General features: G+C 60.1%; 104 protein-coding genes, 2 tRNA genes and 4 pseudogenes (2 of these 110 only partly in view). 61 read left to right on the top strand and 49 right to left on the bottom strand.

Annotated features, from left to right (window positions below; all coding sequences use genetic code 11):
* The 5 genes from ABQ278_RS16475 to ABQ278_RS16455 all read left to right on the top strand — a co-directional run.
* A protein-coding gene (locus ABQ278_RS16475) for an NAD(P)-dependent oxidoreductase (RefSeq protein ID WP_349320560.1) crosses the window boundary here: on the top strand, positions 1-1,445 show its 3' portion. It extends 34 nt beyond the left edge of the window; the window shows 1,445 of its 1,479 coding nt (coding positions 35-1,479); its start codon lies beyond the left edge, outside the window; its stop codon occupies positions 1,443-1,445.
* A gap of 2 nt (positions 1,446-1,447) precedes the next feature.
* Positions 1,448-5,959 (top strand): glutamate synthase large subunit, encoded by a 4,512-nt coding sequence (gltB, locus tag ABQ278_RS16470; protein WP_349320559.1) that lies wholly within the window; start codon positions 1,448-1,450, stop codon positions 5,957-5,959.
* A 133-nt stretch (positions 5,960-6,092) separates the two neighbouring features.
* Positions 6,093-7,247: an ATP-binding protein gene (locus ABQ278_RS16465; protein WP_349320558.1), complete on the top strand. Its 1,155-nt coding sequence runs from the start codon at positions 6,093-6,095 to the stop codon at positions 7,245-7,247.
* A 14-nt stretch (positions 7,248-7,261) separates the two neighbouring features.
* Positions 7,262-7,678, top strand: a complete 417-nt coding sequence (locus ABQ278_RS16460; RefSeq protein ID WP_349320557.1) for a response regulator — start codon at positions 7,262-7,264, stop codon at positions 7,676-7,678.
* An 89-nt stretch (positions 7,679-7,767) separates the two neighbouring features.
* On the top strand, positions 7,768-8,322 hold the full coding sequence (locus tag ABQ278_RS16455; RefSeq protein ID WP_349320556.1) for a lipocalin family protein: 555 nt from the start codon (positions 7,768-7,770) through the stop codon (positions 8,320-8,322).
* Between the two features lie 82 nt (positions 8,323-8,404).
* Here ABQ278_RS16455 and ABQ278_RS16450 read toward each other — a convergent pair whose 3' ends face one another.
* The 5 genes from ABQ278_RS16450 to cysG are packed head-to-tail and all read right to left on the bottom strand — an operon-like array spanning position 8,405 to position 13,019.
* On the bottom strand, positions 8,405-9,151 hold the full coding sequence (locus ABQ278_RS16450; RefSeq protein WP_349320555.1) for a phosphoadenylyl-sulfate reductase: 747 nt from the start codon (positions 9,149-9,151) through the stop codon (positions 8,405-8,407).
* A 13-nt stretch (positions 9,152-9,164) separates the two neighbouring features.
* Positions 9,165-9,695, bottom strand: coding sequence for a DUF934 domain-containing protein (locus ABQ278_RS16445; protein WP_349320554.1), 531 nt, complete (start codon positions 9,693-9,695; stop codon positions 9,165-9,167).
* Positions 9,682-11,325, bottom strand: a complete 1,644-nt coding sequence (locus ABQ278_RS16440; RefSeq protein WP_349320553.1) for a nitrite/sulfite reductase — start codon at positions 11,323-11,325, stop codon at positions 9,682-9,684. The genes ABQ278_RS16445 and ABQ278_RS16440 overlap by 14 nt, the downstream gene beginning before the upstream one ends.
* Positions 11,326-11,328: 3 nt before the next feature.
* A complete protein-coding gene (locus ABQ278_RS16435; protein WP_349320552.1) occupies positions 11,329-11,637 on the bottom strand; it encodes a DUF2849 domain-containing protein in 309 nt (102 codons plus the stop codon).
* Positions 11,634-13,019 (bottom strand): siroheme synthase CysG, encoded by a 1,386-nt coding sequence (gene cysG, locus ABQ278_RS16430; RefSeq protein WP_349320551.1) that lies wholly within the window; start codon positions 13,017-13,019, stop codon positions 11,634-11,636. The genes ABQ278_RS16435 and cysG overlap by 4 nt, the downstream gene beginning before the upstream one ends.
* A gap of 204 nt (positions 13,020-13,223) precedes the next feature.
* Between cysG and ABQ278_RS16425 the strand changes: the two genes are divergently transcribed.
* Positions 13,224-13,640, top strand: coding sequence for a group III truncated hemoglobin (locus ABQ278_RS16425; protein WP_349320550.1), 417 nt, complete (start codon positions 13,224-13,226; stop codon positions 13,638-13,640).
* A gap of 99 nt (positions 13,641-13,739) precedes the next feature.
* Here ABQ278_RS16425 and ABQ278_RS16420 read toward each other — a convergent pair whose 3' ends face one another.
* Complete coding sequence (locus ABQ278_RS16420) at positions 13,740-14,966, bottom strand: RtcB family protein (protein WP_349320549.1); 1,227 nt, start codon at positions 14,964-14,966, stop codon at positions 13,740-13,742.
* A 364-nt stretch (positions 14,967-15,330) separates the two neighbouring features.
* Positions 15,331-16,296, bottom strand: a complete 966-nt coding sequence (gene thrB, locus ABQ278_RS16415; RefSeq protein ID WP_349320548.1) for a homoserine kinase — start codon at positions 16,294-16,296, stop codon at positions 15,331-15,333.
* A gap of 234 nt (positions 16,297-16,530) precedes the next feature.
* Between thrB and ABQ278_RS16410 the strand changes: the two genes are divergently transcribed.
* Entirely contained in the window at positions 16,531-17,538 is a 1,008-nt protein-coding gene (locus ABQ278_RS16410) for a cysteine synthase A (protein ID WP_349320547.1), read from the top strand.
* 146 nt (positions 17,539-17,684) lie between these two features.
* On the opposite strand, the gene gcvA is transcribed toward ABQ278_RS16410, so the two are convergent.
* Complete coding sequence (gene gcvA, locus ABQ278_RS16405) at positions 17,685-18,647, bottom strand: transcriptional regulator GcvA (RefSeq protein WP_349320546.1); 963 nt, start codon at positions 18,645-18,647, stop codon at positions 17,685-17,687.
* Positions 18,648-18,768: 121 nt separating this feature from the next.
* Here gcvA and ABQ278_RS16400 point away from each other — a divergent pair, with 121 nt between their 5' ends.
* On the top strand, positions 18,769-19,866 hold the full coding sequence (locus ABQ278_RS16400) for an NAD(P)/FAD-dependent oxidoreductase (protein WP_349320545.1): 1,098 nt from the start codon (positions 18,769-18,771) through the stop codon (positions 19,864-19,866).
* A 75-nt stretch (positions 19,867-19,941) separates the two neighbouring features.
* On the opposite strand, the gene ABQ278_RS16395 is transcribed toward ABQ278_RS16400, so the two are convergent.
* Positions 19,942-21,441: a hypothetical protein gene (locus ABQ278_RS16395; protein WP_349320544.1), complete on the bottom strand. Its 1,500-nt coding sequence runs from the start codon at positions 21,439-21,441 to the stop codon at positions 19,942-19,944.
* Positions 21,442-21,520: 79 nt separating this feature from the next.
* A complete protein-coding gene (thrC, locus tag ABQ278_RS16390; protein ID WP_349320543.1) occupies positions 21,521-22,906 on the bottom strand; it encodes a threonine synthase in 1,386 nt (461 codons plus the stop codon).
* Positions 22,907-23,011: 105 nt separating this feature from the next.
* Here thrC and proB point away from each other — a divergent pair.
* The 6 genes and pseudogenes from proB (at position 23,012) to phoB (ending at position 29,023) form a co-directional block, all read left to right on the top strand.
* Positions 23,012-24,158 (top strand): annotated as a pseudogene (gene proB, locus ABQ278_RS16385) (glutamate 5-kinase).
* An 11-nt stretch (positions 24,159-24,169) separates the two neighbouring features.
* A complete protein-coding gene (locus tag ABQ278_RS16380; RefSeq protein ID WP_349320542.1) occupies positions 24,170-24,514 on the top strand; it encodes a hypothetical protein in 345 nt (114 codons plus the stop codon).
* Positions 24,515-24,570: 56 nt separating this feature from the next.
* Positions 24,571-25,857 carry a glutamate-5-semialdehyde dehydrogenase gene (locus ABQ278_RS16375; RefSeq protein WP_349320541.1) on the top strand — a complete coding sequence of 429 codons (1,287 nt, stop codon included), beginning with the start codon at positions 24,571-24,573 and terminating at the stop codon, positions 25,855-25,857.
* 108 nt (positions 25,858-25,965) lie between these two features.
* Positions 25,966-27,468: an ATP-binding protein gene (locus ABQ278_RS16370; RefSeq protein ID WP_349320540.1), complete on the top strand. Its 1,503-nt coding sequence runs from the start codon at positions 25,966-25,968 to the stop codon at positions 27,466-27,468.
* Positions 27,469-27,621: 153 nt separating this feature from the next.
* A complete protein-coding gene (phoU, locus tag ABQ278_RS16365) occupies positions 27,622-28,320 on the top strand; it encodes a phosphate signaling complex protein PhoU (RefSeq protein ID WP_026172581.1) in 699 nt (232 codons plus the stop codon).
* Positions 28,321-28,333: 13 nt separating this feature from the next.
* Positions 28,334-29,023, top strand: coding sequence for a phosphate regulon transcriptional regulator PhoB (gene phoB / locus ABQ278_RS16360; RefSeq protein WP_018080440.1), 690 nt, complete (start codon positions 28,334-28,336; stop codon positions 29,021-29,023).
* A gap of 9 nt (positions 29,024-29,032) precedes the next feature.
* Here phoB and ABQ278_RS16355 read toward each other — a convergent pair whose 3' ends face one another.
* Both ABQ278_RS16355 and ABQ278_RS16350 read right to left on the bottom strand, forming a co-directional pair.
* Complete coding sequence (locus tag ABQ278_RS16355) at positions 29,033-30,049, bottom strand: retropepsin-like aspartic protease (RefSeq protein WP_349320539.1); 1,017 nt, start codon at positions 30,047-30,049, stop codon at positions 29,033-29,035.
* 73 nt (positions 30,050-30,122) lie between these two features.
* Positions 30,123-31,026 (bottom strand): annotated as a pseudogene (locus ABQ278_RS16350) (Hsp33 family molecular chaperone).
* A 357-nt stretch (positions 31,027-31,383) separates the two neighbouring features.
* Between ABQ278_RS16350 and ABQ278_RS16345 the strand changes: the two are divergent.
* Both ABQ278_RS16345 and serA read left to right on the top strand, forming a co-directional pair.
* A pseudogene (locus ABQ278_RS16345) lies at positions 31,384-31,887 on the top strand (HAD-IB family phosphatase); the annotation flags it as partial.
* A 171-nt stretch (positions 31,888-32,058) separates the two neighbouring features.
* Positions 32,059-33,303 (top strand): phosphoglycerate dehydrogenase, encoded by a 1,245-nt coding sequence (serA, locus tag ABQ278_RS16340; protein WP_236621632.1) that lies wholly within the window; start codon positions 32,059-32,061, stop codon positions 33,301-33,303.
* A 144-nt stretch (positions 33,304-33,447) separates the two neighbouring features.
* Here the strand turns inward: serA and ABQ278_RS16335 are convergent, their stop codons facing one another.
* Positions 33,448-33,852: a hypothetical protein gene (locus ABQ278_RS16335; RefSeq protein WP_349320538.1), complete on the bottom strand. Its 405-nt coding sequence runs from the start codon at positions 33,850-33,852 to the stop codon at positions 33,448-33,450.
* A 733-nt stretch (positions 33,853-34,585) separates the two neighbouring features.
* Here ABQ278_RS16335 and ABQ278_RS16330 point away from each other — a divergent pair.
* Both ABQ278_RS16330 and ABQ278_RS16325 read left to right on the top strand, forming a co-directional pair.
* Positions 34,586-35,687, top strand: a pseudogene (locus ABQ278_RS16330) (DEAD/DEAH box helicase); the annotation flags it as partial.
* 809 nt (positions 35,688-36,496) lie between these two features.
* Positions 36,497-38,446 carry a M1 family metallopeptidase gene (locus tag ABQ278_RS16325; protein ID WP_349320537.1) on the top strand — a complete coding sequence of 650 codons (1,950 nt, stop codon included), beginning with the start codon at positions 36,497-36,499 and terminating at the stop codon, positions 38,444-38,446.
* Between the two features lie 37 nt (positions 38,447-38,483).
* Here ABQ278_RS16325 and ABQ278_RS16320 read toward each other — a convergent pair whose 3' ends face one another.
* Together ABQ278_RS16320 and ABQ278_RS16315 are read right to left on the bottom strand one after the other, a co-directional pair.
* Complete coding sequence (locus tag ABQ278_RS16320; protein WP_349320536.1) at positions 38,484-39,488, bottom strand: sugar kinase; 1,005 nt, start codon at positions 39,486-39,488, stop codon at positions 38,484-38,486.
* Between the two features lie 19 nt (positions 39,489-39,507).
* Positions 39,508-40,344, bottom strand: a complete 837-nt coding sequence (locus ABQ278_RS16315) for a 2-keto-4-pentenoate hydratase (RefSeq protein WP_349320535.1) — start codon at positions 40,342-40,344, stop codon at positions 39,508-39,510.
* A 148-nt stretch (positions 40,345-40,492) separates the two neighbouring features.
* Between ABQ278_RS16315 and ABQ278_RS16310 the strand changes: the two genes are divergently transcribed.
* Both ABQ278_RS16310 and ABQ278_RS16305 read left to right on the top strand, forming a co-directional pair.
* On the top strand, positions 40,493-40,951 hold the full coding sequence (locus ABQ278_RS16310) for a carboxymuconolactone decarboxylase family protein (protein ID WP_349320534.1): 459 nt from the start codon (positions 40,493-40,495) through the stop codon (positions 40,949-40,951).
* Between the two features lie 107 nt (positions 40,952-41,058).
* Positions 41,059-41,940, top strand: a complete 882-nt coding sequence (locus tag ABQ278_RS16305; RefSeq protein WP_349320533.1) for a sigma-70 family RNA polymerase sigma factor — start codon at positions 41,059-41,061, stop codon at positions 41,938-41,940.
* Here ABQ278_RS16305 and uxaC read toward each other — a convergent pair.
* Complete coding sequence (gene uxaC, locus ABQ278_RS16300) at positions 41,937-43,349, bottom strand: glucuronate isomerase (RefSeq protein ID WP_349320532.1); 1,413 nt, start codon at positions 43,347-43,349, stop codon at positions 41,937-41,939. The genes ABQ278_RS16305 and uxaC overlap by 4 nt on opposite strands.
* An 83-nt stretch (positions 43,350-43,432) precedes the next feature.
* Positions 43,433-44,482 (bottom strand): LacI family DNA-binding transcriptional regulator, encoded by a 1,050-nt coding sequence (locus ABQ278_RS16295; protein ID WP_349320531.1) that lies wholly within the window; start codon positions 44,480-44,482, stop codon positions 43,433-43,435.
* A 192-nt stretch (positions 44,483-44,674) separates the two neighbouring features.
* Here ABQ278_RS16295 and ABQ278_RS16290 point away from each other — a divergent pair, with 192 nt between their 5' ends.
* From ABQ278_RS16290 to ABQ278_RS16275, 4 genes are all read left to right on the top strand, one after another.
* Positions 44,675-46,105, top strand: coding sequence for a mannitol dehydrogenase family protein (locus ABQ278_RS16290; protein WP_349320530.1), 1,431 nt, complete (start codon positions 44,675-44,677; stop codon positions 46,103-46,105).
* 53 nt (positions 46,106-46,158) lie between these two features.
* The gene (moaB, locus tag ABQ278_RS16285) at positions 46,159-46,728 is read left to right on the top strand and encodes a molybdenum cofactor biosynthesis protein B (protein ID WP_349320529.1); all 570 of its coding nucleotides are present in this window, start codon (positions 46,159-46,161) and stop codon (positions 46,726-46,728) included.
* Complete coding sequence (gene glp / locus ABQ278_RS16280; protein WP_349320528.1) at positions 46,728-47,936, top strand: gephyrin-like molybdotransferase Glp; 1,209 nt, start codon at positions 46,728-46,730, stop codon at positions 47,934-47,936. The genes moaB and glp overlap by 1 nt, the downstream gene beginning before the upstream one ends.
* A 74-nt stretch (positions 47,937-48,010) precedes the next feature.
* Positions 48,011-49,807 (top strand): protein kinase domain-containing protein, encoded by a 1,797-nt coding sequence (locus ABQ278_RS16275; protein ID WP_349320527.1) that lies wholly within the window; start codon positions 48,011-48,013, stop codon positions 49,805-49,807.
* 9 nt (positions 49,808-49,816) lie between these two features.
* On the opposite strand, the gene ABQ278_RS16270 is transcribed toward ABQ278_RS16275, so the two are convergent.
* Both ABQ278_RS16270 and ABQ278_RS16265 read right to left on the bottom strand, forming a co-directional pair.
* Positions 49,817-50,299, bottom strand: a complete 483-nt coding sequence (locus ABQ278_RS16270) for a group 1 truncated hemoglobin (protein WP_349320526.1) — start codon at positions 50,297-50,299, stop codon at positions 49,817-49,819.
* An 11-nt stretch (positions 50,300-50,310) separates the two neighbouring features.
* A complete protein-coding gene (locus ABQ278_RS16265) occupies positions 50,311-51,189 on the bottom strand; it encodes a DUF3034 family protein (protein WP_349320525.1) in 879 nt (292 codons plus the stop codon).
* Between the two features lie 266 nt (positions 51,190-51,455).
* On the opposite strand from ABQ278_RS16265, the gene ABQ278_RS16260 reads away from it, so the two are divergent.
* The 3 genes from ABQ278_RS16260 (at position 51,456) to ABQ278_RS16250 (ending at position 57,307) form a co-directional block, all read left to right on the top strand.
* Positions 51,456-54,113, top strand: a complete 2,658-nt coding sequence (locus ABQ278_RS16260; protein ID WP_349320524.1) for a M1 family metallopeptidase — start codon at positions 51,456-51,458, stop codon at positions 54,111-54,113.
* A 156-nt stretch (positions 54,114-54,269) separates the two neighbouring features.
* Positions 54,270-55,946, top strand: a complete 1,677-nt coding sequence (locus ABQ278_RS16255) for an MFS transporter (RefSeq protein ID WP_349320523.1) — start codon at positions 54,270-54,272, stop codon at positions 55,944-55,946.
* 158 nt (positions 55,947-56,104) lie between these two features.
* Entirely contained in the window at positions 56,105-57,307 is a 1,203-nt protein-coding gene (locus ABQ278_RS16250; protein ID WP_349320522.1) for a Yip1 family protein, read from the top strand.
* A gap of 1 nt (position 57,308) precedes the next feature.
* On the opposite strand, the gene ABQ278_RS16245 is transcribed toward ABQ278_RS16250, so the two are convergent.
* Positions 57,309-58,145 carry an alpha/beta fold hydrolase gene (locus ABQ278_RS16245; protein WP_349320521.1) on the bottom strand — a complete coding sequence of 279 codons (837 nt, stop codon included), beginning with the start codon at positions 58,143-58,145 and terminating at the stop codon, positions 57,309-57,311.
* Positions 58,145-58,804 carry a DUF4328 domain-containing protein gene (locus ABQ278_RS16240; RefSeq protein ID WP_349320520.1) on the bottom strand — a complete coding sequence of 220 codons (660 nt, stop codon included), beginning with the start codon at positions 58,802-58,804 and terminating at the stop codon, positions 58,145-58,147. Before ABQ278_RS16240 ends, ABQ278_RS16245 begins: the two co-directional genes overlap by 1 nt.
* A 197-nt stretch (positions 58,805-59,001) precedes the next feature.
* Here ABQ278_RS16240 and ABQ278_RS16235 point away from each other — a divergent pair, with 197 nt between their 5' ends.
* Genes ABQ278_RS16235 through ABQ278_RS16220 form a run of 4 tightly spaced genes read left to right on the top strand, consistent with a single transcriptional unit; the run spans position 59,002 to position 61,767 of the window.
* Positions 59,002-60,207 (top strand): acyltransferase family protein, encoded by a 1,206-nt coding sequence (locus tag ABQ278_RS16235; protein ID WP_349320519.1) that lies wholly within the window; start codon positions 59,002-59,004, stop codon positions 60,205-60,207.
* The gene (locus ABQ278_RS16230) at positions 60,204-60,845 is read left to right on the top strand and encodes a hypothetical protein (RefSeq protein ID WP_349320518.1); all 642 of its coding nucleotides are present in this window, start codon (positions 60,204-60,206) and stop codon (positions 60,843-60,845) included. The genes ABQ278_RS16235 and ABQ278_RS16230 overlap by 4 nt, the downstream gene beginning before the upstream one ends.
* On the top strand, positions 60,842-61,465 hold the full coding sequence (locus tag ABQ278_RS16225; protein ID WP_349320517.1) for a hypothetical protein: 624 nt from the start codon (positions 60,842-60,844) through the stop codon (positions 61,463-61,465). Before ABQ278_RS16230 ends, ABQ278_RS16225 begins: the two co-directional genes overlap by 4 nt.
* A 2-nt stretch (positions 61,466-61,467) precedes the next feature.
* Positions 61,468-61,767, top strand: coding sequence for a transcriptional regulator (locus tag ABQ278_RS16220; RefSeq protein WP_349320516.1), 300 nt, complete (start codon positions 61,468-61,470; stop codon positions 61,765-61,767).
* 13 nt (positions 61,768-61,780) lie between these two features.
* On the opposite strand, the gene ABQ278_RS16215 is transcribed toward ABQ278_RS16220, so the two are convergent.
* Positions 61,781-62,620: a DUF817 domain-containing protein gene (locus tag ABQ278_RS16215; RefSeq protein WP_349320515.1), complete on the bottom strand. Its 840-nt coding sequence runs from the start codon at positions 62,618-62,620 to the stop codon at positions 61,781-61,783.
* 158 nt (positions 62,621-62,778) lie between these two features.
* On the opposite strand from ABQ278_RS16215, the gene ABQ278_RS16210 reads away from it, so the two are divergent.
* Genes ABQ278_RS16210 through kdsA form a run of 3 tightly spaced genes read left to right on the top strand, consistent with a single transcriptional unit; the run spans position 62,779 to position 65,424 of the window.
* Positions 62,779-63,765: a KpsF/GutQ family sugar-phosphate isomerase gene (locus ABQ278_RS16210; protein WP_349320514.1), complete on the top strand. Its 987-nt coding sequence runs from the start codon at positions 62,779-62,781 to the stop codon at positions 63,763-63,765.
* Positions 63,766-64,548, top strand: coding sequence for a manno-octulosonate cytidylyltransferase (locus ABQ278_RS16205; protein WP_349320513.1), 783 nt, complete (start codon positions 63,766-63,768; stop codon positions 64,546-64,548).
* Positions 64,549-64,557: 9 nt separating this feature from the next.
* The gene (gene kdsA, locus ABQ278_RS16200) at positions 64,558-65,424 is read left to right on the top strand and encodes a 3-deoxy-8-phosphooctulonate synthase (RefSeq protein ID WP_349320512.1); all 867 of its coding nucleotides are present in this window, start codon (positions 64,558-64,560) and stop codon (positions 65,422-65,424) included.
* A 33-nt stretch (positions 65,425-65,457) separates the two neighbouring features.
* Here the strand turns inward: kdsA and ABQ278_RS16195 are convergent, their stop codons facing one another.
* From ABQ278_RS16195 to ABQ278_RS16175, 5 genes are read right to left on the bottom strand one after another with little or no spacing between them, the layout of a single operon-like run.
* Complete coding sequence (locus tag ABQ278_RS16195; protein ID WP_349320511.1) at positions 65,458-65,805, bottom strand: carboxymuconolactone decarboxylase family protein; 348 nt, start codon at positions 65,803-65,805, stop codon at positions 65,458-65,460.
* Positions 65,806-65,813: 8 nt separating this feature from the next.
* Positions 65,814-66,119, bottom strand: a complete 306-nt coding sequence (locus tag ABQ278_RS16190) for a metalloregulator ArsR/SmtB family transcription factor (protein WP_349320510.1) — start codon at positions 66,117-66,119, stop codon at positions 65,814-65,816.
* Positions 66,116-69,415, bottom strand: a complete 3,300-nt coding sequence (locus tag ABQ278_RS16185) for an efflux RND transporter permease subunit (protein WP_349320509.1) — start codon at positions 69,413-69,415, stop codon at positions 66,116-66,118. The genes ABQ278_RS16190 and ABQ278_RS16185 overlap by 4 nt, the downstream gene beginning before the upstream one ends.
* Positions 69,412-70,437 (bottom strand): efflux RND transporter periplasmic adaptor subunit, encoded by a 1,026-nt coding sequence (locus ABQ278_RS16180; RefSeq protein WP_349320508.1) that lies wholly within the window; start codon positions 70,435-70,437, stop codon positions 69,412-69,414. The genes ABQ278_RS16185 and ABQ278_RS16180 overlap by 4 nt, the downstream gene beginning before the upstream one ends.
* A 40-nt stretch (positions 70,438-70,477) precedes the next feature.
* Entirely contained in the window at positions 70,478-70,804 is a 327-nt protein-coding gene (locus ABQ278_RS16175) for a rhodanese-like domain-containing protein (RefSeq protein WP_349320507.1), read from the bottom strand.
* A gap of 300 nt (positions 70,805-71,104) precedes the next feature.
* On the opposite strand from ABQ278_RS16175, the gene ABQ278_RS16170 reads away from it, so the two are divergent.
* Both ABQ278_RS16170 and ABQ278_RS16165 read left to right on the top strand, forming a co-directional pair.
* Complete coding sequence (locus ABQ278_RS16170; RefSeq protein ID WP_349320506.1) at positions 71,105-72,403, top strand: FAD/NAD(P)-binding oxidoreductase; 1,299 nt, start codon at positions 71,105-71,107, stop codon at positions 72,401-72,403.
* Positions 72,404-72,405: 2 nt separating this feature from the next.
* Entirely contained in the window at positions 72,406-72,606 is a 201-nt protein-coding gene (locus ABQ278_RS16165; protein WP_349320505.1) for a DUF2892 domain-containing protein, read from the top strand.
* A gap of 56 nt (positions 72,607-72,662) precedes the next feature.
* Here ABQ278_RS16165 and ABQ278_RS16160 read toward each other — a convergent pair.
* Positions 72,663-72,736 (bottom strand) — tRNA-Gly (locus ABQ278_RS16160).
* Between the two features lie 171 nt (positions 72,737-72,907).
* Here ABQ278_RS16160 and ABQ278_RS16155 point away from each other — a divergent pair.
* The 4 genes from ABQ278_RS16155 to ABQ278_RS16140 all read left to right on the top strand — a co-directional run bounded on the left by ABQ278_RS16155 (position 72,908) and on the right by ABQ278_RS16140 (position 75,931).
* On the top strand, positions 72,908-73,462 hold the full coding sequence (locus ABQ278_RS16155; protein ID WP_349320504.1) for a helix-turn-helix domain-containing protein: 555 nt from the start codon (positions 72,908-72,910) through the stop codon (positions 73,460-73,462).
* A gap of 99 nt (positions 73,463-73,561) precedes the next feature.
* A complete protein-coding gene (locus tag ABQ278_RS16150; RefSeq protein WP_349320503.1) occupies positions 73,562-73,909 on the top strand; it encodes a helix-turn-helix transcriptional regulator in 348 nt (115 codons plus the stop codon).
* A gap of 77 nt (positions 73,910-73,986) precedes the next feature.
* Complete coding sequence (locus tag ABQ278_RS16145) at positions 73,987-75,048, top strand: NAD(P)-dependent alcohol dehydrogenase (protein ID WP_349320502.1); 1,062 nt, start codon at positions 73,987-73,989, stop codon at positions 75,046-75,048.
* A 337-nt stretch (positions 75,049-75,385) separates the two neighbouring features.
* Positions 75,386-75,931 carry a GcrA family cell cycle regulator gene (locus ABQ278_RS16140; RefSeq protein ID WP_349320501.1) on the top strand — a complete coding sequence of 182 codons (546 nt, stop codon included), beginning with the start codon at positions 75,386-75,388 and terminating at the stop codon, positions 75,929-75,931.
* 98 nt (positions 75,932-76,029) lie between these two features.
* Here ABQ278_RS16140 and apaG read toward each other — a convergent pair whose 3' ends face one another.
* A complete protein-coding gene (gene apaG, locus ABQ278_RS16135) occupies positions 76,030-76,428 on the bottom strand; it encodes a Co2+/Mg2+ efflux protein ApaG (protein ID WP_349320500.1) in 399 nt (132 codons plus the stop codon).
* Between the two features lie 79 nt (positions 76,429-76,507).
* On the opposite strand from apaG, the gene ABQ278_RS16130 reads away from it, so the two are divergent.
* Positions 76,508-77,542 carry a 2'-deoxycytidine 5'-triphosphate deaminase gene (locus ABQ278_RS16130; protein WP_349320499.1) on the top strand — a complete coding sequence of 345 codons (1,035 nt, stop codon included), beginning with the start codon at positions 76,508-76,510 and terminating at the stop codon, positions 77,540-77,542.
* A gap of 122 nt (positions 77,543-77,664) precedes the next feature.
* Here the strand turns inward: ABQ278_RS16130 and ABQ278_RS16125 are convergent, their stop codons facing one another.
* Positions 77,665-78,240: an MFS transporter gene (locus tag ABQ278_RS16125; RefSeq protein ID WP_349320498.1), complete on the bottom strand. Its 576-nt coding sequence runs from the start codon at positions 78,238-78,240 to the stop codon at positions 77,665-77,667.
* 115 nt (positions 78,241-78,355) lie between these two features.
* Between ABQ278_RS16125 and ABQ278_RS16120 the strand changes: the two genes are divergently transcribed.
* Positions 78,356-78,811, top strand: coding sequence for a hypothetical protein (locus ABQ278_RS16120; protein WP_349320497.1), 456 nt, complete (start codon positions 78,356-78,358; stop codon positions 78,809-78,811).
* A 151-nt stretch (positions 78,812-78,962) separates the two neighbouring features.
* Entirely contained in the window at positions 78,963-79,130 is a 168-nt protein-coding gene (locus tag ABQ278_RS16115) for a hypothetical protein (protein ID WP_349320496.1), read from the top strand.
* A 336-nt stretch (positions 79,131-79,466) separates the two neighbouring features.
* Here ABQ278_RS16115 and ABQ278_RS16110 read toward each other — a convergent pair whose 3' ends face one another.
* On the bottom strand, positions 79,467-80,582 hold the full coding sequence (locus ABQ278_RS16110) for a PA0069 family radical SAM protein (RefSeq protein WP_349320495.1): 1,116 nt from the start codon (positions 80,580-80,582) through the stop codon (positions 79,467-79,469).
* 102 nt (positions 80,583-80,684) lie between these two features.
* Here ABQ278_RS16110 and ABQ278_RS16105 point away from each other — a divergent pair, with 102 nt between their 5' ends.
* Positions 80,685-81,224, top strand: coding sequence for a hypothetical protein (locus ABQ278_RS16105; RefSeq protein WP_349320494.1), 540 nt, complete (start codon positions 80,685-80,687; stop codon positions 81,222-81,224).
* A 25-nt stretch (positions 81,225-81,249) separates the two neighbouring features.
* On the opposite strand, the gene ABQ278_RS16100 is transcribed toward ABQ278_RS16105, so the two are convergent.
* A complete protein-coding gene (locus ABQ278_RS16100; protein WP_349320493.1) occupies positions 81,250-81,618 on the bottom strand; it encodes a hypothetical protein in 369 nt (122 codons plus the stop codon).
* A 137-nt stretch (positions 81,619-81,755) separates the two neighbouring features.
* Here ABQ278_RS16100 and ABQ278_RS16095 point away from each other — a divergent pair, with 137 nt between their 5' ends.
* The 3 genes from ABQ278_RS16095 to ABQ278_RS16085 all read left to right on the top strand — a co-directional run bounded on the left by ABQ278_RS16095 (position 81,756) and on the right by ABQ278_RS16085 (position 84,468).
* Positions 81,756-82,721, top strand: a complete 966-nt coding sequence (locus ABQ278_RS16095) for an AraC family transcriptional regulator (protein WP_349320492.1) — start codon at positions 81,756-81,758, stop codon at positions 82,719-82,721.
* A gap of 212 nt (positions 82,722-82,933) precedes the next feature.
* On the top strand, positions 82,934-83,989 hold the full coding sequence (locus ABQ278_RS16090; protein ID WP_349320491.1) for a ribonucleotide-diphosphate reductase subunit beta: 1,056 nt from the start codon (positions 82,934-82,936) through the stop codon (positions 83,987-83,989).
* A 107-nt stretch (positions 83,990-84,096) separates the two neighbouring features.
* Positions 84,097-84,468: an endonuclease domain-containing protein gene (locus ABQ278_RS16085; protein ID WP_349320490.1), complete on the top strand. Its 372-nt coding sequence runs from the start codon at positions 84,097-84,099 to the stop codon at positions 84,466-84,468.
* Between the two features lie 252 nt (positions 84,469-84,720).
* On the opposite strand, the gene ABQ278_RS16080 is transcribed toward ABQ278_RS16085, so the two are convergent.
* The 3 genes from ABQ278_RS16080 to groES form a co-directional block, all read right to left on the bottom strand.
* Positions 84,721-85,179 carry a hypothetical protein gene (locus tag ABQ278_RS16080; RefSeq protein WP_349320489.1) on the bottom strand — a complete coding sequence of 153 codons (459 nt, stop codon included), beginning with the start codon at positions 85,177-85,179 and terminating at the stop codon, positions 84,721-84,723.
* A 76-nt stretch (positions 85,180-85,255) separates the two neighbouring features.
* On the bottom strand, positions 85,256-86,905 hold the full coding sequence (gene groL, locus ABQ278_RS16075; protein WP_349320488.1) for a chaperonin GroEL: 1,650 nt from the start codon (positions 86,903-86,905) through the stop codon (positions 85,256-85,258).
* Between the two features lie 152 nt (positions 86,906-87,057).
* Positions 87,058-87,348, bottom strand: a complete 291-nt coding sequence (gene groES / locus ABQ278_RS16070; protein WP_018080385.1) for a co-chaperone GroES — start codon at positions 87,346-87,348, stop codon at positions 87,058-87,060.
* Between the two features lie 209 nt (positions 87,349-87,557).
* Here groES and ABQ278_RS16065 point away from each other — a divergent pair, with 209 nt between their 5' ends.
* Entirely contained in the window at positions 87,558-87,860 is a 303-nt protein-coding gene (locus ABQ278_RS16065) for a hypothetical protein (protein WP_349320487.1), read from the top strand.
* Positions 87,861-87,911: 51 nt separating this feature from the next.
* Here the strand turns inward: ABQ278_RS16065 and ABQ278_RS16060 are convergent, their stop codons facing one another.
* Genes ABQ278_RS16060 through ABQ278_RS16045 form a run of 4 tightly spaced genes read right to left on the bottom strand, consistent with a single transcriptional unit; the run spans position 87,912 to position 89,967 of the window.
* On the bottom strand, positions 87,912-88,745 hold the full coding sequence (locus ABQ278_RS16060; RefSeq protein WP_349320486.1) for an endonuclease/exonuclease/phosphatase family protein: 834 nt from the start codon (positions 88,743-88,745) through the stop codon (positions 87,912-87,914).
* On the bottom strand, positions 88,745-88,978 hold the full coding sequence (locus ABQ278_RS16055; protein ID WP_349320485.1) for a helix-turn-helix transcriptional regulator: 234 nt from the start codon (positions 88,976-88,978) through the stop codon (positions 88,745-88,747). Before ABQ278_RS16055 ends, ABQ278_RS16060 begins: the two co-directional genes overlap by 1 nt.
* Complete coding sequence (locus tag ABQ278_RS16050; protein ID WP_349320484.1) at positions 88,978-89,466, bottom strand: hypothetical protein; 489 nt, start codon at positions 89,464-89,466, stop codon at positions 88,978-88,980. The genes ABQ278_RS16055 and ABQ278_RS16050 overlap by 1 nt, the downstream gene beginning before the upstream one ends.
* A 9-nt stretch (positions 89,467-89,475) precedes the next feature.
* Positions 89,476-89,967, bottom strand: coding sequence for a DUF2975 domain-containing protein (locus ABQ278_RS16045; RefSeq protein WP_349320483.1), 492 nt, complete (start codon positions 89,965-89,967; stop codon positions 89,476-89,478).
* Between the two features lie 154 nt (positions 89,968-90,121).
* On the opposite strand from ABQ278_RS16045, the gene ABQ278_RS16040 reads away from it, so the two are divergent.
* A complete protein-coding gene (locus ABQ278_RS16040) occupies positions 90,122-90,889 on the top strand; it encodes a hypothetical protein (protein WP_349320482.1) in 768 nt (255 codons plus the stop codon).
* 45 nt (positions 90,890-90,934) lie between these two features.
* Here ABQ278_RS16040 and ABQ278_RS16035 read toward each other — a convergent pair whose 3' ends face one another.
* Entirely contained in the window at positions 90,935-91,735 is an 801-nt protein-coding gene (locus tag ABQ278_RS16035) for an ATP-binding cassette domain-containing protein (protein ID WP_349320481.1), read from the bottom strand.
* A gap of 70 nt (positions 91,736-91,805) precedes the next feature.
* Positions 91,806-91,882, bottom strand: a tRNA-Met gene (locus tag ABQ278_RS16030).
* Between the two features lie 292 nt (positions 91,883-92,174).
* On the opposite strand from ABQ278_RS16030, the gene ABQ278_RS16025 reads away from it, so the two are divergent.
* Together ABQ278_RS16025 and ABQ278_RS16020 are read left to right on the top strand one after the other, a co-directional pair.
* Positions 92,175-92,693 carry an Lrp/AsnC family transcriptional regulator gene (locus ABQ278_RS16025; RefSeq protein WP_349320480.1) on the top strand — a complete coding sequence of 173 codons (519 nt, stop codon included), beginning with the start codon at positions 92,175-92,177 and terminating at the stop codon, positions 92,691-92,693.
* A complete protein-coding gene (locus ABQ278_RS16020) occupies positions 92,693-93,958 on the top strand; it encodes a tetratricopeptide repeat protein (protein WP_349320479.1) in 1,266 nt (421 codons plus the stop codon). Before ABQ278_RS16025 ends, ABQ278_RS16020 begins: the two co-directional genes overlap by 1 nt.
* Here ABQ278_RS16020 and ABQ278_RS16015 read toward each other — a convergent pair.
* The 4 genes from ABQ278_RS16015 to ABQ278_RS16000 form a co-directional block, all read right to left on the bottom strand.
* A complete protein-coding gene (locus ABQ278_RS16015; RefSeq protein WP_349320478.1) occupies positions 93,942-94,397 on the bottom strand; it encodes a hypothetical protein in 456 nt (151 codons plus the stop codon). The two genes, ABQ278_RS16020 and ABQ278_RS16015, sit on opposite strands and share 17 nt — an antisense overlap.
* Before the next feature lie 3 nt (positions 94,398-94,400).
* A complete protein-coding gene (locus ABQ278_RS16010; RefSeq protein WP_349320477.1) occupies positions 94,401-94,748 on the bottom strand; it encodes a hypothetical protein in 348 nt (115 codons plus the stop codon).
* Positions 94,749-94,800: 52 nt separating this feature from the next.
* On the bottom strand, positions 94,801-95,457 hold the full coding sequence (locus ABQ278_RS16005; RefSeq protein WP_349320476.1) for a helix-turn-helix transcriptional regulator: 657 nt from the start codon (positions 95,455-95,457) through the stop codon (positions 94,801-94,803).
* 75 nt (positions 95,458-95,532) lie between these two features.
* Complete coding sequence (locus ABQ278_RS16000; RefSeq protein ID WP_349320475.1) at positions 95,533-96,042, bottom strand: helix-turn-helix transcriptional regulator; 510 nt, start codon at positions 96,040-96,042, stop codon at positions 95,533-95,535.
* A gap of 410 nt (positions 96,043-96,452) precedes the next feature.
* Between ABQ278_RS16000 and ABQ278_RS15995 the strand changes: the two genes are divergently transcribed.
* Together ABQ278_RS15995 and ABQ278_RS15990 are read left to right on the top strand one after the other, a co-directional pair.
* Positions 96,453-96,980 carry a hypothetical protein gene (locus ABQ278_RS15995; protein ID WP_349320474.1) on the top strand — a complete coding sequence of 176 codons (528 nt, stop codon included), beginning with the start codon at positions 96,453-96,455 and terminating at the stop codon, positions 96,978-96,980.
* Positions 96,981-97,181: 201 nt separating this feature from the next.
* Positions 97,182-97,682, top strand: coding sequence for a helix-turn-helix domain-containing protein (locus tag ABQ278_RS15990; protein WP_349320473.1), 501 nt, complete (start codon positions 97,182-97,184; stop codon positions 97,680-97,682).
* 136 nt (positions 97,683-97,818) lie between these two features.
* Here the strand turns inward: ABQ278_RS15990 and ABQ278_RS15985 are convergent, their stop codons facing one another.
* From ABQ278_RS15985 to ABQ278_RS15970, 4 genes are all read right to left on the bottom strand, one after another.
* Positions 97,819-98,100, bottom strand: a complete 282-nt coding sequence (locus ABQ278_RS15985; RefSeq protein ID WP_018080370.1) for a DUF1153 domain-containing protein — start codon at positions 98,098-98,100, stop codon at positions 97,819-97,821.
* Positions 98,101-98,335: 235 nt separating this feature from the next.
* Entirely contained in the window at positions 98,336-99,793 is a 1,458-nt protein-coding gene (locus tag ABQ278_RS15980) for a flagellar hook-basal body complex protein (protein ID WP_349320472.1), read from the bottom strand.
* 57 nt (positions 99,794-99,850) lie between these two features.
* A complete protein-coding gene (locus tag ABQ278_RS15975) occupies positions 99,851-100,507 on the bottom strand; it encodes a flagellar hook assembly protein FlgD (RefSeq protein ID WP_349320471.1) in 657 nt (218 codons plus the stop codon).
* 10 nt (positions 100,508-100,517) lie between these two features.
* Entirely contained in the window at positions 100,518-102,545 is a 2,028-nt protein-coding gene (locus ABQ278_RS15970; protein ID WP_349320470.1) for a flagellar hook-length control protein FliK, read from the bottom strand.
* 489 nt (positions 102,546-103,034) lie between these two features.
* Here ABQ278_RS15970 and flgK point away from each other — a divergent pair, with 489 nt between their 5' ends.
* The 8 genes from flgK to fliF form a co-directional block, all read left to right on the top strand.
* Positions 103,035-105,191 (top strand): flagellar hook-associated protein FlgK, encoded by a 2,157-nt coding sequence (gene flgK, locus ABQ278_RS15965; protein WP_349320469.1) that lies wholly within the window; start codon positions 103,035-103,037, stop codon positions 105,189-105,191.
* A 13-nt stretch (positions 105,192-105,204) separates the two neighbouring features.
* A complete protein-coding gene (locus ABQ278_RS15960; RefSeq protein ID WP_349320468.1) occupies positions 105,205-106,131 on the top strand; it encodes a flagellin in 927 nt (308 codons plus the stop codon).
* A gap of 105 nt (positions 106,132-106,236) precedes the next feature.
* Positions 106,237-106,824, top strand: coding sequence for a biliverdin-producing heme oxygenase (locus tag ABQ278_RS15955; RefSeq protein ID WP_349320467.1), 588 nt, complete (start codon positions 106,237-106,239; stop codon positions 106,822-106,824).
* Positions 106,814-108,535 (top strand): histidine kinase dimerization/phospho-acceptor domain-containing protein, encoded by a 1,722-nt coding sequence (locus ABQ278_RS15950; RefSeq protein WP_349320466.1) that lies wholly within the window; start codon positions 106,814-106,816, stop codon positions 108,533-108,535. The genes ABQ278_RS15955 and ABQ278_RS15950 overlap by 11 nt, the downstream gene beginning before the upstream one ends.
* On the top strand, positions 108,465-109,499 hold the full coding sequence (locus ABQ278_RS15945; RefSeq protein WP_349320465.1) for an ATP-binding protein: 1,035 nt from the start codon (positions 108,465-108,467) through the stop codon (positions 109,497-109,499). Before ABQ278_RS15950 ends, ABQ278_RS15945 begins: the two co-directional genes overlap by 71 nt.
* Before the next feature lie 161 nt (positions 109,500-109,660).
* Positions 109,661-110,995: a hypothetical protein gene (locus tag ABQ278_RS15940; protein WP_349320464.1), complete on the top strand. Its 1,335-nt coding sequence runs from the start codon at positions 109,661-109,663 to the stop codon at positions 110,993-110,995.
* Between the two features lie 193 nt (positions 110,996-111,188).
* On the top strand, positions 111,189-112,364 hold the full coding sequence (mnmA, locus tag ABQ278_RS15935) for a tRNA 2-thiouridine(34) synthase MnmA (RefSeq protein ID WP_349320463.1): 1,176 nt from the start codon (positions 111,189-111,191) through the stop codon (positions 112,362-112,364).
* A 268-nt stretch (positions 112,365-112,632) separates the two neighbouring features.
* Positions 112,633-113,194, top strand: partial view of a flagellar basal-body MS-ring/collar protein FliF gene (fliF, locus tag ABQ278_RS15930; RefSeq protein ID WP_349320462.1) — the 5' portion only. 1,136 nt of this gene lie beyond the right edge of the window; the window shows 562 of its 1,698 coding nt (coding positions 1-562); the start codon lies at positions 112,633-112,635; its stop codon lies beyond the right edge, outside the window.

The raw sequence follows: 113,194 nt of genomic DNA, 5'->3' as shown, positions 1-113,194 counted from the left end.
AGACACCGGCGAAAACCGATGCGAAGACACGCATCGAGAATTTCAACGAGATCTATGCCGACTTCAAACCGACACAGGCCTCGCATCAGGCCTCGCGCTGCGCCCAGTGCGGCGTGCCCTTCTGTCAGCATGGCTGCCCCCTGTCGAACAACATCCCCGACTGGCTGCGCCTGACCGCCGAAGGCCGCCCGCAGGAAGCGTGGGAACTGTCGGCGGCGACCTCGACCCTGCCGGAAATCTGCGGCCGCATCTGCCCGCAGGACCGTCTGTGCGAAGGCTCCTGCGTGCTTGAACAATCGGGCTGGCAGAACGTCACCATCGGCAGCGTAGAGCGCTATCTCGGCGATATGGCCTTTGAGAACGGCTGGATCGAGCCGATCGTGCCGGAAGTCGAGCGTTCGCAATCGATCGGCATTATCGGCGCGGGGCCGGCCGGCATCGCCGCCGCTGACCGTCTGCGCACGCAAGGCTATAAGGTCACCATCTATGACCGCTATGATCGCGCCGGCGGCCTTCTGGTTTACGGTATCCCGTCGTTCAAGCTGGAAAAGCACGTCGTGGCGCGCCGCACCGACCGCCTGGCCGCTTCGGGCGTCGAATACGTCATGAACACCGACATCGGCGCCGACGATCACATCACGTTTGAGGAACTGCGCGAGAAGCATGACGCCGTCCTGATCGCCACCGGCGTCTACAAGACGCGCCGCCTGTCGGTGCCGGGCTGTGGTTCGAAGGGCGTGGTCGCCGCGCTCGATTACCTGATCACGGCCAACAAGGTCGGTTTCGGCGATCAGATCGAAGATTTCGCCAATGGCCGCCTCAATGCCGAAGGCAAGCACGTTGTCGTTATCGGCGGCGGCGACACCGCCATGGATTGCGTGCGTACCGCCACCCGTCAGGGCGCCAAGTCGGTGACCTGCGTCTATCGCCGTGACCGCGCCAACATGCCGGGTTCGGATCGCGAAGTCTCCAATGCCGAAGAAGAAGGCGTGCGCTTCGAGTGGCTGTCGGCCCCGAAAGCAGTGCTCGGCGATGCCGACACGGTAACGGGCCTTAAGATCCAGCGCATGCGCCTGACCACGCCGGACGCGCAAGGTCGTCAGGGCATCGAAGACATCCACGGCAACGAAGCCGACCTGCCCGCCGACCTGATCATCGAGGCGCTCGGTTTCGAGCCGGAAAACCTGCCGGTGCTGTTCAATGAACCCAAGCTCGAAGTGTCGCGCTGGGGCACCCTCAAGGTGATGGCCGGTGAGTTCGCCACCACCGTCAAGGGCGTCTTCGCGGCGGGCGATATCGTCCGTGGCGCGTCGCTCGTGGTATGGGCTGTCCGCGAGGGGCAGGACGCCGCCGCTGACATCCACCACTATCTCCAAACCGAATTACTTGTACCGGCCAACGCCAATGGCGAGCCTTCCTCCTACGCGCTGGGAGCTGCGGAATAATCATGACCTTCGACTCTTACAAGCACTACCAAGACCAACGTCAGCGCCTGATCGACGGCCACGCCTACGATCCCGAATCCGAAATCTCGGCCTGCGGCGTCGGTGTCGTCTGTTCCATCGATGGCTCGCAAAAGCGTGAGGTCGTCGAACTGGCCGTCAAGGCGCTGAAAGCCCTGTTCCACCGCGGCGCCGTCGATGCCGACGGCAAGTCAGGCGATGGCGCCGGCATCATGATCAATGTGCCACAGGCCTTCTTCCGTAAGCAGATTGAGAACATCGGCCACAAGCCGCGCTCCGGCCCTATCCTCGTCGGGCAGGTCTTCCTGCCGCGCACCGATCTCGGTGCCCAGGAAACCGCCCGCACCATCGTGGAATTGGAAATCCTGCGTTCGGGTTTCTTCCTCTATGGCTGGCGTCAGGCGCCGGTCGACGTGACGCAGCTCGGTGAGCGCGCCATGGCGACGCGTCCGGAAATCGAACAGATCATGATGGCGGCGCCGGAAGGTCTGGAAGGCGAAGCGCTGGAACGCGCCATGTTCCTTTGCCGCCGCCGCATCGAGAAGCGTGTCGATGACGCCCACCTCGGCGATTTCTATCTCTGCTCGTTCTCGGCCAAGACCCTGATCTATAAGGGCATGTTCCGCGCCGAGTTGGTCGATGACTTCTATCTCGACCTGAAGGACCCCGACTTCACCTCGTCGGTCGCCATCTTCCACCAGCGTTTCTCGACCAACACCTTCCCCGAATGGCGTCTGGCCCAGCCCTTCCGTATGCTGGCGCACAACGGTGAAATCAACACCCTGCGCGGCAACATCAACTGGATGAAGTCGCACGAGATCCGTATGGCCGCCACCACCTTTGGCGATCAGGCCTCGGACGTGAAGCCGGTCATCCAGCCGCGTGGCTCCGATTCCGCCGCGCTCGACAACGTGTTCGAACTGCTGGTCCGCGCCGGCCGCTCGGCGCCGATGGCTAAGGCCCTGCTGATCCCCGAAGCCACCGCCAATGACGAGACGGCTTCCGACGCCAACAAGGCGCTCTACGCCTATTGCAACGCCGTGATGGAGCCGTGGGACGGCCCCGCCGCCATCTGCGCCACTGACGGCCGCTGGGTCATCGCCGGCAAGGATCGCAACGGCCTGCGCCCTCTGCGCGTGACCGAAACCAAGGACGGCCTGCTGATCGTCGGTTCCGAAGCCGGCATGACCGGCGTAGCCGAAGAGCGCATTTCGCGCCGCATCCACATCGCCCCCGGCCGTATGATCGCGGTCGATCTCGAAGGCGGCAAGCTCTACGGCGAGGATGAAATCATCGACGCACTGGCGGCCAAGCACGATTATTCGGGCTGGCTGGAAAACATGGTCGATCTGGAACCCCTCATCATGCCGGGGCCGGAGCCGCGTGTCTATTTCGGTGAAGAACTGCATCGTCGCCAGATCGCCGCCGGCTTCACGCTCGAAGACCTCGATACGGTCCTCGACGCCATGGTGAAGGACGGCAAGGAAGCCATCGGCTCGATGGGCGACGATACGCCGCTTGCCGTGCTCTCCGAGCAGTGGCGCCCGATCGCGCACTATTTCCGCCAGAACTTCGCGCAGGTCACCAATCCGCCGATCGATCCGTTGCGTGAAGCGCAAGGCATGTCGCTCAAGACGCGCTTCAAGAACCTTGGCAACATCCTGGCCGAGGACGAGGCCCAGACCGACGTCTTCGTGCTGGAAAGCCCGTTCCTCAGCACGCTGATGTATCAGCGCATGATTACGTTTGATAATGTCGGCCATGTCGCCAAGCTCGACTGTACCTTCCCCGTGCCGGGCGAAGGTGCCTTGCCGGGTGCCGGCCTGAGCGCCGCGCTCGAACGCCTGCGTGACGAAGCCGTCAAGGCCGTGAGCAACGACAAGGCCAGCATGATCGTGCTGAGCGATGAAGCCCTGTCAGCCGATCTGATGGGCGTGCCGATGATCCTGGCCGCCGCCGCTGTCCACTCGCGCCTCGTGCAACAGGGGCTGCGTTCGTTCGTCTCGATCATCGTCCGCACCTCCGAAGCCATGGATGCGCACACCTTCGCGGTACTGGTCGGCGTCGGTGCCACGGCGATCAACCCCTATCTGTCGCTGGAAATCCTGCAGGAACGTCTGGCGCAAGGCCGTTACGAAGGCTTCAACGAGCACAAGGCCTTCACCAACTACAAGAAGGCCATCGAAGCCGGTCTGATGAAGATCCTGGCCAAGAAGGGCATTTCGATCATCTCCTCTTATCGCGGTGGTTATGAGTTCGAGGCGCTTGGCCTGTCGCGTGCGCTGGTGGCCGAATATTTTCCCGGCGTGACATCGCGTATCTCTGGCATCGGGCTTTCGGGCATCGAGCAAAAGCTGACCGCCCTGCATCTCAATGCGTGGGCGAAGAAGCCAGTAACCCCGATCGGCGGCTTCTACAAGATGCGCGCCGCCGGCGAGACCCACTACTATCAGCCGAAGCTTATCCACCTGCTGCAGGACGCGACGACGCGCGATGATTACGAGGTCTTCAAGAAGTATTCCTCGCTGATCGCCGGCATGTCGAAGACGGCCCCGACCAGCCCGCGCGACCTGCTCGCCTGGGAAGGCAAGCTGCCGCCGCTCGCCATCGAGGAGGTCGAAAGCGTCAACGAAATCCGCAAGCGTTTCGTCACGCCCGGCATGTCGCTCGGCGCGCTCAGCCCCGAAGCCCACGAAACCCTGAACATCGCCATGAACCGCATCGGCGCGCGGTCGGTGTCGGGTGAGGGCGGGGAAGACCCTGAGCGTTATCACCGCCGTCCGAACGGTGACAATCCGAACTCGGCCATCAAGCAGATCGCATCCGGTCGCTTCGGCGTCACCGCCGAATACCTCAACCAATGCCGTGAAATCGAAATCAAGGTGGCCCAGGGCGCGAAGCCCGGCGAAGGCGGGCAACTGCCCGGCTTCAAGGTCACCGAGTTCATCGCCCGCATGCGTCACTCGACGCCGGGTGTTGGCCTGATTTCGCCGCCGCCGCACCATGACATCTACTCGATTGAAGACCTGGCCCAGCTCATCTATGACCTGAAACAGATCAATCCGCGCGCCCGCGTCACCGTCAAGCTGGTGTCGCAATCGGGCATCGGCGCGGTCGCGGCCGGCGTTGCCAAGGCCAAGGCCGACGCCATTCTTGTCTCCGGCAATGTCGGCGGCACCGGCGCATCCCCCCTGACCTCGGTCAAGTTCGCCGGCCTGCCGTTTGAGCTCGGCCTGTCGGAAGCGCATCAGGTGCTGACGCTCAACAATCTGCGCGGCCAGATCCGTCTGCGCGCCGATGGCGGTATGCGCACCGGTCGTGATATCGTGATCGCCGCCCTGCTCGGCGCCGATGAATTCGGTATCGGCACGGCTTCGCTGGTCGCCATGGGCTGTCTGATGGTGCGTCAGTGCCAGTCGAACACCTGCCCGGTCGGTGTCTGCGTGCAGGACGAGCGCCTGCGTGCCAAGTTCACCGGCACGCCGGAAAAGGTGATCAACCTGTTCACCTTCATCGCCCGCGAAGTGCGCGAAATCCTGGCCTCGCTTGGCCTGCGTTCGCTCGGCGAAGCCACCGGCCGCACCGACCTGCTCCAGCAGGTCTCGCGCGGCGGTGTGCACCTCGATGACCTCGACCTCAACCCGCTTCTGGTCCGTGTCGATCTCGATCCCGGCGCCACCATCACGCGCTATGACGAGATCAACGAGGTCGCCGATACGCTCGACGCCAAGATCGTCCGTGACGCCGCCTACATGCTGGAGCGCAAGGAAAAGATGCAGTTGACCTACGACGTGCGCAACACGATGCGCGCCGTCGGCACCCGCACCTCGTCGCACATCGTCAGCGCCTATGGCTCGACGCTCGATGAGGATCACCTCAAGCTCGACCTGATGGGGTCAGTTGGCCAGTCGCTTGGCGCTTTCGCGGTCAAGGGTCTGTCGATCAATCTGATCGGTGAAGCCAACGACTATGTCGGCAAGGGCCTTTCCGGCGCCACCATCGTCATCCGGCCAAAGGCCTGGCAGGAGGGCCAGGCGCTGGCCGGAAACACCCTGCTTTACGGCGCGACCTCCGGTCAGCTCTATATCGCCGGTTCGGTGGGCGAACGCTTCGCCGTCCGTAACTCCGGCGCCACCACGGTGGTCGAAGGCGTCGGCGCGCATGCCTGCGAATATATGACCGGCGGCGAAGTCGTCATCCTCGGTAAGTCCGGCGCCAATTTCGGCGCGGGCATGACAGGCGGTGTAGCCTATGTCTATGATCCGGACGAGACCTTCGCCCGCTACATCAACCCCGAAGGCATCACCTTGCGTCCTGTACCGGATGAAAACGTGGCCCGCCTCAAGGCGTTGATCACCACCCACCTTGAGAAGACGCTTTCGCCGCGCGCGCAGGCCATTCTCGATGACTGGGATAACAGCCTGAAGGCCTTCGTTGAGGTTATGCCGAATGAGATTTTGGCCATACAGCAAAAGCTGCAAGCCAAGAGCGCTTAAAAGAAAAGGCGGTCCGCAAGGGCCGCCTTTTTCGTTGGCCGTGCCTGAAATACCGCATAAACCGAATGTGATTTCTTTACCGGTTTACGTCAGCCTAGTTTGCAGAAGGTGCGAACGAGCATCGGGGTATGGCATGAGCGCTATGAACACACTTCGCAACGATAATGCGCAAGGCTCCGGTACGCGGCCCAAAATCCTGCTGGTCGATGATCGCTGGGAAAACCTGTTGGCCACCGAAGCCCTGCTGAAGCCACTTGGTGCGTCCATCATTACCGCCGATTCCGGTGAAAAAGCCCTCAATCTGGTGCTGGAGAATGATTTCGCCATCGTCCTCCTCGATGTGCAGATGCCGATCATGGACGGTTTCGAAACCGCCCGCCTGATGAAGACGCGCCCCAGTATGCGCAATGTGCCGATCATCTTCATCACCGCCATCAGCAAGGAAGATCACTTCGCCACCGAAGCGGCCGAGATCGGCGCGGTCGATTATATCTTCAAACCGATCAATTCCGATATCCTCAAGAGCAAGGTGAAGGTCTACCTCGACCTGTACACGCAGCGTGAGCAGATCCTGCAGCTCAATGCCCATCTGCGTCAGTCGAATGAGGAGCTTGAGCGTTTCGCCTATGTCTGCTCGCACGATATGCAGGAACCGGTGCGGATGATGAACATCTATGCCGGTTTTCTGGCTGAGGATGCGATGGCTCAGCTTGACGAGGATGGCCAGCGCCACGTTGGTTATATTCGCGAAAACGCCGTGCGCATGCAGAAGATGATCCGCGATATCCTCAGCTTCTCGCGCATCGGCCGTGAGGACATTGTGCTAGAAACCATCGACAGCCAGCAGGTCTTTTCTGAGGTGATACAGGGCTTTGAGGACATCGTGGCGCAAAAGCAGGCCGTGGTGACGGCCGAAGGTCTGCCAGTCGTCAACACCAGCCCGACCCTGTTGCGCGTGCTGCTGCAAAACCTGATCGGTAATGCGCTGAAATTCCAGGATGGCAGCCGCACGCCGGTGATCACGATTTCGGCCAGCCGTGAAGGCAGCGGTCGCAACGCCATCTGGCGCTTCGATGTCAGCGATAATGGTATCGGCATTAATCCGGTGTTTTACGAGCGCATCTTCCAGATTTTCCAGCGCCTGCACAGTTTCGATGACTATACCGGCACCGGGATCGGGCTTTCGACCTGCCGCAAGTTTGTCCGGCTATGTGGCGGGGATATCACCGTGCGTTCAACGCCGGGCGTGGGCAGCGTGTTCAGCTTCACGCTGCCGGACAAGGCATAGGCATGGGAGAGGCCTTGGAAATTCTGTTGGTGGAAGACAATCTGGGCGATGTCGAAATGACGAAACGCGCCCTGCGGACGGCCAGCACGCCCTGTCGGGTTGAGGTGGCCAGCAATGGACGCCAGGCGCTCGATTGTCTGCATAAGGCCGGCCGCTACGAGGGCGCGGTGACGCCGCAACTGATCCTGCTCGATATCAATATGCCGTTGATGGACGGCAAGGCCTTCCTCGATCATGTCAAGGTCTCTGACGATTTCAAGGCTATTCCGGTCGTGATGTTCACCAGCTCGGAATCCGCCCGAGATGTTCGTGATTGTTATGAGCGCCACGCCAATGGCTATGTGGTGAAGCCGTTCGATGGTCAGGCCTATGCCGCAGCCGTGCGCGGAGTGATCGATTTTTGGGGCAGTTTATCGACGCTTCCCCAATAGGCCCTTAAGCTATATCCGGCGTCGCCTCATTGAATCTTTATCCATAAGCCGCGATGCTGTCTTAAAAACGCGCATATCCGGAGTTTGTCATGAAACCCAACCGCCTGATCCTCCCGCTTCTTCTTGCTTCCGGCGCCGTGCTGGCACTCACCGCCTGCGCCAGTCTGACCGCTGGGCCGGTTGGCAACGCCTCGGTGCCACAGCCCGCCAAGCCGGTCGATATCGAGCAGTATAGCGGCCTGTGGTATGAGATCGGGCGTTACGAGAACCGTTTTGAAAAGGACTGCGAGGGCGTCACCGCCGAGTATCGCGCCCGTCCGGACGGCCTGATCGACGTCATCAATTCCTGCCACAAGGGCAGCCTTTCGGGACCGGTCAAGATGGCCGAAGGTAAGGCCAAGGTCTTGCCGGGCAGCGATAACGCTAAGCTCAAGGTATCGTTCTTTGGTCCGTTTTACGGCGATTACTGGGTGCTTGACCGCGCCGACGACTATAGCTGGGCCATTGTCGGAGAGCCGTCAGGCCGATACCTGTGGCTGCTCAGCCGTGTCGCCCAGCCGCACGAGATGGTGCGCAACTCGATCGAGGCGCGCACCCGCCAGATGGGCTATGACTGGGGCCGTGTGCGGATGACGAAGCACTAATTATCGCTCAAACGCCGCGAGGCGCCTCGCATAAGCTCGGGCGGGGTTGCCCTTGCCAAAGCATAAATGCTTTGGAGATGTCTTAAATCCCGTCGCCGCCATAGATCGGATTGTGGATGCCGCATTCGACCTTTTCGGTGCCGGCCCAACGGCCTGAGCGTGCGTCTTCGCCGGCGGCCACCGGCTTGGTGCAGGTGAAGCAGCCGATCGACGGGAAGCCCTGATCGACCAGCGGATGCGCAGGCAGGTCGTGATTGACGAAATAGGCCTCGACATCGGCCGCGGTCCAGGTGGCCAGCGGATTGACCTTGAAATGCTTGCCGTCGAATTCGACGATGGGCAGGCTGGTGCGCGTGGCGCTCTGGTGGCGTTTGCGGCCGGAAATCCAGGCGCCAAAGCCTTCCATGAAGCGATTAAGTGGGCGGACCTTACGCAGATCACAGCACTGGTTGGGCTGGGTGCGCCATAGGGTGTTCTTGTCATCCTCCACGGCGGCTTCCGCCGGATCGGCCTTGAGGTTGACGAGGTTGGTCAGGCCGAGCTTCGTCACCAGTTCATCACGGTACTGGATCGTCTGGAAGAAGTGACGGTCGGTATCGAGGAAGATGACCGGGAGGTTTGGCTCAATCTGCGAAACCATGTGCAGCAGCACGGCGGAATCGGCGCCAAACGACGACGAGAGGGTGATATCGCCGATGAATTGCTCGGTGATCGCCTTGCGCAGGATGTCCTGCGCCGTCAGGTGTTCCCAGGCAGCGCTCAGGGCCTCGGCGCGCAAGGCGCCTTCGGTTCTCGTTTGTTCTTTCAGTATGTCGATCAAAATCGTCATAACTTTGAATTCCTTAGCCCTCGGCGGGGTGCCGTAGAGCCCATACGGGACGGTTGGTATCCGCCGCCCCTTGATAAAATACGCTGAAGCGTGATTTGGCGGCCGCAATGGCTTGCACCGGGTCTTTGTCCTTGACCAGAAACTCGCTGAAACCACAGCGCAGCATCAGGAAAAGCTGGTCGCGCAGCACATCGCCGACGGCACGGATGGTGCCCGTATAGCCTTCTTCGCGCAGGATGCGGGCGGTCGAGTAGCCGCGGCCATCACGATAGCCGGGGAAGTTCACCTCGATCAGCGTGATCTTCTCGATAAAGGGCAGCAGAAGCCGCACATCGTCGCCCGGGTTGACGCGGACGCCGTAATGACCATTGAGGCCATCAAGCGCCTTGAGCGCGCGGTCGAAACCGAGCACATAGGGACCGTCGACGCCTCCCATTCCCAAACCGGATTCGTCCTCGTCGGCCAGCAGGGTCCAGCCATCAGGAATGATCTCGCCGTCCGTGGTGACCAGTTGCGGGGTATGCGATGAGTTAAGCAGGCTCATGGAGCGCCTCCGCGAATGTGTTACGGCCGAGGCGTTCCACGGCGTCGATAAAGCGCTCAGAATCACTCGTGCGCAGTTGAAGGTAGAGCTGAACCACCCGCTCAATGGCGGCGGGCACGGCTTCGGCCGGCAAGCCCTTGCCGGTGATAACGCCGAGCGCGGCGTTTTCATCAGCGCGGCCACCGAGCAGGATCTGGTAGAACTCGATCCCCTGCTTGTCGACGCCCAGAATGCCGATATGGCCGACATGGTGGTGACCGCAGGCATTGATGCAGCCGGAAATCTTGATCTGCAGATCGCCGATCTTATCCGTCAGGTCGGCATCGGCGAAGCGTTGCGAAATGTCCTGAGCCAGCGGAATGGAGCGGGCATTGGCCAGTGAGCAATAGTCGAGACCCGGGCAGGCGATCATGTCGGTGATCTTGCCGCCGTTGGCCGTGCTCAGATTGGCCGCGTCGAGGCGGGTATAGAGCGCGTAAAGATCGGCCTTGGGCACATGCGGCAGGATGACGTTCTGCTCGTGGCTGACGCGCAGTTCGCTATAGGCATATTGTTCGGCCACATCGGCCATCACGTCCATCTGCGCTGAGGAAGCGTCGCCCGGCGGCAGGCCGACCGGCTTGAGCGAAATGGTCACTGACACATGGTCGTCGCGCTTGTGCGCGAGCGTGTTGTTCTTGACCCAGCGGGCGAAGGCCTTATCGGCGGTCTGGGCGCGTTCATAGGCTACGCGATCAAATTTCGCGTCTTTGAAGTCAGGATCGGGGAAGAAGCTCCGGATACGGACGATCTCGGCGGCGGGTGCGTCGATAGCGGCCTTGTCGAGCAACTCCCACTCTTCCTCTACCTGACGGGCGTATTCATCGGGGCCAAGGGCAGCGACCAGAATCTTGATTCGCGCCTTATAGCTGTTGTCGCGACGGCCATAGCGGTTATAGACGCGAAGGCAGGCTTCGAGATAGCTCAGCAGTTGCTCGCCTTTGAGGCCCGTCTTGATGCGATGGCCCAGCGAAGGCGTGCGGCCAAGGCCCCCGCCGACATAAAGATCGAAACCTTCCGGCTTGGCGTGCAGGCCGATATCGTGGACGCGCACGGCGGCGCGGTCGCGGTCGGCGCCGGTGATGGCGATCTTGAACTTGCGCGGCAGGAAGGTGAATTCCGGGTGGTTCGATGACCACTGGCGGATCAGTTCGGCCCACGGACGCGGGTCTTCGTGCTCATCCCTGGCGGCGCCGGCGAACTGGTCGGTCGTGGTGTTGCGGATGCAGTTGCCCGAGGTTTGCAGGGCGTGCATCTCGACCTCGGCCAGTTCTTCGAGGATCTTCGGCGTATCGGCCAGCTTGATCCAGTTGAACTGCAAATTCTGGCGCGTGGTGAAGTGGCCGAAATCGCGGTCATAGGTGCGGGCGATGTGCGCCAGCTTGCGCACCTGCTTCGACGACAGCACGCCATAGGGCACGGCGATACGCAGCATGTACGCGTGCAGTTGCAGATAAAGGCCATTCATCAGGCGCAGCGGCTTGAACTGGTCTTCGCTCAGTTCGCCAGAGAGGCGGCGCGCCACCTGATCGGCGAATTCAGCGTTCCGGTCACGGACGAAGGCGTGGTCGAAGGAATCGTAAACGTACATGACCTAGTACTCCTGGAAGATATCGGCGCGGCCGTGCAGACGGGCGATTTCGTCGGCGGTCTGGCCGATGGTCGGGCCGTTGGCGCGAACAAATTCGCGCACATGTTCGCGCTGCACCGGTGCATCGGCGGCGCTGAGCGGAATAAGATAGGCACCGACCACCTCGGTTTCGCGCGCCTTCCATTCGGTCAGCAGCGCTTCGGCGGCGTCATCATCGAGACGCGCGGCCTGGGCGGCGTCCTCGCTCCAGCCTTCGGCGGAAAACCACAGGGTCAGGCCATCGGTCAGGCGATTGGCGGTTAGTAATTTCATGCGTTCAGTCTCACGGCTTCTTCAACGACGCCGACTATGGCGTTTTGATCCTGGTAAAGGCCTGCTACCTCGCCGATGATGACGAGGGTCGGGCCTTTGGGCGGGGTGGCGGCGACGGTATCCGCCAGTGTGCTTAAGGACACGAGCGTGCAGCGTTCATTGGGACGGGTGCCATTCTCGATGATCAGAGCCGGCGTATCGGGCATCCGGCCATGCGCCATGAGTTTCTCAGAAAGGATCTTCGATGTGGCGACGCCCATATAGACGACCAGCGTATGATGCGGGGCGGAAAGCGCCGACCAGTCGAGCAGCAGCGGGTTGTTGTCTGGATCGCCGTCTTTCGCGTGGCCGGTAATGAAGGTGACGCTCTGGGCGTGGTCACGGTGCGTCAGGGGCACGGACGCCGAGGCCGCGCAGCCCAGCGCCGCCGTGACGCCCGGCGTGATATGGACCTCGATGCCGGCGGCGCGCAGGGCCTCGACTTCTTCGCCGCCACGGCCGAACACGAACGGATCGCCGCCCTTGAGGCGCACAACGCGCTTGCCAAGGCGCGCTTGCTCGACCAGCAGTTCGTGAATCTGTTCCTGCAGCACGCTGTGATTGGAGCGCGCCTTGCCGACATAAAAACGATCGGCGTCGCGGCGTGCCAGATCCATGATGCCGTCGCCGACCAGACGATCATAAACGATGACATCGGCCTCGGAGAGCAGGCGCAGGGCTTTCAGGGTCAGGAGTTCGGGATCGCCGGGGCCGGCGCCGACCAGATGCACCACGCCGGTGCGCGGGGCATTGACAAGCGTGAGGGCCAGTTCAACGGCTTCATCGATCTTGCCGGCGCGCGCCAGTTCGGCAGCGGGCGATTGCAGCACATTTTCCCAAACGCGACGACGATCATCCGTGTTCGGAAGAAGTTCGCGCAGGCGCGGCGACAGGGCGGTGGCGAAGGCGGCGATCTCGGTTTCCGATGGCGGTACGGCGGCCTCGATCTTGCGGCGGGTCTCGCGCGCCAACACAGGCGCTGTGCCGCCGGTGGCGACGCCGATGCTCAAAGATCCGCGGTCGATGATGGCGGGCACATGGAAATCAGACAGATCAGGGAAATCGACCACATTGAGCGGTGCCCGCGAGGTGCGGGCCAGGGCGGCGCCCTTTTCCGCCATAGCCCGATCCTCGAAGGCGACGATGATCAGGGCCGCCTCAGTCAGCTCCGAGGTTTCGGGCCAGCGCGCATGCGCGTCAGCCAGATCGGCCAGCGGCGCGAAGACGGTTATTTTAGCGGGTGTGCGGTTCAGCAGGGTGAGCTTGCGGATCGCCCACGCGCCGGCGCCGATCAGGACGACCTGACGGTGTTCCAGTGGCCATGACAGGGGCAAAGCGAGCATCGCGACAACACCAAAAGAGGGAGCATACAACATGATCCCCTTTAACAGGGTTCTATGTAAGGTTTTGTGGCGCCAAATTAAAGCGATGGTTTGTCGCCTGAGGGTTTAGGGCGGCTAAAGGCTCGCTATTCAGTGAGAACGACCTTAACAAGGAAGACAACCCGTCGCATAGGCCAAAGCCTGTCAGCATGATAGAGTGCCGGCATGAGTTCAGAACACGCTATCGCCGCCCGCCAGAAAATCCGCCAAGACGCCGCCGCCATGGGTGTGGATGAAGCCTTTATTTCAAAGCTGGTCGATGAATTTTATGCGCGCGTGCGCGTACATCCGCAACTAGGGCCGGTGTTTAACGGCGCGGTCGATGACTGGCCCGATCACCTGGCCAAACTCAAGTCATTCTGGGAATCCGTGGCGCTGAACGCCGGTGTATATTCCGGTCGGCCGATGCAGGCGCATATGAAGGTTTCGACCATCGAGCCGGCGCATTTCGGCGAATGGCTGTATCTGTTTGAGCAGACCCTGCGCGATATCGCGCCTTCCGAGGCGGCGGTGGAATATTTCATGATCCGCGCCAGCCGGATCGGCGAGAGCCTGAGGCTCGGTCTGTTCTTCAGACCGTAAGATTTATGGTCACACCATGACTTTACCGGGAGTGGCCAAATGGTGCCTAGCGGCTGAGCAAAGAAAAAGCGCCCGTGACCGGAGCCACAGACGCTTCTTCTAACCCTTCACGCAAACAACCTGCTTAAGAGTATGCACGATCTCGACGTGATCGGCCTGAGCCTTCATTACCGCGTCGATATCCTTGTAGGCCGCCGGCGTCTCATCGATCACCTCGGAATCCTTCCGGCACTCCACGCCGGCCGTGGCCAGGGCGTGGTCTTCCAGAGTGAATCTCCGCTTGGCTTCCGACCTTGACATCGCCCGGCCTGCGCCGTGTGAACACGAACACAGGGCCTCGGCTGCCGGCTGGCCATCGATTCCTCGCACGATGAACGACTTGGCGCCCATCGAGCCCGGAATGATGCCCAGCGTTTCCGGCGTGATCCGCACGGCACCCTTCCGGGTTACCAGCACGTCCGAACCGAAATGCCGCTCATGCGCCACGTAATTATGGTGACAATTGACGGCTTCGCAGTCGCAGGTAAAGCGCTTCGGTACCGATACGGACAAAGCCTCAAGGGCCGCTGTCATCATCAGTTCCCGGTTGGCCCGGGCAAACCTCTGCGCCCACGACACCGCACCCATGTAGTCGCCGAACAGGTCGGAACCCTCCGGCAAATAGGCGAGGTCTTCGTCGGGCAGGCTGATATACCAACACTTCATCTCGTGCTTGGCGCGTTCGATGAAGTACGAACCGATCCGGTTGCCGATCCCCCTCGAACCGGAGTGCAGCATGATCCAGACGGCGTCGTTTTCGTCGAGGCAAACCTCGACGAAGTGGTTGCCGGTACCGAGCGTACCCAGATGGTTGTGCGCCCGTGATGCCGATTGCGAAATCTTCGGATGCTTGTCGACGATATTTTGCAGTTCGCCACTCAAGCCCTTGAAAACCTCGGTTTGCGCTTCCGGCACTTCACCCCAGGCGCCCCGGTCGTTGCGCCCGCCATTGTCCGTCCGGCCGTGCGGAATCCGCTGCTCGATTGCTGTCCGCAGGCCCGACAGATTATCGGGCAGATCGGCAGCCTTAAGCGTGGTACGGATGGCCATCATGCCGCAGCCGAGATCGACCCCGACCGCTGCCGGAATGATCGCGCCCTTGGTTGGGATGACCGAACCGATAGTGGCACCCATGCCCCAGTGAACATCCGGCATGATGGCGAGGTGCTTATGGATAAACGGCATGGCGGCGATATTGTCGAGCTGCTTGCGCGCCTGATCCTCAACCGCCACACCGTCAATCCACGCCTTAATCAGGCCACCTCTGGCCCCTTGAAAGACTTGCATGTCTTTCTCCTTTCTTAGTTGATTATCCCGGATTTAACGCGCCCAAGCCGCGATGCGGTAGGGCAACGAAGCATGAGAAAAGCCCTTTTGACCGGGTCAAAAGGGCTGCACAAAAGCTAAAGATCGGGTGATCCTAGTCTCTCATCCTGCAGCCCTGTCCCCGGTCGCTCCAATTGCGGAGCGCTTGTGGGCGTAGCGCAGCCGCAAAGGTGCCGACCTCTTTCGAGGATGGCATCTGGTTCGGCTGAATGTGGCTATACGCTTGGGTCATCCGGGCTTCATCTGCCTGTTTTATACACAGGTCAAGCGGTGAAGGTTTCAAATGTTACGAGTGTGGCTTTGCGGTATCAGGTGCATAAAGCATCTAAAAATAGGTGTGGCCTGTCTTGATGCCGCGGTGATAATCGAGCCGGCGGTAAAAGGCTTCCGGGTCTTTCGGCTTCACCACCCATGACGGATCGTGGTTGAGCAGGTCATAGAGCCGCGTCAGGGTAAAGCGCACCGCCGAGCCACGCGCGAATAGCGGCAGGGCGTTGATTTCGGCTTCGGACAGCGGTCGCGTGGCGTGATAGGCCTTGATAAAGGCTGAGATCATCTGCGGCATGGGCCGGCCACCCGGCGTAAAGCCCCAGGCATTGAGCGAGACCGCCAGATCATAGGCGTAGGCGTCGGTGCAGGCGTAATAATAGTCGATCACGCCGGTGACCTTGCCGTCATCGCTCATCAGCACATTGTCGGTGAAATAATCAGCATGGATGGCGCCCACAGGTAAGCCCGATGGCCAGTGGGTTTGCAGAAACCCCAGTTCTTCGCGGAAATCGGCAAGGATATCCTGGGCGCGCAGTGAGTCCGCCGCCCTCGGTTCGCAACGCGCGATCAGACCCGGCCACGCCGCCAGACCCATCGAATTTTGGCGTATCTGGGGGAAGTCGCCGCCGATCAGATGCAGTTTCGCCAGATATTCGCCGGCGGATGTGGCGTGGCGCGTATCGGGATTGCGCGGCCAGCGGCCGGGCAGCCATTTGATGAGGGCGCAGGGCTTGCCATTGATCCGGCCAAGGCTTTGACCATCGCGCTTGAGCGCCGGACCCGGCGCCGGATAGCCCTTGCGGTCGAGATAGAGGGTGTAGTCCATGAACCACGGCAGGCCGTCTTCCGGCGTCGCGGCCTCGAAAAGTGTCAGCGCATAAAGACCGGACGTGGTTTCGACCTTGAAATTGGTGTTGGAGACACCTTCTTCGATACCTTCGAGGTGCAGCACCTCGCCGATATCATAATCAGCGAGATAGGCACGGGCGTCCTCCAGCGAAACCTGCGTAAAGACAGCCATAAACCTCGTAACCTCTGTTATGCCTCAACGGTGCGAAGGCCGATGAACCCCATTCGTCATCATTTGGCAAGTCCAAATGGTTGCAAGACCATCTGCAAGCGGCAATTTGCGAATTGATCGCAAATTTACTTGCTCCCCTGACACAGAATGACTAAATCGCTGGCTTAGAATCCATCGCTTGGGTTAGCGGGGCTGATCTGTTAGCTAGCCGCATCCCGGAAAAGGAATCCGCATATGGCCAAGACTGTACCTTCCGTTGTCGATCTCATCGGCGATACCCCCCTGATCCGCCTGAAGGCGGCCAGCGAGGCGACCGGCTGCGAGATCTACGGCAAGGCGGAATTCCTTAACCCCGGCCAGTCGATCAAGGATCGCGCCGCGCTGTGGATCATCCGCGCCGCCGAGGCTGACGGCTCGCTGAAGCCGGGCGGCACCATTGTGGAAGGCACGGCCGGCAATACCGGCATCGGCCTGGCCATGGTCGCCAAGGCCCTGGGCTACAAGGCCAAGATCGTTATTCCGCGCACGCAGGCGCAGGAGAAAAAGGACGCGATCCGCCAATTCGGCGCCGAGTTGATCGAGGTCGACGCCCTGCCTTACGCCAATCCCGGCAACTATGTCCGCTATTCCGGCACCCTGGCGCAAGAACTGCGCGATGCCGGCGAAAGCGTCATCTGGGCCAACCAGTTCGACAACACCGCTAACCGGCAGGCCCATATCGACGCCACCGGCCCGGAAATCTGGGCGCAGACCGATGGCAAGATCGACGCCTTTATCTGCGCCGTCGGTTCGGGCGGCACGCTCGGGGGTTTAAGCCTCTATTTCAAGCAAAAGAACCCGGATATCCAGATCGGTCTGGCCGATCCGTTTGGCGCGGCGCTTTACAGCTATTACACCACGGGCGAGCTGAAATCCGAAGGCACCTCGATCACCGAAGGAATCGGTCAGGGCCGCATCACCGCCAATCTCGAAGGTATCACCGTTGATCGCTCGTATCAGGTGGCGGATTCGGAATGGCTGCCGGTGCTCTATGATCTGATCGAAAACGAAGGCCTGTGCCTTGGCACCTCGGCCGCGCTCAATATCGTCGGCGCCATGAAGATGGCCCGAGACTTAGGGCCGGGCAAGACGATCGTCACCGTGCTGTGCGATTATGGCAATCGCTACGCCTCGAAGATCTTCAATCCGATCTTCCTGCGTGAAAAAGGCTTGCCCGTCCCGCCGTGGATGGCGGCGGACTGATGGGTTTAAACCACCCAGAATTCCATTTTACACCCTCCTCCCTATCGCTTGCGATGGGGAGGTGTCGCGGCTTGTCCGCGACGGAGGGGGGGGGGGGCTCCACCGCTTCGCGGTCCCCCTGCCCATTTTATGGGGAGGAGAAGGTGCTAAATATCCATGGCGGCGAAAACCGGCGGTTCGGTCTGCGTGCTCGGCGCGCCGTCGATGCGGTGCGCCTCGCCACGCAGCCACTCCATGAAGCGCAGTTGCGCCGGGGTGGGTTCACGCGTTTGAGGCCAGACCAGATAGTAGCCGTATTCCAGCGGCTTGTCCTTTTCGTCAAACAGGATCATCAGCCGGCCAGCCTTCAGATCAGCCTCGGCGATGGTGCGCTTGGCCAGGGCCACGCCGCGACCGGCAACCGCGCCCTCGATGACCATGCTCGACTGGTTGAAACGCGGGCCGCGCGACGCATCGACTCCTTCAACGCCATGGGCCTTGAGCCACATCGGCCAATCCGGGCAACTCGGATCGGTTTCGGCACCGACATCGTGCAGCAGGACGTGGTGCGCGAGATCGGCCGGTTTTTTGATCGGCGCGGCCTCGAACAGCAAGGGCGAGCACACCGGCACGACGGCCTCGGCCAGCAGATGCTCGACATTGAGCCCGTTGTAGTGGCCGTTGCCGTAACGGACGGCCAGATCGATATCGGACACGGCGAAATCGACCGGGGCCATGTCAGCACTCACCCAGACGTCGATATCTTCATTAGCGGCGCTAAAGTCATAAAGGCGCGGCATCAGCCACTTGGCAGCGAAGCTGGGCGCTGCGGAAACGGTGACGCGGCCCTTCTGATTGCCCTGTTTCATCAGGCGCGTGGCCTCGAACATCTTCTCGAAGGCTTCTTTCAAAATCTGCGCCGAGGCCTTGCCGGCTTCGGACAGCACGACGCGGCGGCCATCGCGCACAAACAGCTCCACGCCAACATGCTCTTCCAGCAAGCGGATTTGCTGCGACACCGCGCCCGGCGTCACAAACAGCTCTTCGGCGGCCTGTTTGAAACTCTCATGGCGGGCGGCGGCTTCAAAAACCCGAAGCGCCGACAGCGGCGGCAAGCGATCACGCGACATCTTACATTTCCCGACTTGGCTACATAGCCTCAGTTGCCCTTAACCAGACGCCCCTTTATAGCGTCTTTCAGTTTAAAAAAACTATTTCGATCCAAAAAATCGAAAAGCACTGGAGAAAAAAATGACCGAAGCCAATCCGCTTCATCACATTGATGCGCTGGAAGCCGGCGAAACCTGGACCACCGACGTGGTCGTCATCGGCGCCGGCCCGGTCGGGCTGTTCAGCGTTTTTGAACTGGGCCTACTCGATATCAAGTGCCATCTGATCGATATTCTCGACAAGGTGGGCGGCCAGTGCGCCGAGCTGTATCCGGAAAAGCCGATCTACGACATTCCCGCCTGGCCAATCATCTCCGGCGACGACCTGACCAAGCGCCTGCTCGAACAAATCCACCCCTTCGGGGCCAAGTATCACCTCGGCGAAATGGCCGTGGCCGTGCGCAAGATCGAGGACGGCGAGCATGAAGGCCTTTGGGAAGTGACCACCGATCAGCAGACCGTGGTGCGCGCCAAGGTCATCGTTATTGCGGCTGGCGGCGGTTCGTTCCAGCCCAAGAAGCCGCCGATCCCCGGCATTGATGGTTTTGAAAACCTTGGCGCTGGCCTGGGCGTCCATTACGCCGTGCGCAAGATGGAAGCCTTCCGCGACAAGGAAATCGTCATTTCCGGCGGCGGCGATTCCGCGCTCGACTGGGTGCTGAATCTGCAACCGATCGCCAAGCGCGTGACGCTCATCCACCGCCGCGACGACTTCCGCGCCGCGCCGCACTCGGTCGCCAAGATGCGCGAACTGGTCGCTGCCGGCGAGATGGATCTTGTCATCGCCCAGGCCACGGCGCTGAAGGGCGAAACCGGACACTTCCTGGAATCGGTCGCCATCGAAGACAGTGACGGCAATGCCTCACATCTGAAGGCCGACGCCTTTCTGCCCTTCTTCGGCCTGACCATGAAGCTGGGTCCGGTGGCGGAATTCGGCCTGAACCTGCATGAGAACCTGATCCCGGTCGATACCGAGAAGTTTGAGACCTCGACCAAGGGCATCTTCGCCATCGGTGATATCAACTATTATCCGGGCAAGCTGAAACTGATCCTGTCAGGCTTCCATGAGGCGGCGTTGATGGCGCAAAAGGCTTTCCGCTACGTCTATCCGGACAAGAAGCTGCGCTTCCAGTACACGACATCGTCGTCGGAACTGCAAAAGAAGATGGGTGTCAAATAGCGGGGCCATGCTCCCGTCTGTTTATGCTTTCAGTGCCTCTTTATCCGCGGATAAAGAGGCACTTTTGCGTTTGCCCTACAGGCCGCCTGGCACCAATTGACCGCCGCCGGGGAGCGGCAGGGTCTGGCCGTTCAGCGCCGGATTACGATATTTGTCATAGCTCAGCGTATGGCCCTGACTGTCGATCTGGGCCGGATCACCCGTCAGCTTGCCAACCGAGGAGTTGGCTGTCAGCGTCCAGCGGCTGGACGCGTCGAGCGAGACATCTGTGTTGCGCGTGGTCTTGCCGGTCAGGTGGGAATTTTCGCTCAGGTTCACCGCGATGTGGCTGATGGCGTCAGTGACGAAATCGCCGGTCAGAATTTGATGGCTGACCGACAGGGTGGCGTCGCCGCCATTGCGGCCCAGTTCGCCCCATTGGTCCGCTGCCGCCTTCAAAATGACGCCGCTGGCTGTGGTCAGCTCGACCGCATCCATTTTAATTCGTGTACGGATGTTTGTGACGTAAAAGCCGGCGCGCCGGCCGCTGAGATGCCCGCCCGTGAAGGTCAGGGCGGCGGCATGATCCTCAGGTGGCCCCATCATATCCATGGCGGGGCGCATCCCCGCCTTCGCGTCTCTGGGGCGTTCGCCGGCTGGGGTTTGTCCACCGCCAGGTCCACGACCGCCTGGCGGCGGGCCGCCCCGATCCATACCCCCTTGAGGGCCTGAAAGCGGCACGCCATCATCCTGCGGCGCTTCATAGATCATCACGCCATAACCATCGCCCAAAAGACGACTGTCGCTGAAGCTGGCGCGGTGCTGGCCATTGATGACCAGCCCATCGGCGCGTCCGGCCCTGGCGGAAATACGTTCGGCTTCCAGATCGCCGGATAGCGAAATGGCAGGCGACAAAGGCCCTTCGGTGACAAACTGGCTGTCGCTGATCCGCACGGGCTGGCCCCGTCCCATGACCGAAAGCGCCATGGCATGATCGGATACGGTGGCGACGGAAATCTTGCTGGCCACGAGGCTGGCGCCGGGCCGGACCTCAAGCCCGTAGGCGCCGGTGCCTTGCGTCGTCAGAGCCACACCCTCCATCTTAAGCGCGGAGCCTTCGCCGCTGACATAAGCGGCGGTAGCCCCTTGTCCGAGCGTGGCGATATGGCCGCCGGTCATCAATACCTGTGAGCCGCTGTCGATCAGCAGGGCAGAGTTCATACCGTAGGCACGCGTATCGGCCACCAGAGAGGCCGCGCCGGTGGTGGCGATATCAACGCTGTCGAGCATGATCTGGGCGCCGCGCAGAGCATATAGGCCAGACATGTCGGGCTTATCGGACGGAATCGTCTGGTGACTGAGCGTTCGCGCCACGCCGGCAAGGGTCAGCACGCCTTTGAGGCGTTGTGATACGGCGATAACGGCCGGCGCCGGACGGTTATCGATCGGGGCGCTGGCAGGCTTGCCCTTGGCGCCACCGGGCGGTGGACCTCCACCCATACCGCCCATATTGCCGCCGCCCATGCCTTGTGAAAAGGCCGGAGCGGTCAGCACGAGGCTAAGCCCTGTCAGCAGGAAAAATCGGGTAGCGCGCATGGAGAAGCCCTCGGTTGAAGCGAGCGGCTTAGCAAGCGAAAGGGGCAAGATTTTGCAGCCTTTGTATCAGGCTTGACGCTTACCTCTGAAACGCCTTGACCACCTCAAGCGCCGCGAACTCATCGTTGCGGATCGAGGTGATGGTTTCCTTGCTGCCGTAAAGCGCACGGATCGCTTCGGGCACCTCCGGCTGGAAGCCAAGCGCCGAGGTGACGAAATCGGGGAACTTGGCCGGATGGGCGGTGGCCAGGGCGATCTGCGGCTGCGATTGTCCCATGCCGCGCTTGAGCGCTGCGGCCACGGCTACGGCGGTATGCGGGCAGATCACCTTGTTCCATTTTTTGTAGGCGTAAGCGATGGTCGCCTTTGTCTCGCCTTCGGAAATCGTGCTGGCGCTCACCTGAGCGTTCAGCGCGCCTTGCAGGTCGGGGGAGAGGAAGACCTTGCCGGTGGCGTTGAAAGTATCAAACAGGCCCTTGACGCCTTCGGCATGGCGGCCGGACGCCTCGAACACCAGACGCTCGAAATTGGACGGCGCCTGCACGTCCATCGAGACAGATGCGGTTTCAACCGCCTGATGGCGAACATAGTGGCCGGTATTGATCGCCTGGGCGAGGGCGTCGTTGCGGTTAACCGCGGCGTGGATACGGCCGACATTGCCGCCGATCTTGCGCCCCACCCAGCCGGCGAAGGCGTCGCCGAAATTGCCGGTCGGCACCACGAATTCGGGATGATCGGCGCCGGACGCGGCCGTGGCGGCGAGATAATACGGCACCTGACCGAGCAGACGCCCCCAGTTGATCGAATTGACGGAGGAGACGAGGCCGTTCTGCTTCAGGCTTTCTTCCCCGAGCAGGCGCTTGACCATGCGCTGACAGTCGTCGAAATCGCCTTCGACGCCGATATTGAGCACATTGTCGGCCTCGACCGTGGTCATTTGCAGGCGCTGCACGGGCGACACGCGGCCGAGCGGATGGAAGACGACGAGGCGGACGTGTTCGGAACCGGCGAAGGCGCGCACGGCGGCAGCACCCGTATCACCCGATGTGGCTGTGACGAGGGTCAGGGTCTCGCCATTCTGCGCCAGGGCGGCGTCGGTCAGCGGCGCGATCATCTGCATCGCCATGTCCTTGAAGGCGAGCGTCGGGCCGTGGAACAGTTCCAGAATCCACAGATTGTCCTCGACCTGAACCAGCGGCACCTGACCGGCCTCATTGAGGAAGGCGGCTCTGGTGCGGGCGGCCGCTTTTTTCACGGCCTCAGCCCCCAGCACATCGACGCCGAACAGGGTCAGCAGTTTTTCGGTCAGATCGCCGTAATCGCCGGCGGAAGCGGCGGCGAGGTCAAAATCAGGGGTCGGATAGGTTTCGGGCACATAAAGGCCGCCATCGGGCGCCAGGCCATCGAGCAGGGCGCCAGCAAAGGTACGGGGTTCGCGGAAGCCGCGGGTGCCTACATAGTTCATTTTGTTACCAATTTTGCCAAATGACGTAATGGCTTGCGCATGTGCCCGCATTGCCGTTATGAAGCGCGCGAGTTATCATTTAAAGTCACTCAAATAAAGGCCTTCATGTCATCTGACGCCACAAAAACGCTTCCTGATGTTCTGGTGTCGGCCAGGCGCATCACCATCAAGGTCGGCTCGGCCCTGATCGTCGATGCGGCGTCAGGTGTGGCCGATGCGGCGTGGATGCGCGGGCTGGCCGAAGATATCGCGGCCTTGATGGGTGAGGGCAAGTCGGTGCTTCTGGTGTCGTCGGGTGCCGGCGCTTTGGGGCGTCGCTATCTGGGCCTGAACTCGTAAGAAGCTGAAACTTGATGAAAAACAGGCCGCCGCCGCCGCCGGTCAGCCGCGCCTGATGAGCGCGTGGGAAGAGGCCTTTCAGGCGGTAGGGCTCAAAACCGCGCAGGTTTTGCTGACGCGCGAGGATACCGAGAAGCGCCGCCGCTGGCTCAATGCGCGCGCCACGATCGAGACCCTGTTTGATCTCGGGTGCGTGCCCATCGTCAATGAAAACGACACGGTGGTGACCGAGGAAATCCGTTACGGCGACAATGACCGGCTGGCGGCGCGTGCTGCGCAGTTGGCGCGTTCGGAAGCGCTGATCCTGCTGTCCGATGTCGATGGTCTGTATACGGACGATCCGCGCCGCAATGCGGCTGCAGAGCATATTACGATCGTTGAAAAGCTCGATGCGTCGATCGAGGCGATGGCCGGTGGGGCCAATGCGCAGGCGGGAGTCGGCACCGGCGGCATGGCCACCAAGATCGCCGCCGCCAAGATCGCTGGTTCCGCCGGCTGCGCCACCCTGATCGCGTCGGGGCAGGTGGTCAGGCCCCTTTCGGCGCTTGGTCATGGCGCGAAATTCACCCTGATCCGGCCGCAGGCGTCCTTGAGCGCCGCCTATAAGGCGTGGATCGCCGGCACAGTGGTGCCCGCCGGCAAGCTGATGCTGGATGAGGGCGCGGTGCGGGCGCTGCATAACGGCAAGAGCCTGCTGCCATCAGGCATTGTCGAGGTCACCGGCCAGTTCGACAAGGGCGACAGCGTATCGATCATCTCGCCGGCGGGGCTGGAAGTGGCGCGTGGTATTGTCACCTATTCCGCCGAGGCTATCCGTGCCATTCGTGGGCGCGGCAGCCGCGACATTGAAGCGATTTTGGGCTATACATCTGGCGATGAAGTCATCCATCGGGATGATATGGCTTTGGTTTAGGGGGGGGCAGCATGGGTGTATTGGTCCTGATCGGTTATTTTGGGATACCCCTAGCTGCGACTTTTTCGATTGTCTGGTTCCTGCAAGGGCTAACTCGAAATCTGGCACTTTTATTTGTCTTTAGTCTCATTGGCGCATTGTTTGCCTACAGTTTTTCAGAATATCTGCGGCTAAGCCACGGCCCTCATGATGGCGGTATGGATGCATTTTTTGAAGACGAGAGCGCTTTCGGTTTAGCTGTATTTTCTATTTTTATGGGCATATCGGCCGCTATTGGCGCATCAGCGAGCTTCATACTGCGTTATATTGTCAGCAAGCGTTCAAAATCCGCCAATCTTCAAAGGTATGATGCGTGACTTGCGCAGTTCGCTAACCTTCCTTACTTTATGTGTAATTCAACAGGATCATGACCATGGACGACCAAAGCCGCCAAAATACGAATCTGGCGCTGACCGACCTGATGACCAACATGGCCCGCAAGGCCAGGCTCGGCGCGGAAGCTTTGCGGCTGGCCGGACCAGAGGTGCGCACCACGGCAATTCTGGAAGCGGCGAAGTCAATCCGCGCGCGTGAGGCGCAGATCCTCGCCGCCAATCTGGAAGACCAAAAGTTCGCTCGTGATAAAGGCCTGACGGAGGCCATGATCGAGCGCCTGATCCTTAATCCGGCGCGTGTCGAGGCCATGGCTAAGGGCCTTGAAGAAGTAGCGGCGCTGGCCGATCCGGTCGGGCGCGAACTGGCGCGCTGGACGCGGCCCAATGGTCTCGATATCGCCCGCGTATCTACCCCCATCGGCGTCATCGCCATCATCTATGAGAGCCGGCCGAACGTGACGGCCGATGCCGCCGCCCTGTGCATCCGTTCATCCAACGCCGCCATCCTTCGCACCGGTTCGGAAGCGCTCAATTCGGCGCTGGCCATCTATGCTGCCTTCGAGGATGGTTTCCGCGCCGCCGGCCTGCCCGACAGTTGCGTGCAACTGGTTCCAACCTCGGACCGCGATGCCGTCGGCCTGATCCTCGGCGGTCTGGACAAGACGATCAATCTGATCATTCCGCGCGGTGGTAAGTCGCTGGTGGCGCGGGTCCAGGCCGAGGCGCGCGCGCCGGTTCTGGCCCATCTAGAAGGCCTCAACCACACCTATATCCACGCCGACGCCGATGCGGAAAAAGCCGTTGCGGTGACGCTGAACGCCAAGATGCGCCGCGTCTCGGTGTGTGGTGCGACCGAAACCCTGCTGATCGATGCCGCCGTGGCGCCCGATCTGCTGCCGAAAATCGCCACCGCGCTCGAAGCCGCCGGCTGCGAACTGCGCGGCGATGTGATGTCACAAAAGCTTCATCCGATGACGGCGGCCACCGAAGAGGACTGGCGGACGGAATATTCGCTTGCCATCATTTCGATCAAAGTGGTCGATGATATCCAGGCGGCCATCGATCATATCCGCACCTATGGTTCGGGTCATACTGAGGCGATCATCACCGAAAACGCCGAAGCGGCCGAGACCTTCCTCAATGCGGTCGATTCCGCCATCGTCATCTGGAACGCCTCGACGCAATACGCCGATGGCGGTGAGTTCGGCTTTGGCGCTGAAATCGGCATTTCCACCGACCGTCTTCATGCGCGCGGCCCGGTTGGCGTCGATCAGCTCACCACGTTCAAATATGTCGTGCGCGGCCATGGCCAGACGCGGCCTTGAGCCCTTTAACCTGCCCTTTACACCGCGTCACCAAACTGTCGTCAAAGCGCTATAAACACAGCGTTCTTTTGTAGTATGGGTTGAGCGGGCTTATTTTCAGCAGGTTTCATGGATAATCGCAGATCGGTTTGGCATATCATCCCCGCGGGATCGGTGATCGGCGTTGGCGTCCTGATCGCCATGTCGTTCTATGCGCCTTTGCATCCGTTCCTGATCTTCGTGGCGCTGCTGATTGTCGCCTACACCATGTTCAAATATCTGGTGCTTTTGGGTGATGCCGAAGAAAAGATTCGCGCGCTGAAGGCGCCGGAAAAGCAGGTCAAGGTGCAGCCGGAGGGACCGAGTTTCCAGGAGGTGCTGCGCGCCGTGCCTGATCCGGTCATGATCGTGTCCGGTCATGAGCCGGATGATATCGCCGCCCGCCGCGTCATCTTCGCCAATGCAGCAGCGCAACGTATCTTTCATATCGCCGATCGCGGCGGCCCGCTGGTGAGTGCTATCCGTGTGCCGGAAGTGCTGGAATGCGTCGATGAAGCTCTGTTCGGTGGCATCAGCGGCTCGGTCGATTTTGAAATGAGCGGCGGTGCGCGTGATCAGTTCTGGCGCGCTTTTTCGGCCCCCTTGCCGATGGAAAACAAGCACGATATGGCGCAGCGCCTGGCCCTGCTGGTCCTGCGCGATGAAACGGATTCACGCCGCATGGAGCGGATGCGCGCCGACTTCCTGGCCAATGCCTCCCACGAACTGCGCACGCCGCTGGCCTCGATCACCGGCTTTATCGAAACCCTGCGCGGACCGGCGCGTGACGATGAAAAGGCGCGCGACAAGTTCCTCAGCATCATGGGCGCGCAGGCCGACCGGATGGGCCGGCTGATCGCGGACCTGCTGTCTTTGTCACGCATCGAGATGAGCGAGCACGTGCCGCCATCGGGTGAGACCGACCTGCCACTGGCGGTGCGCGATGTCGTTGACAGCCTGACCGTGATTGCTCAGCAGAAGAATGTGAAGCTGCGCATCGAAGGGCCGAAGCCCGGCCTCTATCCCATTATCGGCGACCGTGATCAGATCCTGCAGGTGGTGCAGAATCTGGTCGATAATGCGCTCAAATACGCGCCGCAAAATTCCGAGGTCAGCATCGAGATCTGCCTCGATGTTACCCTGCCGCAGGCGGTGGCGCTTTCGGATGGCAAGGCGGCCAAGCTGGTCCTGCTGCGCCCCGATCGCAACGTCCACGACTACTACGCCCGCATCACCGTGCGGGATAATGGCCCTGGCATCAAACGCGAATTCCTGCCGCGTCTGGCCGAACGCTTCTATCGCGTCGAGGGCCAGAAGAGCGGCGACCGCCTGGGCACCGGCCTTGGCCTCGCCATCGTGAAGCACATCATCAACCGTCACCGTGGCGGGCTGGTGGTGGAAAGCCAGGGACCTATCTCGGCCAGCGACGATGATATTCTGGAACGCGACGGCAAGGTGACCGCCCTGCCGCAGATCGCGCCGCAGACCTTCACCGCCTTCAGCGCCTATTTCCCGCAGAGCCGTGCCTTCGGAACGGCGGAGACGCCGCGCCTTGTCGTCGATGCTGCCGCATCGCTAAAAGACGCCGGATAGCCTATTCGGGGCTTTTTCAAGCGTCTATTATAAAACTGTCACAAAATACGCCTAATGGGGCTATAGATTTTGGTAATACAGGTGCGGGATACTTGTCAGCTGGCCCGCTTCGTCAGCTATCAAAATCAGGGAATTTCAAAGGTGCCGATCAAGATGAACAACCACATCGTAAAAACCTACGGCGACGAACTCGACCAGCTTTCGGCCGAAGTCGTGCTCATGGGCGGTCTGGCCGAAGCGCAGGTTGCCGACGCGGTTGACGCCGTGGCGCGCCGCGATGTGGCCCTGGCGCAAAGCGTCGTCGCACGCGACCACAAGCTTGATGAGCTGGAAAAGGATATCGAGCGCAAGTGCATCCGCCTGATCGCGCTGCGTCAGCCGATGGCCGAAGACCTGCGCAAGACCGTGGCAGCCATGAAGCTGGCGACCGCTCTTGAGCGCACCGGCGATCTGGCCAAGAATATCGCCAAGCGCGCTATCGTGATCTCGGAAGCCGAGCCGATGACGCCGCTGACCCGCTCGATCGAGCGCATGGGCAAGCTGGTGTCGTCGCGCCTGCGTGACGTGCTGGACGCCTACAAGGGCGGCAAGGTTGAACTGGCGCAGAGCGTCTGGGCCTCCGATACCGAGGTCGACGAACATTACAACGCCCTGTTCCGCGAACTGCTCACCTACATGATGGGTGATCCGCGCACCATCTCGGCCTGTACGCACCTTCTGTTCATGGCCAAGAACCTTGAGCGCATCGGTGACTACGCCACCAACATGGCCGAGCACATTCATTTTGAGCTGACGGGCGAAGACTATGTCGAGAGCCGCCCGAAAGCCAATACCCTCAGTAACCTGGAATAGATTTTAGGCCCGCATGAAGCCCTACATCATCATTGCCGAAGACGAAGACGCCCTGGGCACCCTGCTCAGCTATAATCTTGAAAAAGAAGGCTACGAGGTCGGTCAGGCCAGCGATGGCGACGAAGCCCTGGTGATGATCAAGGAGCGTCTGCCCGACCTTCTGGTCTGCGACTGGATGATGCCGAAAGTATCGGGCATCGAGGTCTGCCGCCGCCTGCGTCAGCAGACGACGACGCGGAACCTGCCGATCGTCATGCTCACGGCGCGTTCGGAAGAGACCGACCGTATCCGTGGTCTCGATACCGGCGCCGATGATTACGTCGTCAAGCCGTTCTCGATGGTTGAACTGATGGCGCGCATTCGCGCTGTTCTGCGCCGCATCCGTCCGGCGCTTTCGGAAGATCGCGTCGAGTTTGGCGAAATCTCGGTTGATCGCCTGTCGCACCGCGTTCAGCGCGCTGGCCGTGATGTCCACCTGGGGCCTACCGAATACAAGCTGCTTGATTATCTGATGCAGTATCCGCGCCGCGTTTTCAGCCGCGAACAACTGCTCGATGCGGTCTGGGGCAATGACGTCTATGTCGAGGCCCGCACGGTGGATGTTCATGTTGGCCGCCTGCGCAAGGCGCTCAACAACGGCGCCGAGTTCGACCCGATCCGCACGGTGCGTTCGGCCGGTTATTCGCTCGACCTGCAAAACTAAGACGGCGTCTTAGGTCGTGCGGCTAATCTCCACGCCCGGCCGCGGGTAGGGTGGGGTTTCGCTGAGCTCGAACCGTATTTCCTTGTTGCGGTAGTCAATACTGACCGAGGAGAACTGGCGCAGATAATCCATGCCGATCAGCAGGGCGGGGCGGTCCTCTTCTATTTTCCACATCGAAAAATCTGGCACATCCGCAATGACCAGGGTGCCATCGGTAAACGACAGGTCGCGTATACGAATGCGATAGATGGGAATAAGTTCCCCGGTGACCGTGCCGCCGGTGACGCCGGTCAGCGTCATGATGGAGGAACTGTCCAGATTGTGATTGCGGCTGATCAGTTTGTTGTACAGCGCCCGGTTACCGACGGACACCTCGGCGCCGCTGTCGATAAAGGCGATGGCGCCCACACTGTTCACCATGCAGTCAAAGACGCGCAGACGGCCGTTGTTGCCGCGCGCACGGACACGGGCGGTATCCGGCCCGGTGGCTTCCGGCTCATGGAGGGCTTGCTCTACATGCAGGGCATGGTTCTGGAAATCGAAGGTGACGCGCGTGCCGTTGATGGCGTCCAGACCCAGATAACCGTCCGCGAACAGGTTGCTGCGGGGCAGGACCGGCAGGGTGAGCCCATGGCTTTGAAAGGGTCCGAAAGACAGGTTGGCGACCTGCACGGTCGGCACCGTAACCCGACCGCCAATGCCTTCGAGTATAATGGATTTGTCCTGCTTAAGGCCAAGAGCTGCGGCGACATTGCCGGCGATGACCGAACGCTCGGCGCCGGTATCGACCACAAAACGATAGGGTCCTTTTCCATCGATCATGACCTCGATGGTCAGGTGGTTGTTGGCGTCCGTGCGGGCGGCCAGGCTGGCTGAGTCGAGACCGGCAGGGCTCGGCTCACTGCCCGGCTTTGGCTGTAGAGGGTTGGCGATGATGGTTTGCGTCAGGCCGGGCCAGGGCGCCAGCAGACCCGCGCCGGCCAGGAGGCTGCGCCGCGACCAGCGGTTAAGAGACGTATCTGTCATATGTGTTTCCCCCGGATCGTCTGCGCGCGCCGGAGAAAAGCATAACATTGTTCTTTATGACTGCAAGGCTGGACTAGAGCCCGACGAAGAAAGTCTTGGAGCAATATTCGCAGGTGATATGCACCTTGCCGTCAGCTTCCAGCATCTCAGCCTGTTCTTCATTCGAGAACGACTGCACAAGGCCTTCGACGCGCTCCTGCGAACAACGGCACAGCTTATGCACCGACTTGAGCGCGCTCAGGCGCACGCCGTCCTCGTGGAACAGGCGGAACAGCAGGCGGTCGGCTGTCAGGTCGAAATCTGTCAGTTCTTCCTCGCCCAGCGTCTCGAACAGGGCGCGGATGTGCTGGAAGGATTCCCGTGTATCGCCACGCGTTGCATCGCCGGCAATCGCCTGGATCATGGCGCCAGCGGCTCTCCAATGGGGGCCATCAACATCCATATATTCCGACGCCGCCAGCTTGATCTGAGTCGGCACCTGTTCGGACTGGCGGAAATAGTTCTCGGCGCACAGGGCCAGGCTCTCGCCTTCGATCGGCGTGATGCCCTGATAGCGCTCACCGTGATCTTCCGGATCGAGCGTCATGATGAAGGTACCTTTGCCGAGCAGGGACTGCGCTCCCAGAACTCTGGAAGCTGCCTTCGTTGGCCGCCACCAGCGCCGCCAGTTCATCCTTGTCGAAACGGCAGAAGCCGCGCAGGCCGCCCTTGGTGTCGTAATCGGCCACCACGTAGCGCACAACGCCATCGCCCTGCGCCTGCAGTATCAGACGGCCCTCGAATTTCAGCGACGCCCCGACCAGAACGGCCAGCACACAGGCTTCGCCGAGCAGGTTAGCGATCTGCGGCGGATAGTCGTGCGCCTTCAGGATCTGGTCAAGCGTCTCGCCCAGCCGGACCAGCCGCCCATGCACAGGGTGGGCCTCGATAACGAAGCGGGCGGAGTAGTCTTCGGTAGGATCGATGATGTCGGGCATATATTCGCGCAGAAAACTTGAGGTTTTGGTTTCAGATTTTACGGGTTTGGCAGGCCACTTAGTCATTTGGCAGTCATCAGTCTATAGTTTTAAAGAATTAGGGGCCGCAATGCCATAATAAATGGCGAAGGCGGTTGTGCGGGGGGCACTTTTATCCTATTTGCGGCGGCATTAGCTCAGTCGGCCACGTGTGGCCATGAAGTAGCAAGCCGGGCGAACGGCTCCTTGAGCCGGTGACGCCCTTAGAGCGTAATGGTAGGCCATTCCGTTCTAAGTTTTTTTGTTGCGCCTCATGTTTATCCAAAAAGTGCCAGCCACTTTTTGGCATGAGGCTTTAGATAGGCGCGACCGCGATGAATGCAAGCTTTCCCCAACCGAACCTCGCCACCCTGGTGCTGGATTTCGATTTCGACCTTCACCTCGGTGGAAGCGCTCGATATCTTGGCGGAACTGCTGAGCGCCGCCGATCCGGCCCGCGCTGCCGATGTCGCCCATATCAAAACCCTGACCGATCAGGCCATGTCGGGCGAGATATCCTTCGCTGACGCTCTGTCGCGCCGCGTCCAGATCCTCAAGCCGACGCGCGAAGATATCGCCGGCCTGATCGAGGTGCTCAAGACCAAGGTCAGTCCGTCGATCGCGCGTAACCGGGCTGTGTTCGCAGAGAACCCCGGCAAGTTCCGCATCATCTCCGGCGGTTTCCACGATTTCATCGATGCGGTGGTCGCCGATTACGGCCTGGCGGCCGAGTATGTGCTGGCCAACCGTCTGATCTGGAATGACGAGGGCGTGGCTATTGGTGTCGATCAGGCCAACCCGCTGTCACAGGATGGCGGCAAGGTGGTGGCCCTGACCGGTCTTGGCCTGACAGGACAGGTGGTTATGGTCGGTGACGGCTGGACCGATTTCGAGGTCTTCAAGGGCGGTGCTGCCGAGCGTTTCTACGCCTTCACCGAAAACGTGGTGCGCCCGAAAGTGGTCGGCGCCGTCAACGGCGAGACCTCGCAGGTTGCGGCTTCATTCGATGAGGTGCTGCACACCGAAGGCTATCAGGGCCGCTACAGCTTCCCGCGCTCGAAGCTCAAGGTTCTGCTGCTCGAAAATATTCACCCCGACGCCGTGCGCGCCTTCCGCGAAGAAGGCTATGACGTCACGACGGTCAAGGGCGCGCTCGATGAGGACGATCTGATCGAAGCCCTGCAAGGCGTCCATATCCTTGGCCTGCGCTCGAAAACCAACCTGACGGCCAAGGCTGTCGAAGCCGCCGACAAGTTGATGGCGGTCGCCGCCTTCTGCATCGGCACCAATCAGATCGACCTCAAGGCCTGCTCGCAAAAAGGCATCGCCGTCTTCAACGCGCCCTATTCCAACACGCGTTCGGTGGTGGAAATGGTGATGGGCCTGACCGTCATCCTGACGCGCAACATCTATGACAAGTCCGTCCAGATGCACACCGGAAAGTGGGACAAGTCGGCCACCGGCGCCCACGAAGTGCGCGGCAAGACGCTCGGTATCATCGGCTATGGCGCCATTGGTTCGCAGTTGTCGATCCTGTCCGAAGCCTTCGGGATGCGCGTCATCTATTTCGATCTCGCCGAAAAGCTGACCCTCGGCAACGCCAAGCGTTATCGTTCGCTCGATGCCTTGCTGGCCGAAGCCGACGTCGTGTCGCTGCACGTCGACGGCCGCGGCGAAAACAAGAATATCTTCGGCGCGGCGCAGTTCGCCCGCATGAAGGATGGCGCCCTGTTCATCAACCTGTCGCGTGGCCATGTTGTCGATATCGACGCCCTGGCTGCCGCGCTGAAATCCGGTAAGATCTATGGCGCCGCCGTCGATGTTTTCCCGGAAGAGCCGCGTACCAATGACGATCCGTTTGAGAGCCCGCTGATGGGCCTCAAGAACCTGATCCTGACGCCGCATATCGGCGGCTCGACCGAAGAAGCGCAGGAAGCTATCGCCGAGTTCGCCTCGGAACGTCTGCTCAACTTCCTTAACCGTGGCGACACCACCTTCTCGGTCAACATGCCGCATGTCCAGTTGTCGGAAGTGGAGGGGCGTCACCGCTTCTTGCACCTGCACAAGAACGTGCCGGGCGTTCTGGCGGCGATCAACGTCATCATGGCGAAGTATGAGCTGAACGTGCTGGCCCAGCACCTCAAGACCAACGAAGCGCTCGGTTACGTCATCGTCGATGTCGATCGCGGCTATCCGAAGGAAGCGCTGGAAGAACTGAAGGCGGTCAACGGTACGCTAAAATTCCGTTCGCTGGTCTAAGCGCGTATCGCTGGGCTGTAAATCGCCGTCTGTCTGCGCGCTCTTGCTCGTGTACCAAAGTACACGTCGCGGCGTGATGCTCGACAACCAATGATTTTCGCCTCAGCGCTCCGGCTTAGACGGGCCGGTGATTAAGGCCGGAACCTAGTCGAAATACACAGCATTGTCTTCGGGCGCTTCCGGCGTCTTTTTAACCGGTGCTGCCGGACCATTTTTCAGGCGCAGCCAGGCGTCGTAGACCTCCTGCGGCACCTTGGCGGGTCGTCGGCTGTCGTCCGTCATTTTCTGGATAAAGTTGAATTTCAGACCCATGCGCGTTCCTGCAGTCCAGGCTGCGCTGCCACGCTTGACGGAGATGGTGGCCAGATCGATCAGCCAGATTTCGGCGGGTACGATATCCATATGATTGAGGGCGACCCGGGCGCCGCTGGCGCTTGAATCCAGGATGCGGCAGGTGATGATTTCGCGGCTGGAAAGAAACAGCAGCGCACCCTTGTCATCCCGCGCGTGGCGCGGTTCGGCACGGCGGTCGGTATACTGTTCCGGCATGATAACTTCGACCGGACCATGGTCCCGCTGCGGTGCCCTGGTGGCAGGCTGTGGGGCGTTGAGGTGTCGAAAAGGTGTGGTCATAACAAGCCTGATATGGAACGTGAAAACGCATGCGCTGGAAAGCACATGAAGAATACGCTACGCTTTACACTACAGAACCATGCCGGCTGAGCCGGACGATGCGTCCGGTCACGGCCCGTGGTACGGGTGCGGGAGGACGGCGGTTGGTCTAAAACACCCGAAGGTGCTGTGCGGCCCATGTTAAGCCTGTTTCGTTTAAAAAGGGTTTGTACGTGCGCTAAAAAGATGCGGCATATGCGAACGGCTGTGGATATAAAGTTTGTGGCCGCCCCTTGACATTATAATGACGAACAGGCATTTACGCCTCTTCGCTTCTGCGAAATAAATGTTTTTACGCTATGTGCGCGTTTTCCAGTTGAATTCACTCAGGTAATTCTCGGACTGATGCGCTGCCCAAAAGGCACTAGGCTGGCCGCGTGAGGTATGCTCTTTCAAAGGAGTACATACCGCCAGTGATCCAAGATCGCCGCTTTAAGCGATCTGCCATCTATAAAAATAACCGAAGTCCGTGACACGCGAACGCTTCGACCCTTAACCACCCGATCTGACATCCGTCAGGTGCGGGTAAGGGCCGTTTTGACGCGCCCGAAGCCATGAAAGCTGTTGTTACGTGACCAAACTCTTTTCCGATCTCGGCCTTGCCTCCACCCTGTTGATCCAGCTTGAAAAAGCCGGCTATACCACGCCGACCCCGATCCAGGCCCAGGCCATTCCTTTCCTGCTCGCCGGCCACGACCTGCTGGGTATCGCCCAGACCGGAACTGGCAAGACCGCCGCCTTCGCCCTGCCGATCCTGCAAAAGCTGCTCGCCGACCGCAAGATGCCGAACTCCGCGCCAAACGCGCGTGCTCGTCCTGTCGCCGACCCGCGAACTGGCCTCGCAAATCGCTGACAGCTTCGCGCAATATTCGCGCGGCACCGGCCTGCAGATCGCCACCATCTACGGCGGCGCCAAGTATGGCCCGCAATTCAAGGCGCTGAATGGCGGCCTCGATATCCTTGTCGCCACGCCCGGCCGCCTGATCGATCACATCGAACAAAAGACCGTCGATCTGTCGGCTGTTGAATTCTTCGTGCTTGATGAAGCCGACCAGATGCTGGATCTTGGCTTCGTGAAGCCGATCCGTCAGGTCGCGTCGCGTATGCGCGGCCCGCGTCAGAACCTCTTCTTCTCGGCCACCATGCCGAAGGAAATCGGCATCCTGGCTTCGGAACTGCTGGTCAACCCCAAGAAGGTCGAAGTCACGCCGGAAGCCACGACCGCCGAGCGCGTCGAGCAAAGCGTCATCTTCATCGAAGCCCTGCGCAAGCGCGCCCTGCTGACCGAACTCTACGCCGAAGACAATCTGAGCCGCACGCTCGTCTTCACCCGCACCAAGCGCTCGGCTGATAAGGTCGCCGCCTATCTGCAGGCCGGTGGCATCGAAGCCGCCGCCATCCACGGTGACAAGTCGCAAGGTCAGCGCGAACGCGCCCTGCAGGCCTTCAAGGCCGGCAAGGTTCGCGCGCTCGTCGCCACCGACATCGCCGCCCGTGGTATCGACGTCGACAGCGTGTCGCACGTCATCAATTACGAGCTGCCGAACGTTTCGGAAGCCTATGTTCACCGCATCGGCCGCACCGCCCGTGCCGGCAAGACCGGTATCTCGATCAGCTTCTGCTCGGACGATGAGCGCAAGATGCTGAAGGATATCGAGCGCATGACCCGTCAGCGCATTCCTTCGGTCGATCGCCGTAAGGATCAGGCCCTGAAGCTGCTCGACGAAGCCATGCTGGCCTCGGGCGTCGCTGAAAAGCCGACCACCCCTGACCGCATCCCGCAAAAGCGTGAAGCCCGTCATATCGATCCGCACGCCGAAAACGTTCACAAGCGCAGCCGCAACCGTCCGGGCAAGTCGAATTCCGAGGGCGGCGAACGCAGCGAGCGTTCGTCCTTCGCCGACCGCAAGTACGGCAACAAGAAGCCCGGTGGTAAGGATTTCGGTCCGCGCCCGGCGAACTACGATCCGATGTCGGCTGAACGCCCTGCCGCGTTCGGTGGCCAGAAGGACCAGGCCGATCGCAAGCCTTTCGCCAAGAAGCCTTTCGACCGCAGCGCCGCCCCGCGTGGCGAGCGTTCGGAGCGCAGCTATGATCGTCCGCGTTCGGAGGCACCGCGTGGTGACCGTCCGCACGCCGATCGTGCTCACGCTGAGCGTCCGCGCGAATACACCCCGCGTGACAATGCCGCTCCGCGCGGCGAGCGTCCGGCCAAGGGTGAATTCAAGGCGAAAGCCCGTCCTGCCGGTCGCAAGGATAACGCCAAGGCCAGCGCTTCCAAGGGCGCTTTCAAGCCCGCCGGCAACCACTACAGCGACGCCCCCAAGGCCCGCACGGAAGGCGCCCAGTTCAAGCGCCGTGCCAAGTAGTCGCTGACTTAAAAACCTAAAACAAACTCAAGGGCTTGCCTGTGACGGACACAGGCAGGCCCTTTTGCATTTTCACGGTTGTGTGAAGGGGTGTTTTCCCGTTTAATAGACGGACGCCCGCTTTATAGCGCCGAATGCCAGGATTACCCTTCATGATAGCTCAAGCCGCGACCAAAGCCGAAAAAAGATTGTCCGGCCTGTTCGTCCGCCTTGTTGTGGTCGCAGCGGTCGCCACGGGCCTGATGTTGAGCGCGTGCACGTCGAAAGACCCCGAAGCCGCCGCGCCGCTGGCCCTGGTCGATAAGACGGTCGATTCCCATTCCTATGCCCGCCCGCAGGAAGCTCGCGTCAGCCACGTCGATCTCGACCTGACCGCCGATTTCCAGGCCAGGCTGCTCAAGGGCACGGCGACCCTGACCCTGATCACCGAGGCCAACGCCAAGCAGGTTATCCTCGATACCCGCGCGCTCGATATCGAGTCGGTGACCGATGCCGCCGGCACCCCGCTGAAATTCACGCTCGGCAAGGGCAATGCGATGATGGGCAAGCCGCTCACCATCGAACTGCCGCAGGGGGCCCAGAAGATCGTGGTCCATTACCAGACGACGAAAGATGGCACGGCCCTGCAATGGCTGTACCCCGAACAGACCGCCGGCAAGAAGCTCCCCTTCCTGTTCAGCCAGGGCGAGATGATCCATACCCGCACCTGGATACCGACGCAGGACAGCCCGGCCATTCGCCAGACCTACACGGCGCGCATCGTCGTGCCGAAGGACCTGATGGCGGTGATGAGCGCCGATCGCCTGACGCCCGAAGGCGAAAAGGTCGCGGGCCATGCCAATCAACGCGCCTACCGCTTCGATATGAAAGAGCCGATCGCGCCTTATCTGATCGCCATCGCCATCGGCGACCTTGGCTTTAAGTCCGAGGGCTCGCGCACCGGCGTCTATGCCGAAAAGGCGACGCTGGCCGCCGCTTCAGCCGAATTCACCGATATGCAGGCCATGCTCGAGGCGGCTGAAAAGCTCTATGGGCCGTATAAGTGGGGCCGCTATGACGTACTCGTCCTGCCGCCGTCCTTCCCCTTTGGCGGCATGGAAAACCCGACCCTGACCTTCGCCACGCCTACCATCCTGGCTGGCGACAAATCGCTGGTCTCGCTGATCGCGCACGAAATGGCGCATAGCTGGTCGGGCAATCTGGTCACCAACGCCACCTGGGAAGATTTCTGGCTCAACGAAGGCTTCACGGTCTATTTCGAGGGCCGGATCATGGAAGAGGTCTACGGCAAGGATCGCGCCGACATGCTGCGGGTGCTCGGCTGGCAGGACCTGCAAGGCACGATGAAGGATCTGACCGAAAACGGTAATCCCGACTTCACGCGCCTGCATCCTGATCTGCGCGGCATCAATCCGGACGATTATTTCAGCGACGTGCCCTATGAAAAGGGTGCCGCTTTCCTGCGCATGCTGGAAGCCCACTTCGGCCGCAAGAAGCTCGATGCTTATCTCAAGGGCTATTTCCAGCGCTTCGCTTTCAAGAGCATGACGACCGAGGCCTTCCTGGTCGATCTGCGCACCCACCTGCTGAGAAATGACGACGATCTTGAAAAATCACTCAAGATCAACGCCTGGCTCTATGACAAGGGCATGCCGGACAATGTCGTGGTCCCGACCTCGGCAGCGCTTAACGAGGTGTCGGCGCAGGTGCTGGCCTTTATCGAAGGCGCTTCGGCCAAGGAGCTGAAGGTCGATAATTACAGTTCGCCGCAGTGGCAATATATGCTGACCCATATGCCTGAGACCCTGACCGATGCGCAACTGGCCGATCTCGACGCCACGTTCAAGTTCAGCCAGACGCACAATTCCGAAATCCTGTTTGCCTGGCTGCAACTGGCGATCAAGCACCATTATCAGCCGGCCATGGCGCCGCTGCATGATTTCCTGACCGAGCAGGGCCGCCGGAAATATGTGGTGCCGCTGTACAAGAGCCTGATGGCCCAACCGGGCTGGGGTGTCGACATGGCGAAGAAGATCTATGCCGAGGCGCGTCCTGGGTATCACGATGTGACGCGCGGCAGTGTCGACGATATCGTAAAGTAGGCAGGGGCAGGGTCGCGGACCCTGCACCTATAAATTTTTAGCGCTTTACGTCGAAGCCGTCGTCGCTCAGGAAGGTGTCCAGATCGGCGGGCGTGGCCAGGCTGGCGTCACCCGGCTGGGCGTGTTTCAGGCAGGCGCAGGCAATGCCATAATCGAGCGCCTTTTCATCGTCCGTACCCGTCAGAAGGCCGTGCATGACGCCGGCGGCGAAGGCATCGCCGCCGCCTATGCGATCGACGATCTGCTCAATATTGTGCGTGTCGGTTTCCAGCGACCGCTCGCGCGTATACATAAGCCCCGTCAGGCGGTTGTGATCGACATTGACCTGTTCGCGGCGCGTGCAGACCAGACGTTGCAGATGCGGGAAGGCGGCAAAGGCGTGATCGGCCGCTTCGCGCTCGTCATTAAAGCGCTGGCCGCTGATCAGTTCGATGTCGCGGTAGCCGCCAAAGATCAGATCGGCCTGCTGCATGAGTTGCGTAATGTAGGCGGGCGCATCGGCGCTCCATTCGGCCCATAGTTTCTGTCGGTAATTGCAATCGAACGATACCCTGACGCCAGCTTTGCGCGCGACCTTCATGGCGTCGAGCGCGGCGCGAACACAGTTTTCACCCAGCGCCGCCGTCACGCCGGAGACGTGCAGCCAGCCAGCGCCTTTCAGCAGGGCCGGCCAGTCGAGTTCGCTGAAATCAGCCAGGGCGAAGGCTGAGTCAGCGCGGTCATAGACGATATCCGACGGACGGTGGATGGCGCCGGGTGTCAGGAAATAGAGCCCCATGCGTTGCGGAGCTTTGGTCACGGCGCGGGTATCGACGCCCCAGCGCCGCAGTTCATTGACCGCCGCCACGCCCAGCGCATTGTCGGCCACCACGCTGACCATGCGCGTGTCGTGTCCCAGTCGCGCCAGACCAACCGCCACATTGGCCTCGGCGCCCCCGACGACGGGTTGCAGAGGCGACAGCGCTTCCAACAGGTGCCCGCCGGTGACGGTCAGGCGGATCAGCAGTTCACCGAAACAAACGAAGGGGGCGGTGGCGGGCATGAGGTATTTCCTGTTGGTCTTAGGATATTTCGGGGGCGCCGGGCTGAAGCGCTACGGCCTTCAGGTCCAGCGAGGCTTCGGTGTGCCCCGAAAAGCTGACAACCGCGGACTGGCCGGGGAAGATGCGATGCACGCCGGTCGTCTGGCCGGTAGAGATCAACATGCCGCGCTTGAGAGGGCGTTGGCGCGCGGCCAGATGTCCGGCGAGCCAGGCCAGCGCCTTCAGGGGGCCACCGGGCATGATGAACAGGCCGCCGGTGCCGACCACCTCGCCATCAATTTCGCACTTCGACTGGAAGGCTTTGAGCGCATCTTCGCCCAGGGTGTGCGGCGTCGTGTCGGAATCGAGGTCGAGCAGGCGCGGCCCCAGCACCAGGCCGAAATTGTTGCCAAAATCCGAAGCCGTCACGGTTGGCCCCAGACTATTGATGGTCGGCAGGGGAGAGCCCGCCAGTTCGATGCCGGCGAAGAGGGCATCGCACAGGCGCAGGGCTTCTTCCTCGCTGTAGTCTGTCTTTTCCGGATCGGCGTCATGATCGATACGTAGCACATATTCGGCCTCGATCGCACCAAAACCATCGGTGAAGACTGGAAAGATGATCGGCCCTGTATAGGGGGTGAAGGCCGGTTTGAAGATCGGGCCGGCCATCCGCTCGGTGCCCAGAGGGCCTTGAAAATCCGGATGCAGGCGGGCGATTTTCCAGCCGATAAGCTCTTGATGCCAGAGATCAAGCGCGGCGTCCTGAATGACGTAAGAGTCCGTCATCGCCGCCGGAATGTCACCGGGATAATCGGACAGGGCGGTTGCGGATCTGCGGGCCGTGACAAAACGCTCGGCGATGGATGTATGGGGCATTGTGACATCTTTCATGATGGGGCGAATCTAAATGATACCGGTGTCACGATCAATCCTAATACGGCTTTTCGCTAAAAAATCGCCGGCCGTGTCACAGACACCAAACCTGGCTCGTCATATCAGCATAACCCAACCCAAGGAGACTGCTATGACCCACTTCAACCGCCTCAATCTTGCGGCTCTGGCTGCCGAAGGCTATAACGGCATGGCCGCCGTTGAAACCTATCTGCACGGCGCGTTCGATCTGAAGCTCTTGAGTCTCGTCAAGCTGCGGGCGTCGCAGATCAATGGCTGCGCCTTCTGCCTGCACATGCACTACGAAGAAGCGCGCAAGGCCGGTGATACACCTGCCCGTCTCAACCTGCTGCCGGCGTGGGAAGAATTGCGCATGTTCAGCGATAAGGAACGCGCCGCTCTCAAATGGGCCGAGGCCTTGACCCACATCGCCACCGATCGCGCCGAAGATGAGACCTATGCCGAGGTCAAAGCGCACTTCACCGACAAAGAAATGTCGGATCTCACCATCGCCATCGCCATGATCAATGCCTGGAACCGTATCGCCATCTCGATGCGTTTCCTGCACGCCAATGATAAACCCGCCGAATAAGGTTTAAGAGGTCCCCAGATAAGCCAGATAAGAACAGATAGATTTATACGTGGAAGCCTCTGTGCTTATCTGGCTTATCTGGGGATCAGCCTTCTTGAAAAATCAGCATGATCCCGAAATCCGACATCCAGTGGTTTGAAACCGAGCGACGCTACCTGCAAGGCGTGGCCTATCGCATGCTCGGAACGGTCAGCGAGGCCGAGGACGCCGTGCAGGACGCCTATCTGCGCGTCAAGGATATAGATCCGGAAGAGATCGATAATGCGCGCGCCTTCCTGACCCGGATCGTGACGCGCCTCTGCCTTGATATCCTGAAAAGCGCCCATCGCAGGCGCGTCGATTATGTCGGGCCATGGCTGCCCGAACCGCTCCACGATATCAGCGATTTTACCGGCTCGCCGGCAGGCCCGACAGACCTGGCCGAAGACCTGTCGGTCGGTCTGCTCTATGCGCTGGAACGCCTGACGCCGCTGGAGCGCGCCAGCTTCCTGCTGCATGATGTTTTCGATGTCGGTTACAGCGAGATCGCACAGACCTTAGAGCGCTCGGAAGAGAGCTGCCGTCAGCTTGCCGCCCGCGCCCGCCAGCATGTCCGGGCGTCACGACCGCGCTTCAAGGTGACGCCCGACGATGAGCGGCGTTACCTTGAAGCCTTCGTCATCGCCTCGCAAAAGGGAGACATGTTGGCGTTGGAAGCCATGCTGGCCGAGGACGTGAAACTGTATAGCGATGGCGGCGGCAAGGTGTCGGCGGCGATCAATATCCTGGATGGCAAGCGCCGCGTCGGCGCCTTCATGGCCGGCATCTACCAGAAGTTCCGTAACCACACGACGACGGCTCTGCGTTATGAACGGGTCAATGGCGTGATGGCGCTGCTGACCACGCACGCCGACGACTATACCGACGTCCTGAGCGTGGACATCAGCGACGGCAGGATTTCCGCCATCTGGTTTCAGCGTAACCCCGACAAGCTGACAAGGCTGCACTAAAGCTTATAAGCCGCTTTCGGCAGATTATAGGTCAGGTCCTTGATCAGTTCGGCGGCGTCTTCGACCGGCATACGGTGCTCGGCCACCAGGCGCGCCAGGAAGCTCGAGTCGATGCGGCGGGCGACATCATGGCGCGCCGGGATCGACAAGAAGGCGCGCGTGTCGTCATTGAAGCCGACCGTATTGTAGAAGCCGGCCGTCTCGGTGACCTGTTCGCGGAAGCGCATCATGCCTTCGGGTGAGTCATGGAACCACCACGACGGGCCGAGCTTGAGAATGGGATAGTGACCCGCCAGCGGCGCCAGTTCGCGGGCGTAGCTAGTCTCATCTAAGGTGAAGAGAATGACCGTCAGGTTCTTTTCATTCCCGAAGGCATCGAGCAGCGGTTTAAGCGCGTGGACATAATTAGTCGGCAGGGGCATATCGGCGCCCTTGTCGCGGCCGTACCTGTCGAAGATCTGCTTGTTGTGATTGCGGAAGCTCCCAGGGTGAATCTGCATGGTCAGGCCGTCATCGAGCGACATGCGCGCCATTTCGGTCAGCATCTGGGCGCGGAAAAGCTCGGCGTCTTCCAGCGAGACATGCTTTTTCATCACACGGTGGAACAGGTCCTTGGCGTCGGAATGCGACAGATTGGCCGTTTGCGCGGTCGGGTGGCCGTGGTCGGTCGAGGTGGCGCCGTAGGTCATGAAAACATCACGGCGATTGCGGTGCGCGCGCAGATAGCCCTTCCAGCTATAGACGTCCTCGCCGGTCAGCTCGCCGAAAATCTTCAGCTTGTCGTGGAAGTCCTCATGCTCCGGATCGATGACCGGATCGGGGCGATAGGCGGTGACCACACGACCTTTCCAGCCGGAATCCTTGATCTTCTGGTGATGCTCCAGCGTATCCGTCGGGCCTTCTGTGGTGGCCAGAAGCTCGATATTGAAGCGTTCGAACAGCGCGCGCGGGCGATACTCAGGCAAGGCCAGCAACTCGCCGATACGGTCGAAATAATGATCGGCGGTGCTGGCATCAAGCGCCACCTCAAAGCCCATGATCTCGCCGAAGACATGGCTCATCCACATGAAGGACGGGGTGCCGCGGAATAGGTGCTGATGGGCGGCGTAGATATGCCAGGCCTTGCGCGCATCTGCGGTGGAGGGGCCGTCTTTCGAGCCGACGCCGAGCGCGTCCATGTCGATGCCCTGGCTGTAGAGCATGCGGTAAATGTAGTGATCCGGCGCCAGGAACAGTGTCGTGGCGTTCTCGAACGGCAGGTTATCGGCAAACCATGACGGATCGGTATGGCCGTGCGGCGACAGGATCGGCAGGAATTTGACGCTGCTGTAAAGCTCACGGGCGATGGCGCGTTGGGCGGGATCGCTGGAAAATAGGCGGTCTTCGTGGAGGTATAAAGGCTTGGACATGACGCGCGACCCAGATGAAGGCGATAATGAAAAACTGGTAACCGGTGTCATGTATTTTGACAACCTATTTCGAGGTGCGGGCGTCAAACCTTCGCGGTCGACTGGCGCACCACAAGGGCGGACTCAAAAATAAGGGCGTCTTCCGGCGCGCCTTCGCTGCGCAGCAGGGTCAGCACGGCGGCTCTGGCCATGTCGCGGGTCGGAAGATGGACGGTGGTGAGTGGCGGATAGACGCGCTCCGCCATCGGGCTGTCGTCATAGCCGCAGATGCTGAGATCGCCGGGGATGCGCAGGCCAAGCCCGAACGCGGCCTTATAGGCGCCGATGGCCATTTCGTCATTGCCGGCGAAAAGCGCCGTCGGCCGCGTATCGGATGTCAGGAGGCGGAGCGCGGCGGCGTGACCGGATTCAAGGGTGTAATCGCCTTGCACTTCCAGCGATGGTTCGATATCGAGGCCGTGGGCCTGCAGGCCTTCGCGGAAGCCGGCGCGGCGCTCGCTGGCCGAAAGGTAGCCGTCCGGGCCGGCGATAAAGCCGATCCGTGTGTGGCCAAGCTGCGCCAGATGTTCTCCGGCGGCGCGGCAACCGATCCGCTCTTTTGACAGAATGGCATGACCACCCGTCGTCGTGGCCGGATGGAGCGCTGACACGCGCACGTAAGGGGTGTCCAGATCTTCGAGCAGGGCCAGCAAACGCTTATCTTCCGAAATCGGCGGCAGGACGATAACGCCGGACAGGCGCTGAAGCTCGATAAAGTCGCGGATATCCTTGATGAACTGGTCGCTGTGACGGTCGCACGGGTGAAGCACGAGTTCTGTGCCGGAACCGCGCAAGCCGTCGAGCGCGCCAAGCTGCATGTTGACGACATATTGCGCGTTGGGATTATCGTAGATCAGGCCGATGAGGAAAGAGCGCCGGAAGGCGAGACCGCGGGCCTGCGGATCGGGGCGGAAACCGATACGGTCGATAACCGCGTTGACCTGATCGCGCGTCCCGGCGCGCACGCTGGGGGATGCGTTGATGACGCGCGAGACGGTCTTTTTAGATAGCCGCGCCAGTCGCGCCACATCATTGATGGTCGCCTTTTTACGGCTCGTTATGAAGGCCTCGATATCGTCGTCGTATGTCGTCATTTTTGGTCGCTTGTTTTGCCATGGTTAGCGGTCTTCGCGCTGACTGAACAGGATTATTTCTTGAAATAGGCCGGCCAACGCCCTATGACACCGGTATCAAGATTTGACGATGGCGTGCTCTGATTGCAGACGCCTGGTTTTGTGGCGCCGTTGCTCAAAATCGCCATCTGTAAGCATGGGATTACTGTTTAAATGCGCCTGTCCTTGTCTGAGCTGTCTGCTGCCAAAGCCCTGAAACCCGCCTATGATCCGGCGTCGCTTGCCGCCGGGGTCGTCCATTTTGGTCCTGGCGCCTTTCACCGCGCCCATCAGGCCGCCTATTTCGATGCCTTGGCGCAAAACGATTCGAGCTGGGGTATCTGCGGCGTGTCGCTGCACTCGACCGGTGTGCGCGATGCGCTGGCCCCTCAAGATGGGCTCTACACTCTGGCCATTCTCGACGAAGAGATCAGCTATCGCGTCATAGGCGCCATGCGCGAGGTACTGGTGGGGCCGGAAGATATCGAAGCGGTTTTTGAGCGCCTGACCCGCCCGTCGGTATCGCTGGTGACCTCGACCGTTACCGAAAAGGGCTATTGCCTGGCGCCCGATTTCTCGCTTGATCTTCAGCATCCGGACATTGTCCACGATCTGGCGAACCCCAAAACGCCGAAGTCCTTTATCGGTTATGTCACGGAGGGATTGCGCCGTCGCCGCGCGCAGGGCCTGAAGCCGTTCGTTCTGATCCCCTGTGACAATCTCCCGAAGAACGGTGAGCGCCTCAAGGCGGCTGTGACCGTTTTCGCGGGTCAGTCGGACAATGAATTTGCGCGCTGGATCTGGGACGAATTGCAGTGCCCTTGCACCATGGTCAATTCGATCACCCCGGCCACCGATGATGAGTTGCGCACACGCGTGCAGGCGGTGGTGGGCCTCGAAGATGCCTGGCCGATCCAGCGCGAGGCCTTTACCCAGTGGGTTATTGAAAAGCACGTCCATGATGGCGGTCCGGACTGGCAGAGCGTCGGCGTTACCCTGACGGACAATGTGCCGGCCTATGAGCGCGCCAAGCTACGCCTGCTCAATGGCCCGCATTCGACCCTGGCCTATATGGGGCTGCACCGCGGCTATGAGAGCGTGTCGGAGGCCATGAAGGATGCGGAACTGGCCGAAATCGTCCGTGGGCTGATGATTGAAGATGTCGTGCCGCTGCTGGAAGCGCCCGAAGGACTCGATCTGATCGCCTACAGCGAAGACATCCTTAAGCGCTTCCGCAATCCGGCCATTGTTCACAAGCTGTCGCAAATCGCCTGGGACGGATCGCAGAAGCTGCCTATCCGTATCCTCAGTTCGCTGACAGAGGCGCTGGATCGCGGTCAGGATATCCGCCGCCTGTCGCTGCCTCTGGCGGCATGGATGCGTTTTATCCGCAGCAAGGCCCTCACGGGCGACGCCCTGACCGACCCGCTGGCGACCGATCTGATCGCGGTCGGCAGGACCTGTCAGGATGATGTGTCGGACGTCAGCCGTTTCCTGACTCTGCGCAGCGTATTCCCGCAAGATCTGGCGACCGATACCACCTTCATCACGGCGATCGAGGCCGCGTACACGCAACTGTTGGCGCGTGAGGGTGTTTTCGCTTGAGATCGTGAGACCACGCGCCTAAATCTGAGATAAGACAATCAGATGAGGTCAGTATGAGCGAGATCAGCGAAGCGGAACGGGCGTTTTTAGGCGGTGGCCGTCTGCATGAAGACCGCGCCTTCAAGCCGGTCAATGTCGTGGTCCTGACCATTTCCGATACGCGTGACGAGGAAAGCGACACGTCCGGCGAAGTGCTGGCGCGTCGTGTCGAAGCGGCCGGTCATGTGCTGGCGGATCGCGCCATCGTGCGGGATGATATCGACGCCATCCGCGAGCGCGTCATGCGCTGGGTCAATTCCGGCACGATCGACGCCATCGTCACCACCGGCGGCACCGGCATTACCGGCCGCGATGTAACGCCCGAAGCCATCGAACCCCTGCTTCACAAACGCATCGAAGGCTTTTCGACCATATTCCACATGCTGAGCTACCAGACGGTCGGGCTCTCTACCCTGCAATCGCGTGCCCTGGCTGGCATCATTGATGGTGTTTTCATTTTCTGCCTGCCGGGCTCGAACGGCGCGGTCAAGGACGGTTGGGACAAGGTGATCCGCTGGCAGCTCGATAGCCGCCATGGTCCGTGCAACATGGTCGAATTGATGCCGCGTTTGAAGGAACGCTGATGGCGGTAACGGTAGACGAAGCGCTGACCCTGGTCCGCGCGCGGGCCTTGAAGGCGCGTAACCAAAAGGTGTCGCTCGGCAAGGCGATGGGCCGTGTGCTGGCCAGGCCGGTGCTGGCCAGCCGTGATCAGCCACCGTTCAACGCCTCGGCTATGGACGGTTACGCCACGCGCAAGGACTTTTTGAGCGGCGATCAGGTGACCCTGACCTTGATCGGCGAAAGCTCGGCCGGCCGCGCCTTTGAAGGACGCCTTGGGGCCGACGAGGCGGTGCGCATCTTCACCGGCGCGCCGGTGCCGGCCGATTGCGACGCCATTGTCATTCAGGAAAACGTCGTCCGCGGTGAGCAAATCATAGAGGTGACGCCGGATGGCCGCGTGCCGATGCCAACCCATATCCGCAAGGCCGGCCAGGATTTCAAGGCCGGCGACACCTTGCTGGAGCGTGGCGTGCGCCTCGATCCGTGGCGTTTGTCTCTGGCGGCCGCAGCGGGCTGCGATACGCTTTCGGTCGTCCGCCGACCGCACGTCGTCGTGCTTTGCACGGGTGATGAACTGGTGCTGCCTGGACATGATCCGAAGGCGGATCAAATCTATGAATCGGCCTCCTACGCGTTGATGGCGCTGATCCGACAATGGGGCGGTAAGGCGTCCTGTCTCGGTCTGCAGGGCGATGATGCCAAGGGCATTCACAAGGCGCTGAAAAGCGTGAAGGCCGACCTGATCGTCACGGTGGGCGGCGCCAGTGTCGGTGACTACGATCTGGTCAAGCCGGCGCTGGCGAAACTGGGCCTGACGCTCGATTTCGACAGCGTCAAGGTGCGCCCCGGCAAGCCGACCAGTTTTGGTGTTCTTGAGGATGACCGGCGGGTTTTGAGCCTGCCCGGTAATCCGGCCTCGGCCTTCGTGACGGCGCAACTGTTTCTTAAAGTCTGGATCGAAGCATCGCTGGGCATGGAGGCGACGTCGCCTTTCGTCACGGCTCTGGTGCAGGGCGCCCTTGGTCCGGCCGGCCCGCGTGAGGCCTATCTGCGGGCGAAGCTCTCCAGTTCGTCCTATGGCCAGCTTCAGGTAACAGCCTTTGATGACCAGGATTCGTCGCTGGTCGGTGTTTTCGCCCGCGCCGACGCCCTCATCCGCCTGCCGGCGGGGGCTGTGGCGCAGAAGACCGGTGCGCGTGTCATCGTTCTCCCGCTCGACCGGCTTTGACATAAAAGTCACGCCAAACGCCATAAGTTCGCGCGGGTCTGGACGAACGTGGTTCGCCGATGCACAGATAGGGCATGAACCCTACGCCCCCGACATCGCCTGATTCAAAGCTTGATATCGCCGCCGGTTTTGCCAGCGATATCGGCAAACGCGATGAAAATCAGGATTTCGCTGCCCTGTGCCTGGAAGATGGCCAGCGTCTTCACGGTGCTGTCGCCGCGCTGGCTGATGGCGTCGGGGGTCGCAAGGGCGGGCGCGTGGCGGCCGAGCTGTCGGTGCGCACCTTTATCGACGATTATCTCGGCCAGTCGGAGCTGTTGTCGCCGCGCAAGACGGCGGCGCGGGCGCTGGAGAGCATCAACTACTGGCTTTTCCGTGAAGGCCAGAAGAACGAAAACCTGAAAGGCATGTGCGCCGCCTTTACCGGCGTGGTGATCAAGGGCCGCCGCCTGCACAGTTTCCACGCCGGCGATACGCGGCTCTATCGCCTGCGCGCGGGTCAGCTCGAACTCCTCACGCAGGACCATAAGCCCGAAGGCGCCGACGGCAGTTCCTTCATTACGCGCGCGGTCGGGGCCGAAGAGGCCATCCGCATTGATTACGGCGCCCATGATATCTTCCCGCATGATCGCCTGATGCTGTGTTCGGATGGCGTGCATGGCTTCGTCAGCCAAGCGCAAATCCTGGCCCTGCTCGATGCCCGCACCTCGCCCGATGAGACGGCTCAAAAGCTGGTCAGCATGGCCCTAGCCCATGGCGGCGATGACAACGCTACGGCCATGGTGATCGATGTCATCGACCTGCCGCCGGCCACCATCGAAGATCTCAACCTTGCCATCGCCAAATTGCCGATGATCGAGCCGCCTCATACCGGCGAAACCATCGACGGCTTCCGCCTTGATCGCCAACTGGCCGATGGCATCTATAGCCGCGTTTTCCGCGCGCGTGATATGCGCGAATTCCGCACCGGCGTCAGCCCGCATGTCGTTCTGAAATTTCCCAAGCCGCACACCATCGGTTCGGAAAGCTCGGCGCGGTCGGCCTTCATGCGTGAGGCTTGGGTGGCCAGTCGCGTCCAGCATATGTGGATCGGTTCGGTGCTCGATATCGCGCCCGGTCGCCAAACCTGCCTCTATGTCGCCCAGCCCTATTATGCCGGCGAGACCCTCGAACATCGCCTGTCACGCGCGCCGAAAATCCGGCTGGAGGAGGGCGTAGCCATCGCCACCAAGCTGGCCAAGGCGCTGGGATCGCTGCATCGCGCCGGCATCATCCACCGCGACGTCAAGCCTGAGAACATCATCCTGATGCCGGAAGGCGGTTTCAAGCTGGTCGATCTTGGGGTAGCGCGGATTCCCGGCATCGACAAGGACAGCCTGTTCGTGCCCGGCACCCCCAGTTACAAGGCGCCGGAGCTTTTTGACGGTAAGCCGGGGGATGAACGCTCGGATATTTTCGCCATGGGGGTGACGCTCTATCGCCTGTTTACCGGCGGGGCCTATCCGTTCGGTGAGATCGAAACCGGCCAGACACCGAAATTCAGCAAGCCTGAGCTTTTGACCTCGCGCCGCCGCGACCTCCCGGCCTGGCTCGACAGTCTGATCCTGCAAGCCCTGGCGCCCCATCCGCAGGACCGCTTTCAGGACGGTTTTGAGATGGCTTTCAAGCTGGAAACCGGCGCTCATGGCGCTGAGCCGGACTTCTTCCGCAAGCATTCGTGGCTCGGCCGCAACCAGATTAGCATATGGCGTGGTGTCAGCCTGGTTCTGGCGCTGATGATCGTGGCCATGCTGCTGGCTCCGGACTTTCATGTCCATCTGAAGTATGGGTGGCAGGCCGTGATCGACTTTCTCACCCGTCCAAAAACCTAGACTTGAGCCTTACTGCACCACCATATCGCGGTGCTGAGGCGCCAGGGCCGCCAGCAGCTTGTTCTGCGCTGTGAAGGGAATATCGTTCCGGTTCATGGCCAGTTGCAGGTCTTCGACCAGCGCCATGAAGTCTTCCTTGTGGATGCCGAGCTTGGCATGGGCCACCTTCATGTCCTTGCCGGTATAGGTGCAGCCGCCGCCTGTGATCTGGCAGACTTGCGACACCAGTTCGGCCTTCACGCGCCTCTGATCGACCGCGACGAAGAAGTCCTTGGTGCGCGGATCGGCCAGCAGGATGACCATGAAGTCGTCCATCAGTCTGACCAGACCGTCATGACCGCCAAATTCGGCAAAGAGCTTGCCGTCGGAGATAACCGGCGCGGTGGCGGCGCCAGGCGGCCCTGCGGGAATTTCCTGGGCCAGGGCGGGCGCGCTGAGAAGGGCGGCCGCGACAGCCAGAGACAGGCATTTGGCCAGAGACAGATATTTCATGGCGGCGCTCCTTAGAAACCGGCCTGTAGCGAGGCGTAGAGCCCCGACTGACGGCACGTAACGATATGGCCGAGGTCAGCATAGGCGAGGGTGAGCGAAAGGTGCTTGTTGAGCGCATAGGCGACAAAGGCATCAACCGCCGCGCCTTCCTTGGCGACGCCGAGATTGTCCGGCTTAGTGCGGACCTCGACGCCCACGGCCGTGCGGCGGTTGAGCATATAGGCCAAAGAGCCTTCGAACTGGAGGTGGTAATCGTCATCGGTGCCGCCGTAGCCCAAAATGCCGAACTGGTTGGCCTTGGTGGCGCGCAGGGTAGCGTTGGCCAGCAGGCCGTATTTGAGATAGAGCTTGGTGGCGCTGACATAGTAGTCGCTGCCGGAATCGTCACGCGCGCCGAGCGTTTTGACCAGCGCGCCATTCTTGTTCGACTTGAACTGCGCCCCGACCGCGATCTGCGGCAGCCAGCTATCCTGTTCGAGGACGGCGTCACCGAGCAGCTTGACCTTCACACCGATCGTGTCCTGCGAGATCGTGTAACCATAACCGAGGCCCAGCACCGTGCCGACCTTCTGCATGTCGAAATCCTGACGGGCATAGGAGATCTCGACGCGGTCATGGATGCCGACCAGGGCGCCATAGGATGTGATGTTGTAGTCCTGTGTGTTGACGTCGGTATAATAGAGATTGCCGCCGGTCTGGTTTTGCGAGCCGTAGCTGCCGATCACCGCCCACGGCGTCAGGCCGCCGCCGGCCGAACCCTCGACCTGGCTGACGCCGCCGGTGAGCAAAAGCTTGCCGCTGGTAAAGGTGAAAATCGAGTTGGCGTGGGCGGCGCTGCCGCACGTCAGGGCCGCGCTGAGGGTCAGCAGGGACAGGATTTTGTTTAACAAGGTGGAAGCCTCTGGGATGTGTCGACAGGCAGCACCCTCCTATCGATAGCTTAAGGCTTGCTTGAGACAGGGCCGTTTTTCTTAAAAACCCAAGGATTGCGCTCAGGTGCGGCGCACGTGCCACATCACCTTACAAAAATGTAATGAACGTGGGAAAATTGCTGTGCTAACCCTGCCAACTGGTTTCAGTTTTAATGATCCCGTAAGGCCTTACCTGGGTCGCCTAGCCCTGGCCTTGCGCTTCGCCCCAACCCGGAAAATATCCTATGCGCTCAATGCTTTTTGCCGCTGGTCTGCTCCTCGCCTCGACCGCGCTCACCCCCGTCATGGCGCTTGCCGCCCCGCCTGCCGCCATTGTCGCGGACGCTCAAGCTCCGCAGGGCAAACTGCCCGATGCCGCTGCCCCGCTGGCCTATCGTCTTGACCTGACCATTGTCCCCTCAAAGCCGCGCTTTTCCGGCCATGTCGAGATCGACGTCAATGTGAAGGCGGAAACCAAGTCGCTCTACCTGCATGGCCGCGACCTCAAGGTGTCGAAAGTGGTCGCCATGGTCGGCGACAAGGTGATCAACGCCAAGTACACCCAGGTCGATGATCTGGGCGTTGCGCGCCTCGATTTCGCCAAGGCCGTGCCTGGCGGTAAAATTACGCTGGTGTTCGATTACGATGCCCCCTTCACCAACGACGCCGCCGGTCTCTACCGCGTTCAGGTCGGTGGTGACTGGTACGTCTGGTCGCAATTTGAATCGATCGACGCCCGTGCCGCCTTCCCGTCGTTCGATGAGCCGGGCTTCAAGACCCAGTTCCGCGTGAAAATCACCACGGAGCCCGGCCTGCTTGCGGTCAGCAACGCGCCGCGCGATGGCGAGGTGACCGCCGGCAAGCTGGTGACCCACATCTTCTATCCGACCGAAAAACTGCCAACCTATCTGATGGCCTTCGTGGTTGGCCCGTTCGTCACTGCCGAGGGGGCAGTGCCGGCGAACCAGTTCCGCAACCATCCCCTGCCGATCCGCATCATCGCCACCAAGCCGAACGCCGATAAGCTGAAATACGCGCTCGACGAAACGCCGGCCATCGTCAATCACCTCGAATCCTATTTCGGCCAGGGCTTCCCCTATCCGAAACTCGACCAGATCGCTTCGCCGATCATGCCGGGCGCCATGGAAAACGCTGGCGCCGACATCTACGGTGACAACATCCTGCTGCTGCCGGAAGGCGCCCCGACCACGCAGAAGCAGGCCTTCGGCATGGTGGTGGCTCACGAACTGTCACACCAGTGGTTCGGCGATTATGTCACCCCGGCCTGGTGGGATGATATCTGGCTCAATGAGAGCTTCGCCAACTGGATGGGCTACCGCATCGGCAACGAATGGCGGCCGGAGTTGAACATCGGCGTCGGCGCTGTCGAAGAGGGTTTTGAGGCCATGGGCGCCGATGCGCTCAAGGTCGGTCGTCCGATCCACCAGCCGATCACCCGCAATGGCGATATCGACTCCGCGTTTGACGGCATCACCTATGGCAAGGGCGGGCAGGTTGTTTCGATGATCGCTGGCTATCTGGGTGACGAACGCTTCAAGGCCGGCGTCCGCCTGCACATGTCGCGTCATCCGCATGGCAATGCAACGTCGGAAGATTTCTTCGGTGCCCTTGCCGATGCGGCCCAAAATCCGAAAGTGCTCGATTCGATGAAGAGCTTCGTCGATCAGCAGGGCTTCCCCGTCATCGATTTCAGCCACAATGGCGGCTGGCTGGTGGCGACGCAGTCGCGCTATGCCCGCCTCGGCACCACCTTGCCCGAGCAGACCTGGACCATCCCGCTGTGCATCCGTCGTGACGCAGATACCGGCTGTTTCATGCTGGCCGACAAGCAGGGCAATCTCGGCGTCGATAAGCCGGGCGCCTTCATGCCCAATGCCGGCGGAACCGGCTATTACCGCTTTAATCTGACGCTTGCGGACTGGGATGCCCTGCTCGCGACCGGCGACAAGCTTTCGGGCGCCGAGGGCATAGCTACCATCGACAGCCTGTGGGGCCAGTTCTACGCCGGCAAGCTGCCGGCGGCCGAACTGATCAAGGCGGCGCGCATCATGGTCAACAATAAGGATTCCAACGTGGCGGTCGGGGGCGGGGACAACCTCGCCAACCTGCGCAGCCGCGGCATTATCGGTGAGGCGGCCCTGGCCGATTATCGCCGGGTCATGGATTCCATCTATGCGCCGCGCCTGGCCGCTCTGGGTTTTGATCCCAAGGCCAACGCCTATATCAACGATGATCCGGATACCTCCAAGCTGCGCCAGAGCCTGGTCGGCATTGTAGCTGGCGATGCCCGTGATGCGGCGGTCCGCAAGCAGTTGCTCGACGCCGCCAACGCCTATCTGGCGGGTGACGACAAGGCGCTCGATCAGGCCTATCGTGGCCGCGCCCTGAGCGTCTATGTCGAGGAGGGCGGGCTGCCCGCCGCCAAGGCAATGCTGGAGCGTGCCCTCACCGCCAGCGACGAGACGCTTCGTGGCGCCGCCATGCGCTCGGTCACCGCCGACGCCAAGCCGGAAACGGCGACCTGGATCTTCGGGATCCTCGGCGACAAGCGCCTGCGTAACCCGGACAAGACCGGCCTTATCGCCGGCCTGATGGGCAGCAACGACACGCGCGACATGGCCTATGACTGGTTGAAGGCCAACTATGACAGCTTCTCGACCGGGGCGGGCATCTTCTCCGCCGGCCGCATTGCCTCCCTGCCGGGACGCTATTGCTCGGCAGCCAAGGCGGATGAGGTCGATCAGATCATGCGTCCGAAGGTCAAGGCCGCTGGCCGCGGCGAACTGTCCTTTGATCGCATGCTCGAAGGTATGCGCACCTGCAATGCGCTCAAGGACGCCAAGTCCGATGAACTGGCCCAGGCGCTCAAAGCGGCGCAATAAGCGTTACAACGCATGTAACTACGGCCCTCCGGAGCGAACCGGAGGGCTTTTTCATGCCTTGCCCTCCGGTCAACCCTGTGTCATTTCTTATTTCAAAGAGAGCAAAGGCTCCAGACGACATAACAGGGACGAACGCACCCAAGGGGTTGAGACGACATGACAACGACATCAGGCGAAACAGGTCACAAGAAGCAGAGCCAAGAAAAACAGAGCATGTGGCTTGTGATCGGGGCTTCATCGCTGGGCACCATCTTTGAATGGTTCGACTTTTATATTTTCGGCACGCTGGCGGCCATTATGGGCACGCAGTTCTTCGAGGTTGAAGGCATTAACCCGACGACCTCCTTCATCTTCGCACTGCTGGCCCTGGCGGCTGGCTTCGTGGTGCGGCCCTTCGGGGCCATGGTCTTTGGTGGCATGGGTGACAAGATCGGCCGCAAGCATACCTTTCTGGTCACCATGGTCATCATGGGGCTGTCGACCTTCCTCGTCGGCGTCCTGCCCAACTATGCCACCATCGGCATCGCCGCGCCGATCATCCTGATCTGTCTGCGCCTGGTCCAAGGTCTCGCCATGGGCGGCGAATATGGTGGCGCCGCCACCTATGTGGCCGAGCATTCGCCGGATAACAAACGCGGCCAGATGACGGCGTGGATTCAGACCACGGCCACGCTAGGCCTGCTGCTGGCGCTCGTCGCCATCGGCGTTACCCAGCACTATGTCAGCCCGGAAGACTTCAAGGCCTGGGGCTGGCGCCTGCCGTTCCTGTTCTCAATCGTCCTGCTGCTGGTTTCGATCTGGATTCGCATGAAGCTCAATGAAAGCCCGGTTTTCCAGGCCATGAAGGACGAGGGGCGGACGTCGAAATCGCCACTTTCCGAAGCCTTCCTGAAGTGGTCGAATCTCAAGATTGTGCTGATCGCCCTGTTTGGTCTCGTGGCCGGTCAAGGCGTGGTGTGGTACACTGGCCAGTTCTATGCGCTGTTCTTCCTGCAGAAGATGTTGCACGTCGATCTGTCGACCTCGTACTGGCTGATCGGCGGCGCGCTGGCCATCGCCACGCCGTTCTTCATCTTTTTCGGCTGGCTGTCCGATCGCATCGGCCGCAAGCCGATCATCCTGGCCGGCCTCGTTCTGGCGGCGGCGGGTTACTTCCCGCTGTTCGGCGCCCTGACCGGTGCGGTCAGCCCGGCGCTTGAACAGGCGCAAAAGACCTCGCCGGTGGTGGTGGTGGCCGATCAGGCCGCCTGCGCTGTCCAGTTTGATCCGGTCGGCAAGGCCAAGTTCCTGCAATCATGCGATATCGCCAAATCCTACCTCGCCAAGGGCGGCATCAGCTACACCAATGAAGCGGCCCCGGCCGGCGCTGTGGCTTCGGTGCGCATCGGTCAGACGGTCATCCCGTCCTTCGAGGGCAAGAACCTGACCGGTGAGGCGCTGAAAACCGCACAGGCCGATTTCGTCAAGCAGGTGGGCGCTGCGCTAAAGGCTGCGGGCTATCCGGCCAAGGCGGATAACGCCACGATCGACTATCCGAAGACACTGGGCATCCTGACCCTGCTCGTCCTGCTCGTCACCATGGTCTATGCCCCGATGGCGGCGGCGCTTGTCGAGATGTTCCCGGCGCGCATTCGCTACAGCGCCATGTCCTTGCCCTATCACTTCGGCAATGGCTGGTTTGGTGGCCTGCTGCCGTTTATCACCTTCACGATCGTGGCGGCGACGGGCGGCATCTATGACGGCCTGTGGTATCCGGTCGGCATTGCGGCCTTTACCGTGGTCATCGGCCTGTTCTTCGTGAAGGACAATCGCCACATCGACTTTAATAAGTAGATGAGACTAACTTCACGAAAACGTTGAAACAAAAGGCCCTCGGTTGATTGACCGGGGGCTTTTTTTTGGCCAAGGTCCGCCATCACGGGGCGAGACAGGCTTTCTTGCGCTCCAACAGTGCCTCCTTGCGTATCTCATTCCTTCAAAAGGCGACAGCCATGGCCGACGATTCCGTACCGCCCGTTCAGGCACCCGATCCCAACCCTTATGCCAATCCGAAAAATCCCAACAATCTGATTGAGCGCGTGCAGGCCATCCTGCTCAAGCCGGCCGCGACCTGGGACGTGATCGAGCGCGAAACGCCTGACGTCAAGACGCTTTACACCAGCTACATCATGCCTTTGGCGGCCATCGGTCCGGTAGCCACGGCTATTGGTGGCATAGTGTTCGGCGGCGGGCTGTTCAGAATCGTCTCGGCTGTGTTGCTCTACATCCTGTCGCTGATCCTGATCTATGTTGTCGCCTTGATCATTGATGGGCTCGCCCCCAGCTTCAATGGTCAGAAAAACTTTATCCAGGCTCTGAAAGTGGCTGCTTACAGCTCTACGGCCGGCTGGGTTGCGGCGGTTTTAAGTATTCACCCCGGTCTGGGCGTCATTGGAAGCTTGCTTGGTCTTTATGGTCTTTATCTGATGTATCTCGGCTTACCGAAGCTGATGAAGAACCCGGCAGATAAAACGATCGTCTATATGATCGTCAATGCGGTAGTTTATTTTGTGCTTGTCCTGATCATGGGGGCCGTGATCGCCACCTTTGCCGGTATTAGCGCCTTGACGACGGGGGGACTGGCAGCACTGGCTGTCAATCATGCGGTTGTTGCGCCGAATGTCTCGAAAATAGACCAGGCCGCCAATCATATGGAAGCCGCCGCGAACCAGATGGCGGCACAGGCCTCGGCCATGGAAAATGGTCAGACGACGGTCAAGCTGGCGGATGCCGGCGCGCTTCTGGCGCTTCTGCCGCCGTCGCTCAATGGCGTGGCGCGCAGCGATGACCGTACCCAGGCCAACACTATGGGCGGCATGGCGGTCTCGACCGCCGAAGGCACCTACCGCATCGGCGATGGCTCGCTCCACCTCACCGTCACCGACATGGGCACCATGGCTGGTTTCGGCGCCATGGCGGCGGCGGTCAATATCAATACGTCGAGCAGCAGCGCCACCGGCTATGAAAAGGTCACGACGCAGAATGGCCAGATGGTCACCGAGGAATACGACACGCAATCGAAGCACGGCAAATACGCCGTGGTCTCCAATGGCCGCATCACGGTTGAAGCCGAGGGTGATAATGTCGACATGGCCACGCTGAAATCGGCGGTGGCGAGCATCGATCTTGGCCGCGCGCAGGCCCTGACGAAGTAATTTACGGCACAGGATCGGCCGGATCTTCCGGCAGGCCGAGGAAACGCCAGTACGCGTTATAAACGCCGTCACGGGTCAGGGTGCTATGCTCTGACCCTTTCATTTTCACGAAAAGCTTTGGCGAATTTGCAAGTTCGAACAGATGTTTGCCTTGAGAAAATGGCACAACGCTGTCGCGGTCGCCATGCGCGATCAGAACGGGTGTATGCACATCCTTGATGCGCTCGCGGTTGAGAAAGCGATCGTGCATCAAAAGACAGGCGGGGATAAGCGGATAGCGCTTGCTGGCGACATCGCAGGTGGCGGTGAAGGGCGCTTCCAGCAGCAAGGCGCGCGCCGGCCGTTGCGTCGCCACATAGGTCGCCACGCCTGAACCGAGACTGTGGCCATGGATGACGATCTGCTGATCTTCAAAACCCTGCGCCCGCAGCCAGTCATAGGCCGCCAGCCCGTCGGTGATCAGTCCAGTTTCAGTCGGGGTGCCGGTCGAGCCGCCATAGCCGCGATAGGAGAGGGCCAGATACCCGACCCCTGCCTTGTGCATGCGAATATAGCGCCACTTGCCCATGCTGAGCGCATCGCCCTTGCCATGAAAGTACAGAATGACCGGTCGCCCTTCCTGCGGAGGTTCATACCAGGCCTGCAGCGTTTCGCCGTCCTTCGTGGTGATACGGATATCCTGTATCGCCAGCCCCGTGATGGCCGGCGTTTCGAGCCCGGGCCTTACGGCGTAAAGCAATTGCCTTTGGTTGATATAGAGATAGCCGATCACTGCGAGGTAAATAGCTACCCCTGCAGTCAAAATGCCAAGAATAATATGACGTACAGTGCGGACCATCAGAAGAGGTCCGCCGTGACAATCTCGCCGGGTTTGGGCTGATGGCGTTGCGTGATGAGGACCATGGCGACGGACAGACACTGAGCAGCAAGTCCAGCGATCAGTATCCACACAAACAAGTGTATCGTTAAAGTGACATTTGGGCCTTGTTGATCGTTAAGTGTGGCAAAGATGCCGATTAAGGTAACCGTGATGAGGGCTAGTGTGGGGCTGATCAGCAGGCGTATCGCCCACCAAGAGAGGATAAGCAAACGCCTCCCAGAGGACATACCACCCAATTTTAAATTCAGGCTCAAGACGGCTCGCAAGGGTAACCACAGGCTTACTACGGGTACAAACCAGCCGAGCCATGCCCAGCGTGTCGATACTGGAAAACGGGTATGGCGATGAGCATGGCTGACCAGCCGGAAGCTCCACCACGCCATGACGACGAGCATGAAAACGCGAAGCACGAATTGTATGATGAGAACAAGAAAAACAGAACCGACAACGAGGTTGCCCTGAGCGGTTGGCCCTGAACCCTGAAAAGCTTCCAGCCCCGGCCATCCGGCGCTGATCGCTATCGCGATGGCGATCATCCCCAGCACGATATCGATGCCGGCGAGAATCACCAAGGCCAGGCTTTGTGCCTTGCCGGTACGTGTCGCTTTCGAAACCATCAATCCCCCCTTAACCAGCATGACTATCCGCGACCTGACGCCTCCGCGCAATGCCGTGTTTCACTAAACCAGTTTACAAAACAAACTTGTTCATGTAATTGTCCGCAGTCCGGCCATTTCGGCCGACCTAGGTTTTTGTCGCGCAGTTGTCCGGAAAGTGGGGGCCGCTTTATCGGATTGCGCTTAGGGAGGCTGTCATGGCTGAAACTGTAACTCTTAAGCGTTATCACGATCTCGATGCCGTCCGCGGACTGGCCCTGACGCTGGGTGTGGCCCTGCACGCCACCATGTCCTTTATCGAGCCGCGGATCTGGATCATCAAGGATATCCATCACGCCGACAGCCTGAGTCTGCTGTTCTACGTCATCCATATGTTCCGCATGACCACCTTTTTCGTCATGGCCGGCTTCTTCGCGCATATGATGGTGAGCAAGCGCGGTGTCTGGGGTTTCGCCGTCAATCGCCTGAAGCGTCTGGCCCTACCGCTCGTCGTCTTCTGGCCCATCGTCATCACCGCCATCGTCGCCATGATGATCATTGCCAACATGCCGCCACCGGGAACGCCTGCGCCGCCAGCCCCGCCACCGCCGGCCTTTGACATCCACACCTTCCCGCTGACGCACCTGTGGTTTCTCTATGTGCTGCTGATCCTGTGCGCCGGCGCCATTGTGCTCAAGCTCGCCGTCGATCTGCTCCATATCGGCAAGCCGCTGGGCCGTCTGGTCGATAGCGTGGTGGGTGCCCTGACCAAAAGCGACCTGATCAGTGTCGTGCTGTTCCTGCCGGTCGCCATCACCATGTATCTCAATCCGCAGGCGGCCCTGTGGTTCGGTATCCCCACGCCTGATACCGGCCTGATCCCCAACCCCACCGCTGTGGCCGGCTTCACCACCGCCTTCGCCTTTGGCTGGTGCCTGCATCGCCGCGCCGACCTGCTGGCGCATTTCGCCCATCGCTTCTGGCTCTATCTGTTCAGCGCGGTTGTCGGCACGATTATCTGCCTTAACATGATTGGCAGCACACCGGTCCTGGTGCCAGTCAATGGCCGCGATCATCCGCTCTATATCCTGATCTATGGCCTCAGCGCCTGGTCGTGGGTGCTGGCCTTCATCGGCATGGCGCATCGCTTCATCAGACACGAAAACCCGCTGCTGCGCCTGCTGTCGGATAGCTCCTACTGGGTCTATATCATCCATATTCCGGTGCTGCTGGTCTTCCAGTACGTCGTGAAGGACCTCGCCCTGCCGGCTGAAGCGAAATTCGCCATCGTCCTGTTCAGCACCCTGGCGATTGGCATTCTCAGCTATCAAATTATGGTACGCTACAGCTTCATCGGGGCGATTCTCAACGGCCGCCGCCGCAAGACGAAGCACGCGACCCAAGAAGGGGAGGCCACGGCATGACACCCGAGATGAGACATGACGACGACGACGCCTCCCAAAACCTTGCCTTCCTGAGGGCCCTCGTCAGCGAGGGGCCGAAGACGCAAGGGGCGGCGGGTATCATCTTCCTGACCGCCGGACTGTCCTACGGAATCGACTGCCTGGCCTACTGGGCGCAGATGGCGTTTGATCTTCCCTCGTCCCCGCTGATCGGTCTGGTTCTGATCCTGTTCCCCATTGTTGTCTCCGTCCCCGTCATCATCTATGTGAGTTGGAAAGGCCGTAAGGGCGGACAGCAGGGCGTCGCCACGCGGGCGCTCAATGCGGCCTACGCCTCGGCAGGACTGGCCAATCTTGCCCTCGCCATCGTCTTTGGCTATGTGGCCAGCAGCCAGAAAAGCATGCTGATCTGGCTCCTCTATCCGGTGGTGATCTGCGCCTTTTTCGGCGCAGTCTGGTATGTCGCCTACATGATCCGGCGCAAACTGTGGCTGGCCTGCGTATCGGCCGGCTGGTTCGTCACCACGGTGGCTCTGGGCCTGATGATCCGCCAGACCGAGACCTATCTTCTCGTGCTTGGCGTGGCGCTGATCCTTCTGATGGGCGGCGCCGGCGGGACCATGATTTACCTTAACCGCCAACAGGAGTCAGGCACATGAGCGATAACAGCGCCGGCACCGGGCGGGATATTCAGGCCGATCTGGCCTTCGTCAAGGCGCTCGTCACCGAAGGCAGCCGCGTGCAGATTTCAGGCGGCGCCCTCTATTTGGCCGGCGGGGTTTGTTATGGGCTGCAATGCCTGGCCCAATGGGCGCACATGGTCGGAATCGTCAATCTCGGCCTGTGGGGCAATCTGATCGCCGGCTTTCTGCCGACGATCGTCTTTCTGGCCGTGATGTGCGTCATCCTGTGGCGCGATCGCAAGGTGCCGAAAAATGGCGTGGCGACGCGCGCGCTCAATGCCGCCTTTAGCAGCGCCGGACTGGCCAATCTGTTCATGGTCGGGGTGTTTGCCTATGTCGCCATCACCGAAAAAAGTATGTTGATCTGGTTGTTGTATCCGATCACGATCTGCGCTTTTCAGGGCGCTGTCTGGTATACGGCCTACATGATCCGCAAGCAGATCTGGCTGGCGGTCATATCCGCCGGCTGGTTCGTCACCACCCTGACCCTGGGCTTCCTTCTCGGCACCCCGCATTACGTTCTGGTGCTGGGCTTGGCCCTGTCCGTTATCATGGGTGGGGGCGGCTGGTACATGATGACACAGGCGCGTAAGTAATCATGGCCGGTTTCGACATCAACAAACTGGATGACGCCATCCACGGACGCCTGCGTCTGGGGATTATGGCCTATCTGATGGACGCTGAAGCCGCCGATTTCAACGAGTTGAAGGCGGTGCTGGAGGCGACACAGGGCAATCTGTCGGTCCATCTGCGCAAGCTGGAAGAAGCGGGCTATGTCGAGATCGTCAAGAGCTTTCAGGGCCGCAAACCCCTGACACGCGTCCATATCACTCTGGCTGGTCGCAAGGCCTTCGCCAACTATCTCGACGCCTTGTCCAATCTGGTTTCCAAGCGTTAGAACACCTGTTCTATTAAGGCGCTTTCGGTTTAAAAATAAGCGTCACCGTCACAAAGCTAATGATCAGCAGCAGGCCCCACGCGCCCATTTTCTGGATCGATACCAGATGCCACGCCTTGCCCGGATAGCTCCAGGTGTGGGTGAAGGTGCCGATATTTTCCGCCAGCCACAGAAAGAAGGCCGTCAGGGTGCCGGCCAGCAGATAGGGCATGGCATGCACCTTCTGATCGACGCGGAAATAGACGAAGCAGCGGAAATAAATGACGGCGATGGCGGCGAAAATCAGATAGCGGAAATCGAAAAGGAAGTGATGCGTGAAAAAGTTGAGATAGATCACCGTCGCCAGCACATAGGTCACCCACGCCTTCGGATAGTGCGAGAAACGCATGTCGAAGACGCGGATGGCGCGGGCGATAAACGAACCGACGCTGCCATACATGAAGCCGGTGAAAAGCGGCACCCCGCCGATATGGAAGATCGACGGCTCCGGATAGGCCCACGACCCCATATGGGTCTTGAAAATTTCCATGATCGTGCCGGTGACATGGTAGAGGAAGATGACCTTGACCTCATCGAAGGTCTCCAGCCTCGTCCACAGCAACAGGGCCTGAATGGCGATGGCGGCGGCCAGCAGGAAATCATAGCGATAGATCGGTGCATGGGCGGGCCAGAAGAGATGCGTCACGATGATCAGGCCGAGCATCCCGGCGCCAAACAGGCACGACCACGCCATTTTCAAACCGAACAGCACGAATTCACGTAAAGGCGCTGGCAGGATCAGCAGGGTGCTGCGTATCCAGCGTCGCACGGGTTGCAGAAAGGGGGCCAAAGGGTGAGGGGAGGTTTCGCTCAATTTCGGCCTTCTTGTGCAGCTATAAAATCACATCCGTTTCCTGCTAACATGGCCTGTGGTAACAGGAAAGCGTGCGCGCTGGCCAGCATTGCCCGCATTTGGATTGTCCCTTCATGCCGATCTTGCTAAGAGGGGCGCGCGTACCATATGGAATGACTATGACCTTAAGCCCCCCGCTCGATATCAACAGCCGCACCGAAATTCTGGCCACCGGCGCGCGCGTGATGCGCATCGAAGGCGAGGCCCTGCTGCTGTTTGCCGGCTCCCTGTCGGAAGCGTTTGTGCGGGCGGTCGAGACCCTTTACGCCGCCAAGGGCCGCGTCATCATCTCCGGCATGGGCAAGTCGGGCCATATCGGCGCCAAGATCACCGCGACGCTCGCCTCCACCGGCACGCCGGCGCAGTTCGTCCACCCCGCCGAAGCCTCGCACGGCGACCTCGGCATGATCACCGCCGATGACGTGGTGGTGGTGCTGTCCAACTCCGGCGAAACCTCGGAACTTTCGGACATCATCGCCCATACCCGCCGCTTTGGCATCCCCCTGATCGGTGTGGCATCGCGCCCCGATTCGACCCTGCTCAAGGCGGCCGATATCGCGCTGGTCCTGCCGGCCGCGCCGGAAGCCTGTGCCATCGGCATGGCCCCGACCACGAGCACCACCATGACCCTGGCGCTCGGCGATGCCCTGGCCGTAGCCATCATGGAAAAGCGCGGCTTTCAGCCGACCGATTTCAAGACCTTCCACCCCGGCGGCAAGCTCGGCGCGCAGTTGCTGCGCGTCGATCAACTGATGCACAAGGGCGATGCCCTGCCGCTGATCGGCGAATTGACGCCGATGAGCGACGCGCTGCTGGAAATGACCGCCAAAAGCTTCGGCGTGGTCGGTGTCACCGATGCCAGTGGCAAGCTGGCCGGCATCATTACCGACGGCGACCTGCGCCGCAATATGACCGGCCTGATGGACAAGACCGCAAAACAGGTCATGCACGCCGGCCCGCGCACCATCCGCCCCGAAGCCCTGGCGGCCGAGGCGCTTGGCATTATGAATGACAAGAAGATCACCTGCCTGTTCGCGGTCGATGACAGCCACGCGCCGGTCGGCCTGATCCATATCCACGATTGCCTGCGTGCGGGAGTTGCTTAAGTGAAAACCATCATACTGATCCCCGCGCGCTATGCTTCGACGCGCTATCCCGGCAAGCCGCTGGTCATGCTGACCGGCAAGGATGGCGTGCCGAAGTCGCTGATCCAGCGCTCCTGGGAAGCCGCCAAGGGCGTGGCCGATGTCGCCTCGGTCTATGTCTGCACCGATGACGATCGCATCAAGACGGCTGCCGAAGCCTTCGGCGCGCAGGTGATCATGACGGCGGAATCCTGCGCCAACGGCACCGAGCGCTGCGCCGACGCGCTGCAGCACCTGAGCGAATCCGCCGATCTCTATATCAATCTGCAGGGCGATGCGCCACTCACCCCGGCCTGGTTCGTCGAAGACCTGATCCGCGCCATGAAGGCCGATCCGTCGGTGCAGATGGCGACGCCGGTGCTGCGCTGCGATGCCCAGACCCACGCCAACTTCGTCGAGGATCGCCTCAATGGCCGCGTCGGCGGCACCACGGCGGTGTTCGACAAAAACCTCAACGCGCTCTACTTCTCCAAGGAAGTCATTCCCTATACCGGCAAGACGTTTGGCGAGGGCGATACGATCCCGGTCTTCCACCATGTCGGCGTCTATGGTTACCGCGAGCAGGCCCTGAAGAGCTATTCGAGCTGGCCGGTGGGGCCGCTGGAAACCTGGGAAGGCCTTGAGCAACTGCGCTTTCTGGAAAACGGCATGCCGATACGCTGTGTCGAGGTCGACGGCCGCGGTCGCGTGTTCTGGGAACTGAACAACCCCGTCGATGTCGCCCGCATTGAACAAGTCATCTAGGAGTACCCCATGTCGATCCAGCCGCAACACGTCAAAACCAAGGTTTTCGAAATTGGTGATTTCGGCCAGCCGAAGATTAAAATCGGCGGCGACGAACCGTTCGTGCTGATCGCCGGGCCGTGTCAGATCGAGAGCCTCGACCACGCCCTTATGATGGCCGAGAAGATCGCCGAGGCCTGCGCGCCGACCGGCACCAAGTTCATCTACAAGTCCAGTTACGACAAGGCCAACCGCTCCTCGATCGGTACGGCGCGCGGTATCGGCATGACGGAAGGCCTCGATATCCTGGCTGCCGTCCGCGACAAGTTCGGCTGTCCCGTCCTGACCGATGTGCACGACACCCACCAGTGCGAGCCGGTGGGAAAGCAGGTCGATGTCATCCAGATCCCGGCCTTCCTGTGCCGCCAGACCGATCTTTTGCTGGCCGCCGGCGCCACTGGCCGCACCATCAATGTCAAGAAGGGCCAGTTCCTGGCGCCCTGGGACATGAAGAACGTCGCCAACAAGATCGCCTCGACGGGCAATGAGCGGATCATCCTGTGTGATCGCGGCACCAGCTTCGGTTACAACACGCTGGTCAGCGATTTCCGCGGCCTGCCGATCATGGCCCAGACCGGTTACCCGGTGATGTTCGACGCCACCCATTCGGTGCAGCAGCCGGGTGGTCAGGGCACGACCTCAGGCGGCCAGCGCGAGTTCGCGCCGGTGCTGGCGCGCGCCGCCTGCGCCGTCGGTGTGTCGGCGGTGTTTATCGAAACCCACGAAGACCCCGATCATGCGCCGAGCGACGGCCCCAACATGATCTATATCGACAAGATGAAAGATCTGATCGGCACCCTTCGCGCATTCGATGATCTGGCTAAGGGTATGGGCTGACGGCTCATTTTCGCCATTCAAGGGGCAATCTGTCTAGGCTTTGGCCGAGAATTGCTCGAAGGCCGCCATGGCATCGGCGGCATACATCAAAGACGGGCCGCCGCCCAGATAGATGGCCATACCCAGCGCCTCCTCGACCTCCTGTGTCGTGGCGCCCAGTTTGACCAGAGCTTCCGCATGAAAGCCGATGCAGCCATCACAACGCGTGCTGACGCCAATCGCAAGAGCTATCAGTTCTTTCGTCTTTTTTGACAGGGCGCCATCTTTCAGTGCGCCCTGCGCCATGGCTGAAAACCCCTGCATGGTTTCGGGGATGTCCTTGCGCAGGCCCTTCAGGTTGGCGGAAATGTCTTTGGTGATCTGAATATAGTCTTTGGTCATGGGGTGTCTCACTTGCCGTAGATATTGCAGAGCAGGTCTATGACCTGACGGGCGGCGTCATCGGCCAGACGATAATAGATGGTTTGTGCGTCGCGCCGGGTATCCACCAGCCCTTCGGCCTTCATCTTTTGCAGATGCTGTGAACCGGCGCCCTGGCTTAAGCCCACCAGTTCGGTCAGTTCGCCGGCGCTGTATTCGCCTTCGCTCAGTTTACACAGGATCATCAGGCGCTGTTCGCTGGCCATCAGCTTGAGCAGGCGGCTGGCCTTGTGGGCGCTGGCGGCGAGCGCCATGGGAGAGGATGGCATGGTCATGGGGTTACGCCTTTACGTACTGAATCACCGCGCATAACGACATAGATGGCGGGGATTACCAGCACTGTCAAAAGCGTTGAGGAAAGAAGACCAAACAGGAGCGAGATCGCCAACCCCTGGAAGATCGGGTCGGTGAGGATAACGCTGGCCCCGATCATGGCGGCCAAGGCGGTCAACAGGATCGGTTTGAAGCGCGTGGCGCCGGCATCCAGCAGGATATCCTGCAAACGACGCGGATGCCCCTCAACATCCAGTTTATCGGCGTGGCGGATAAAATCGACCAGCAGGATCGAGTTGCGCACGATAATCCCGGCCAGGGCAATAAAGCCGATCATCGAGGTGGCCGTGAAAGGGGCGCGGAACAGGATGTGGCCGATCACGATGCCGATCAGGGTCAGGGGCACGGGGGTGAGGATGACCAAGGGCAGTTTGAAGCTTTTGAACTGACCGACCACCAGCACATAGATCCCAAGCAAGGCCACGCCAAAGGCAGCGCCCATATCTCGGAACGTCACCCAAGTGATCTCCCACTCCCCATCCCAAAGCACGGTGGCATGGCTTTCGTCACTGGGCTGGCCGTTCAGGCGGATTTGCATCCCGGCCATTCCCGGTGCTGACGCAGTGGCAGCGGGCAAGGGCGACTGCCCGTCGCCGCCCATGCGGCGAGCTCGCGCGGCCTCTGAGCGCAATTGATTATCGACGGCGAGGATGCCGTAAATGGGAGCCTCATACTGACCGGCCATTTCGCCCATGATCATATCGACATCGCGGCCGTCGCGACGATAGATATGGGGTGAGCCTGTAGTTTGGCTAGCGGTCGTGACCTCCCCCAGCGAGACGAGCCGTGTCCCTGCGGAACTGGTTGATGCCGCCACCGGCATTGCTTGAAGCGCCTGATCGAAGGTGCGTTGAGACTGCGGTAGGCGCAACGAAATTTCCAGCGGGTCACGTCCATCGCCGCGGTCGGAATAGCCGAGCACCTGACCGTTCATCAGGGCGTCGACCGATGCGTAAACCTGCCCATCGGAGACATTGAGGGCTTCCAGGCGCTGACGATCCGCAACGACAGAGAGCTTGGGGACCGCTACGCCATAGCTGTCATCGACATCGACGATATAGGGGATGGATTTGTAGATGGCCTTGACCCTCTCGGCGACGGCGCGGCGCGTAGCGGCATCCGGCCCGTAAACCTCGGCCAGGAGCGTTGCCATCACTGGTGGTCCGGGCGGCGCCTCGACCACCTTCAGCACCCCATTGGCGGGCAGGGGAATGGCCTTCAGGCGATTGCGTAGGTCAAGGGCGATGGCGTGGCTGGCGCGCGAGCGCTTGTCCTTGGGCGCCAGCAGCACATTGAGATCGCCCTGTTCGGGGTTACTGCGGAAATAGTAGTGCCGCACCAGGCCATTAAAGTTGAAGGGCGTGGCCGTACCGGCATAGGAATTGATCGCTTCGACCTCTTTCATCTGGGTGGTGATCTGCGCCGCCTGATTGAGGATGCGCTGGGTGGCTTCCAGAGACGTGCCCTTGGGCAGATCGGCGATGACCTGGAGCTCGGACTTATTGTCAAACGGCAGAAGCTTGACCGTGACCGTCTTGGTGGCAAACATGGCGCACGACACCAGCGTGGCGATGCCGACACCCGCCAGGAAGCGCCCGGCTGATTTTTTATCTTTGATGATGCTGGCCGCGACCCGGCGATAGAGCGCACCGATAAAGCCTTCATGATCGTGTGCGTGATCCCCGGCCTTAAGCGTCTTGCGGGCAAAGCGGATCATCAGCCAGGGCGCCAGAATGACGGCGACAAAGAACGAGAAGATCATGGCCGCCGACGCATTGACCGGGATTGGCGCCATATAGGGGCCCATCAGGCCTGAGACGAACAGCATGGGCAGGAGGGCGGCCACCACGGTCAGGGTGGCGATCACGGTTGGGTTGCCAACCTCAGCCACGGCGTCGACGGTGGCCGTAAAACGGTTCCTGCCATCTTTCATGCCCCAGTGCCGGGAGATGTTCTCGATCATGACGATGGCGTCATCGACCAGAATGCCGATCGAGAAGATCAGAGCAAACAGGCTGACGCGGTTGATCGTATAGCCCATCAGGTTCGAGGCGAACATGGTCAGCAGGATCGTCGTCGGGATAACCACGGCGGTGACGCCCGCTTCGCGCCAGCCAATGGCAAAGCCGATCAGGATAACGATGGAGACGGTAGCGAGACCTAGGTGAAACAGGAGTTCATTGGCCTTTTCATTGGCGCTTTCGCCATAGTCGCGCGTCACGGACACGTCGACATTAGTCGGGATCAGCGTGCCTTTGAGTGCCTCAACACGTTGCAAGACGGCACCGGACAGGACGACGGCATTGGCGCCCTTGCGCTTGGCGATGGCCAGAGAGACAGCCGGCGTTTGCGCCCAGGCCCCATTGGCGAGGTGTGCATAGCGAAAGACGTGCGACTGGTCTTCACGCGGCGCCTGGATGATCGTCGCCACGTCGCGGACCAGAACGTTTTGACCGGTAACTGACGATACCTTAATCAGGCCGACATCCGTCGCCGTCTGCAGGCTTTGGCCCGCAGCAACCTTCACGGACTGATTGTCTGACCGGATAGTCCCCGCCGGAAAGCGGGTATTGGCGCCTTTGACAGCGGTCATCAAGGCATCCAGCGCCACACCATGCGCACTCATGGCGGCGGCATTGGGTTCGATACGGATTTCTTCGGGGCGGCCACCGACGATAAAGGTCAGGCCGACATTATCCACCTTGGCCAGTTCGGTGCGCAACTTTGTCGCTATATTGTAGAGGGCCGTGTCGTTCAGTGCATCCCCCAAACCCGGCTTCGGTGACAGGGTGAGGATCATGGCCGGTACATCATTGATGCCGCGCGTCTGCACCAGAGGGGCGGATATACCCACCGGCAGGCGGTCCATATTGGCGCTGATTTTTTCATGAATGCGTATGGCGGCATTGTCGGGATCTGTGCCGACCTTGAAGCGAGCCGTTACTAGGACATGATCGTCATCGATAAAGCTATAGACATGATCGACATCGTTGACGCTCTTGACGATGGTCTCCAGTGGTTTGGCGATCAGTTGCTCCGCATCGACCGCCTTCATGCCGGGGGCTGAGACGGATATGTCGATCATCGGCACGCTGATCTGCGGTTCTTCCTCGCGCGGGATCGACATGACGGCCAGAAGGCCGATCATAATCGCGACGATCAGGAACAAGGGCGTCAATGGCGACTTCAATGTCGCCTTCGTCAGGCGGCCGGAGAGGCCGAGCTTGGCGTCGCTCATTGGCCTGCTCCATAGACCGCAACCGTGTCGCCGACGTTGAGCCCGCCCAGGATTTCGATCTGATCCGGATCACCTGTGGGGGCTGTCTGGACCGTTGTTTCGAGGACACTGCCGTTCTTTTGCAGGAGGCGGACATAGTCCAGACCGTAACGCGTGGCGACAAAACGCCTGGGCAGAACAACGGCATTTCGCTGGCCAATACCGATATAGGCGACGACCTTTTGGCCGATGGCCACAGTTTCAAGACCGGGGGCGGTGACGTCCGCCACCATCTGACCGGCGGACACCGACGGGTATACCTCAGTGATTGTACCGCTTGTACGAATACCGTTGGCATCAAGTGACAGAGACTGGCCGATTTGCAGCGCCTGCCCCTGGCCTTCGGGCAATTCTATGCGCACGATCCGATTGCCGGCGGTTATGGTCGCCACCGATTGCCCCGCCATAACAACGGAGCCGACGGGTACGGTGGCATGAATAACACGTCCTGATGCAGGGGCCAGGATCGCGCCTTGCCGGGCGCCTTCACCGCTGGCCGAGGCCTGGGCGCGGGCGGCCCGCACATTAGCATCGGCTGCTGCGGCGGCAGCCTTGTCCTGATCGAGCTTTGCCTGCGCATAGATGCCCTTATCGAACAGGGTCTGGGTCCGTCCAAGGGCCGCGCGGGCCAGATTGGCCTGGGCTTCGGCGGCGACGGTGGCCTGATCGTAAGCGCTTGTTTGCAGATTGAGCTTTTGATCTTGCACAAAACCGATCACCTGACCTTGTGAGACCATATCGCCTTCATGAACCTTCAGCGACGTCAGAACGCCTGAGACGCGCGCGGTGGCTTCGCCCATCTGTCGTGTGGTCAGGGTTGCTGCCACCGGCTTGACGTCATGGATCAAATGGGGCGCGATGCGGAGCGTTTCGCCCTTGAAGGCCGTGACTTGCGCGGCCTCTTCCTTTTGGCCGCAGGCCGTAAGCCCCACGCCAGATAAGGCGACGACAAGAATGAGAAGGGAAGCTTTGGAGCGGAACATGTAGGTTTCCTGACGATTCTAGGTCGTTTCTTGAAATCTATTATCGAGTGGTTGGCAGGCCGCTGGCCTTCCATGCGTTAATACCACCCGCCAGGTGGTGATCGACCATCACACCGCGATTGCGGCAAACTGCCACGGCCTTGGACGAGCGAATGCCGCCTTGGCAATGCATAACCAGAGTCTTGCCGTCGGCTTCGGGAAGCTTTGCGGTATCAAGTTTTGAGAGGGGCACATTGATCGCGCCCTTGATACGCTCCGCTTTGTGCTCATCGACCTCGCGTACGTCGACAAGAACGATCTCCCCTGCTTCGAGACTATCCTTCACCTGTGAAGGGGTGAGATTTTTGACAGTGAACATGCTGAACATGGGAGCGACCTGACGTGGTGAAAAAAAACATTTGTAAATTCGATAATCCGAATATAAGGTAAGTCGAATTCAAGGTCAAGCCCGGACATCCTCAAAAATGGCTGGGATTAAGTAGAGGTGTGTAGGCGCGTAAGCCATCTCACAGAATACCCGGATCGCGTTTGATTGCCATCAAAGGTGGTCGGGCATTTCTACTCTAAGGCTTAAGCAAAACATGGCCGTATTCGGCCGCAGGTGCTGGAAACCAAAGCTGTGTTGCGGCGATCGTCGTTGCGCAGGGCAAATGAAAGTCAGGATAAAATGGCTAATACACATCAACAGAAACCCCGTATTGTCGTTCTGGGCGCCGGCCTGGGCGGCACAATCGCCGCCTTTGAAATTAAGGAATCCGTAGGCGACAAGGCTGAAGTGGTCGTTGTCAATATGGGCGATACCTACCACTTCGTACCGTCTAATCCCTGGGTGGCTGTGAGCTGGCGGACCCGTGAGGCCATCGAAGTCAAGCTCGCGCCGGTTTTCAAAAAGAAGGGCATCGTATTCCACAGTATGGGCGCCAAAAGGGTCGATCCGGCTAAAAACCAATTGATTCTGAATGACGATATGGAACTGGTCTATGACTATCTGGTCATAGCCACAGGGCCAGAGCTGGCCTTTGACGAGATCGAGGGGCTGGGCCCTAAAGGCTTCACATCCTCTGTTTGCCACGTCGATCATGCGGTCGTGACCGCAAAAGCTTTCGATGAACTGGCGACTAATCCGCGCCCAGTCGTGATCGGGGCCGTTCAGGGCGCCTCGTGCTTTGGGCCTGCTTATGAGTTCGCTATGATCGTCGATACTGAGCTACGCAAGCGCAAGGTCCGCGATCGCGTGCCGATGACCTTTGTGACGTCCGAACCCTATGTCGGTCATCTGGGGCTTGATGGCGTGGGCGATACCAAAGGCCTGCTCGAATCCGAGATGCGCAACCGCCATATCAAATGGATCACCAATGCGAAGGTGTCTAAGGTTGAGGACGGCCATATGTTTGTTGAGGAACTGACAGAGGATGGCGCCCATAAGGCCGATCATGACCTGCCGTTTGGCTTTTCCATGATGCTGCCCGCCTTCCGGGGTGTCGATGCCGTCAAAGGTATTGAAGGGCTGACCAATCCGCGCGGTTTTATCCTGATCGATAAACACCAGCAGAATCCGACCTTCCCGAACATCTTTGGCCTTGGCGTCTGTGTTGCTATCCCGCCCATGGGCAAGACGGCAGTCCCCGTAGGTGTGCCCAAGACAGGCTTTATGATCGAATCCATGTGCACGGCCATTGCGCACAACATCAAGGATATCCTGGCGGGTAAGGCGCCGACGCATGAGGCGACCTGGAATGCCATCTGTTTGGCCGACTTTGGCGATGGTGGTGTTGCTTTCTTTGCCCAGCCGCAAATTCCGCCGCGCAACATCAATTGGTCGGCATCGGGCAAGTGGGTCCACATGGCCAAGGCGGCCTTTGAAAGCTACTTCCTGGGCAAGGTCAAGGCCGGCAAGAGCGAGATGTTTTTTGAGAAAATGGCGCTGGATCTGATGGGCGCGCATAAGCTGAAAGAGGAGAGATAATCATGACTATTGAACGGGCTGTGTTTGCCTTTGCGGGATTTATGGTCCTGCTGAGCGTCGCCTTAACCCATTGGATCAGTCCTTACTTTATGTGGCTGACAGTGTTTGTGGGGGCGAACCTGTTTCAATTTGCCTTTACGAGATTTTGCCCGGCGGCCTTGGTTTTCAAAGCCATGGGTCTTAAGCCGGCAGGTCAAGGCTAGTGATTTGTTTCGAGCTCTATGAGGCGTTTCGACGCGATCCGCTTCAAAAAGTGTCGTGGAGCGGGTGAAGGGAATCGAACCCTCGTTGTCAGCTTGGGAAGCTGCTGCTCTACCATTGAGCTACACCCGCATCGCACGGCCGTTACGGCGCGTTGGTCTAGTGCCACAAACGATATCCCATCGTCAACCTTGGTGCGGATAAGTCAGTAAGTCATTGTCCGCGCGCATAACGGTTGATAAGGTGGCGTAAGGGTGATTTTTTAACGGTGGCGTTTGCGTTGATCTCGTTGATGATGGCGTCATGAGACGACACCCTTCCAAGGACCCCGCCTTCGCTTCGGCCATGAAGCTGCTGCGCCAGCGCTCCGGTAAATCACTGGTCGAATTGCAACAGGATGTCGGCGTATCCGCTCAGGCGATAAGCCGCTGGGAAAACGCCGCCGCCTCATGGCCGGATGAGCGCGTCGCCCTTTATCTCGAAGCGGTCGGCGCCAGCGAGGCTGATCTTGACCGCGAGATGTATCGCGTTTCGGAAGACGGATTTTCCGCTAAATTTCCCCGTCACACGCCTTGGAATCAAGGGCTTCCGGAAAATCTTGAAAGTCATGTGATCTCCGATGAGAGCATGTCGCCATGGTGTGAGCCGGGCGAAAAGGTCTTCTTTCAGCGTGGCCGTCAGCCCCGGCGGCTGGAGGGCTGTTTGATCGAATTGAAGGATGGGGGCGTTCTGGTGCGCCTTTATGAGCGCGAACGCGACGGCTTCCTCTATTTCAAGCGCATCAATCCGGAAAGCACTGAGCAGATGCTGCATTCGACCGTCCGAGGCTTGCATCGAATCTTTCTGCGCGGCGATTGATGAGGGTTGATGTGATTTAAAATATCACCTATAATAGTGGAGTTTTAACGCGGGAGGTGGGTGTGCCGAAGGTGGGTTAAGTCGCCGCATGTCGTTGACGTGGCCGTAGGGGCCAATATCCGCCAGCGTCGCCGCAAACTGAAAATCTCACAAGAAGCGCTTGCCGCCGCGATCGGGCTCACCTTCCAGCAGGTTCAGAAGTATGAGCGTGGCGCCAATCGTGTCAGCGCCTCCATGCTTTATGATATTAGTCGTATCCTGCACTGCGATGCCGGCGATTTGCTGCCGCGCGGTGACTGGAAGGCGGACGGGGTGGTTTCCGACTGGTTGCAGGACGCCCGTGCGCTGCACCGCCAGCATCCTGACCTGTTCGAGGCGCTGAAGGCATGGCCAGAATCGCATCTGCGCCTGTTGCTGGCCACCCGTCAGGCGCCGCAAAAGCTGTGAATAAGGGGCTGTACGCCTTGTAAACAAAGGCGGGCCGCTTACCTGTATCCTATAGCCAACATAACAGGACACACCTCATGCCGCCCAGCACGTTCCGATGCGAAGCCTTCGCCGCGCCCGCCACCGACAAGCCCCTGGGCCAGATCACCATAGAGCGTCGTGAGCCCACGGCTGAGGATGTCCAGATCGACATCCTGTTCTGCGGGGTTTGCCACTCCGATCTCCACATGGCGCGCAACGAATGGGGCTTCACCACCTATCCCGTTGTGCCCGGTCATGAAATCGTCGGCCGCGTCGCCAGTGTCGGTTCGGCGGTGACGAAGTTCAAGGCGGGGGATCTGGTCGGCGTTGGCTGTATGGTCGATTCCTGCCGGATGTGCGCCAGTTGCCAGGAAGGCCTTGAGCAATATTGCGAGGTCGGCAATATCCAGACCTATGGCTCGCCGGACAAGCATCTCGGCGGTACCACCCATGGCGGTTATTCCAAGAGCATCACTGTTTATGAAGGCTTTGTGCTGCGCATTTCCGACAAACTCGATCTCGCCGCTACCGCGCCGCTTTTGTGCGCCGGCATCACTACGTGGTCGCCGCTGCGCCACTGGAAGGTCGGGCCGGGCCAGAAGGTCGGCATCGTCGGCCTTGGCGGGTTGGGGCATATGGGGGTTAAGTTCGCCCATGCGCTTGGCGCCCATGTCGTGCTGTTCACCACCTCGGCCTCCAAGATCGAAGACGGTAAGCGCCTCGGCGCTGATGAGGTCGTGGTGTCGAAAAACGCCGATGAAATGGCGGCTCATGGCGGCTCGTTCGATTTCATTCTCGATTGCGTGTCGGCGGAGCACGACATCAATGCCTATCTCAACCTGTTGAAGCGTGATGGCACGCTTTGCCTGGTTGGCGCGCCTGAGCATCCCATGCCGGTGGCGGCATTCTCCCTGCTCATGGGGCGTCGCTCGCTGGCGGGTTCGGGCATAGGGGGGGGCGCCGAAACGCAGGAGATGCTCGATTTCTGCGCCGAGCATGGCATCACCTCGGATGTCGAGGTCATTGATATCAAGGACATCAACACTGCCTATGAGCGGATGCTGAAGTCGGACGTGCGCTATCGTTTCAGCATTGATATGGCCACGCTCGGCGCCTGAGGCTTGTAAAACGAACGTTCTAACCTATATGCTATCAATGGGCCGCTCATTCGAGTGGCCCTTTTTGTTGCACGGTGCGCGAAGCCGCCGCTCATTTCCGCAAAATGCGAAGCGAACCGCTTGCTGGCGCAATTATCCACATGTGTGGATTTTTTAGACACAACATCTAGATATGTGTGGACAGTTGGAATTCCCCTCATACCATATATTGCGGTTTTTAACATTTCGTTTACCATCTGTGGATGGCTGGGGAGCAAGTCCCTTTGGACATATCTATATCTTGTGGTTAAAAGGCTTTCATTCCGCAAGTTATCAGGGATCATGGGAGAGTGAGAGTATGAGCTGGACAGACGAACGCGTTGAGACATTGAAGAAGCTTTGGCAGGAAGGTCATTCCGCCAGCCAGATCGCCAAGCAGCTTGGTGGCGTGACCCGCAATGCCGTGATCGGCAAGGTGCACCGCTTGGGCCTGTCAGGCCGTGCGGCGCCCTCGCAGCCCACCCGTCCGCTTTATAAGCCTGCGCGACCGCCCCGTCCGGCGGTGTCGACGGCCTCTCATGCCGCGCCTGAGCGCACCGTTCAGCATACGCAGCCAAGCCTGCGCTCCAGTGCCCCGGTTTTGTCGCGTCCGGTGATCAGCCAGCCCATCGTGCCCTATATCGAAGAGCCGGGTACGGCCACGGTCCTCACCCTCGGCGCCAAGATGTGCAAGTGGCCAATCGGCGATCCGTCGTCGGACAGCTTCTCCTTCTGTGGTCGTCGCTCGGACGACGGCACCCCCTATTGCGTCGAACACGGCCGCGTCGCCTACCAGCCGTCGCAAAAAGCCAAGAAGCGTGACGGCGGCGCCGATCTGTCGCGTAACCTGCGTCGCTACTTGTAAGCACAAACGTAAAACCAACATGAAAGCCCCGTGATCGATACGATCGCGGGGCTTTCTGGTTTTTTGGAAGTGACACGTTCTTACGAATGTGTAAGTCTTTAATTTAATGTGCGTTTTACATTCGGTAGATCAAGCGAAAAGGTCGGGATGATGACCTTGAGCGGTCGGCCGTGCTCGTCCTCAAACATGTAATAACCGCTCATCGAACCTGAGGGCGTTCCAAGCGGGCAGCCGGACGAATAGGTATAGGTCTGGTGCGGCTTGAGGATCGGCGTTTCGCCGACGACACCGGGGCCGTTGACGTGCTCGATCTGGCCGCGCGCATCCATGATCGTCCAATGGCGGGTCTTGAGCTGCACGGTTTCATCGCCACCGTTCATCAGGGTGATGTGATAGGCCCAGACGTAACGTGGGGCGCCGGTATAATCGTCTTCGGGCGGGACGTAATCGACCTCGACGCGGATCGTGATATCGTGACTGGTGTGCTGATAGAACATGACCCGGCTTTAAAACTTGCTGATTCTGATAAGCTCTCTTAAATGGTGAGCCCGATCAAGAAAAGAGAATACCGCGCCCATGTCGCTGAAGCCCGTCCCGACTGAACTGTCCGAACCCCAGGGTATCCTGCCTATGCAGAGCCTGGCGGCGCTTGTCGACCAAGGCGCGGTGCTGAGCACCTCGGCGCTCGATGACAACCAGATCCAGCCGGCCAGCATCGATCTGCGCCTGGGTGACCGCGCCTGGCGCGTGCGCGCCTCCTATCTGCCGCGTAGCCGCACGGTCGCCGATCGTCTGCGCGACGTGCAGATGCATGAGATGGACCTGACGCGCGGCGCGGTGTTTGAATCCGGCTGCGTCTATATCGCCGAACTGAAGGAATCCCTTAATCTGCCGGCCGGTATCAGCGCCCGCGCCAACCCGAAATCCTCGACCGGCCGTGTCGATGTCTTTGTGCGCCTGCTAACCGATTACGGCGTGGCCTTCGATGATGTGGCCGAGGGCTATTCCGGCCCGCTCTATATCGAAATCGCCCCACAAACCTTCTCGGTGCTGGCGCGTTCCGGCACCCGCCTCAATCAGTTGCGCCTCAAACGCGGCGTATCGCCAAAGCTTTACACGACCGATTGCGGTGTTGACCTGACCGGCGATCTGGTCGGCTTCCGTGCCCGCCGCCACGCCGGTATCATCGATCTCGATCATATCGATGGCCACGACCCGAAGAAATTCTGGGAACCGCTCTATCAGGCGGGCGGCGAACTGCTGCTCGATCCGGGTGAATTCTATATCCTGGCCTCCAAGACCGACGTTGAAATTCCGGCCATGGAGGCAGCGGAAATGCTGCCGATCGATCCGGGCGTCGGTGAGTTCCGCGTCCACTACGCCGGTTTCTTCGATCCCGGTTTCGGCACGGCCGAGGCCGCCGGCACCGGCTCCAAAGGCGTGCTCGAAGTGCGCTGCCACGAAACGCCCTTCCTGCTTGAAGACGGCCAGACCGTGGCGCGGCTGGTCTATGAACCCCTGACCGCCCGGCCTGATAAGCTCTATGGCCAGTTAGGCTCGAACTATCAGAAGCAGGGGCTAAAGCTCTCCAAACATTTTAAGCCCTGGTAAAGCGCCATCTTTGGACGATTGCGTCGCAGTCGTCACTAGCGGGTATAAATTTACCCGCGCCGCTAGCCGGCTAGCACTCTCCTCAAAGCTGAAGCTTTACGCTGTCGGTGCGTATAAAGCTTTTAGCTCTTTGCCTCTTCGATATGCAGGTCTTTTTCTCCGGCCTCGTCACCACCGTCGCTCGTTTTCAAGCGACTGAAGACGAGCGCCGACAGAATGGTGAAGCCGCCGAGTACGAAGAAGGCCTTGTGCAGCCCGTCGATGATCAGAGCCGGCGGGGCGGTAGCTTCCGTCGGCAGGAAAAACACCGTTGTCAGCCCCGCCGCCGCCACACCAAAGCTGACCGAAAGCTGCTGCGAGGTGCTGGTGATGGTGCTGGCGCCGCTCGATTGGTCGCGCGGCACATCGGCATAGGCCAAGGTGTTCATGCTGGTGAATTGCAGCGACGTCAGTACGCCATAACACAGCGCCTGTACGATGATCAGCCAGATCGGCGTGGCGCGGCTGATGGTGCCGAACAGCATCAGCATGCCGCCGAGCGCCAGGGTGTTGCAGATCAGCACATTGCGGTAACCGAAGCGTTCCAGCACGCGCGGCAGCAGGAATTTCGTGCTCATGGAGGCGAGCGCCTGCGGCATGATCAGCAGGCCCGACTGCACCGGCGTCAGGCCGAGACCGACCTGATAGAGCAGGGGCAAGGAAGGGTGCGCCGCCGATGCCCAGCCGGGTGATGAAACTGCCGCAGACGCTGATAGCGAAGGTGCGGATGCGGAAAAGGGTCAGGTTCAGAAGCGGAAAGGCGGTGCTGGCAGCATGAAGGCCGTAGCCGAGGATCAAAAGCAGCGAGATGGCCAGAAGCCCCACTATGCCGCCGGTGCCGAGGCGATGTTCACCGAAGATTTCCAGCACATAGGACAAGAGCGCCACGCCAGAACTGAACAGGATGAGGCCCAGCACATCCAGCGGACGCGCGGCTTTTTCGCGGTAGTCCGGCATGTTGAAACAGACGAGCAGAAAGCCCAGGATGCCGACCGGAATATTGACGAAGAAGATGACCCGCCAGTGCAGGTAGTCAACGATCAGGCCGCCGACCAGCGGCCCCAGCATCGGCGCTATCAGGGCGGGCACGGCGACGAAGCTCATGGCGCGCACCAGATCGGACTTGGCAAAGGTGCGCACCATGACGAGCCGACCGACGGGCGTCATCATGGCGCCGCCCATGCCCTGCAGGATGCGGCAGGCCACCAGCATGTGAATGTTGGTCGATAGTCCGCACAAAAGCGATCCCAGGGTGAACAGGGCAATGGCGCCGGCGAAGACGCGGCGCGTGCCGAAGCGATCGGCCATCCAGCCGCTGATCGGAATGAAGACAGCAAGGCTTAGAGTATAGCTGGAGAGCACGGCCTTCATACTGAGTGCGGTGACATCTAGCGACTTGGCGATGGTCGGCACGCCGGTGTTTAGAATGGTGGTGTCGAGCGCTTCCATGAAGAAGGCAACGGCGACGAGCCAGGGCAGGATACGGCGGGTCGTTTCGGGGAGGCGGTCATCACTGGGTTCGGCAGGTGTCAATCCGGAAGTCCTGTAGTGGTATGCCCCTTTCCTGACTATGCGCCGGGGGATTTCGGCGTGCAAGTTAGCGGGGGCAAAAACTTTCTGGGCTCATGCCCATGCAGGTATAGCGGCAGTTAGGTCAGAATAGGAAGGCTAAGCGGGAACACGGATAAGGCACGGATGCGCATCGATAGCGATGCGACACGGATGAACACGGATATTCGCTTTTGCGACAAGGGTTTGCGATCGAATGGGAACCTCTTCATCGTAGAAAACGTGCTAAAATCAGGCGCTGCGTGGGCCGGTGTCACGCAAAAAGATATCCGTGCCTTATCCGTGTCATCCGTGTTCCCCTCTTTCCTCAATTCTTTCAAAACAAACTCATCTGCGGATCGCCGCCGCGAAATTGCGAAAAGTCCGAAGGCGTGCGCGGGCCGTCGAGACCATAGCGCCGGACCGCCGCTGCGAAGCGCCGGTGGATCAGGTCGGCGATCGGGCCGGTGCCGGTCATACGGGTGTTGAAAGCGGCGTTGTAGAGCTTGCCGCCGCGACACTGGCGGATATGGTTGAGCACCTTGTCGGCGCGGTCGGGGAAATGGCTGCGCAGCCATTCCTCGAACAAAACCTGCACCTCGTGCGGCAGCCGGATCAGCACATGGCCGGCCGAGCGCGCGCCGGCCTCGGCCGAGGCCTTCAATATTTTTTCGATCTCATGACAGGTCAGGCCGGGGATAATCGGCGCCACCATGACGCTGACCGGGATGCCGGCAGCGCTCAGCGCCCGGACCGTATCCAGGCGTTTGCCCGGCGTGGCGGCACGCGGCTCCATCACGCGGGCGAGGTCGCGGTCCAGGGTGGTGATTGAGATCGACGCCTTGAACAGCCGCAGGGCCGCCATCGGCGCCAGAATATCGAGATCGCGCTGGATCAGGGCCGACTTGGTAACGATGTGGACCGGATGGCGGAACTCATAGAGCACTTCCAGAAGACTGCGCGTCAGTTTCTCGCTGCGTTCGGTCGGCTGGTAGGCGTCGGTATTGATGCCGAGCGCCAGAGGGGCGGGCTTGTAATTGCGCTCGGAAAGCTCGATGCGCAACTGGCGGGCGGCGTCGGGCTTGCGGAAGATGCGCGTCTCGAAATCCATGCCGGGCGACAGGTCAAGATAGGCATGTGTCGGACGGGCAAAGCAATAGATGCAGCCGTGTTCGCAGCCCTTGTAAGGGTTGATCGAGGTGTTGAAACCGACATCGGGCGAGGTATTGCGGCTGATGATCCGCCGCACCGTATCGATACCCAGAAGGGTATCGCGGCGGGCCTTGGCCCATTCGGCGCGTTCGTGATCGCTCCAGCCGTCGTCTATGTCGTAACGGTCGGGGTTTTCAAAACGGTGGCTCGGCCGGTTGGAGACGGCGCCGCGCCCTTTTCGCGGCAGGTCGGGCAGGCCTTCGGAGTTTTTTGTGCGGGTGTTGGGCGGTGGCGCGGGCATGGCTCCACCGTAATCTCAATATAGAACAAATAAAGAACATTATGTAAGAATTGCCACGCGGCAACTCTTATGTTAAATTACCGTATAAAATGGGGGGAAGCCATGAAACTTATCAATCTTATCAAGTATCTGGGGCTAGCGCCGATCGTGCTCGGCCTGACGCAATGCGACCTGATCGAAGCCATTCACAATCCGAAGCCCAAGGACGGGCCCTATGCCTACGATCTGATCCTCAAGACCTCGCCTAAGGCTGAGGCGGCGCTGAAAAGCTCTGAGGGCTGGTATGTTGATGCCTATTATTATGGTCATGCCAAGCCGGCCTTTGTCAGCGGAGCCGACACGCTTCACCGTATCTATCTGGGGCGTGAAAGGTGGGATTATGCGCCCACCTCGCGCCGCATACATATGTACGCGGGCAAGATCGACACGAAAAAGCTGTCCCAGACCATCGAAGGCGAGACCTGGGTTGTGGTGACGGTGATTGGCAGCGGGGTGCCAGGCAAGGTCGTGGACTGCCATGCCTATATTGGCCCTATCCGTGAAGCGCATCAGCGAGCGCCGGAAATGCACTGCGAACTCGAAACAGAACACTATTGGGAAGAGGTTGCGGCCAGCGCAGCGCAAAGCAGCGCCAGCCAATAGTCCTGATGCAGCGCCCCTCTGAATATCACGCGCCATCCAGCAGGAAAGCGATCGTGGCTTCGGCAATGCGGTGCAGGTCCGCATCCGATGCGCCGCCGCGACGTCGCAGGTCGAGATTGGTGATCAGCGCCGTGGTCAACTGGCTGAGCGCCTGCGCATCGTGCGTTGCCGACAGGTGTCCCTTATCCTGCGCCCGCCGGAAACAGGCCTCAAACTGGCTGTCCAGGCCGGTCAGATGGGCGTTGAGATCATCAAAGCCACCGTCCGACTCGATCAGGCGGGTGAAATAGAGCCGCAGCACATGGCCAAGCGCAGCGCTGAGCGGCAGGCACAAGGCGGCCGCTCTGTTGTCGGGAAGGGCCTTGCCCGTGATATAAGGGGTGAGGTGTGTCATGCGGGGCCTCCTTTGCGCAGTCACCAATATGTCGGACGAAAGGCCTTGCCGCCATACCCAAATCTCGGACCTTCTTGCCTGATCCTCCGGAATGTGGCCTTGCGCCTATGCCCATGCGGCCGCTATGATAGGGGCTTATGATCCTCAAAGGTGTTGCCTTGCCTGCTCTCCATCCGTCACTTGCCGTCGCCGACACCTGCCGCCAGCTTGGCGACGTCATTGCCTGTTACGCCGGCGCGCGCGGTGGTGATGGCCATTTTGACACGCCTGTGCCCGGCATGGCCTTCACACAAAACTCGACCTCGCACCATATGGTCGGCAATATCGCCGATCCGGCGCTCGGCATCATCGTGCAGGGCAACAAACGCGTCATGCTGGGTGACGAGATCTATACCTATGGCGCCGGCCAGCACATGGTCGTCTCGGTCGACCTGCCCCTGTGCGGCGCGGTGATCGACGCCACGGCCGCCAAGCCCTATCTCGGCTTCAAGCTCAGTCTCGATCGCGCCCTGCTGTGCGATCTGTTGCCGCTCAGCCGGCTGGCCGTGGCGCCGGCGCGGTCTTCCGGGCGCGGCATCTTCACCAGCGGCACCGATCCGCGCCTGCTGGAGAGCGTGCACCGGCTGGTGCGGCTGCTCGATACGCCGGAAGATATCCCGGCCCTGGCGCCGCTGGTCATCCGCGAGATCCACTACCTGCTGCTCAATGGCGATCAGGGCGAGGCCGTGCGCCAGATGGCGGTCAACGGCTCGCCCATGAACCGCATCGCCGACGTGCTGCGCACCTTGCGCGAAGATTTCGCCAGGCCCCTCAGCGTGCCGGCCCTGGCCGAACAGGCGCGCATGAGCCCTTCCACCTTCCACCAGCATTTCAAGCAGGTCACCAGCCTGAGCCCGCTGCAATACCAGAAGCAGTTACGGCTGGTCGAGGCGCGCCGGCTGATGCTCTCCGGTCATCTCAAGGCCGAAAGCGCTTCCTATACGGTGGGTTATGAAAGCCCATCGCAGTTCAGCCGCGAATATGCCAGGCTCTTTGGTGCGCCGCCGATCACCGACATGGCCCGTCTGCGCGGCGCCGAGGACGTGTCGCTGGAACAGGTGTGACCCGATCACCAATTGTTAATTGTTAACTTTTGCGGCTGCGCGCCGATGTCCGCCGTGCTAGTGTCACTAAGGCGTCGCGGTGCGGCAAAATGTCGGGATTGAAAATTATCCCCAAAAACCACATACCATATGTAGATGTTAATCTGGCCTTAACCACAATTTGTGGTGATATAGGCCTGTCTCTTGGCTTTAGTAACGATTTGGGAATTTTTATGAGCTCACTGATTTTGTCCAAGTCCTCCGCAGGTCTCCTGACCCCGAGCCATTCCTACAAGCCGTTCCGCTATCCGTGGGCCTTTGAGTTCTGGCGCAAGCAGCAGCAGGTCCACTGGATCCCCGAAGAAGTGCCGCTCGGCGAGGATTGCAAGGACTGGGCGACCAAGCTCAGCGATTCCGAGCGCAACCTGCTGACGCAGATTTTCCGCTTCTTCACCCAGTCGGATATCGAGGTCCAGGACAACTACCTGGAACGTTACAGCCACGTCTTCAAGCCGACCGAAGTCAAGATGATGCTGTCGGCCTTCACCAATATGGAAACCGTGCACATCGCCGCCTATGCGCTGCTGCTGGAAACCATCGGCATGCCGGAAAGCGAGTTCGGCGCGTTCATGGATTATCAGGCCATGCGCGACAAGCACGACTATATGGGCACCTTCGGCGTCGAGACCGAAGCCGATGTCTGCCGCACGCTTGCCATGTTCGGCGGCTTCACCGAAGGCCTGCAACTGTTCGCCTCCTTCGCTATGCTGATGAACTTCCCGCGCTTCAACAAGATGAAGGGCATGGGCCAGATCGTGTCGTGGTCGGTTCGTGACGAAAGCCTGCACTGCGAGGGCATCATCAAGCTCTACCATACCTTCAACCGCGAAACGCGCGCCGTCACCAAGTCGGTGGCCGACGACATCATCGATTGCTGCAAGACCGTGGTGACGATGGAGGACAAGTTCATCGACCTGGCCTTTGAGCAGGGGCCGGTCCAGGGCATGACCCCGGAAGATATCAAGGCCTATATCCGCTACATCGCCGACTGGCGTCTGCGCCAACTGGAACTGCCGGAAGTCTATGGCGGCGTGAAGGAAAACCCGCTGCCGTGGCTGCAGGTTCTGCTGTCGGGCGTTGAGCACGCCAACTTCTTCGAGGCCCGCGCCACCGAATATTCCAAGGCCGCCACCAAGGGGCAATGGACCGGCGAAGAGGGCGTCTGGGGGGCGTTCGATACCCTGCTCAAGAAGCGGTCGGAAGCGACCAAGGGTAATATTATCGCGTAACAAAAAGCCTCCGGAAACGGAGGCTTTTTTTATGCCTGACGGGCGGCCGTTGTGGGTGACCGACGCGCTCTTGCGCGGTGGGGGTGGGGTATCTTACTCTCATACCCATGGCCGACGCACCAAAACGCAAAATCGCGCTTGCCCGCCAGATGCGCAAAGCTCTGACCGGACCGGAATGGCTTCTTTGGGAGCGACTGGAACGGCGTCTGGACGACGGTCTGGTCTTCAAGCGCCAACATGCGTTTGGGCCCTATATTCTCGACTTCTACTGCTTCAAGGCACGACTGGTGATCGAGGTCGATGGCGGATTTCACAGTGAGGACGCGCGCATCGCAAAAGATGCAAAACGCGATGCTGACCTGCGCCGCGAAGGTCTGGAAGTCTATCGGCTACCCGCGGCTGAGGTTTACCGCGACATAGAGGGCGTCGCTGATGGTATCCGCCTGATGGCTTTGGAGCGGGCAAAGCGCCTAAAATAATTCGCCTAACTTTTGTCGGGAGGTCGCAGCGAACACTCCGCTTATACCTCCCCATCTTCGATGGGGAGGGGGACCGAGCCGCGCTTGCGGCGGGGTGGTGGGGTTTCTGACTTTAAAATGCACATGATGGACTTGCCCTGCCTACAGGGAAGAAAGCCAGATACCCCACCACCATTCGCTGCGCGAAACTACGTTTCGCTGCGCTCATGGTCCCCCTCCCCGACAAGTCGGGGAGGTATAAGGATGTGGACTTTAGCGTTTGAAAGGGCGGATTTCAAACGGATCGGCCATTGTCTCTTTGGGGTCACCAGCAGGCGCAGCAATATAGGTATTTCCCCAGCGATCAGAGAACAGCCGCCGGCATTTTTCAGGATGCATTTCTGTCGTTACACAAACCATGCCTTTGCGAATGACATAATGTCCGCGAAAGAGCCCAATGCCGTAAAGTTCATAGGCGCTATCGCTATGGAACTGTTCTTCCATATCGCAACATTTAGGGCCAGCATAGACATCAGATAGTCGGGCCTTGATTTCTGAGTTGGTCAGAGGACGTAACGCTTTGATCGGCTTCGCTGATGATTGGGGTTTCGCCTCTGCCGACGGAGCAAAAAAGACCCAAAGGCACAACAGAAGGCATTTTTTCATTGCGACGACCTTCACCGTCAGGCGCAAGAGGCGGCGACGTTCGCAATAGACTATCACGCAGCGCATTAGGATATGCACCATAAAAAAGAGCGGGTCGCAAGACCCGCTCTTTCCATTTTCAGCAGAAGGCTGAGGGGATGGATTAGAAATCCATACCGCCCATACCGCCCATGCCGCCACCCATTTGCGGGGCTTGAGCGCCAGCGTCCTTCTTAGGGGCTTCGGCGACAGCGGCTTCCGTGGTGATCAGGATGCCAGCGACCGAAGCGGCGTCTTGCAGAGCCGTGCGGACAACCTTGGCCGGATCGATAACGCCGTCGGCGACCAGATCGACATACTGTTCGGTCTGGGCGTTGAAGCCGAAGGTGGCGCTGTCATTGGCCAGGATGGCGTTGACAACCACCGAGCCTTCAACACCGGAGTTCTCGGCGATCTGGCGCAGCGGCGCTTGAATCGCGCGACGGATGATGTTGATGCCGGCGGTTTGATCCGCATTGGCGCCTTCGATGCCCTTGAGGGCCTTCGAGGCCTTCAGGAGCGCCGTGCCGCCGCCCGGAACGATGCCTTCTTCAACGGCTGCACGCGTGGCGTTCAGCGCGTCGTCGACGCGGTCCTTCTTTTCCTTGACTTCCACTTCGGTGGAGCCACCGACGCGGATAACGGCAACGCCACCGGCCAGCTTGGCCAGACGTTCTTGCAGCTTTTCCTTGTCGTAGTCGGAGGTGGTTTCTTCGATCTGCTTCTTGATCTGACCGATTCGGGCTTCGATATCGGACTTTTCGCCAACGCCATCAACGATGGTGGTGTTTTCCTTGGTGATGGTCACCTTCTTGGCGCGGCCGAGCTGGTCGAGCGAAACGGTTTCCAGCTTGATGCCGAGGTCTTCGGAGATCACTTCGCCCTTGGTCAGGACGGCGATGTCTTCCAGCATGGCCTTGCGGCGATCGCCGAAGCCAGGCGCCTTGACGGCGGCAACGCGCAGGCCGCCACGCAGGCGGTTGACGACGAGGGTGGCAAGCGCTTCGCCTTCCACGTCTTCAGCGATGATCAGCAGCGGACGGCCCGATTGCACAACGGCCTCTAAGATCGGCAGCATGGGCTGGAGCGACGAGATCTTCTTGTCGAACACCAGGATGTAAGGGTCTTCGAGAACCACTTCCATCTTGTCGGGGTTGGTGATGAAGTAAGGCGACAGGTAGCCGCGGTCGAACTGCATGCCTTCGACGACGTCGAGTTCGGTTTCGGCGGTCTTGGCTTCTTCAACCGTGATGACGCCTTCATTGCCGACCTTTTCCATGGCCTTGGCGATCATTTCGCCGACTTCGGCGTCGCCGTTGGCGGAGATGGTGCCGACCTGGGCGATTTCAGCGTTGGTGGTGACCTTCTTCGACGATGCCTTGATTTCGGCGACGACGATCTGGACGGCCTTGTCGATGCCGCGCTTCAGGTCCATCGGGTTCATGCCGGCGGCAACCGACTTGAGGCCTTCTTGCACGATGGCTTGCGCCAGCACAGTGGCGGTGGTGGTGCCGTCACCGGCCTTGTCGTTGGTCTTGGAGGCGACTTCGCGGATCATCTGCGCGCCCATGTTTTCGAACTTGTCTTCCAGTTCGATTTCCTTGGCGACGGAGACGCCGTCCTTGGTCGAGCGCGGGGCGCCGAAGGACTTGTCGAGCACGACGTTGCGGCCCTTGGGGCCGAGGGTCACTTTTACAGCGTTGGCGAGGATGTTCACGCCGCGCAGCATTTTTTCGCGCGCGTCGGAACCGAACAGAACTTGTTTGGCAGCCATGATATGTAGTCCTATCTTTTGGCGTTAATTGGAAAGGTTTTAGAGATGGGTGCTTGACCCGAAGCAACATACCCCACCACCACATCTAGCCGCTTCGCGGCGTCGTGCGGTCCCCCTCCCCGGCAAGCGGGGAGGTAAAGGTGGGGCGTCAATTACTTCGTGATGACGCCCAGAACGTCGGATTCCTTCAGGATCAACAGGTCTTCGCCGTCGATCTTGACTTCCGTGCCGCCCCACTTGCCGAACAGGATGCGGTCGCCGGCCTTGACGTCGAGAGCGACTTGCTCGCCCTTGTCATTGCGTGCACCGGGGCCGACCGAGACGACTTCGCCTTCTTGCGGCTTTTCCTTGGCGGTGTCGGGGATGATGATGCCACCCTTGGTCTTGGCTTCTTCTTCAACTCTCTTGACCAGAACGCGGTCGCCTAACGGGCGAAAGCTCATGGGATGTCTCCATTTCGTTAGATTGATTGCCTTGTTAGCAGTCTCACCGTGTGAGTGCCAACAGCGCTCTTGAAGTAGTGCCGGGGTGCTGCGGAGTCAAGGGCGGGCCCTCATGAAAAAATTACAATTCGGCGCGTAAACCACACGGATTCATCACCATATTGGTTATAGTATGCCTTAACACCCATGCACAATCTGAGGAGCTTCTGATGTTATCTTCCAAAGCCAAGGCTGCCGCCGACAAGGTCAAATCGTTCGACGAGGAGGACGTTGAGACCATCTCCGACATGATCCGTCATGAGGTCGAGCACGCCACCCACGTCCTGTCCGAACGCGCCAAGGAGGCCGAGGCCAAGCTGCGCGGTTTCGCCGATCACGCCAGCGACGACGTGAAGCGCTATAGTGGCCAGGCCAAGCACAAGATCGAGGAAAACCCGATCCCCTCGACTCTGATCGCGCTCGGCGTCGGCTTCGTGCTCGGCGCGCTGCTGATCCGCGGCGACCGTCGCTAGTCTTTCGATACAGAGATAGATGATGGGCGCTTCTGACCGGAGCAGGGGCGCCTATTTCTTTTTCAGTTCGACATCGGCGACGATGGGGAAGTGATCCGAGATCACCCGACCGCCAAAGCTGTCGGTCAGCACGGCGAAGCGCGTCACCTTGAGGGCGCGATCGACAAAGATATGGTCGATGGCGTCCCCGTCGGTCTGGCGAATATCGAAACCGTTGAAGGTGCCGGTGGGGCCAAAATCGATGGCAGCGCCTTTGCGGGCGTCCTTCAGGTTCAGGCCTGTGTCATCGCTCAGCAGCTTATAGGGGGCGCTGTCGGTGCCAGAGTTGAAATCCCCCATCACCATCACGCTCGCACCCGGCCAGCGCGGCAGGGCCTCGATCTGGCGGGCGCAGTTTTCCCGCGCCACAACGCCGATATGATCGAAATGGGCGTTGCGGATATCGAGCAGGCGGCCGCTTTTGCGCTCACGCAGGATCAGGCGCGTAAAGGTGCGCGGCAGGGCGGCATCGGCGTCCTTGCCAGGCACGTCCGGTGTTTTCGAGCACCACTGGGTCTGGGCCTTCACCAGGGTAAAGCGGGCGCTGTTGTAGAACAGGGTGGTGGTTTCTCCGTCCTTGCCGTCGTCGCGGCCGATGCCGTAATGGCCGTATGCCGGCAGGCGGCTGGCAAGGTCAGCCACGGCGGGTTGCGTCGCTTCCTGCACGCCGAAGACATCCGGCCCTGTAAAGGCAATTTGCCTGGCCAGCGGATCGCGGCGCTCGGCCCAGCGCGGATTATCGCCTTCGACATCAACGCGGATATTGTAGCTCATCAGCCGCACCGTTTCGGCGCCGGCGGAGGTGGCCAGCAGCAATGCCAGGCCGGTGGTTATGGCTATACGCATCAGTCTTCACCCGTATTGAGATCGTTATCGTCCGGATCATATTCCATAATATCGGCCGGCCGGCACTCTAAAATCAGGCAAATCTTCGAGAGTGTCTCGAAACGCATCCCTTTCACCTTACCGGTGCGCAAAAGGCTGAGCTGGGTTTCGGACAGGCCGATGCGCGCCGCCAGATCCTTGGCGCGCACCTTTCTTTTGGCCAGCATGACATCCAGTGTGACGCGAATGGGCATTAAACGATGTCATCCAGTTCAGAGCGAAGTTTTTTGGCCTTGGACGCAAGCACGCCGCCGTTGCGCGACATGGTGGCCAAGGCGAAGCCGATGATCATGAAGGGCAGGCCGGTGCCCGAATTGAACGGCAGGATTTCGGCGCCGACAAGCTGGCTCAGAATCGTCTCGAACCCCATGAACATGATGCCGCCGGCGGAAAGAAACAGGCCGGACAGGCCCAAGTGCCGCAAACCCTCCGGCGTGAAATTGCCGGTCAGCGGATCGCGTCCGGCCAGGGTGAAGACGTAGAGCTGATAGATGGCGATGGCGATGAGCAGGGGGGCTACGCCATAAACCAGCAGGATGGGTCTTGGCAGGAAAAGATCGAAAAGATTGGGATAGATGTCGGGCTTGGCGTCCAGAATTTCGTTCATCTTGAAGATCATGGTCGCGGCAAGATAGCCAAAGGCGATAAAGGCGGACGAGACGTGTTTCATAAAGCGTGTCATGATTGTCTCCTAAACGATCTGGTCGAGTTCCGATTTAAGGCTCTGGCCTTGCTGGGCCAGCAGATAAAGCGTGAAACCGATCAGGCCTATGGTCAGGCTCTCGATCTCAAAGTCATATTTCAGCCCTGTCAGGCGCTGAAAATCGGTCTCGATCAGTAGGTTCAGGGTGGGAGCGATGAAGATGGCCGCCGCAGCGCCCCAGATCAGGTTGCTCCCCACCTCTTTCAGCCCCTTGACCGTGGCCTCGCCGAAAGCATCACCCTTGTCCATGCGGGTAAAGACGTTCGAGGCCGCCCACAGCGCGCACAGGTAAAAGCCCGGCGCCATCAGGCCCACCCAGAAGGCCGGGATTATCGAGAATTTATAAGACGGGCTGTTCAACTCAAGCACCATGGCCGTGATGGTGGCGCTCTGGCCGACGATCAGGGTGAAGGTGAGCACGCCGACGGCGATCTTGGTGAGGAGGCTCAGTGTGTGCAGAGGTATAAAGGGTTTCGACATGTGCTATGCCCCGATAAGAGGTTAAGTTCTTTATCCTAGGTGTATATAAATTTAAATAACAATTAAAGTCAAGCGTTCTGTTTCAGCTTTGAAATTGTCGCTTGTCGCTACCATCTGAGACTGTTATTTGTATACCATATACATGGAGGGGTTGATGAAAAAGCTATTGTGTACCGCCTTGCTCACCGTTGTGCTGACTGTGCCACTGTCTGTCATGGCTCAGGATGTTCCTGCGCCCGCCAGCGCGGCAGCGGATGACGCGCCGGTGATTGTTCTTCAGGTCACCGAAGCCGCCAATCTGCGCGCTCTGGCCGATAAGGCGGGCTACGATGGCCATTCGGCCGTCAGCTATGCCTTCGTCGTGCCCAAGGGCAAGAACGTGATAGGCAAACAGGGCGGCGGCACAGCGATTGATACCGGCGAATGGCCGGAGAACGCCTTTATCGCCCTCGTGGTCAAGGGCCATGTCTATGGTGGTGGCGGCAATGGTGCCGATGGTGGCGACACCCCGCTGGTGCGTGATGGTGGTCGTGGCGGCGATGCGGTCTATGTCCGCGCGCCCTTGGCCATCGCCATACAACCAAAGGGCTCGATCAAGGCCGGCGGCGGCGGCGGGGCGGGCGCGGATGGCATCGGTTCGGGCGGGGGCGGTGGTTTTCCCAATGGCAAGGGCGGCGAAGGCGGCAGCGCCTTGCAGGGCGACGGCGGCATCATCGTGGCCGGCAATCGCGGCTATTACGGCACCCCCGGCGGCGGCGGCAAGGGCGGTCAGCGCGGTACGCCCGGTGGCGACGGTGGCAATGCCGGTCAGGCAGGCCAATCCTTGTCACGCATGGGCGGCGGTGAGGGCTTCGCTATCCGCACCAACGAAAATCCGGTGACGCTGGATAATAAGGGCCAGCTTGTCGGGCAAGCGGGCTAAGCTATAGCTTATCCTCCCCCGCTTCGCAGGGGAGGATAAGATGCTTTAATCCACGCTCGCGCCAAACCACGCCCCGCGCGGCTCGACCTCGACCGGCATGCCGAAAAGCTCGGTCAGGTGAGCGCTATCGAGCAGGGCGGATTTGTCGCCCTCATGCAGCACGCGGCCATCGCGCAGCATGACGATATGACCGATCTCCGGCAGGATTTCCTCGATATGGTGGGTGACCAGAATAAGCGTCGTTCCGCCTTGAGCTAGTCTGCGCAAACCTTCCAGAAAGACACGCCGCGCCGCCGGATCGAGTCCGGCGCACGGTTCATCGAGCAGCAGCGCCTTGGGTCGGTGCACCAGGGCCCGCGCGATCAGCACGCGCCGGGCCTCGCCGGTCGATAAGCTCGACATGTCGCGGCCGATCAGATGGCTGGCGCCGGTCTGTTCCAGCGCTTCCTGACTGCGAACGCGCATGTCGTCGCTGACCGCGTGCTGCTTCCATAGCCCACGCGCCGCGAAGAAGCCGGAGACGACACAATCGAAGACCTCCAGCGGCGGATGGGCGTCGAAATCGAGCTGCATCGAGGACGAGACAATGCCCATCAGGCTGCGCAGGTCGGTGACGTTCCAGCGCGCGTGGCCGAACAGCGACACGTAGCCGCCGGCCAGCGGATAAAGCTGGCGCGTGATCAGCTTGACGAGGGTGGACTTGCCCGAACCGTTGGGGCCGAGAATAGCGGTGTGCTGACAGGCGTTGAGCGTCAGGCTGAGCCCATCGAGCAGGGTGTGCTGGCCGCGCACCACATGGGCGTTTCGGATGGTCAGCAGGGAAGGGGTGGAGTCATCGGCGGGCAATATGGCTCTTCGCTTAACAAATCGGAGTGTGTTCCAGCAAGCCGATGGTGAACGGAACTCGCAAGAAACCTGGTGGTTGGAGGCGGATCCGAACCGCCGACCTGTGGGTTATGAATCCACCGCTCTAACCAACTGAGCTACCCAACCAAACCAGGGCCTTGTCGTGGCGCCGGCGCTTGAAAAGCGTGGCGCGATCCGCAAGCGTGTCGCGGAGCGCACGCCTATAGCCAATAAGCCGGCGGGGTTCAAGCCTCGGCGGAGAAAATTGCGCAATTTCTCCTGAGCTATCCACGAAACGCTGTTTTAACACCCCGCGCACCGACGATTTCGCCTCAAAAAGCGCACTCGACGGAGAAATTTGCAGATAGGGATGGAATTTTCACAAAATGTTGTCACTACTGGCCGCGCGGTGTAATTTCTGGCGTTCCGAGGGTAAGTTTTGTCTGATCTGATCGATGAGCTCGATGCGCGTATTCTGAACCTGATCCAGGAAGACGCCTCCCTTTCCGTGGCCGATCTGGCCGAGCGCGTGGGGCTGTCGCCTTCGCCCTGCTGGCGTCGCATCAAGCGGCTGGAAGACCTAGGGGTTATCCTCAAGCGTGTCACCGTGCTCGATCCCGACCGGCTGGGCCTTGGTTTCGAGGTGTATGTCTCGGTGAAACTCTCCCTGCCGTCGCGCGCCAATCTGGAGGCCTTCGAGGCGCGGCTGGAAAATTGGCCCGAGGTCGTCAGTTGCCAGACCGTCACCGGCCACGAGGACTATATGTTGCGCGTGATGACGCGTGACATGCACGCCTATGACGATTTCCTGCGCGACAAGCTGCTGGCCTCCGATCTGGTGTCCGGCGTTGAATCGCGTATCATCATGCGCAGCGTCCGCCAGACCACGGCGGTGCCGATCAGCCTGGTGCTCGATAAGGACGCACCAAAAGAGACAAAAACGGCCGGAGGAAAGTAATGCGTCATGTCGTGAAGCTTGCGCTGGCGGGGCTCTGGCTCGCCTCTGGTGCGCATGCCCAGACGGTCGATCCGGCCTCCGATCTCGGCCAGTTCCGCACCCTGCGCGGTGACGGCATGACCGCCCTGCAGCAGGGCGATGCCGCGAAGGCGCTCGAAACCTTCGACAAGGCGCGCGCTATCCTGCCGGATTCTCCGTCGATCGCGCTGTTGCAGGCGCAGGTCTATATGCAGCAAAAGCGCACCGATGACGCCAAGGCGGTGCTGATCGATTATCTCAAGCGCGGCAATGTGCTCGATCTGGCCAAAAACAGCGATTTCACCACCCTCTGGGACAGCGCGCTGGAGGACCAGCTTCAGGCCAATGAGGCGCCGTTTGGCGCTATCCGCGTGGCGGCGGCCCTGCCGGATTTCGTCATCGCCGAGGCGCTGGCCTTTGAGCCGCACAATGCGCAGGTGGTCTATGTCAGCGGCATCCGCGGCGGCAATATCCTGGCCGAAGAGCCGGGCGGCGAACGCGAGGTTATCAAATTAGGGCCGGGCATTGCCGCCTTTGGTCTGGGACTGCATGATGGCAAGCTGTGGGCCTCCACGGCGCAAAGCCGCCAGACCGAAGGGTATGACGCTTCCAAGCCGGTGACGTCGAAGATCGTCGCCATTAATCCGGCCGATGGCGCGGTGATCACCACGATGACGGACGCCAAGGTGGCGCGCGAGTTCGGGCACCTGCTGGCGGGCAAGGACGATCTCTACGTTATCGACAACAACCACGGCGAGGTTCTGCGCCTGACCCGCTATGGCGAAACGCTCGAAGTGCTGGTGCCCGAAGGCTATATGGATTCACCGCAAGGCCTGGCCGAAAATGAGGACGGGTCGCTTTTGATCGTCAGCGATTTCACCTCCGGGCTTTACCGCGTCGACCTCAAGGCCGGCAGCATGACGCGCCTGCTGGCGCCGGCCGACGGCAATCTGCTCGGTCTGTCGTCGATCGCGCGCTATGGCCATGACCTGATCGCCATCCAGAATGGCTTCAAGCCCAACCGTGTGCTGCGCATCCATATGTCGGCGGACTGGACGCAGGCGGAATTGGTCGAGACGCTGCTGCGCTCGGAAAAGCTGCTGGCCCAGCCGTCACAAGGGCTTGTGGCCGATGACTTCTTTGTGTTCGTCGCCAAGAGCCAGTGGAGCCATCTCGATGATCAGGGCAATCCGCGCGCAGAGACGGTCGAGCCGGCTCTGGTGGGGGTTATCAAGCTGACGCCGTAGGGGGCTTTTCCACCGTGTCCCTCATGCGCCGCGTTTCTCGCTGATGATTGTAGGTGCCGATCGCCAGGCAGATCAGCAGGCCATAGCCCCCCCAGATGCCCAGAATGACCACATAGGCCCACTGGCTGAACCCTGAAAAGACCTGCGACATATGTGAGGCGATGGTGTCGAGCTGACAGGCGGCGGCAAAAAGCGTCCAGGGCTTGCGCGATTGCACGGAGAGATGAACGAGGGCGGCCAGCAGCAGAATGTCGATGATGTTGACCCACACGCCGGGGCCGCTGGCTTGATGCGACTGGAAAATGACCGACAAAAGCCAGGCGGTCAAAATATAGATGGCGCCGCGACGTTCCGCAGGACCGCCGCAACGCCACGCCCAGGCACAACAAACAATAGCGATAACGACGCCGCTGATTTGCCATGCCTGATTTAGGGTCATACCTTAAGCCGCTGTCCTTGTGCCTCCCACAACAGAAACGTGCGGGACGGGTTTGTCTTCGCCCTTGTCGAGCGTGCCGGCCGCGATGGCGCCGCAGCCGATCTGGGTTTTCACGCCATTCAGGTGTTCATGCGCGTCCACCATCTTGCCGCGTGCGTTGGATAACAGGGTAACAGACTCAACCAGGGTGGCAATCGCTTCCTGACCTAATACCGGGGACAGATTGGAGTCCAGACGCATCCGGCCAAGCTGGCTCAGCAGGGTGGAAACCTCGACAAGCGCCGTTTCAACTGCATTTTCGGCAACAGTAAGCTGTTGGGCGCCGTGGCGCACCATTTCGATTCTTTTCATGTTCATATCCCCTAGCCGAACGCGTGGCCGATGAACGCTCGACGGGGGACGGTTACCCGGCGGAAGCGTGTAAAGTCTGGAAGACACTCAGCGCGTTCGTAGCGGCCTGGACCAGCATGCCCAGCATCAGCGGGAAAAGTATGCTGACGAGGACGATCAGGCCGAGCCACTGCGGCAGGCTGAGTGTCTTCAGCCGTCCTGTGAACCCATCCCATCGTCCGCCAGCCAGGCTGTTGTTACCAGCAAGGTATGCAGCGCCTTCATGGGGCTGCACGATTTGCTCAACAGGCGTACGGTTTCCACCGAATCCCTGATGTCGTCGTTCTTGTTGTGAGCCGCCAGCATTTCCCAGACTGTTTCCAGTTCCTGAAAGCTGATCGTCATGTATTGGTCGCGGGGGAGAAATGGCTTGTTCATGCGCCCACACTGCCCGCTCTGATGGCGATGACGGCATCCCCGTTGCGGGGGGAGGCTCGTCAAGGGGGAGGCCGGCAACCCCTTCATATTCCGCCAAAAGCCGGGCCGCCTGACGGCTTGTCGGCACGTCGAGGCGCCGGCGCGCTTCGTCGGTGTGGGTCTTGACCGTATGCTCGCTGATATTGAGAATTCGCGCGATTTCTTTGGCCTGATAGTGCTTCGCCACCAGGCGCAGAATTTCTTTCTGTCGTTCTGATAACAGTTCGACGCTCAGCAAACTCACCGGTATCATTATTGTTTCCCCTCAAGATCTGCGACCCGTTTCCAAGGGTAACGAAAATATCGGGAATAGGCCAGAGGTACGATTTTAAGAGGGGGGCCGCTCGTCGGCCACTATGGCGCGGACCAGGGCCATAACGCCCTTGCGCTTGGCGGGCGTCAGTTTCACGAAGGCATTGGCCAAAGACTGTCCTTCGATGCTGGCGAGGAAAGCATCGGTATTGCCTTCCTTAAAGGGCGCGCGAATTTCTTCTTCAGCGGATAAGCCATCGAAGAAATAAGCGATGGGTATGTTGAGAAAGTGCGCGATCTCATAGAGTTTTGACGCCGAAATGCGATTCGAGCCGCGTTCGTATTTTTGAATTTGCTGAAAGGTCAGCCCGACGGCCTTCGCCAGTTCGGCCTGGCTGAATTTCAGTTCCTTGCGGCGCTTTCTGACAACGTCGCCGACGTGCAGGTCTGTGGCGTGGGGCATGTTCGCGGTTTTAACGTCTTCATCGGTCATGAATAAGAATTTGCACACCCTTTGCAAAATGACAAGCCCGACGCCACGCTTCTGCGGGTTTTGCTCTGGTTCTTTCTGCCGCCCGCAGCCCATCAAACGATTGTGACGAAATGGCGCTTGCTATTTCGATAATGCGAATTATTCTCAATTAATGTAAATTGTGGAGTCGCAGATGGTTTTACTGAGCCTTGGGCCACAAGCCCTTATCGCCCTACTGCAAACGGGCTGTACCAGCACGGCTGGCGATCGTCCGCATCCGGCTGCGCCAGACCTGTCCTGGCTTTTATATGGCCCGGAAAGCGTTATGCGTCTACCGGCTGACGAGGGGGGCGCCTATGACTTTTCCCCGACATTACAATCACCTAAATAGTTAACAAAATATTATTGTCATAATCGCCCACCTGTGGCAATGCTGGCATCGGCCTTGCGTGAAGAGTGCGCAAAAGGTGCCAGGATGTCCTGAAAGGACACAACCTCGCCCTTCAAGCCAATATAAGGGTAGGATGATGATGGTACGGGCTTATGTTCTGGGTGTGCTGACGGCGCTGATCGCGCTGGGGGGCGTGGCGATTTCGACCCTGGCGAAGGCCTCGACCCTGACGCCTGATCTCAGCCGGCCCTCCGTGACCGATCATACCCTCTCGCGCGACGGCGATTTCGATGGTGATGGCCGCCGTGACGACCTTTATCTGGTAAGCGAAGCCGATACCGGTCGCATTGCTGTCCATATTCACCTCAATAGGGTTAGCGGCACGCAGGATATCCGCGTCACCGCCTTCGATGGCGGCGCTACTGCGCCGGATCTGCGCGTGGTCAAGGCCGGCCGCTATCAGGCCGAATGTGGCACCTTCACCTCCGATTGCGCCACGGCCGGAATCAATGCTGCGCATGACAGTCTGATGCTGGGGCTGGATGGCGCTACCGGTCTCCTCCTGCACTGGCAGGGCGATCATTTCGAACAGGATTTCGTGCGTAGTGACGAGGCGGCAATGGCGCACGCCTTCTCGGCGCTTTACGCCCTCAACCGTTAAGCCTTTTTCGTAAGACTTTCTGAACATTTTATACGCCATGACAGCGGCTTCCTTGCTGGGACGCGTTTGGGTATTGACGTGCCGCATTAAACTTTTGCAATATCTTGCACTGTGCATATCTTGTTAAAATCTTTTTGCGTAGCCTGCGGGAAATAATGGCGGTCAAAGACCGCTTCGACATAAAATAAGAGTGTTACGACGATGGGCCGATCAGCAGACTATAGTAAAGAAAAGTGCGCCCTTGCGGCGAGTTTGGATATTATCGGTGAGCCCTGGACGCTCCTGATTATCCGCGACGCCTTCTCGGGGCTTTGCCGCTTCGAGCAATGGCAGGAAGCGCTGGGGTTGGCGCGCAATGTGTTGGCCGCGCGGCTCAAGCACCTGGTGGCGCACGGCGTCTTTGAGCAAAGCCTCTATTGCGAGCGTCCGCGCCGCTATGAATATCTGCTGACCGACAAGGGCCGCGAACTGCGCCCGATGATCCTCTTCATGCAGGACTGGGGCCAGAAGCATGTCTATGGCGAGGAGCGCGCGATTTACGAGACGATCCATACCTGTGGCCACAGCCTGTCGCCGGTGACGCACTGTGCGCACTGTGAACAGCGCGTGCAGATGGGCGAACTTGGCGTGCAGCAGAACCCGGACGCCATATCTCTGGCTGAACTTGGCAAGCGCCGGTTTATTGCTGAAGAGGTGGATTGAGCCAGATTCCCACGCTTCCCCTATAAAAAGGGGGAGGCGTTTCTGTATTGAGCAAAAGCACCAGCGGCCACGCCTGATCTCTCAGGCGTGGCCGCTCATGTATTTGGTATCCGGCTCCGCCCTCAGTAAGACTGGCTTAGCGGTAAGACTGGATTCTCGTGGTGCGCAGGCCGGCCATGCCATGATTCTCAATGGCCTTTTGCCAACCCAGGAACTCTTCCGAGGTAATGTTGTAGCGCTCGCACGCATCGTCAAAGGTCAGGAGACCGCCGCGCACGGCTGCCACCACCTCTGCCTTGCGGCGTATGACCCAACGTTCCGTGCCGGCTGGCGGCAGGTCGTTGAGTGTCAGTTTTGCCCCGGTAGGACCAATCACGTATTTTTCGCCTTTGTTATCGCGGCGTTGCTCTTGAAGCATGGCGTTTTGCCTTTGTTACCATCACATACCAGCATCCTACACGCCTTCCTTAAACATCAGCTTAATTGCCATAGTAAATATATGGTAAAATTGGCGCTAAGGTATCGTTAATGCTTTGTTTAGTATGCGTTAGCTTTTCGCTTTCAAGTTCAGCCTGAATTAATAATTCTGTTATTTGTAAGTATAAAATGAAGATAACCAACAAATACTTAGTTAATTGGCTAGTCTCATCTTACTAACGCTTTATGGCCAGAAGTTCCTGCAGCATTTCATCTGCCGTTGTGACAATCTTCGAGGCTGCCGAATAGGCGCGCTGGGTGGTAATGAGGCCGGTGAATTCCTGCGCCAGATCAACGGTGGAGGCTTCAAGCGTATCAGCTTCCAAAGTGCCGGAGCCGGTCTGGCCGGGCGTCTTGAGCAGGAAGGCGCCTGATTTTGTCGACACCGCGTAAGCGTTGCCGGTGACAGGCGTCAGGCCGTTGGCGTTCAGGAAGGTGGCCAGGGCCACCTGCGCCAGGGTGCGCGAGTTGCCGTTATTGTAGATCGCCTTGACGATGCCGTCCTTACCGATCTCGACCTTGGCGAGGGTGCCGAATTCCGTACCGTTGGCCTTGACCGTGTCAGTGGTGGAATCCCCTGTGATCTGGGTCAGCGAGCTGGCATTGTTGGTGACGCTGTTGACATCATAGCCGAAGGTCAGCGAGGGCAGGGCCTGAGCACCGACGCTGTCAGCCCAGCGCACGGTGGCGGCGGTATCGCCCGAGGCGCCGACCACATTCAGGGTCGGGTCCATCAGGCCGCCGGTCGAGGGTGAGGCGACACTGTTGGCCGCGTCGCCGATGTCGAGCGAGCCGTCCTGTTTGAAAAACAGTGAGCCGGTCGAAATCTGGTGCAGGTCTGGTGTGCCGCCGCTGATAATGTCCTTGGACGAGATTTCGTAAGCCCATTCGGTTTCACCCACGGTCGGCGCCGTGGTGCTGATACCCTTCTTGATGAGCGAGATTGTGATATTATGCTGCTGACCCAGCGAATCCGAAATCGTGCTCGATATGGTCGAATTGGGCTTGGTGCCGGTGCCGGTGGCGGCGTCATAAGTCGACATGGCGTAGGCTGCGTCAGTCGGGTCATAGTTGGCGACCAGATCGGAAACCTTGGTTTCAGCGTTCAGGTTGGCCTTGAAGGTCACCTTGGTGGTGGCTTCAATGGCCTTGGAGAGCGCGGCCACGTTGATGGGCGCCAGCATGTTGATGTCGGTGGCCGAGGTGTTGATATTACCGCTCGAATCGGCCGGCCAGCCTTCGAGATAGAAACCGCCGGCGTTGACGAGGTTGCCCTTGGTGTCGGTCGTAAACGAACCGTCGCGCGTGAACAGAAGCGAGCTGCCAGAGGTCAGGTCTTCCGCCGAATCCGACACCACGAAGAAACCTTGCCCGTCGATGCCGAGGCTGTAGCCCGAGGTGTTGTTGTTAAGTTCGCCCTGATTGGTCGTGGTCTGGCGATTGACCGCCACAACGCCGCCTGACGAGAACGACGACTTGCTGGCCGAACCCGACACCAGATCGGTGAAGTTGGTCAGGATGCGCTTGTAGCCGGTGGTGTTGGAGTTGGCGATGTTGTTCGAGATGGTGGCGAGAGCGGTCGAGTTCGCGGCCAGGGCGGTGACGCCCGATTGCATGGCGCTGTTGATACTCATGGTGTGAAACTCCTGATACGTGCGGCGTTAAACGTGAAAGAAAAAAGAGTGGGAATTTTAAGATACGGAGGTGACGGCGGTCAGATCGACCGAGGTGTTGCCGACCTTAAGAAGAATGGTGCCATCGGAATTGGAGGCTGAGGTGACGATTCCTGTGATCCCGGCTGCAGCTTCGACATCTCCGGCCGCATTGCTGGCTTTGATACTGAGGGTGTATTCGCCATCGGCCAGACTATTGCCGTTGCTGTCCTTGCCATCCCAGGTGAAGGCATGGCTGCCCGAGGTCATGTCGGGGGCATCGCCGCTCCAGACAACCGTCCCGTCTGAGTCTGAAATGGTCATCGTCGCCTTGGTGGCGGTGGCGCCCAGCGCATATTGCCATTCAGCCGTGCCGTCCTTGAGCGCAGCCACGTCCTGATCGGCGGTGACGGTCTTGCCAATATAGCTGACGGCGGCATTCATATTGCTCTGGGTGCTCTGATTGGTGAGCGCCTCGAGATACTGGTTGCTCTTTATTTCCTGCTCAACCGAGGAATACTGCACGAGCTGATTGGTCCACTCGGTGGTGTCCATCGGTGACAGCGGATCCTGGTTCTTGATCTGCGCCGTCAGCAGGTTGAGAAAGGTGGTGTAGTCGCTGGTCACCGACGACGCGCTGGCGGCGGTCGAGGAACTGGTGGTCGTACTGGCTGTGTTGCTTACGGTCGTAACCATGTCGGATTTCCTAGACGATCAGGTTGAGCGCGAGGCGCGCATCGGGTTGGCGGTAATTCAGGCTGGCCATGGCCGCATCGAGCGTGGCGTCCATGTCGCTGTCCGGGGCGATCTGCTCGGCCTGGGCGAGGGCACGCGCTGCCTGTTGGGCATTGTGGCGGTTCTGGCCCTGCTGGTCGTTGAACAGGGCCTGCTGTTGTTGCTGCGAATTCTGCTGCGAGTTGGAATTTTGTTGTGACAGGCTGTCCTGGGTGCGCGCATCCTGCGGCGTCGATTGACCACCTGGGTTCTGGTTCCCAGTCGAATTCTGGCTTTGCGCGGCGACCACGATCGCCTCAGGTTTGGCGCGTGAGGTGAAAGTCAGGGCGTCGTCGGCCAGAGCCAGACCCGTTGCGCTCAGTTGTTTGCGCAGGTCGGATTCATGGGCGCTGAAGGTTTCGGCGGTGACGGCGCTATCGAAGCTCATATGCGCCGTCAGCTTGCCATCCTTGGCGATGGTCAGAGCCACATCGACACGGCCAAGATCGGCCGGGTGCAGTTCCATGGTGAACTTGGTGGCGCCTTCGGCATGACGCTTGTTGATCTGCACACTGAGCGCGTTGAGGTTATCGACCGCCGTTTGAGAAAGGGCGGTTTGAGTAGCGACCGTCGCGGCGGCCGGGCTGGCGCTATAGGTCGATTGGCCTTGCGTCTGCGCCGAGATCAGGGTGAAAGCTGAGGATGCCTCCGAAGTGACGACGGGGGCGACGACGATGGCGCTCTCTGCCGGGACACTGGCACTGGCCGTTTGCGGTTCAACAGAGGCCTTGACCGGCACCGGCGCTTGAACGCTGCGGACTGGCGGCGCCATCGTTTCCGTCACGGTGGCCTGAACCTGTTGTGTCTGAACCTGTTGTGTCTGGGTTTCCGGCGTTTTCGCGGATGCGGCTGCTGCTTTAGGGTCGGTTGCCCTCAACAGGCTTGCGAAATCGGCGGCCTTGGCCGTGGTGGGTTGAGCCGGCGCCGCGGCATCGGCCGACATTCTGGCTTGCGGTGCACCTTGATCATCAACCGGCGGCCTGGCCTGATCCTGCGGCATTTGCGGCGCGACAGGTGTCGGTGTGTTAGCTTGCGGAGGAGCGGTCGGCACCGGAGCAGCAGGCGTGGCTACAGGCGCTTTCGGAGCCTGAGCAAGCAGACTGGCCATTAGCTCCGACGCGACGGTCTCATTTGAAGTCTTGTCGGTGATAACTTTGCTGTCTGCTGTCGTGTCATCGCTGACCTTCGTCGTCTTGACCGGGTTGGCAGTCGCTTGCTGGCCGACAACCGGCGTTACGGTCGCTTCCACAATGACCGTAGCGGCTTCAATCGCAACGGCTTGCGGTTGGGCTATGGGGGTTGCAACCACGATCGGTGCCGCAGGCACATCGACCTCAGGGCTTGGCGTCTTGGCGGCAGGGGTTTCAACCCATGCAGCGACTTGCGTCTCAACCGCTTTCGGGGCTTCGTACGTTTCGGCTTTGAGGGGCACCACCGGAGCGACCGCCAAAGTTTCTGACAGCGCATCCTGCGCGGACTGGGCGGCAGGTGCAGCCACGGTCGCGGCGGACGCATCAACGGCAGGGGCTCGCGGCTGGACCGCGGACGCCCCGGCCTCGACCGCAGGCTGAGTCTGTATGTCTGCCAAAACCGTCACCAGAACCGGGGTCTGCATCTGATCCTCAGTGGGCTGGGCCAGAGTTTCAGTCTTAACCGCGACCGGGAACTGGGTAACATCCGCCTGCACGGTTTCGGTTGTCAGGGCTGTCGTCTGCGCGGCCATCAGAGTGGCGGCGGCATCGCTCTGCGCGGTCGTTACCTGCGGATCCACAGCCTGCGCTAAGGACGTATCCTGAACCGGTGCATCGCCGGTCAGCGCCGTCAGCAGGCTCTCGAACGAAACCGTACCCGTCTCAGCGCTCTGGCCATCCGACGTAGCGGCGCCACCGGCCAGGGCCATCCCTTGACCCGCGGCCGTGCCGGTGGCTGTCGTCAACAGAGAGGTGAGGTCGAGGGACATGCGTATCCGCGAAAAACCAACCGATCGGCCCGTTGCATCTTGCGGCGGGCAGGTCACAAACGAGGTCAACGCATTTTGCGCATCTGATCCGGATAGCCCATGCAATCCACGGGCCAATTCATAACCAACTGAATTATCTAACTTTAAGGTGGTTAAGCCGGTGGTGAAATTACCTTTTTACCGGCTTTCCGGGCGAAATTTGCCTAGTCTGACGGCGCTTTGGTGGCGGTTTTGACCGGGTAGACGTCTTCGCGCGCCTGTGTGCGTGTGCTCAGGCGCATGCGTGCGCGAACTATCTGGCACGCGACTTGAAACTGTTACGCTAAGTTACGACCAACCCCGCCATGAGCAAAACGCTAACTTTATGAAAAACATATGTTTTTTAAAATCGCCCCGTCAGATAACCCGGTCATTTTTGCCGGGTTGCCTGCAGGCTTTGCCGGATAAGCGGCAGAATGCGCGCGCACAGGCAGAAGTGGAAACCGTTCCATGTCACTAACCTCGATCATGAATATCGGCGTTTCGGGCCTGATGACCGCGCAGGATCAGTTGCGTGTCGTCTCCGACAACATGTCGAACGTCAATACACCGGGGTATATCCGTAAGGTCGCGCACCAGTCGAGCATCGTCACCGCCGGCGTCGGCATGGGGGTGCGCTCCGATCAGGTCACCCTGGCCGCCGACAAATATCTGCAGGCTGCAGCGCTGAAGGCCACCTCGGCCTCGGCCCGCTCCGATGTCAGCTATGAACTGGTTGATCAGATCCAGGCGCAGTTTGGCGACATCACCGACAGCAACAATTTGTTCAACCAGGCCAGTTCTACCTTGTCGTCGTTCGCCCAGCTCGGCGAAGACCCGACCTCCAGCGCGAGCCGTCAGCAGGCCCTGAGCTACCTGTCGAGCTTTCTGTCCGAAGGCGACCGCATTTCTCAGAAAATCCAGACCGTGCGTGGCGACGCCGACGCCCGTATTGGTTCGGACGTCAATTCGGTCAACGACCTGCTCAAGAGCATCAGCGAGCTCAACGCCGCCATCTCGACGGCCACCGTCACCGGCGATGATGCCACTGGCGCGCAAACCACCCAGCTTTCCTATATCGACCAGCTTTCCAAACTGGTCGATGTCAATGTGACGCAAAATACCAACGGCGGCGTCACCGTCCGCACTCAGTCGGGCCTGTTGCTGGCCGATGACACAAACTACGCCACGTTGAGCTACAAGCCGACCACGGGAGTCAACGCCAGCACGACCTTTGGCCCCATCAGCGTCACCGGCGTCACCGGCGAAACGCGTGACCTGACCGACAGTCTGACCTCCGGCGAGATCAAGGGGCTGCTCGATATCCGCGACAAGACATCGGTGGCGGTCAATGCCCAGCTCAATGAATACGTCACGCAGTTTGCGGCCCAGATCAACGCCGCTCACAATGCCTCAAGCGCCGTGCCGGCCCCCGCCAGCCTGACCGGCAAGAATACCAGCCTGACCGAAGGCGAAGCCATCAAGGGCTTCACCGGCGAGACCAACATCGTCACGCTCGATAGCGCCGGCAATATCGCCCACACGATGAAGATCACCTTCGACGCCGATGGCAGCGGCAATGGCAGCTATGCCGTCGATGGCGGCGGCGCGATTGGTTTCAGCGCATCCAGCTTCGTCAGCGATATCAATGGCGGGCTGATCGGCGCTCAGCTCGATTACACCGATGGCGTGATGACGCTGACAGCCGATGGTACCAGCGGCAATGATGGTATCGCCATCGTCGATTCCGCCACCGACACTACGACCGGTACCACGCCGTCAAGCAAGTTTGGCCAAGGCTTCTCGCAGTTTTTCGGTCTGAACGACATCATCACCTCGCCGAACCCGACCACCTACAAGACCGGCCTGTCCGCAGGTGATACCAGCGGCTTTACTTCCGGCACGGTTGGGTTCACGCTGAAATCGGCGGCTGGCGCCACGGTCACCACGGTCAATGTCAGCATGACCGGCGGCGACATGACCAGCATGGTGACCTCGCTCAACGACACCTCCACTGGGCTTGGCCGCTACGGCACCTTCTCGCTCGATAGCAGCGGGACCTTGAGCTTTAAGGGTTTCGGCAATCCTGCCAATACTCTGTCGGTGAATTCGGACGATACCTCGCGCAACGGCACCGGTGCGTCCTTCAGCAAATTCTTTGGCCTGGGCGACAGCGCCGGCTCGATCGCCAGCAGCCTGTCAATTGCCGACCGGATCAACAAGGATCCGAAAAAGATGGCGCTGGCGCAGGTCGACCTGAGCGCCGCCTCCGGCCTTAACGCGCTCAATGCGGGCGATGGCAAGGGGGCCCTGGCCATGGCGGCGGTGGGCAGCAAGGCCACCACCTTTAATTCGGCGGGCCTTAATTCGGGGGGGCTATCGACGCTTGAGCGCTATGCCTCTGATCTCGCCGGCCAGGTCGGCAATCTCGCGGCCAACGCCAAGACAAACAAGGAGAGCAATGCTGCCCTCCTTTCCGAAGCCGGCTCGCGCCGCGACGCCTATCAGGGTGTCAATCTCGACGAAGAACTTGTCAATCTCACCACCTACCAGCAGGCTTACAGCGCCGCGGGTCGCCTCGTACAGGCGGCCAAGGACATGTATGACATCCTGCTGAACATGGTCTAGAAGGTCTGTATCCATGCGCATTTCGACATCTGCAACCTGGTCCAACGCCCTGAGCAACCTGATGCTGGCGCAGGAGCGTCAGAACACGGCCAATGATCAGGTCTCCAGCCAGAAGGTCGCCACCGACCTGATGGGCTATGGCCGGACCTCCGAGATCATCGCGTCCTACCAATCCTCTTTGTCGCGCACCAACGCCTATATCGACGTCACCCAGACGGTCAGCGACCGCCTCGACAGCCAGAATATCGCGCTCACCACCACCGGTGATGCCATCACCGGTGCCAAGGATCAGCTCATGAGCGCCCTGGCCAATGCCGACGGCACCACCATCATGGTCGATATGCAGGGCTCCTTTGCAGCCACGCTTTCGGGCCTCAACTTCCAGCATAACGGCCAGTTCCTCTTCGCCGGCGGCAGCGATAATGGCGCGCCCGTGACGACCAAGAGCCTGGCGGAACTGGGCGGCCTGACCTCGGTCAGCGATGCCTTCACCAATGGCACGGTCAAGAAAAGTTCGCAGATCGACGCCAATACCAACATCCAGACCGGGATGCTGGCCTCGGATCTCGGAACCAAGGTGATGACGATCTTCAAGGAGATTCAGAACTATAATGACGATCCGGCCACCGGTCCCTTTGGCGCCAGCCTGACCGATGCGCAAAAGGAGTTCCTGTCGACCAAATCGCAGGAGTTCTCGGCCGCCTATGACGATATCCTGCAGCAAAGCTCGCTCAACGGCACCATGCAGACGCGTGTCGAGAACACCCAGACGTCGCTGAAGGGGCAGGCCAGTTCGCTCAGCAATCTGGTCGAGAGCCGCACGGCCGCCGATATGTCCAAGGCCTATACCGACATGCAGCAGGCCCAGGTGGCGGTGCAGGCATCGGCGCAGGTGTTGTCGAACCTGTCGTCATCAAGCCTGCTCAACCTGCTGAAATAGACGGGGCAAAGCCGGTGCCTTGTCCCACAAACCCACATTTATAATTTATATCTATTACGGCTAACTGTACGGGCAGCATAATTTTCGACGGTTCTTTCTTACTCTATGCCCCTGCTTGACGTCCTTCGCCACCACACGCGCCGGCAGCACGAGGCGCTCCACCAGCATCCGCTTCTTATAGGGCTGTCAAACCCGATCACGCTGGCGGACTTTCACCGCATCGTTCTGGCTTTCGACGCCTACTATACCCATGCCGAGGCGGCGTGCCTGGCCGACTGGCCAGATTACGCGCCCAATGCGCCTGTGCTGACGTGGCTGGCCAGTGATAGGGCCCAGCAGGGTCTGGAAAGCTGGAGTGACCGCTTCGATTTCCATTATGCGCCGCTCGATACGCCGTCGAAACTGGCCGGCTATCTTTATACCAAGCAGGGCTCGACCCTGGGCGGCCACGTCATCAGCAAGCATCTCGAACGGCAACTGGCGCTGATACCCCATCTCGACCAATGGTTCTTCGCCGGTTATCACGACAACGGCGCGCAGTGGAAACAGTTCGTTGCCACGTTGGAGACCTTGGGTCTTGATGAAGCCGAGGTGGTAACCGCTGCCCAACAGTCTTTTGAAAATATTTGCTATTTTTGCGACGCTATGACCCTGCTTATGCCATGGCCGATTGAGATCGCTCATGAAGCTTGAACCGAGGCAGGAACTGACAGAGACGGAGCTGGAAGAGGCGCTCAAAGCATGCGCCAAAGAGCCTATCCACATACCTGGCTCGATTCAGCCCTACGGCATGCTGTTCGTTCTCGAGGGTGCCGATCATCGCATCATTCAGGTCAGTGACAATGTCGGGCAATGGTTGCCGCAACAGACCTTTGAAGGTGTGCTCGGCAAGACGCTGGCGGACATCATCGGCGCCGAACAGGCAGAGCAGATCCGTTTCATCGTGGTCGAACGCGGCCTCATGCCAATGCGCTCGACCATTATCCGTATAGATGACCACTGGTTTGACGCCGTCGCGCACCGAGTTGACGAGAATGTCGTGGTGGAACTTGAGATCATCGACGACAAGAAATCTCTTGTCCGCGATTTCTTTTACGACGAACTGCGTGACTTCGCGGTCGGCCTGCGCAACGCCACCACCCTGCCGGACCTGTTCGATTTTGTGACGGCCAAAATCCGCGACATCACCGGCTTCGATCGCGTCAAGCTGTACCGGTTCGATGAGAACTGGAACGGTGAGGTGGTCGGTGAAAATAAAGCGGAATACATGCCGTCGTATCGCGGCCTGCATTTTCCGGCGTCCGACATCCCTGAACAGGCGCGCAAACTTTACACCACCAACTATATCCGCCAGATCGCCGATGTGAAATACGCGCCGGTACCGATCATGCCGCCGTGTCACCCGGATACGGACAAGCCGCTTGACATGTCCCTGAGCGTGCTGCGCAGCGTCTCACCCATCCACGTCCAGTATCTCGTCAATATGGGCGTTCACGCCTCGATGTCGATTTCCATTATTCAGGATGGCAAGCTGTGGGGGCTGGTCGCCTGCCACCACAATGTCGGCTACCATGTACCCTATCGCGTCCGTATGGTCTCCGAGATCATGGGCCATATCTTTTCGGCGCAGTTGTCCTCCCTCGAAGGCCTGCGCGACAAGGACGAACAGGAAAAGCGTAATCTGATTGTCGAGCGCCTGTCGGCCGGTTTAAAGGCCAACTTCAATCTGGCCGAACTTTTGTCGGGCCGTCAGGGTCTGGCGCTGAGCGCCATGGATTCTCAGGGGCTGGCGGTGATGACGCGAAAACGGACCCTGAGCTTTGGCATTACGCCCCCTGAAAAGACGATAAAGCGTCTGATCGCCTGGTTGTCAGAGCATAGCTCCGGTATTTTCAGCACTCAGGAAAGCGACATGACCTTCTCCGGCGTCGAAGGGCTTGAGGGCCTGACGGGTGGTTTGCTGGCCGCGCCGGTCAGCCACACTAAGAGCGACTATATGATCTGGTTCCGCACCAGCGTGCGCCAGCAGGTCAACTGGGCCGGAACGCCTGAAAAAGTGCCCGAGCAGACCAAGGCCGGCTACCGCCTGATGCCGCGCAGTTCGTTCGAGTTGTGGAAGGAAACCGTCAGGAACCGCTCCCGGCCATGGACGCGCGAGGACACCGAGACGGCGCAGAACATCGTGCAGGTCGTGCTTGAAGGCGAACGCCTGACGGCCGAGCAGGCCAATGTGGCCAAGAGCGAATTCCTCGCCAATATGAGTCACGAACTGCGCACGCCGATGAACGCCATCACGGGAATTGTCAGCCTGCTCGATCGCGGATCGCCGCTCGATGAGCGTCAGAAAAAACTGCTCAGCGTGTTGCGTCTGTCGTCCGAACTCGCTGCTCAATCTGATCAATGATCTGCTCGATGTCGCCAAGATCGAAAGCCACGAACTTGTGCTCGAATTGCATGCGCTCAATATCGCCGATATAGTCTCCGAGGTCGGCTCGATCATGAGCGTGCGCGCGGCCGAAAAGAACCTGATGCTCAATATCAAATGCGCCGCCCGCACCGAACTGAACATCATGGGCGATGCCGTGCGCCTGCAACAGATCATCACCAATCTGGTCAGCAACGCCGTCAAGTTCACCGACGAGGGCTTTGTCAATATTCTGGTCAAGGCCGAAGCCCTGCCAGGCGCTGGCCGCCAGGTGGTCATCGATGTGGTGGATTCCGGCATCGGCATGAGCCACGCACAGACCGAGCGCATCTTCGACAAGTTCATCCAGGCCGATCCCAGCATATCGCGCCGTTTCGGCGGCACCGGGCTTGGTCTGGCCATCACAAAGCAACTGACAGAACTGATGGGCGGCACCCTTGCCGTTTCCAGCCGTGAAGGGCTGGGCAGCCGGTTTACCGTCACCTTGCCGGTCGAGAACGCCGCGCACGACGACCTGCCGCCGGAGATCGAACCGATCGCAGCCCCGAGAACGGATGCGCGCGGCCATATTCTGCTGGCCGAGGATTACGAGGGCAATATCATCGTGGCCCAGGCCATGCTGGAGGAGCAGGGCTATGACGTTATCGTGGCCCGCACCGGCAAGGCGGCGGTTGAGGCTTTCCGTGCCGGCGGGTTTGATCTGGTACTGATGGATGTGCAGATGCCGGAAATGGACGGCTATGAAGCGACGCGCCTGATCCGTGAGGGGGAGGCGTCTGGCCCGGGCGGGCACATACCGATCATCGGCGTGACGGCCAATGCGCTGGTCGGGGACCGCGAAAAATGCCTGGCGGCGGGTATGGATGACTACATGTCCAAGCCGTTCAACCCCGCCCAGCTTGAACACCTGATCGGCAAGTACATGCCTGCGCTGAAAGCGTAACCCTGTTTTTATTCCTTATTTGGGTTTTATCCGTCTTGCGTGCTTGCTATGCTAAGTCATCAGCCGTTCATCTGCGGCTGTTATGGGGGATATAGCGCTGTTGTTACTGGCGCATCCATGAAGGGCTTGGTTCAGGCCCGCTTATGGGAGGAGCTCTGCCCTTGATCAGTCTTTTGGCCAGTTTTGTGGTTGCCGCCAGCGCAGCCACCACGTCGTCGCCCGCCGGTCTTTCGGGGCTGGATACCGTCGCGTGCGAAGGCGACGGTGATGCCCGGCGTCTGCCACGGCAAAACGCTATTACCCAGCTTCTGGCGCGTTATCCGATCGTCATGGACGTCGCAGATTTCAGCGCCCCGCCCGTGCCGCTGGCGCAGCGCGTGGCGAAGGCCTGCGCCGATGAAGCCTGCCAAACCGACGGCAGCCTGGCGGCGCTCAACCGCGCTGTTACCGCCATGCTGTCGACGCGCGATGACGGTCGCCTGCGCCTGAGCTGGGCCGGTCAGGGTCCGGAGCCCGCCACCCGCCCCGAACAGGTCGCCGCCTTCTTTGACCTGTCACGCGATACCTACGTCCTGCAATGCCTGACGCCGCCACCGCCGCCGCCCGTTATCGCCACGGCGCCCGCTGATCCTAAGGTCGTTCCAGAGATCGTACGCAAGGAGAAGACCGGCCTGCGCCGCGTCGTTTCACACTGGCGCATTGCCTCGACCGTCAACGAGACAGAGAAGGACGACTACACCAGTCGCGACCCGGCTCGACTGTCCTACGTTGATAATGCCTCCGACAACGCGCCGGTCATCTCGGCCAAGGGGGTCATCGCCGCACCGGCCGTCCTGACTTGGGGCGATCAGAAGGTGGCCACCCAAGGTTTCGGTGATATCCGTCCCTTTGTCGGCTACGAGCGTATTTCGAGTCTCAATATCGGCAATGAGGTCAACAATCTCGACGTCGGCCTGCGTGGCCATTTCCGCTTCGCCCGCAACGATGGCAAGGAGGCCTATATTGGCGGCCTGACCGCGGCCTACGAGACCGACGACCGCCTGCAGTCCTCCCTGACCCGCTTCGAGGCTTCGCTTGGTCTACCGCTCAAGGCCTGGACCGAACGCACCTTCCCCGGCAATGCATCGGTTGAATGTGTACTCTGCCAGACGGCCAATATGACGTTGGTCAGCGATTATGTCGATGTCAGCGATCCCGGCGCCAAGCTGGCCCTGCTCGATCTGCCGCAATATGCCCGCCTGGGTTTCGACGCGAGTTGGGATGTCCGCCTCAACCGCGGCAAGGATAAGCCCGGCTTTGGCCTCAACCTGCAATACAGCCGCCGCGATGACCTGAGCCATGAAGGCGCCACCGCCACCCGCCTGATCTCGCGCGCTGCCTATTACCCGACGCCGAAGAGCCACTACGTCTTCGCGCTCGAATACGACAAGGGCAAGGATCTGACTTCGCTCAGCGCCATCGACCGCTGGATGCTCACCTGGGGCTACCGGCAGTAACGCCCCTTCATCCTCCCCTGATGTATCGGGGGAGGTAGCGAGCAAGCGGCGCCTTTAGGCGCGGCGTGTCGAGACGGAGGGAGCAACCCTAAAGTCAGAAGAGGCACCTTCCCCGAGCGCGGGGTTACAGGGGAGGAAGAAAACGCGTTCCATACCCTAGCAATTTACTCGGTTTTGCCCTATTTACGCGCCCATGACCGTCTGCGCAGTTCCCCTTATCCAATCGGCCGATCTTGATGCCGCCATCGAAGCCACCCGCAAGAGCGTGGGGCTGCCGCAAGGCGCACGCGTGGTCGCCGCCATGTCGGGCGGGGTCGATTCCACCGTGGTTGCCGCCCTGCTGCATCAGGCCGGCTATGAGGTCATCGGTGTCACGCTCCAGCTTTACGATCACGGCGCGGCGCTGAAAAAGACCGGCGCCTGCTGTGCCGGCCAGGATATCCACGACGCCCGCATGGCGGCCGAAAAGATCGGTATTGCCCATTATGTGCTCGATTATGAAAGCCGTTTCCGCAACTCGGTGATCGAGGAATTTGCCGACAGCTATCTGCGCGGTGAAACCCCGGTGCCGTGCATCCGCTGCAATCAAAGCGTTAAGTTCCATGACCTGCTTGATGTCGCCCGCGATCTTGGCGCAGAGGCCATGGCCACCGGGCACTATGTCGAGCGCTCCGAAGAGGGGCAGTTACGCCGCGCCGCCGATCAATCCCGCGACCAGAGCTATTTCCTCTTCGCCACCACAAGGGCGCAGCTCGATTTTCTGCGTTTTCCGCTGGCTGGGATACCGAAGCCACAGGTCCGCGATATCGCCGTGCAGTTGGGGCTGAAAATCGCCCACAAGCCGGATAGCCAGGACATCTGCTTCGTGCCGGAAGGCAAGTACACCACCCTGATCGACCGCCTGCGACCGCAAGGGCGCGAAAAGGGCGATATCCGTCATATCGATGGCCGGGTGCTGGGCCACCATGACGGCATCACCGGCTACACCATCGGCCAGCGCCGCGGCCTTAATATCGCTGTCGGTGAGCCCCTGTTCGTCACCCGCATCGACGCCGACGCCCGCGAAGTCATCGTCGGCCCGCGCGAGGCCCTCTTGACCCGCGCCTTGACCCTGAAAGAAACCAACTGGCTGGGTGATGAAAGCGAGTTGCTTGATGCCGCCCGCGCGCACAAGCCGGTGCTGGCGCGTGTGCGCTCGACACGCCCGCCGGTACTGGCGCGTCTGGTCGCTGCTGATGACCGCATCGAGGTCGAGTTTGACGGTGCCGAAGAGGGCGTGGCACCGGGCCAGGCCTGCGTGCTGTATGATGTTGCCGATGACGGTCGTGTATTGGGCGGCGGTTTTATCGCCAGTACCCGCGCATTTTAGCCGCGCGGCCTCAATACCGTGGCGCAATTCACGCGTTGCGGGAAAAAGTGCGGGCATCGCCTTCGCCTCTCAAGCGTAAAACTTGCGTCCGTTAATAAATTCTGCTACTGTGAATCTCAGTAAAACAAGGCGGTTGCGCACCGTCTGTGGATAAAAAGGCCACATTTTACCTCACCCATTAATGTCAAATTAACCCCGCACTGGGAAATTACTGCCTAGTGAGGCAGGTGGCGCGTCGGAACAAGGCGCGCCGCCCGCCGTTAAGGTGATGGGGCGTCGGCGCGTGGATTCATTTTTTGCAGGTTTACAGAAGTTTGGCGTCGGCCGGCTGACCGCTATTCTGGGCGCCGCCGCTGGCGCGGCGGCCGTGATGGCGGCCATTATCCTGAATATCTCGGCCCAGCCGCAATCCCTGCTCTATGCCAATCTCGACCTGAAGGAGGCCTCGGAAGTCACCCAGGCGCTCGACCAGGCCGGCATCAAGTATGAGGTCAAGGGCGATGGCTCGACCATCATGGTCGACCGCGACAAGGTGGCTTCCACCCGCCTCCTGGTGTCCGGCAAGGGGCTGGTGACCAGCGGTTCGGTCGGTTACGAGCTATTCGACACCGCGCCGGTGCTGGGGCAGACCGAATCCGTGCAGAATCTCAACAACAAGCGGGCCCTCGAAGGCGAACTGGCCCGAACCATCAGTTCGCTCAAGGGTATTTCCTCGACGCGCGTCCATCTGGTCATGCCCGATCGCGCCCTGTTCAGCGATACCGCCCAGTCGCCGACGGCTTCGGTGGTGGTGGGCCTGTCCGGTTCCGATCTTGGCCCCGATCAGATCC

Source organism: Asticcacaulis sp. MM231 (assembly GCF_964186625.1).
Taxonomy (GTDB): domain Bacteria; phylum Pseudomonadota; class Alphaproteobacteria; order Caulobacterales; family Caulobacteraceae; genus Asticcacaulis.
The sequence above is the reverse complement of the archived record's forward strand: the minus strand, read 5'-3'. Positions and strand labels throughout refer to the sequence as shown.

Bases quoted from the DNA above. Each gene is read 5' to 3' on its own strand.
- ABQ278_RS15970 (WP_349320470.1), bottom strand. From the start codon at position 102,545: ATGTCCCTCGACCTCACCTCTCTGTTGACGACAGCCACCGGCACGGCC.
- kdsA (WP_349320512.1), top strand. From the start codon at position 64,558: ATGTCGATCCAGCCGCAACACGTCAAAACCAAGGTTTTCGAAATTGGT.
- ABQ278_RS16120 (WP_349320497.1), top strand. From the start codon at position 78,356: ATGAAGGCCGTAGCCGAGGATCAAAAGCAGCGAGATGGCCAGAAGCCC.
- ABQ278_RS16155 (WP_349320504.1), top strand. From the start codon at position 72,908: ATGAGACGACACCCTTCCAAGGACCCCGCCTTCGCTTCGGCCATGAAG.
- uxaC (WP_349320532.1), bottom strand. From the start codon at position 43,349: ATGTCCAAGCCTTTATACCTCCACGAAGACCGCCTATTTTCCAGCGAT.
- ABQ278_RS15950 (WP_349320466.1), top strand. From the start codon at position 106,814: ATGAAGCTTGAACCGAGGCAGGAACTGACAGAGACGGAGCTGGAAGAG.
- ABQ278_RS15955 (WP_349320467.1), top strand. From the start codon at position 106,237: ATGCCCCTGCTTGACGTCCTTCGCCACCACACGCGCCGGCAGCACGAG.
- ABQ278_RS16400 (WP_349320545.1), top strand. From the start codon at position 18,769: ATGACCGAAGCCAATCCGCTTCATCACATTGATGCGCTGGAAGCCGGC.
- ABQ278_RS16410 (WP_349320547.1), top strand. From the start codon at position 16,531: ATGGCCAAGACTGTACCTTCCGTTGTCGATCTCATCGGCGATACCCCC.
- ABQ278_RS16195 (WP_349320511.1), bottom strand. From the start codon at position 65,805: ATGACCAAAGACTATATTCAGATCACCAAAGACATTTCCGCCAACCTG.
- ABQ278_RS16130 (WP_349320499.1), top strand. From the start codon at position 76,508: ATGTCGCTGAAGCCCGTCCCGACTGAACTGTCCGAACCCCAGGGTATC.
- ABQ278_RS16295 (WP_349320531.1), bottom strand. From the start codon at position 44,482: ATGACGACATACGACGACGATATCGAGGCCTTCATAACGAGCCGTAAA.
- ABQ278_RS15980 (WP_349320472.1), bottom strand. From the start codon at position 99,793: ATGAGTATCAACAGCGCCATGCAATCGGGCGTCACCGCCCTGGCCGCG.
- ABQ278_RS16090 (WP_349320491.1), top strand. From the start codon at position 82,934: ATGAGCTCACTGATTTTGTCCAAGTCCTCCGCAGGTCTCCTGACCCCG.
- ABQ278_RS16175 (WP_349320507.1), bottom strand. From the start codon at position 70,804: ATGTTCAGCATGTTCACTGTCAAAAATCTCACCCCTTCACAGGTGAAG.
- ABQ278_RS16145 (WP_349320502.1), top strand. From the start codon at position 73,987: ATGCCGCCCAGCACGTTCCGATGCGAAGCCTTCGCCGCGCCCGCCACC.
- ABQ278_RS15960 (WP_349320468.1), top strand. From the start codon at position 105,205: ATGCGCATTTCGACATCTGCAACCTGGTCCAACGCCCTGAGCAACCTG.
- ABQ278_RS16270 (WP_349320526.1), bottom strand. From the start codon at position 50,299: ATGAAATATCTGTCTCTGGCCAAATGCCTGTCTCTGGCTGTCGCGGCC.
- ABQ278_RS16010 (WP_349320477.1), bottom strand. From the start codon at position 94,748: ATGAAAAGAATCGAAATGGTGCGCCACGGCGCCCAACAGCTTACTGTT.
- ABQ278_RS16140 (WP_349320501.1), top strand. From the start codon at position 75,386: ATGAGCTGGACAGACGAACGCGTTGAGACATTGAAGAAGCTTTGGCAG.
- ABQ278_RS16015 (WP_349320478.1), bottom strand. From the start codon at position 94,397: ATGACCCTAAATCAGGCATGGCAAATCAGCGGCGTCGTTATCGCTATT.
- ABQ278_RS16375 (WP_349320541.1), top strand. From the start codon at position 24,571: ATGGACGACCAAAGCCGCCAAAATACGAATCTGGCGCTGACCGACCTG.
- ABQ278_RS16220 (WP_349320516.1), top strand. From the start codon at position 61,468: ATGGCCGGTTTCGACATCAACAAACTGGATGACGCCATCCACGGACGC.
- ABQ278_RS15990 (WP_349320473.1), top strand. From the start codon at position 97,182: ATGGGCCGATCAGCAGACTATAGTAAAGAAAAGTGCGCCCTTGCGGCG.
- ABQ278_RS16185 (WP_349320509.1), bottom strand. From the start codon at position 69,415: ATGAGCGACGCCAAGCTCGGCCTCTCCGGCCGCCTGACGAAGGCGACA.
- ABQ278_RS16210 (WP_349320514.1), top strand. From the start codon at position 62,779: ATGACCTTAAGCCCCCCGCTCGATATCAACAGCCGCACCGAAATTCTG.
- ABQ278_RS16005 (WP_349320476.1), bottom strand. From the start codon at position 95,457: ATGATACCGGTGAGTTTGCTGAGCGTCGAACTGTTATCAGAACGACAG.
- ABQ278_RS16085 (WP_349320490.1), top strand. From the start codon at position 84,097: ATGGCCGACGCACCAAAACGCAAAATCGCGCTTGCCCGCCAGATGCGC.
- ABQ278_RS16380 (WP_349320542.1), top strand. From the start codon at position 24,170: ATGGGTGTATTGGTCCTGATCGGTTATTTTGGGATACCCCTAGCTGCG.
- ABQ278_RS16240 (WP_349320520.1), bottom strand. From the start codon at position 58,804: ATGGTTTCGAAAGCGACACGTACCGGCAAGGCACAAAGCCTGGCCTTG.
- ABQ278_RS16080 (WP_349320489.1), bottom strand. From the start codon at position 85,179: ATGCGCTGCGTGATAGTCTATTGCGAACGTCGCCGCCTCTTGCGCCTG.
- ABQ278_RS15995 (WP_349320474.1), top strand. From the start codon at position 96,453: ATGATGATGGTACGGGCTTATGTTCTGGGTGTGCTGACGGCGCTGATC.
- moaB (WP_349320529.1), top strand. From the start codon at position 46,159: ATGAGCGAGATCAGCGAAGCGGAACGGGCGTTTTTAGGCGGTGGCCGT.
- ABQ278_RS16060 (WP_349320486.1), bottom strand. From the start codon at position 88,745: ATGCGTATAGCCATAACCACCGGCCTGGCATTGCTGCTGGCCACCTCC.
- ABQ278_RS16020 (WP_349320479.1), top strand. From the start codon at position 92,693: ATGCGTCATGTCGTGAAGCTTGCGCTGGCGGGGCTCTGGCTCGCCTCT.
- ABQ278_RS16315 (WP_349320535.1), bottom strand. From the start codon at position 40,344: ATGCCCCATACATCCATCGCCGAGCGTTTTGTCACGGCCCGCAGATCC.
- ABQ278_RS16435 (WP_349320552.1), bottom strand. From the start codon at position 11,637: ATGAAATTACTAACCGCCAATCGCCTGACCGATGGCCTGACCCTGTGG.
- ABQ278_RS16440 (WP_349320553.1), bottom strand. From the start codon at position 11,325: ATGTACGTTTACGATTCCTTCGACCACGCCTTCGTCCGTGACCGGAAC.
- ABQ278_RS16465 (WP_349320558.1), top strand. From the start codon at position 6,093: ATGAGCGCTATGAACACACTTCGCAACGATAATGCGCAAGGCTCCGGT.
- ABQ278_RS16425 (WP_349320550.1), top strand. From the start codon at position 13,224: ATGAGTTCAGAACACGCTATCGCCGCCCGCCAGAAAATCCGCCAAGAC.
- ABQ278_RS16165 (WP_349320505.1), top strand. From the start codon at position 72,406: ATGACTATTGAACGGGCTGTGTTTGCCTTTGCGGGATTTATGGTCCTG.
- gltB (WP_349320559.1), top strand. From the start codon at position 1,448: ATGACCTTCGACTCTTACAAGCACTACCAAGACCAACGTCAGCGCCTG.
- ABQ278_RS16450 (WP_349320555.1), bottom strand. From the start codon at position 9,151: ATGACGATTTTGATCGACATACTGAAAGAACAAACGAGAACCGAAGGC.
- thrC (WP_349320543.1), bottom strand. From the start codon at position 22,906: ATGAACTATGTAGGCACCCGCGGCTTCCGCGAACCCCGTACCTTTGCT.
- flgK (WP_349320469.1), top strand. From the start codon at position 103,035: ATGTCACTAACCTCGATCATGAATATCGGCGTTTCGGGCCTGATGACC.
- ABQ278_RS16105 (WP_349320494.1), top strand. From the start codon at position 80,685: ATGAAACTTATCAATCTTATCAAGTATCTGGGGCTAGCGCCGATCGTG.
- ABQ278_RS16290 (WP_349320530.1), top strand. From the start codon at position 44,675: ATGCGCCTGTCCTTGTCTGAGCTGTCTGCTGCCAAAGCCCTGAAACCC.
- ABQ278_RS16305 (WP_349320533.1), top strand. From the start codon at position 41,059: ATGATCCCGAAATCCGACATCCAGTGGTTTGAAACCGAGCGACGCTAC.
- ABQ278_RS16110 (WP_349320495.1), bottom strand. From the start codon at position 80,582: ATGCCCGCGCCACCGCCCAACACCCGCACAAAAAACTCCGAAGGCCTG.
- ABQ278_RS16395 (WP_349320544.1), bottom strand. From the start codon at position 21,441: ATGCGCGCTACCCGATTTTTCCTGCTGACAGGGCTTAGCCTCGTGCTG.
- ABQ278_RS16050 (WP_349320484.1), bottom strand. From the start codon at position 89,466: ATGACACGCTTTATGAAACACGTCTCGTCCGCCTTTATCGCCTTTGGC.
- ABQ278_RS16455 (WP_349320556.1), top strand. From the start codon at position 7,768: ATGAAACCCAACCGCCTGATCCTCCCGCTTCTTCTTGCTTCCGGCGCC.
- ABQ278_RS15985 (WP_018080370.1), bottom strand. From the start codon at position 98,100: ATGCTTCAAGAGCAACGCCGCGATAACAAAGGCGAAAAATACGTGATT.
- ABQ278_RS16255 (WP_349320523.1), top strand. From the start codon at position 54,270: ATGACAACGACATCAGGCGAAACAGGTCACAAGAAGCAGAGCCAAGAA.
- ABQ278_RS16095 (WP_349320492.1), top strand. From the start codon at position 81,756: ATGATCCTCAAAGGTGTTGCCTTGCCTGCTCTCCATCCGTCACTTGCC.
- ABQ278_RS16000 (WP_349320475.1), bottom strand. From the start codon at position 96,042: ATGGGCTGCGGGCGGCAGAAAGAACCAGAGCAAAACCCGCAGAAGCGT.
- ABQ278_RS16190 (WP_349320510.1), bottom strand. From the start codon at position 66,119: ATGACCATGCCATCCTCTCCCATGGCGCTCGCCGCCAGCGCCCACAAG.
- cysG (WP_349320551.1), bottom strand. From the start codon at position 13,019: ATGCTCGCTTTGCCCCTGTCATGGCCACTGGAACACCGTCAGGTCGTC.
- ABQ278_RS15975 (WP_349320471.1), bottom strand. From the start codon at position 100,507: ATGGTTACGACCGTAAGCAACACAGCCAGTACGACCACCAGTTCCTCG.
- ABQ278_RS16100 (WP_349320493.1), bottom strand. From the start codon at position 81,618: ATGACACACCTCACCCCTTATATCACGGGCAAGGCCCTTCCCGACAAC.
- apaG (WP_349320500.1), bottom strand. From the start codon at position 76,428: ATGTTCTATCAGCACACCAGTCACGATATCACGATCCGCGTCGAGGTC.
- groES (WP_018080385.1), bottom strand. From the start codon at position 87,348: ATGAGCTTTCGCCCGTTAGGCGACCGCGTTCTGGTCAAGAGAGTTGAA.
- ABQ278_RS16355 (WP_349320539.1), bottom strand. From the start codon at position 30,049: ATGACAGATACGTCTCTTAACCGCTGGTCGCGGCGCAGCCTCCTGGCC.
- ABQ278_RS16230 (WP_349320518.1), top strand. From the start codon at position 60,204: ATGACACCCGAGATGAGACATGACGACGACGACGCCTCCCAAAACCTT.
- ABQ278_RS16335 (WP_349320538.1), bottom strand. From the start codon at position 33,852: ATGCCGGAACAGTATACCGACCGCCGTGCCGAACCGCGCCACGCGCGG.
- glp (WP_349320528.1), top strand. From the start codon at position 46,728: ATGGCGGTAACGGTAGACGAAGCGCTGACCCTGGTCCGCGCGCGGGCC.
- ABQ278_RS16045 (WP_349320483.1), bottom strand. From the start codon at position 89,967: ATGTCGAAACCCTTTATACCTCTGCACACACTGAGCCTCCTCACCAAG.
- ABQ278_RS16065 (WP_349320487.1), top strand. From the start codon at position 87,558: ATGTTATCTTCCAAAGCCAAGGCTGCCGCCGACAAGGTCAAATCGTTC.
- phoB (WP_018080440.1), top strand. From the start codon at position 28,334: ATGAAGCCCTACATCATCATTGCCGAAGACGAAGACGCCCTGGGCACC.
- phoU (WP_026172581.1), top strand. From the start codon at position 27,622: ATGAACAACCACATCGTAAAAACCTACGGCGACGAACTCGACCAGCTT.
- ABQ278_RS15945 (WP_349320465.1), top strand. From the start codon at position 108,465: ATGAGCGTCAGAAAAAACTGCTCAGCGTGTTGCGTCTGTCGTCCGAAC.
- ABQ278_RS16445 (WP_349320554.1), bottom strand. From the start codon at position 9,695: ATGAGCCTGCTTAACTCATCGCATACCCCGCAACTGGTCACCACGGAC.
- ABQ278_RS16325 (WP_349320537.1), top strand. From the start codon at position 36,497: ATGATAGCTCAAGCCGCGACCAAAGCCGAAAAAAGATTGTCCGGCCTG.
- thrB (WP_349320548.1), bottom strand. From the start codon at position 16,296: ATGGCTGTCTTTACGCAGGTTTCGCTGGAGGACGCCCGTGCCTATCTC.
- ABQ278_RS16180 (WP_349320508.1), bottom strand. From the start codon at position 70,437: ATGTTCCGCTCCAAAGCTTCCCTTCTCATTCTTGTCGTCGCCTTATCT.
- ABQ278_RS16245 (WP_349320521.1), bottom strand. From the start codon at position 58,145: ATGGTCCGCACTGTACGTCATATTATTCTTGGCATTTTGACTGCAGGG.
- ABQ278_RS16320 (WP_349320536.1), bottom strand. From the start codon at position 39,488: ATGCCCGCCACCGCCCCCTTCGTTTGTTTCGGTGAACTGCTGATCCGC.
- ABQ278_RS16235 (WP_349320519.1), top strand. From the start codon at position 59,002: ATGGCTGAAACTGTAACTCTTAAGCGTTATCACGATCTCGATGCCGTC.
- ABQ278_RS16055 (WP_349320485.1), bottom strand. From the start codon at position 88,978: ATGCCCATTCGCGTCACACTGGATGTCATGCTGGCCAAAAGAAAGGTG.
- gcvA (WP_349320546.1), bottom strand. From the start codon at position 18,647: ATGTCGCGTGATCGCTTGCCGCCGCTGTCGGCGCTTCGGGTTTTTGAA.
- ABQ278_RS16260 (WP_349320524.1), top strand. From the start codon at position 51,456: ATGCGCTCAATGCTTTTTGCCGCTGGTCTGCTCCTCGCCTCGACCGCG.
- ABQ278_RS16275 (WP_349320527.1), top strand. From the start codon at position 48,011: ATGAACCCTACGCCCCCGACATCGCCTGATTCAAAGCTTGATATCGCC.
- ABQ278_RS16040 (WP_349320482.1), top strand. From the start codon at position 90,122: ATGAAAAAGCTATTGTGTACCGCCTTGCTCACCGTTGTGCTGACTGTG.
- ABQ278_RS16170 (WP_349320506.1), top strand. From the start codon at position 71,105: ATGGCTAATACACATCAACAGAAACCCCGTATTGTCGTTCTGGGCGCC.
- ABQ278_RS16420 (WP_349320549.1), bottom strand. From the start codon at position 14,966: ATGCAAGTCTTTCAAGGGGCCAGAGGTGGCCTGATTAAGGCGTGGATT.
- ABQ278_RS16370 (WP_349320540.1), top strand. From the start codon at position 25,966: ATGGATAATCGCAGATCGGTTTGGCATATCATCCCCGCGGGATCGGTG.
- ABQ278_RS16310 (WP_349320534.1), top strand. From the start codon at position 40,493: ATGACCCACTTCAACCGCCTCAATCTTGCGGCTCTGGCTGCCGAAGGC.
- ABQ278_RS16225 (WP_349320517.1), top strand. From the start codon at position 60,842: ATGAGCGATAACAGCGCCGGCACCGGGCGGGATATTCAGGCCGATCTG.
- groL (WP_349320488.1), bottom strand. From the start codon at position 86,905: ATGGCTGCCAAACAAGTTCTGTTCGGTTCCGACGCGCGCGAAAAAATG.
- ABQ278_RS16250 (WP_349320522.1), top strand. From the start codon at position 56,105: ATGGCCGACGATTCCGTACCGCCCGTTCAGGCACCCGATCCCAACCCT.
- mnmA (WP_349320463.1), top strand. From the start codon at position 111,189: ATGACCGTCTGCGCAGTTCCCCTTATCCAATCGGCCGATCTTGATGCC.